Origin of the sequence: Mesorhizobium sp. M2A.F.Ca.ET.046.03.2.1, from assembly GCF_003952425.1 — a bacterium.
In the GTDB taxonomy this organism is placed as follows: Bacteria; Pseudomonadota; Alphaproteobacteria; order Rhizobiales; family Rhizobiaceae; genus Mesorhizobium.
Genome location: NZ_CP034449.1, coordinates 1,881,168 through 1,994,288, shown reverse-complemented (window position 1 = coordinate 1,994,288; position 113,121 = coordinate 1,881,168). Strand labels below are relative to the sequence as shown.

110 protein-coding genes, 1 tRNA gene, 1 other RNA gene and 4 pseudogenes (2 of these 116 running past the window's edge) are annotated in these 113,121 nt (G+C 63.8%); 67 read left to right on the top strand and 49 right to left on the bottom strand.

Annotation, left to right across the window (positions count from 1 at the left end; translation table 11 throughout):
• Positions 1-454, bottom strand: partial view of an SDR family oxidoreductase gene (locus EJ072_RS09525; RefSeq protein WP_126079467.1) — the 5' portion only. The gene continues 308 nt to the left of window position 1, outside the view; the window shows 454 of its 762 coding nt (coding positions 1-454); its start codon is at positions 452-454; the stop codon falls past the left edge of the window.
• Positions 455-556: 102 nt separating this feature from the next.
• Here EJ072_RS09525 and EJ072_RS09520 point away from each other — a divergent pair, with 102 nt between their 5' ends.
• The gene (locus tag EJ072_RS09520) at positions 557-1,840 is read left to right on the top strand and encodes an aspartate aminotransferase family protein (RefSeq protein WP_126079466.1); all 1,284 of its coding nucleotides are present in this window, start codon (positions 557-559) and stop codon (positions 1,838-1,840) included.
• A gap of 116 nt (positions 1,841-1,956) precedes the next feature.
• The gene (locus EJ072_RS09515; RefSeq protein WP_126079465.1) at positions 1,957-2,967 is read left to right on the top strand and encodes a phosphotransferase enzyme family protein; all 1,011 of its coding nucleotides are present in this window, start codon (positions 1,957-1,959) and stop codon (positions 2,965-2,967) included.
• A gap of 108 nt (positions 2,968-3,075) precedes the next feature.
• On the opposite strand, the gene fabG is transcribed toward EJ072_RS09515, so the two are convergent.
• The 6 genes from fabG to EJ072_RS09485 all read right to left on the bottom strand — a co-directional run bounded on the left by fabG (position 3,076) and on the right by EJ072_RS09485 (position 9,412).
• Positions 3,076-3,840: a 3-oxoacyl-ACP reductase FabG gene (fabG, locus tag EJ072_RS09510; RefSeq protein ID WP_126079464.1), complete on the bottom strand. Its 765-nt coding sequence runs from the start codon at positions 3,838-3,840 to the stop codon at positions 3,076-3,078.
• A gap of 79 nt (positions 3,841-3,919) precedes the next feature.
• On the bottom strand, positions 3,920-5,446 hold the full coding sequence (locus EJ072_RS09505) for an APC family permease (protein ID WP_126079463.1): 1,527 nt from the start codon (positions 5,444-5,446) through the stop codon (positions 3,920-3,922).
• A 99-nt stretch (positions 5,447-5,545) separates the two neighbouring features.
• A complete protein-coding gene (locus EJ072_RS09500; RefSeq protein ID WP_126079462.1) occupies positions 5,546-6,244 on the bottom strand; it encodes a cysteine hydrolase family protein in 699 nt (232 codons plus the stop codon).
• A 27-nt stretch (positions 6,245-6,271) separates the two neighbouring features.
• A complete protein-coding gene (locus EJ072_RS09495; RefSeq protein WP_095819267.1) occupies positions 6,272-6,691 on the bottom strand; it encodes a diol dehydratase small subunit in 420 nt (139 codons plus the stop codon).
• A complete protein-coding gene (locus EJ072_RS09490) occupies positions 6,691-8,958 on the bottom strand; it encodes a propanediol/glycerol family dehydratase large subunit (protein ID WP_126079461.1) in 2,268 nt (755 codons plus the stop codon). The genes EJ072_RS09495 and EJ072_RS09490 overlap by 1 nt, the downstream gene beginning before the upstream one ends.
• Before the next feature lie 378 nt (positions 8,959-9,336).
• Positions 9,337-9,412 (bottom strand) — tRNA-Thr (locus tag EJ072_RS09485).
• A gap of 332 nt (positions 9,413-9,744) precedes the next feature.
• Between EJ072_RS09485 and EJ072_RS09480 the strand changes: the two genes are divergently transcribed.
• Entirely contained in the window at positions 9,745-10,941 is a 1,197-nt protein-coding gene (locus EJ072_RS09480; protein WP_126079460.1) for a hypothetical protein, read from the top strand.
• 92 nt (positions 10,942-11,033) lie between these two features.
• Here the strand turns inward: EJ072_RS09480 and EJ072_RS09475 are convergent, their stop codons facing one another.
• Together EJ072_RS09475 and EJ072_RS09465 are read right to left on the bottom strand one after the other, a co-directional pair.
• Positions 11,034-12,635: a cisplatin damage response ATP-dependent DNA ligase gene (locus tag EJ072_RS09475; protein WP_126079459.1), complete on the bottom strand. Its 1,602-nt coding sequence runs from the start codon at positions 12,633-12,635 to the stop codon at positions 11,034-11,036.
• 232 nt (positions 12,636-12,867) lie between these two features.
• Positions 12,868-13,878 (bottom strand): ligase-associated DNA damage response exonuclease, encoded by a 1,011-nt coding sequence (locus EJ072_RS09465; protein WP_126079457.1) that lies wholly within the window; start codon positions 13,876-13,878, stop codon positions 12,868-12,870.
• 108 nt (positions 13,879-13,986) lie between these two features.
• Here EJ072_RS09465 and EJ072_RS09460 point away from each other — a divergent pair, with 108 nt between their 5' ends.
• The 3 genes from EJ072_RS09460 to EJ072_RS09450 all read left to right on the top strand — a co-directional run bounded on the left by EJ072_RS09460 (position 13,987) and on the right by EJ072_RS09450 (position 15,988).
• A complete protein-coding gene (locus tag EJ072_RS09460) occupies positions 13,987-14,910 on the top strand; it encodes a methyltransferase domain-containing protein (RefSeq protein WP_126079456.1) in 924 nt (307 codons plus the stop codon).
• Between the two features lie 94 nt (positions 14,911-15,004).
• Positions 15,005-15,379: a hypothetical protein gene (locus EJ072_RS09455; RefSeq protein ID WP_126079455.1), complete on the top strand. Its 375-nt coding sequence runs from the start codon at positions 15,005-15,007 to the stop codon at positions 15,377-15,379.
• A gap of 78 nt (positions 15,380-15,457) precedes the next feature.
• Positions 15,458-15,988, top strand: a complete 531-nt coding sequence (locus EJ072_RS09450; RefSeq protein WP_126079454.1) for an AAA family ATPase — start codon at positions 15,458-15,460, stop codon at positions 15,986-15,988.
• Between the two features lie 347 nt (positions 15,989-16,335).
• Here EJ072_RS09450 and EJ072_RS09445 read toward each other — a convergent pair whose 3' ends face one another.
• The 7 genes from EJ072_RS09445 to EJ072_RS09415 form a co-directional block, all read right to left on the bottom strand.
• On the bottom strand, positions 16,336-17,277 hold the full coding sequence (locus EJ072_RS09445) for a glyoxylate/hydroxypyruvate reductase A (protein WP_126079453.1): 942 nt from the start codon (positions 17,275-17,277) through the stop codon (positions 16,336-16,338).
• Between the two features lie 38 nt (positions 17,278-17,315).
• Entirely contained in the window at positions 17,316-18,944 is a 1,629-nt protein-coding gene (locus tag EJ072_RS09440; protein ID WP_126079452.1) for an ABC transporter ATP-binding protein, read from the bottom strand.
• Entirely contained in the window at positions 18,941-20,080 is a 1,140-nt protein-coding gene (locus EJ072_RS09435) for an ABC transporter permease (protein ID WP_126079451.1), read from the bottom strand. Before EJ072_RS09435 ends, EJ072_RS09440 begins: the two co-directional genes overlap by 4 nt.
• Positions 20,080-21,174: a microcin C ABC transporter permease YejB gene (locus tag EJ072_RS09430; protein ID WP_126062887.1), complete on the bottom strand. Its 1,095-nt coding sequence runs from the start codon at positions 21,172-21,174 to the stop codon at positions 20,080-20,082. Before EJ072_RS09430 ends, EJ072_RS09435 begins: the two co-directional genes overlap by 1 nt.
• A gap of 30 nt (positions 21,175-21,204) precedes the next feature.
• Positions 21,205-23,082: an extracellular solute-binding protein gene (locus EJ072_RS09425; RefSeq protein WP_126079450.1), complete on the bottom strand. Its 1,878-nt coding sequence runs from the start codon at positions 23,080-23,082 to the stop codon at positions 21,205-21,207.
• On the bottom strand, positions 23,082-24,962 hold the full coding sequence (locus EJ072_RS09420) for an extracellular solute-binding protein (protein ID WP_126079449.1): 1,881 nt from the start codon (positions 24,960-24,962) through the stop codon (positions 23,082-23,084). Before EJ072_RS09420 ends, EJ072_RS09425 begins: the two co-directional genes overlap by 1 nt.
• Positions 24,963-25,120: 158 nt before the next feature.
• Positions 25,121-25,783: a cytochrome c family protein gene (locus EJ072_RS09415; protein WP_126079448.1), complete on the bottom strand. Its 663-nt coding sequence runs from the start codon at positions 25,781-25,783 to the stop codon at positions 25,121-25,123.
• A gap of 193 nt (positions 25,784-25,976) precedes the next feature.
• On the opposite strand from EJ072_RS09415, the gene EJ072_RS09410 reads away from it, so the two are divergent.
• Positions 25,977-26,705: a 3-deoxy-manno-octulosonate cytidylyltransferase gene (locus EJ072_RS09410; RefSeq protein WP_126079447.1), complete on the top strand. Its 729-nt coding sequence runs from the start codon at positions 25,977-25,979 to the stop codon at positions 26,703-26,705.
• Positions 26,706-26,715: 10 nt separating this feature from the next.
• Positions 26,716-27,579, top strand: coding sequence for a prephenate dehydratase (locus EJ072_RS09405; RefSeq protein ID WP_126079446.1), 864 nt, complete (start codon positions 26,716-26,718; stop codon positions 27,577-27,579).
• 24 nt (positions 27,580-27,603) lie between these two features.
• Here the strand turns inward: EJ072_RS09405 and EJ072_RS09400 are convergent.
• The 4 genes and pseudogenes from EJ072_RS09400 to EJ072_RS09385 form a co-directional block, all read right to left on the bottom strand.
• A pseudogene (locus EJ072_RS09400) lies at positions 27,604-27,855 on the bottom strand (type II toxin-antitoxin system Phd/YefM family antitoxin).
• Positions 27,856-28,013: 158 nt separating this feature from the next.
• Positions 28,014-28,319 carry a Dabb family protein gene (locus tag EJ072_RS09395; RefSeq protein WP_126079445.1) on the bottom strand — a complete coding sequence of 102 codons (306 nt, stop codon included), beginning with the start codon at positions 28,317-28,319 and terminating at the stop codon, positions 28,014-28,016.
• 10 nt (positions 28,320-28,329) lie between these two features.
• Complete coding sequence (gene nudC / locus EJ072_RS09390) at positions 28,330-29,271, bottom strand: NAD(+) diphosphatase (protein ID WP_126079444.1); 942 nt, start codon at positions 29,269-29,271, stop codon at positions 28,330-28,332.
• Positions 29,272-29,305: 34 nt separating this feature from the next.
• Complete coding sequence (locus tag EJ072_RS09385; protein ID WP_112127995.1) at positions 29,306-29,725, bottom strand: HIT family protein; 420 nt, start codon at positions 29,723-29,725, stop codon at positions 29,306-29,308.
• Between the two features lie 181 nt (positions 29,726-29,906).
• Here EJ072_RS09385 and ffs point away from each other — a divergent pair.
• The 12 genes from ffs to EJ072_RS09325 all read left to right on the top strand — a co-directional run bounded on the left by ffs (position 29,907) and on the right by EJ072_RS09325 (position 41,417).
• Positions 29,907-30,003, top strand: an RNA gene (gene ffs / locus EJ072_RS09380) — signal recognition particle sRNA small type.
• Between the two features lie 106 nt (positions 30,004-30,109).
• A complete protein-coding gene (locus tag EJ072_RS09375; RefSeq protein ID WP_126079443.1) occupies positions 30,110-31,927 on the top strand; it encodes a DNA polymerase III subunit gamma/tau in 1,818 nt (605 codons plus the stop codon).
• 23 nt (positions 31,928-31,950) lie between these two features.
• The gene (locus EJ072_RS09370; protein WP_112127993.1) at positions 31,951-32,274 is read left to right on the top strand and encodes a YbaB/EbfC family nucleoid-associated protein; all 324 of its coding nucleotides are present in this window, start codon (positions 31,951-31,953) and stop codon (positions 32,272-32,274) included.
• Positions 32,275-32,489: 215 nt separating this feature from the next.
• The gene (locus EJ072_RS09365; protein ID WP_126079442.1) at positions 32,490-33,485 is read left to right on the top strand and encodes a cell wall hydrolase; all 996 of its coding nucleotides are present in this window, start codon (positions 32,490-32,492) and stop codon (positions 33,483-33,485) included.
• A 99-nt stretch (positions 33,486-33,584) separates the two neighbouring features.
• Complete coding sequence (gene recR / locus EJ072_RS09360; RefSeq protein ID WP_126079441.1) at positions 33,585-34,190, top strand: recombination mediator RecR; 606 nt, start codon at positions 33,585-33,587, stop codon at positions 34,188-34,190.
• 79 nt (positions 34,191-34,269) lie between these two features.
• Positions 34,270-35,547 (top strand): lytic murein transglycosylase, encoded by a 1,278-nt coding sequence (locus EJ072_RS09355; protein WP_245467351.1) that lies wholly within the window; start codon positions 34,270-34,272, stop codon positions 35,545-35,547.
• Positions 35,548-35,813: 266 nt separating this feature from the next.
• On the top strand, positions 35,814-37,445 hold the full coding sequence (locus tag EJ072_RS09350; protein WP_126079439.1) for an ABC transporter substrate-binding protein: 1,632 nt from the start codon (positions 35,814-35,816) through the stop codon (positions 37,443-37,445).
• A gap of 16 nt (positions 37,446-37,461) precedes the next feature.
• Positions 37,462-38,529, top strand: a complete 1,068-nt coding sequence (locus tag EJ072_RS09345) for an ABC transporter permease (protein WP_126079438.1) — start codon at positions 37,462-37,464, stop codon at positions 38,527-38,529.
• A complete protein-coding gene (nikC, locus tag EJ072_RS09340) occupies positions 38,526-39,446 on the top strand; it encodes a nickel transporter permease (protein ID WP_126079437.1) in 921 nt (306 codons plus the stop codon). Before EJ072_RS09345 ends, nikC begins: the two co-directional genes overlap by 4 nt.
• A 10-nt stretch (positions 39,447-39,456) precedes the next feature.
• Positions 39,457-40,293, top strand: coding sequence for an ABC transporter ATP-binding protein (locus EJ072_RS09335; protein WP_126079436.1), 837 nt, complete (start codon positions 39,457-39,459; stop codon positions 40,291-40,293).
• Positions 40,290-41,039, top strand: a complete 750-nt coding sequence (locus tag EJ072_RS09330) for an ABC transporter ATP-binding protein (RefSeq protein WP_126079435.1) — start codon at positions 40,290-40,292, stop codon at positions 41,037-41,039. Before EJ072_RS09335 ends, EJ072_RS09330 begins: the two co-directional genes overlap by 4 nt.
• 39 nt (positions 41,040-41,078) lie before the next feature.
• Complete coding sequence (locus tag EJ072_RS09325; RefSeq protein ID WP_126079434.1) at positions 41,079-41,417, top strand: hypothetical protein; 339 nt, start codon at positions 41,079-41,081, stop codon at positions 41,415-41,417.
• 5 nt (positions 41,418-41,422) lie between these two features.
• On the opposite strand, the gene EJ072_RS09320 is transcribed toward EJ072_RS09325, so the two are convergent.
• From EJ072_RS09320 to EJ072_RS09310, 3 genes are read right to left on the bottom strand one after another with little or no spacing between them, the layout of a single operon-like run.
• Complete coding sequence (locus tag EJ072_RS09320) at positions 41,423-44,524, bottom strand: efflux RND transporter permease subunit (protein ID WP_126079433.1); 3,102 nt, start codon at positions 44,522-44,524, stop codon at positions 41,423-41,425.
• On the bottom strand, positions 44,524-45,597 hold the full coding sequence (locus tag EJ072_RS09315; RefSeq protein WP_126079432.1) for an efflux RND transporter periplasmic adaptor subunit: 1,074 nt from the start codon (positions 45,595-45,597) through the stop codon (positions 44,524-44,526). The genes EJ072_RS09320 and EJ072_RS09315 overlap by 1 nt, the downstream gene beginning before the upstream one ends.
• The gene (locus tag EJ072_RS09310) at positions 45,594-46,658 is read right to left on the bottom strand and encodes an efflux RND transporter periplasmic adaptor subunit (protein WP_245463177.1); all 1,065 of its coding nucleotides are present in this window, start codon (positions 46,656-46,658) and stop codon (positions 45,594-45,596) included. Before EJ072_RS09310 ends, EJ072_RS09315 begins: the two co-directional genes overlap by 4 nt.
• Before the next feature lie 327 nt (positions 46,659-46,985).
• Between EJ072_RS09310 and EJ072_RS09305 the strand changes: the two genes are divergently transcribed.
• Entirely contained in the window at positions 46,986-48,263 is a 1,278-nt protein-coding gene (locus tag EJ072_RS09305) for a 4-aminobutyrate--2-oxoglutarate transaminase (RefSeq protein WP_126079430.1), read from the top strand.
• Between the two features lie 13 nt (positions 48,264-48,276).
• On the opposite strand, the pseudogene EJ072_RS09300 reads toward EJ072_RS09305, so the two are convergent.
• The 3 genes and pseudogenes from EJ072_RS09300 to EJ072_RS09290 all read right to left on the bottom strand — a co-directional run bounded on the left by EJ072_RS09300 (position 48,277) and on the right by EJ072_RS09290 (position 50,217).
• A pseudogene (locus EJ072_RS09300) lies at positions 48,277-48,587 on the bottom strand (type II toxin-antitoxin system RelE/ParE family toxin).
• Complete coding sequence (locus tag EJ072_RS09295) at positions 48,587-48,844, bottom strand: type II toxin-antitoxin system ParD family antitoxin (protein ID WP_126079429.1); 258 nt, start codon at positions 48,842-48,844, stop codon at positions 48,587-48,589. Before EJ072_RS09295 ends, EJ072_RS09300 begins: the two are co-directional and overlap by 1 nt.
• A gap of 119 nt (positions 48,845-48,963) precedes the next feature.
• The gene (locus EJ072_RS09290) at positions 48,964-50,217 is read right to left on the bottom strand and encodes an FAD-dependent oxidoreductase (RefSeq protein WP_126079428.1); all 1,254 of its coding nucleotides are present in this window, start codon (positions 50,215-50,217) and stop codon (positions 48,964-48,966) included.
• A gap of 419 nt (positions 50,218-50,636) precedes the next feature.
• Between EJ072_RS09290 and EJ072_RS09285 the strand changes: the two genes are divergently transcribed.
• From EJ072_RS09285 to EJ072_RS09135, 31 genes are all read left to right on the top strand, one after another.
• Positions 50,637-51,926, top strand: coding sequence for an imelysin family protein (locus tag EJ072_RS09285; protein WP_126083569.1), 1,290 nt, complete (start codon positions 50,637-50,639; stop codon positions 51,924-51,926).
• A 60-nt stretch (positions 51,927-51,986) separates the two neighbouring features.
• Positions 51,987-52,298 carry a (2Fe-2S)-binding protein gene (locus EJ072_RS09280; protein ID WP_126079427.1) on the top strand — a complete coding sequence of 104 codons (312 nt, stop codon included), beginning with the start codon at positions 51,987-51,989 and terminating at the stop codon, positions 52,296-52,298.
• Positions 52,264-52,749, top strand: a complete 486-nt coding sequence (gene bfr / locus EJ072_RS09275; protein ID WP_040985970.1) for a bacterioferritin — start codon at positions 52,264-52,266, stop codon at positions 52,747-52,749. Before EJ072_RS09280 ends, bfr begins: the two co-directional genes overlap by 35 nt.
• 12 nt (positions 52,750-52,761) lie before the next feature.
• Positions 52,762-54,363, top strand: a complete 1,602-nt coding sequence (locus EJ072_RS09270; RefSeq protein WP_126079426.1) for a di-heme oxidoredictase family protein — start codon at positions 52,762-52,764, stop codon at positions 54,361-54,363.
• Entirely contained in the window at positions 54,363-55,457 is a 1,095-nt protein-coding gene (locus EJ072_RS09265) for an imelysin family protein (RefSeq protein ID WP_189343266.1), read from the top strand. Before EJ072_RS09270 ends, EJ072_RS09265 begins: the two co-directional genes overlap by 1 nt.
• 4 nt (positions 55,458-55,461) lie before the next feature.
• Positions 55,462-56,568 (top strand): DUF1513 domain-containing protein, encoded by a 1,107-nt coding sequence (locus EJ072_RS09260; RefSeq protein ID WP_126079425.1) that lies wholly within the window; start codon positions 55,462-55,464, stop codon positions 56,566-56,568.
• Between the two features lie 250 nt (positions 56,569-56,818).
• Positions 56,819-57,508 (top strand): tRNA (adenosine(37)-N6)-threonylcarbamoyltransferase complex dimerization subunit type 1 TsaB, encoded by a 690-nt coding sequence (gene tsaB, locus EJ072_RS09255; RefSeq protein ID WP_126079424.1) that lies wholly within the window; start codon positions 56,819-56,821, stop codon positions 57,506-57,508.
• Positions 57,508-58,002 carry an N-acetyltransferase gene (locus EJ072_RS09250; RefSeq protein WP_040985961.1) on the top strand — a complete coding sequence of 165 codons (495 nt, stop codon included), beginning with the start codon at positions 57,508-57,510 and terminating at the stop codon, positions 58,000-58,002. Before tsaB ends, EJ072_RS09250 begins: the two co-directional genes overlap by 1 nt.
• A gap of 27 nt (positions 58,003-58,029) precedes the next feature.
• Positions 58,030-58,830, top strand: a complete 801-nt coding sequence (locus tag EJ072_RS09245) for a lysophospholipid acyltransferase family protein (RefSeq protein ID WP_126079423.1) — start codon at positions 58,030-58,032, stop codon at positions 58,828-58,830.
• 74 nt (positions 58,831-58,904) lie between these two features.
• Positions 58,905-60,314, top strand: a complete 1,410-nt coding sequence (miaB, locus tag EJ072_RS09240; RefSeq protein WP_126079422.1) for a tRNA (N6-isopentenyl adenosine(37)-C2)-methylthiotransferase MiaB — start codon at positions 58,905-58,907, stop codon at positions 60,312-60,314.
• Positions 60,315-60,401: 87 nt separating this feature from the next.
• Positions 60,402-61,394, top strand: coding sequence for a PhoH family protein (locus tag EJ072_RS09235; RefSeq protein ID WP_245467349.1), 993 nt, complete (start codon positions 60,402-60,404; stop codon positions 61,392-61,394).
• 12 nt (positions 61,395-61,406) lie between these two features.
• Positions 61,407-61,904, top strand: a complete 498-nt coding sequence (gene ybeY / locus EJ072_RS09230) for an rRNA maturation RNase YbeY (RefSeq protein WP_126079420.1) — start codon at positions 61,407-61,409, stop codon at positions 61,902-61,904.
• 27 nt (positions 61,905-61,931) lie between these two features.
• Positions 61,932-63,008: a hemolysin family protein gene (locus tag EJ072_RS09225; RefSeq protein WP_126079419.1), complete on the top strand. Its 1,077-nt coding sequence runs from the start codon at positions 61,932-61,934 to the stop codon at positions 63,006-63,008.
• A gap of 73 nt (positions 63,009-63,081) precedes the next feature.
• Positions 63,082-63,552: a VOC family protein gene (locus tag EJ072_RS09220; protein ID WP_126079418.1), complete on the top strand. Its 471-nt coding sequence runs from the start codon at positions 63,082-63,084 to the stop codon at positions 63,550-63,552.
• Between the two features lie 97 nt (positions 63,553-63,649).
• Positions 63,650-65,236 (top strand): apolipoprotein N-acyltransferase, encoded by a 1,587-nt coding sequence (gene lnt / locus EJ072_RS09215; RefSeq protein WP_126079417.1) that lies wholly within the window; start codon positions 63,650-63,652, stop codon positions 65,234-65,236.
• A 139-nt stretch (positions 65,237-65,375) separates the two neighbouring features.
• Positions 65,376-65,798 carry a helix-turn-helix transcriptional regulator gene (locus EJ072_RS09210; protein WP_095819313.1) on the top strand — a complete coding sequence of 141 codons (423 nt, stop codon included), beginning with the start codon at positions 65,376-65,378 and terminating at the stop codon, positions 65,796-65,798.
• A gap of 165 nt (positions 65,799-65,963) precedes the next feature.
• The gene (metK, locus tag EJ072_RS09205) at positions 65,964-67,229 is read left to right on the top strand and encodes a methionine adenosyltransferase (protein ID WP_126079416.1); all 1,266 of its coding nucleotides are present in this window, start codon (positions 65,964-65,966) and stop codon (positions 67,227-67,229) included.
• On the top strand, positions 67,226-67,936 hold the full coding sequence (locus tag EJ072_RS09200; protein ID WP_126079415.1) for a tRNA (guanosine(46)-N(7))-methyltransferase TrmB: 711 nt from the start codon (positions 67,226-67,228) through the stop codon (positions 67,934-67,936). Before metK ends, EJ072_RS09200 begins: the two co-directional genes overlap by 4 nt.
• 65 nt (positions 67,937-68,001) lie before the next feature.
• The gene (locus EJ072_RS09195; protein WP_126079414.1) at positions 68,002-68,316 is read left to right on the top strand and encodes a DUF1778 domain-containing protein; all 315 of its coding nucleotides are present in this window, start codon (positions 68,002-68,004) and stop codon (positions 68,314-68,316) included.
• A gap of 114 nt (positions 68,317-68,430) precedes the next feature.
• Entirely contained in the window at positions 68,431-68,679 is a 249-nt protein-coding gene (locus EJ072_RS09190; RefSeq protein ID WP_040986247.1) for a CopG family ribbon-helix-helix protein, read from the top strand.
• Positions 68,676-68,963: a type II toxin-antitoxin system RelE/ParE family toxin gene (locus tag EJ072_RS09185; RefSeq protein WP_126079413.1), complete on the top strand. Its 288-nt coding sequence runs from the start codon at positions 68,676-68,678 to the stop codon at positions 68,961-68,963. Before EJ072_RS09190 ends, EJ072_RS09185 begins: the two co-directional genes overlap by 4 nt.
• A gap of 153 nt (positions 68,964-69,116) precedes the next feature.
• Entirely contained in the window at positions 69,117-69,743 is a 627-nt protein-coding gene (rimP, locus tag EJ072_RS09180; RefSeq protein WP_126079412.1) for a ribosome maturation factor RimP, read from the top strand.
• 46 nt (positions 69,744-69,789) lie between these two features.
• Positions 69,790-71,385 carry a transcription termination factor NusA gene (gene nusA, locus EJ072_RS09175; RefSeq protein WP_126079411.1) on the top strand — a complete coding sequence of 532 codons (1,596 nt, stop codon included), beginning with the start codon at positions 69,790-69,792 and terminating at the stop codon, positions 71,383-71,385.
• A 32-nt stretch (positions 71,386-71,417) separates the two neighbouring features.
• The gene (locus EJ072_RS09170; protein WP_126083567.1) at positions 71,418-72,068 is read left to right on the top strand and encodes an RNA-binding protein; all 651 of its coding nucleotides are present in this window, start codon (positions 71,418-71,420) and stop codon (positions 72,066-72,068) included.
• The gene (gene infB, locus EJ072_RS09165; RefSeq protein WP_126079410.1) at positions 72,065-74,653 is read left to right on the top strand and encodes a translation initiation factor IF-2; all 2,589 of its coding nucleotides are present in this window, start codon (positions 72,065-72,067) and stop codon (positions 74,651-74,653) included. Before EJ072_RS09170 ends, infB begins: the two co-directional genes overlap by 4 nt.
• Before the next feature lie 121 nt (positions 74,654-74,774).
• Positions 74,775-75,191: a 30S ribosome-binding factor RbfA gene (rbfA, locus tag EJ072_RS09160; protein WP_042647113.1), complete on the top strand. Its 417-nt coding sequence runs from the start codon at positions 74,775-74,777 to the stop codon at positions 75,189-75,191.
• Positions 75,191-76,150, top strand: coding sequence for a tRNA pseudouridine(55) synthase TruB (gene truB / locus EJ072_RS09155; RefSeq protein ID WP_126079409.1), 960 nt, complete (start codon positions 75,191-75,193; stop codon positions 76,148-76,150). The genes rbfA and truB overlap by 1 nt, the downstream gene beginning before the upstream one ends.
• Before the next feature lie 46 nt (positions 76,151-76,196).
• On the top strand, positions 76,197-77,291 hold the full coding sequence (gene corA / locus EJ072_RS09150) for a magnesium/cobalt transporter CorA (protein WP_126079408.1): 1,095 nt from the start codon (positions 76,197-76,199) through the stop codon (positions 77,289-77,291).
• A gap of 254 nt (positions 77,292-77,545) precedes the next feature.
• Complete coding sequence (gene rpsO, locus EJ072_RS09145; protein WP_281059028.1) at positions 77,546-77,857, top strand: 30S ribosomal protein S15; 312 nt, start codon at positions 77,546-77,548, stop codon at positions 77,855-77,857.
• A gap of 363 nt (positions 77,858-78,220) precedes the next feature.
• The gene (pnp, locus tag EJ072_RS09140; protein WP_126079406.1) at positions 78,221-80,371 is read left to right on the top strand and encodes a polyribonucleotide nucleotidyltransferase; all 2,151 of its coding nucleotides are present in this window, start codon (positions 78,221-78,223) and stop codon (positions 80,369-80,371) included.
• A gap of 69 nt (positions 80,372-80,440) precedes the next feature.
• Complete coding sequence (locus tag EJ072_RS09135; protein WP_126079405.1) at positions 80,441-81,448, top strand: class I SAM-dependent methyltransferase; 1,008 nt, start codon at positions 80,441-80,443, stop codon at positions 81,446-81,448.
• A gap of 19 nt (positions 81,449-81,467) precedes the next feature.
• On the opposite strand, the gene EJ072_RS09130 is transcribed toward EJ072_RS09135, so the two are convergent.
• From EJ072_RS09130 to fabA, 4 genes are all read right to left on the bottom strand, one after another.
• On the bottom strand, positions 81,468-83,021 hold the full coding sequence (locus EJ072_RS09130) for a bifunctional diguanylate cyclase/phosphodiesterase (RefSeq protein WP_126079404.1): 1,554 nt from the start codon (positions 83,019-83,021) through the stop codon (positions 81,468-81,470).
• 102 nt (positions 83,022-83,123) lie between these two features.
• The gene (gene fabI, locus EJ072_RS09125; RefSeq protein ID WP_126079403.1) at positions 83,124-83,936 is read right to left on the bottom strand and encodes an enoyl-ACP reductase FabI; all 813 of its coding nucleotides are present in this window, start codon (positions 83,934-83,936) and stop codon (positions 83,124-83,126) included.
• Between the two features lie 13 nt (positions 83,937-83,949).
• Entirely contained in the window at positions 83,950-85,170 is a 1,221-nt protein-coding gene (fabB, locus tag EJ072_RS09120) for a beta-ketoacyl-ACP synthase I (RefSeq protein ID WP_126079402.1), read from the bottom strand.
• Between the two features lie 116 nt (positions 85,171-85,286).
• Positions 85,287-85,802 carry a 3-hydroxyacyl-[acyl-carrier-protein] dehydratase FabA gene (gene fabA / locus EJ072_RS09115; RefSeq protein WP_040985924.1) on the bottom strand — a complete coding sequence of 172 codons (516 nt, stop codon included), beginning with the start codon at positions 85,800-85,802 and terminating at the stop codon, positions 85,287-85,289.
• Positions 85,803-86,049: 247 nt separating this feature from the next.
• Between fabA and irrA the strand changes: the two genes are divergently transcribed.
• Both irrA and EJ072_RS09105 read left to right on the top strand, forming a co-directional pair.
• Positions 86,050-86,481 (top strand): iron response transcriptional regulator IrrA, encoded by a 432-nt coding sequence (gene irrA, locus EJ072_RS09110; protein ID WP_042647097.1) that lies wholly within the window; start codon positions 86,050-86,052, stop codon positions 86,479-86,481.
• 4 nt (positions 86,482-86,485) lie between these two features.
• The gene (locus EJ072_RS09105) at positions 86,486-86,872 is read left to right on the top strand and encodes a DUF4260 domain-containing protein (RefSeq protein WP_126079401.1); all 387 of its coding nucleotides are present in this window, start codon (positions 86,486-86,488) and stop codon (positions 86,870-86,872) included.
• Positions 86,873-86,937: 65 nt separating this feature from the next.
• Here the strand turns inward: EJ072_RS09105 and EJ072_RS09100 are convergent, their stop codons facing one another.
• Positions 86,938-87,915 (bottom strand): LysR family transcriptional regulator, encoded by a 978-nt coding sequence (locus EJ072_RS09100; RefSeq protein WP_126083566.1) that lies wholly within the window; start codon positions 87,913-87,915, stop codon positions 86,938-86,940.
• A 128-nt stretch (positions 87,916-88,043) separates the two neighbouring features.
• Here EJ072_RS09100 and EJ072_RS09095 point away from each other — a divergent pair, with 128 nt between their 5' ends.
• The gene (locus tag EJ072_RS09095) at positions 88,044-88,373 is read left to right on the top strand and encodes a nuclear transport factor 2 family protein (protein WP_126079400.1); all 330 of its coding nucleotides are present in this window, start codon (positions 88,044-88,046) and stop codon (positions 88,371-88,373) included.
• Positions 88,370-89,158 (top strand): SDR family oxidoreductase, encoded by a 789-nt coding sequence (locus EJ072_RS09090; RefSeq protein WP_126079399.1) that lies wholly within the window; start codon positions 88,370-88,372, stop codon positions 89,156-89,158. Before EJ072_RS09095 ends, EJ072_RS09090 begins: the two co-directional genes overlap by 4 nt.
• A gap of 166 nt (positions 89,159-89,324) precedes the next feature.
• Here the strand turns inward: EJ072_RS09090 and EJ072_RS36690 are convergent.
• The 3 genes and pseudogenes from EJ072_RS36690 to EJ072_RS09075 form a co-directional block, all read right to left on the bottom strand.
• A pseudogene (locus EJ072_RS36690) lies at positions 89,325-89,468 on the bottom strand (short-chain dehydrogenase/reductase); the annotation flags it as partial.
• A gap of 135 nt (positions 89,469-89,603) precedes the next feature.
• Positions 89,604-89,984: an antibiotic biosynthesis monooxygenase family protein gene (locus tag EJ072_RS09080; protein WP_126079398.1), complete on the bottom strand. Its 381-nt coding sequence runs from the start codon at positions 89,982-89,984 to the stop codon at positions 89,604-89,606.
• A gap of 43 nt (positions 89,985-90,027) precedes the next feature.
• Complete coding sequence (locus EJ072_RS09075; protein WP_126079397.1) at positions 90,028-90,921, bottom strand: NAD(P)/FAD-dependent oxidoreductase; 894 nt, start codon at positions 90,919-90,921, stop codon at positions 90,028-90,030.
• A gap of 131 nt (positions 90,922-91,052) precedes the next feature.
• Here EJ072_RS09075 and EJ072_RS09070 point away from each other — a divergent pair, with 131 nt between their 5' ends.
• Together EJ072_RS09070 and EJ072_RS09065 are read left to right on the top strand one after the other, a co-directional pair.
• A complete protein-coding gene (locus EJ072_RS09070) occupies positions 91,053-91,751 on the top strand; it encodes a TetR/AcrR family transcriptional regulator (protein WP_126079396.1) in 699 nt (232 codons plus the stop codon).
• Positions 91,752-91,817: 66 nt separating this feature from the next.
• Positions 91,818-91,968, top strand: a pseudogene (locus EJ072_RS09065) (transposase); the annotation flags it as partial.
• A 9-nt stretch (positions 91,969-91,977) separates the two neighbouring features.
• On the opposite strand, the gene EJ072_RS09060 reads toward EJ072_RS09065, so the two are convergent.
• The gene (locus EJ072_RS09060; protein WP_112128468.1) at positions 91,978-92,535 is read right to left on the bottom strand and encodes an SH3 domain-containing protein; all 558 of its coding nucleotides are present in this window, start codon (positions 92,533-92,535) and stop codon (positions 91,978-91,980) included.
• 269 nt (positions 92,536-92,804) lie between these two features.
• On the opposite strand from EJ072_RS09060, the gene EJ072_RS09055 reads away from it, so the two are divergent.
• Entirely contained in the window at positions 92,805-93,806 is a 1,002-nt protein-coding gene (locus EJ072_RS09055) for a D-glycerate dehydrogenase (protein WP_126079395.1), read from the top strand.
• A gap of 4 nt (positions 93,807-93,810) precedes the next feature.
• Here EJ072_RS09055 and EJ072_RS09050 read toward each other — a convergent pair whose 3' ends face one another.
• The 11 genes from EJ072_RS09050 to EJ072_RS08995 form a co-directional block, all read right to left on the bottom strand.
• Positions 93,811-94,224, bottom strand: a complete 414-nt coding sequence (locus EJ072_RS09050; RefSeq protein WP_126079394.1) for a DUF126 domain-containing protein — start codon at positions 94,222-94,224, stop codon at positions 93,811-93,813.
• Positions 94,221-95,474 (bottom strand): aconitase X catalytic domain-containing protein, encoded by a 1,254-nt coding sequence (locus tag EJ072_RS09045; RefSeq protein ID WP_126079393.1) that lies wholly within the window; start codon positions 95,472-95,474, stop codon positions 94,221-94,223. Before EJ072_RS09045 ends, EJ072_RS09050 begins: the two co-directional genes overlap by 4 nt.
• Positions 95,471-95,959 (bottom strand): GNAT family N-acetyltransferase, encoded by a 489-nt coding sequence (locus EJ072_RS09040; protein WP_126079392.1) that lies wholly within the window; start codon positions 95,957-95,959, stop codon positions 95,471-95,473. Before EJ072_RS09040 ends, EJ072_RS09045 begins: the two co-directional genes overlap by 4 nt.
• Positions 95,960-95,963: 4 nt before the next feature.
• A complete protein-coding gene (locus EJ072_RS09035) occupies positions 95,964-96,719 on the bottom strand; it encodes a molybdopterin-synthase adenylyltransferase MoeB (protein ID WP_126079391.1) in 756 nt (251 codons plus the stop codon).
• A 136-nt stretch (positions 96,720-96,855) separates the two neighbouring features.
• A complete protein-coding gene (recF, locus tag EJ072_RS09030; protein ID WP_126079390.1) occupies positions 96,856-98,016 on the bottom strand; it encodes a DNA replication/repair protein RecF in 1,161 nt (386 codons plus the stop codon).
• Positions 98,017-98,210: 194 nt separating this feature from the next.
• Complete coding sequence (gene dnaN, locus EJ072_RS09020) at positions 98,211-99,329, bottom strand: DNA polymerase III subunit beta (protein WP_095819339.1); 1,119 nt, start codon at positions 99,327-99,329, stop codon at positions 98,211-98,213.
• Between the two features lie 200 nt (positions 99,330-99,529).
• Positions 99,530-101,077: a chromosomal replication initiator protein DnaA gene (gene dnaA / locus EJ072_RS09015; protein ID WP_126062828.1), complete on the bottom strand. Its 1,548-nt coding sequence runs from the start codon at positions 101,075-101,077 to the stop codon at positions 99,530-99,532.
• 838 nt (positions 101,078-101,915) lie between these two features.
• Positions 101,916-102,182: a 30S ribosomal protein S20 gene (gene rpsT, locus EJ072_RS09010; RefSeq protein ID WP_040985913.1), complete on the bottom strand. Its 267-nt coding sequence runs from the start codon at positions 102,180-102,182 to the stop codon at positions 101,916-101,918.
• Between the two features lie 290 nt (positions 102,183-102,472).
• Positions 102,473-103,246 (bottom strand): enoyl-CoA hydratase, encoded by a 774-nt coding sequence (locus EJ072_RS09005; protein WP_126079388.1) that lies wholly within the window; start codon positions 103,244-103,246, stop codon positions 102,473-102,475.
• Between the two features lie 46 nt (positions 103,247-103,292).
• Positions 103,293-104,183: a bifunctional DNA-formamidopyrimidine glycosylase/DNA-(apurinic or apyrimidinic site) lyase gene (gene mutM / locus EJ072_RS09000; RefSeq protein WP_126079387.1), complete on the bottom strand. Its 891-nt coding sequence runs from the start codon at positions 104,181-104,183 to the stop codon at positions 103,293-103,295.
• The gene (locus EJ072_RS08995) at positions 104,176-105,414 is read right to left on the bottom strand and encodes a phosphopentomutase (RefSeq protein WP_126083565.1); all 1,239 of its coding nucleotides are present in this window, start codon (positions 105,412-105,414) and stop codon (positions 104,176-104,178) included. Before EJ072_RS08995 ends, mutM begins: the two co-directional genes overlap by 8 nt.
• A 132-nt stretch (positions 105,415-105,546) precedes the next feature.
• On the opposite strand from EJ072_RS08995, the gene EJ072_RS08990 reads away from it, so the two are divergent.
• Complete coding sequence (locus EJ072_RS08990; RefSeq protein ID WP_126079386.1) at positions 105,547-106,482, top strand: PhnD/SsuA/transferrin family substrate-binding protein; 936 nt, start codon at positions 105,547-105,549, stop codon at positions 106,480-106,482.
• 6 nt (positions 106,483-106,488) lie between these two features.
• Here EJ072_RS08990 and EJ072_RS08985 read toward each other — a convergent pair whose 3' ends face one another.
• The 3 genes from EJ072_RS08985 to EJ072_RS08975 all read right to left on the bottom strand — a co-directional run bounded on the left by EJ072_RS08985 (position 106,489) and on the right by EJ072_RS08975 (position 108,312).
• Complete coding sequence (locus EJ072_RS08985) at positions 106,489-107,115, bottom strand: TadE/TadG family type IV pilus assembly protein (protein ID WP_126079385.1); 627 nt, start codon at positions 107,113-107,115, stop codon at positions 106,489-106,491.
• A 41-nt stretch (positions 107,116-107,156) separates the two neighbouring features.
• Entirely contained in the window at positions 107,157-107,720 is a 564-nt protein-coding gene (locus EJ072_RS08980; protein ID WP_245467348.1) for a TadE/TadG family type IV pilus assembly protein, read from the bottom strand.
• Positions 107,721-107,889: 169 nt separating this feature from the next.
• Positions 107,890-108,312, bottom strand: coding sequence for a pilus assembly protein N-terminal domain-containing protein (locus tag EJ072_RS08975; protein ID WP_126079383.1), 423 nt, complete (start codon positions 108,310-108,312; stop codon positions 107,890-107,892).
• 36 nt (positions 108,313-108,348) lie between these two features.
• On the opposite strand from EJ072_RS08975, the gene EJ072_RS35900 reads away from it, so the two are divergent.
• From EJ072_RS35900 to EJ072_RS08945, 7 genes are all read left to right on the top strand, one after another.
• Complete coding sequence (locus EJ072_RS35900; protein ID WP_189343265.1) at positions 108,349-108,510, top strand: hypothetical protein; 162 nt, start codon at positions 108,349-108,351, stop codon at positions 108,508-108,510.
• Positions 108,511-108,668: 158 nt separating this feature from the next.
• On the top strand, positions 108,669-108,851 hold the full coding sequence (locus tag EJ072_RS08970; protein ID WP_126079382.1) for a Flp family type IVb pilin: 183 nt from the start codon (positions 108,669-108,671) through the stop codon (positions 108,849-108,851).
• A 145-nt stretch (positions 108,852-108,996) separates the two neighbouring features.
• Positions 108,997-109,515 carry a prepilin peptidase gene (locus EJ072_RS08965; protein WP_126079381.1) on the top strand — a complete coding sequence of 173 codons (519 nt, stop codon included), beginning with the start codon at positions 108,997-108,999 and terminating at the stop codon, positions 109,513-109,515.
• 196 nt (positions 109,516-109,711) lie between these two features.
• Positions 109,712-110,524, top strand: a complete 813-nt coding sequence (gene cpaB / locus EJ072_RS08960; protein ID WP_126079380.1) for a Flp pilus assembly protein CpaB — start codon at positions 109,712-109,714, stop codon at positions 110,522-110,524.
• Positions 110,521-112,047, top strand: coding sequence for a type II and III secretion system protein family protein (locus tag EJ072_RS08955; RefSeq protein WP_126079379.1), 1,527 nt, complete (start codon positions 110,521-110,523; stop codon positions 112,045-112,047). Before cpaB ends, EJ072_RS08955 begins: the two co-directional genes overlap by 4 nt.
• Before the next feature lie 14 nt (positions 112,048-112,061).
• Positions 112,062-112,793: a CpaD family pilus assembly protein gene (locus EJ072_RS08950; protein ID WP_126079378.1), complete on the top strand. Its 732-nt coding sequence runs from the start codon at positions 112,062-112,064 to the stop codon at positions 112,791-112,793.
• 43 nt (positions 112,794-112,836) lie between these two features.
• On the top strand, positions 112,837-113,121 hold the 5' portion of the coding sequence (locus EJ072_RS08945) for a CpaE family protein (RefSeq protein WP_189342051.1). Its footprint extends 999 nt past the window's final position; the window shows 285 of its 1,284 coding nt (coding positions 1-285); the start codon lies at positions 112,837-112,839; its stop codon lies beyond the right edge, outside the window.

The following is a 113,121-nucleotide window of genomic DNA, read 5'->3' as shown; positions in this document are numbered from 1 at the left end:
TCATCTCGCGGTCGTAGAGCACGCCGGAGCTCGATGACGTGTTGAGGATGACCCCGCGACCCGCCTTTTTCATGAACGGCATCACGATGCGGGCACCGAGGAAGTGAGCACGCACGTTGAGCGTCCAGGACGTGTCGAAGCCTTTGACGCTCACACCGAGCACGTCACCCTCTACCTGTACGCCGGCATGATTGTGCAGGATGTCGATCCTGCCTTGTGTGTCGATGAAATTGCGGAAACAGGCTTCAAGCGCCTGATCGTCGGTCAGGTCGAACACAAGCGCTTTCGCCTGGCCACCTGCGGCAACAATCTGGTCGACGGTCGCGTTCGCGCCGTCAGCGCTGCGGTCCGCCACGCCGACCACCGCACCCTCGCGCGCGATAATCAGAGCTGCCGCCCTGCCGATGCCCGATCCTGCCCCGGTGACGATTGCGGTCCTGTCCTTCAGGATCATCTTTCAGACCCCTTTCTCCCTGGCCCGTAATCCTGCATCATCCGGCGGACGAGCCTCGCCGGCTTGGGTGCGCGCCGATCAATCTCTGGGGAAAAAACAGGCATGTACGACTTCGGCCCCTTCAAGTTCGAGTCGAAGCAGGATTTTTTCGACAAGGCAATCCGTTTCTGGAATCCCGACAAGACCAGGTTCTGGCAGAAAGCCGGGATCGATCTGGTGATCGGCAAGCGGGAAGGTTATTTCCTCTACGACATGTCGGGCCGCCGCCTGATCGACCTGCACCTCAATGGCGGCACCTACAATCTCGGTCACCGCAACCCGGAACTGGTCGAGACCCTGAAGAGCGCGCTCGATTATTTCGACATCGGCAATCACTGGTTCCCCTCCGTGGCGCGCACGGCGCTGGCCGAATCCCTCGTCGATGTCTCGCCGGGAATGAAATATGCGGTCTTCGCGCCGGGCGGCGCGGAGGCGGTGGACATCGCCATCAAGAGTGCCCGCTATGCCACCAAGCGGCGCAAGATCGTATCGATCATCAAGGGTTATCACGGGCATTCGGGGCTCGCGGTGGCGACCGGCGACGATCGCTTCACCAAGATCTTTCTTTCCGACCAGCCGGAGATGTTCATCCAGGTCCCCTTCAACGATATCGACGCCATGGAGCAGGCGCTGCAGGGCGAAGACGTCGCGGCGCTGATCATGGAGACGATCCCCGCCACTTACGGCTTCCCGATGCCGAAGGACGGCTATCTCAGCGCCTGCAAGGCGCTGTGCGAAAAGCATGGCGCGATGTACATCGCCGACGAGGTTCAGACCGGCCTGATGCGGACCGGCAGCATGTGGGGCTGGCAGGCCTATGGCGTCCAGCCGGACATCATGGTGACGGCAAAGGGCCTGTCCGGCGGCCTCTATCCGATCAGCGCGACGCTGGTGAACGACAGGGCCGGCGGCTGGCTCAACGAGGATGGGGCCGCCCACATCTCGACCACCGGCGGGGCCGAGCTCGGCTGTGTCGTCGCCCACAAGGTCATCGAGATGCTGCAGCGGCCTGAGCTGGTTGCCAATGTCGGCACCGTGACCGAGTTCATGGCACAGGCCATGGGCGAGATGCTGGCTCGGCACGGCGACATCTTCACCGGCGTGCGCCAGAAAGGCGTGATCCTCGGCCTGGAATTCAGCAATCACCCGGAGGGCGCCGTCTTCGTGTCACGCGCACTCTACGAGCAGGGCGTCTGGGCGATCTTCTCGTCGCTCGACAAGCGGGTGCTGCAGTGGAAGCCCGGCGTGCTTCTGGATCGGGAAACCTGCCAGGACATCATGAATCGTTTCGATGCGGCAATGCCGCGCGCCCGGGAGCTGCTGCATCAGGCAGGCAAGGCGAATTGACATGGTCCAAACCTGGTTGAAACTGCCAGGCGTCCAGCGCGGGCTGGCGGTTGGACTTGCTGGGATCGCAGGGTTCCGGCAGGGGACAAGGGTGCAAAGATAGGGCAGGACGGACAGTGACGGATTTCGACGCGCTCACCCATGACCAGCAACTCGGCATCCTGCAGGAGACGGCAGAGGCGGCCATCGCCAACTACGATCTGCCGGCGGACGTCTCCGTCACGATGATCAACCTGTCGGAGAACGCAACCTATAAGGTTGCGGCTCCCGACGGCCGGCGCTGGGCGCTCCGCATTCATCGCGACGGCTACCATTCAAGGACGGCCATCCAGTCCGAACTGGCCTGGCTGACCGATTTGCGCCAGACCGGGATCGTGCCCACCCCCGTGCCGGTGGCGGGCAAGGATGGCGAGCAGATCCAGCGTGCCGGCCATGCCAGGCTGGCGCAACCCCGCAATGTCGTGCTGTCGCAATGGGAGACCGGTTCGGAGCCGGGCATAGGCGAAGCGCTCGCCGAACCTTTCGAGGTGCTTGGCGAGGTGACGGCTCGCATGCACATCCACGCCCGGCAATGGAAGCGCCCATCCTGGTTCACTCGCCACGTGTGGGATTTCGAGACAAGTCTCGGCGAGGAAAACCCCCATTGGGGGCGCTGGCGTGACGGCATGGGCGTCGACGCCGCGAAAGCCAAACTCTTTGGCCGCAGTGCGGAGCTGATCTGCCGCAGGCTCGCCGCCTTCGGCAAGGGCCATGACCGCTTTGGCCTCATCCATTGCGACCTGCGGCTCGCCAACCTTTTGATCGACGGCAAGACGGTCAAGGTCATCGACTTCGACGACTGCGGCTTCGGCTGGTTTATGTACGACGCCGCTACACCCATCTCTTTCTACGAGCATGAGCCGCAGGCAACCGATCTCATCCAGTCGTGGACGACCGGCTATCGCCGCGTGCTTGACCTGCCGAGGGCAGACGAGGACGAAATCCCGACCTTCGTGATGCTGCGCCGCCTGTTGCTGGTTGCCTGGATCGGCTCGCACGCTGAAACGGACCTCGCCAAGTCGATGGGCTTCCCATACACCGAGGGAACCGTCGGGCTGTGCGAGGCCTATCTGAGCAAGTTTTCCTGACAGCAATCGTAGGAAAGGCGTGAAACGGTTTTCCCGAGAAAAGCGCGTAGCGCTTTCCCTGGGGAATTGCGTCAGGCAAAGAGATAGAGCGGTTCGTCACGAACCGCTCTATGCCAGTGCCTCCAGGCTCTCCGGAAGGATCTGGCCGCCATCGACGATGATCGTCTGCCCGGTCACGTAGCCGGCTTCCTTCGACGCAAAGTAGAGTGCGGCGTAGCCGATTTCCTCCACGGTTCCAAGCCGCTTGAGCGGGACAGAGGCGGCCATCGTCTTCTGGTAATCCTCGCCCAGGCCGACTAGGCCCTCGGTGATGATGTTGCCCGGCATGACGGCGTTGACGGTGATGCCGTATTTGGCCAGTTCGATGCAGGCCGTGCGCATGAAACCGAGCTGCCCCGCCTTGGTGGCGCCGTAGTGCGACCAACCGGGGAAGCCGGTGACCGGGCCGGTGATCGACGACGTCAGCACGATGCGGCCCTGGTCGGATCTCTTGAGGTAGGGAACGACTGCCTTGACCGCGTGGAAGGTACCCTTGAGGTTGGTGTCGACAACTTCGTCCCATTGTTGGGATGTCATGTCCTCGAGCCGGGCCTGCGGGAAAATTCCGGCATTGGCGCACAACACGTCGATGCCCCCGTTTCTCCCGGCCACTGTCCCAAAAGCGCTCTCGATGCTGGCGAGCGAGGTGACATCGCCAACCACGCCAAAGGCGCCGTGGCCGATCTCGGCGGCAGCGGCTTCGGCCTGGTCGAGATGGCGCGCGATGATGGCGACCTTGGCGCCAGACAGCGCGAACACCCGCGATATGCCCTTGCCGATGCCTTTCGATCCGCCGGTAACAACGACGGACCGGCCCTTCAAAGACTGGGTCATGATCTGAAGCTCCAAAATGAGACGGGGACAGAGTGATACCCCGTCCCCGTTGTCGCAAGGATTTCTGGGCGGTAGCGCTTTAGCCTTCGTTCACCATGTGACCGATGTTGGCGTACGCCTTGGGGTTGGTGGACTTCAGCACGAAACCCCAGATCAGGCCGACGATAAGGATCGCAAGCCCGACATAGGGGATGCTCCTGGCGAAGCCATTGGTGCCGCCGAGCGTCGCGAGATTGGCCACCAGCGTGTAGACCAGGACCAGCTGGACCACGAGCGAGATCAACGGCGCGATGACCGTCGCCAGCAGGCTGCCGCCGCCGTTCTTCTTGAACCACATGTAGATCGCCAGCGAGACGACGGCCTGCAGCACCAGCAGCAGTCCGGTGCCGAGCACCGCAAACAGCGTGTAGACGCCCAGCCAGGCCTGTCCCGACGGATCGTCGAAGCCGTAGGCCAGACCGTAGAGCAGGACCCATATCGCCGCCAGAACCGACTGCAGGGCCGAGGCCTTGTGAGGGCTCTTGTGGTGATCATGCGTCTCCGCGATCGCCTGTGGCAGGACGCCCTCGCGTGCCAGCGAGTACAAATAACGGGAAGCGGTGTTGTGAAAGGCCATGCCGCAGGCGAAGGAACTGGTGAGGATGAGCAGCGACATCAGCTGATAGCCCCAGCCGCCGACAAAAGTCTGAATGGGTGTCAGGAAGAAGTTCACGCCGTCGGAGAAGGCCTTGGCCACCATGTCGGCCTCGGTGGGATAGGCCGCCACCGCGCACCAGCTGACGAAGGTGTAAAACAGGCCGAGGCCAATGACTGAGATCAGCAGCGACTGCGGAATGATGCGCTTTGGATCGCGCGATTCCTCGGCGTAGTTCGGCGCCATCTCGAATCCGACCCACGACCAGAACGCCATGAAGATACCGACGGCGGCCTCGCCGGCGGGTATGGCCACTTCGCCGACCTTCTGCTCGGCGACAGGCGTGAACACCTTGAACACATTGAGCGAATCGCCGGAAAAATTCGTCCCACCATGAGCGAAAAGCACGCCCAGCGAGAAGATCACCAGCATGATCACTTCAAGAATGAGGGCGATCCCGAGCAGCCGTGCCGACACCTTCACGTCGCGATAGGCGAGTGCCGCGATGACCACGATCATAGCGAGCGCGAGCACGATCCACGGCACGTTGATGCCGAAGTGCTGGGAAATCCAAAGATTGCCGAAAAATGCAAACAAACCAGTGAGCGAGGCCTCGAACAGCGAGTAGCAGGCGAGCGAGCCAATGCCGGCCGACATGCCGACCTCGCGGCCGAGCCCTTGGCTGATGAATGAGTAGAACCCACCGACGGACGATACCCGCGATGCCATCGCCGCATAGCCGACCGAGAAGATGGTCAGCACGATCGTCGCCATCAGGAAGGCGGCCGGCGTGTATTTGCCGATGCCGTAGCCTGCCGCGAACGGCACATTGCCCAGCATCGCCGACATTGGCGCCGCGCCGGTGACGGCCAGAAAGAGCACCCCCGCAAGCCCCACGGCTTTCGAGTGCAAAAGGTTGATGCTGTTACTCTTCGAGACGTCGATCGTCCCGCTTGCAGTTTCCGTGGCCATGAAGCCCTCTCCATTCGTGACAGCTGTATGCAGTTCCCCGCACGTGGCGGCCGATGTGTCCCGGCCTGCGAGTGCTGTATTGACACTACGGACGCGGCATCACTTTGCCAAGGCCATGATTTTGCAAAGCTCGGCGCTCGACATGACGTGGCAATAGATCATGTTGATGATTTCGAGCTCCTTGCGATGAAGCTCGTCGGTCGCCGCCGCGCAGCAATCCTCGAGCACGATGACGGCATAGCTTTCGTCGGCCAGGCTGCGCACCGTCGAAGACACGCACTGGTCCGTGAAGATGCCGCAACAGATGACGTTCCTGATGCCAAGATTGTGCAGGATGAGGCGCAGATTTGTCCCGGTCAGCGCGGAATCGGTGGTCTTGGTCACCACGATTTCGTCGCCTGCCGGCTGAAGCTCGGCTACGAGCTGCGATGCCGCGTCGTTCTTTGGCAGCAGCAAATTGTTCCAGCCCGGCATTTTTTGGGAGAGCGAGCGGTCGCGCCCGTCCTTGGTATGGCAGGCGATGCGGGCGAAAAGGCATTCGATGCCATTTGCCCGTGCCAACTCCAGCAATCTTGCCGTGTTCGGTATGACCGCGCCGTGCATGCGCTCGTGGAACGGCGTCCACAGATCGTAGCGCTGCTGTTCCTGCGGTGAAAGCGACGCGCGATCCGGCCGTTCCAGGTAGGTGTTTTGAACGTCGATGATCAGGATGGCGGTCTGTGCCGGCACCAGCACCGGATCATCCGGCTCGGGTGCGCCGAGGTAGTAGAGCGAACGGAATCCGGTTTTCCAGCTCATGCGGTCCTTTCAGAAGCGGGCGGTCCTTCAAAAGCGGAACGTGAAAAGGCCGCGCGCCGCGTAGGTCTCGGCGGCTTCCTCGATGAAACGGGCGATGCGTTCGGCCTGGTAGGTCTCGCGCATCGTGGCGGCGGCCTCGAGCAATTCTTCCTTGGACTTGGCGCGGCCTGGGCGCAGCAGTTCGTAGACCTGCATGATGAAATCCTGCGGCACCTCGACCAGCTCTGCCCCGCGCTCGAAGTTGAGGGCGAGGGTCGGCCGGCCGACATCGCGCGCCACGTCGGCCTGCGCCTGCAGCGCTTGCGGCGTGATGCGGAGGTCTTCCATCGTCACCTCGCCGGCAAGCACCGCATCCAGCGTTATCTCCGGAAGCGCCTTGCCGTGCTTGCCGGTGACGGCGCCAGGCTGGGTTTCGGCGAGCGGATAGTCGGCACGCGTAAGGGTCACTATTGCGCTCCCGTCAGGACGACGTCGACCTCTTCGGGAGCCGCGCCGGCCTCGGTCAGCCCGGTTTCGATGGCGTAGATGAGGGCGACGCGCGCATGATAGCGCGACCCCATGGCCTCGCCTCGCTGCGGCACCACGATGGGCTCCGGCATTTCGCCCAGCGCATAGGCCGCCGCATTGGCACCGAGAGCGCGATAGTGCTCGAGCCTGGTGATCGGGGCATTGGAAAACAGTTCCAGATTGTTGTGCGGCTGTCGGTCACGCTGATGGATGACGGCCGTGCCCTTGGCCTGGATGCCGATGCCGATGCCGCTGCCGGCAAGCCGGGCGGCGGACAGGCCAAGGAAGGAAGTATCAGCCGTATGGCGGAAGCGGACGACGCGCGCCTTAAGCCCGCGCGCGCGGATCGCATCCAGCATGGCGCCAAGCACTTCGGACAGCCGATGTCCGGCCGTCGTCCGGTAGAGCTTCAAGCCGAAGGCCGGGCTGATGCCGATGACCAAATCGTCGGTCGCCGACCCGTTGGCTGCCGGCCCAAGGTTGCGATAGCGGACGCGCCTTGCCTCGTCCTTCTCGTGCAGGGCCTCCGAGCGCAGCACTTCTTTCTGATCCAGCACATCGCGGATGTCGTTGAGCTGCAGGCGCCGTTCTTCGGACACGCGATAGCCGGAGCCGGGGCCGAGATAGTCGTTCGGGTCGTTGACCGCGCTGACGATCCGCCCATTGCGGATCATGGCCGAGGTCTGGAGATAGTCGCCGGAAAGGCGCAGCTTCACCACGTTCAGGAGGTTCTCGGCCTCTTCTCGGAAACCGCGGTTGGCCAGCGCCTTGACCGCGTCGATCACGGTGATGCCGCGCTCCTTGATGGCCTCGCTGATGAAGCTCACGTCGCGCGGCATCAGGCTGCGCGTGTCGTCGGAACCGGAGGCATAAACCACGCTGGTCTTCATGTCCTCGGTCGGTGTCGACAGGCCGAGCTCCTCGAACACCGCGGCGATCGCCGCCACCGCCCGCTCGCGCAACTCGATCGCGCGGGACTCGGGCAGCGGCGTCAACCCGCCATCGGCCTCGAAATCCCGCTGAAGCACCATATAGTCTTCCAGCTCCTCGCCGTTGATCAGCGAAGGGTTGAACGAATTGTCGTATTTCAGGATCGATCCCATCCCGGAGCAGATCAGGTCTGAGCCGGCAATCAGGTAGGGAAGGATCTTGGCGCCGACACGAATTTCCGATTCGGTGGAGCGCGCATCATTGCCTGATGCGCATTCGAGATCGAGCCAGACGGCGATGAGGTTCTCAGCCATCAACTCGCGGACCCCGCCAGGTATGGTGGCGGTCAAGGGCGCGCCGTCAATGCCGCCATTTTGTGTGCCCTGCACGCCCATGCCGCGCTGCAGGCAGAGGCAGCGCGCCTCCAAGTAAAGCAGCGATTTTGCTTCATGGAAGCCCATCAGCAATTCGGAGCCGGCACCCGACGTACAGCGCATCTTGACGCCGCGCGAGGCATAGGCAGCGGCGAGAAATGCCTTGGACCACGGCGTGTCGTCGCCATCGGTGAACGACTTTTCAGTGCCGTAGACGGAAACGGTTTCGGCATAGGACGTGAAGCCGGCCATGGCGATGCGCAGTTCCTCCGCCTCCTCGCTGGAGCATTGGAACAGCGTTCCCCAGCGGCCGACGGCGCCGCCCACCGCACACGCCACCGCGTTGGACCAGGCGTTGCGCGACACGCGCATCGTAGTCTCGATCTCGTCGAAGCCGAAGGCGACGGCGGTTGCGGCGTCCGCGGCGAGCTGGAGCGGGTCGTCCTTGCCGTTGGTGACATGCGCCTGGTTGCCTGGAGTCTTGCGTGCTCGCATCTTTGAGTAGGCGAAGGCGATCTCCAGCGCGTTGAGCTGCGACACGACCTCAGCGAGTTTCGCAGGCGTCATGCCGTGGGCGAGCCGCACGAGCTTTTCGCGCGGAACGTTCATGTCGACCAGCCAGCGCGCAATGGTCGCTGACTCCAGGGCCATTGCTTCCGGCGCCACCTCCGGGTCGATGTGATGGCGGGCGATGAAGCGGTCGATCATGTCGTAGTCGTGCTCGAGCACCCCATCGAGGGACACGACGCGCCCGCCGTTGATGCCGATGCCGGGTTTGGGATCGGCCGGGCTGGAGAAGGCGGAGAAGCCATTGGCAGGGTCTTCCGCCGCGAACTTGTCCAGCCGCAACGGCCGCTCGTCCCAGTCGGCGAAGCGCTTCCAGCGGTTCAGTTTCGGCGTCATGCGTGCATTCCTCGACCCAACGGAAAGACTATTGAATGCCCGATCGTCACACAATGGCCTGCATCGAATCTCGCCGAAGGGCCTGCCCTGGCTGCCATCACAACCGGAACCTTGGAGATAGGCGCGGCGCTTACGGAAATGAGTAACCGCCGGGATTTCGAGACCTGCCTACGACCTGGTCAAGACGTCAGTGCTCGCAGACAACATGCGCGGCTGTTGTTCAACTTGAGTGACTTGCCCGATTTTGAGTGACTTGCCCGCTCTTCAGTGCCCTTTTTGGTTCAGTTTGGGAGGCGCCGTCGCTGCAGATGCTGGAAGAGAACTTCCGCCGCCACTCGGACAAATCGAGCGAGGCGATCGGCTAAGTGCTTGAATTTTTGGTGCCGCTTGCGTGACTCGAACACGCGACCCCATCATTACGAATGATGTGCTCTACCAACTGAGCTAAAGCGGCCCGGGAAGCGTCAGGCTTCCAGAATGCGCTGCGTGATAGACTCAACCGCTCGCTAATTCAAGATGGGCAGCGGCGAATTCCGGCCTCTTTGCCGGCAATTCCCATCTACGGTTACCGCGCAACACGCGCGGCCGTGGCGCGCGGTGGCGTCCAAGCCGGCTGCCCCACGGCCGCATCGCCCGGCGTGTTCGTGACGAAAAATGTTGATTCTCCAGCAAAAAACCCCGAAATGGCGTTGGATACGCCGGCAAGCAGCCGCTCGCCCGTTGATCGATTGGCCGCCTGCGGCTAACGATCAGGGAACTGTGAGCGAACGCGCAGAGGGAGCTCGCTTGGACCCCATCGAGAAAGCTATCCGCAATGCCTTCGAGAAAGGCAATGCCGAGGACCGGGCGTTCCGAGAGAAGGTCTATCGATCGGCCTTTGCCGCGCTGGACCGCGTCCTGCAGGCCAACCCGAACATCACGGTCGAGGCCGCCATCGGCCGCCGCAAGGCGGTGCAGGCCAAGATCACCGAGATCGAATCAGAGTTCCTGCCGGCCGTCCCCGATGTGACGTTGCCGCCGGAAAATGTCGTGCCGGCCAGCAATGGCGCGCCGGCGCCCCGCGTCGAGGCGCCTGCCGGTTCGGCCGCGCCTTCGGTCGACGCGCCGCTGCCGCCGTCGCAATCAGCACGCTCACCCTCGATCACCGTCGACGGGCCGGTGCAGCCAGACGCTTCGGACCAGCCGCGTTCGCGCGTGCTGCCGCGCGTGCCCGACATCATGCCGGACGAGACGGCGCTTCCCGATGCGCCGTCGCTCGATGAATCGCCGGGCGCTCCCGTCGGCAACGGCGCCGAGGTCGCGCCCGATCGCGATGAGCGGCGGATCAGGGGCCGGCGCCTGCCGCTGACCGCGATCTTCGTCGTCGCGACATTGCTCGCCGCCGCCGGCATCGGTCTCTACTTCGCCAAGCAGACCGGCGTCTTCAAGACGGCGGCCGAGCTCGACACCGGCCCGCCGGAACCGACGCCGACCCTTGACAGCGAGGACTCCTCGCAGCCGGGCGACACCGGCTCGCCGCAGAAGCCGGGCGAGGCGGACCAGTCGAAGAACTGGATCAACGTCTTCTCGCCCGCCGACCCGACCCATGTCAGCACGCCGTCCGACGCCGGCGCCGACGTGATGAAGGACGACACCGGCCAGTTCCTGCGCATCCGCTCCGGCGCCTCCGGCTCTGCCATTGCCTTCGATGTCGGCCAGGGCGTTCTGGAGAAGCTTGTTGGCAAGCACGCCATGTTCGACGTCGTCGCCCGCTCGGAAGAAGGCAAGGAGACGCAGATATCGGTCGACTGCAATTTCGGCGATCTCGGCGATTGCGGCCGCAAGCGTTACGCCGTCGGCCACGAACGCAACGAATATTTGTTCGACGTGCAGTTCCCGGACAAGCATCCAGGCGCCGCCGGAACCATCGCCATCAACTCCGACATCGATCAGAAGGGCAAGTCGGTCGATATCTACGAGATACGCGTTTCGATCGCGCAGTGATCGCGTCTGTGTAGTTATCGACGCAGGCGCAGCACCCCACCCGCGCCGCAGGCGCGGGCGGGGTGACAGCGCCGACGTCGGATTTTTAGCCCTTAGCCATCCAACAACGCTTGCAGCGTCTCGATGCGGTCGGCTTCCGCCGCCGGCTTGTCCCAGCGCAGCCGTGAGATGCGGGGAAAGCGCATCGCGACACCCGATTTATGCCGGGTCGAGCGGTTGAGGCCTTCGAACGCCACCTCCAGCACGAGGCCGTTGCGACGGTCGGCGCGCACCGAGCGCACCGGGCCGAAACGCTCGATCGTGTTGTCGCGCACATATTTGTCGATCTCTCTCAGCTCCTCGTCGGTGAAGCCGAAATAGGCCTTGCCGACCGGCACCAGCTCTTCCGAGCCCTCGGGGCCGGACCACACACCGAACGTGTAGTCTGAATAGAAGCTGGAACGCTTGCCGTGGCCGCGCTGCGCATACATCAGCACCGCGTCGATGGTGTGCGGATCGCGCTTCCATTTGAACCACGGGCCCTTCGGCCGGCCGGCAAGGTATGGCGAATCCCAGCGCTTCAACATCACCCCTTCGATGATCGGATGCGGCGGCGCCTGGCGCAGCCGTTCCAGCGTCTCCCAATCGGGGAACTCGACCAACGGCGAGAGATCGAAGCGGCTGGGATCAAGCGTCTTCACGAAGGCCTCGAGACGCTTGCGGCGCTCCGCGAAAGGCAGCGAGCGCAAATCCTCGCCGTCGATCTGCAGCGCGTCGTAGCAGCGCATGAAGGCCGGATAGCGCTGCTGGATCTTTGGCGACACGCTCTTGCGGTTCAGCCGCTGCTGCAGGTCGGAGAAGGTTCCGGTCGCCTCGCGAGGGTCGCCGACCAAAAGCTCGCCGTCGAGCGCCGCTTCGAACGTCATCGCCGCGGCAAGGTCTGGGAAGGCCCCGGACACATCGTCGCCGGTACGCGAATAGAGCCGGCGCACGCCGCCCTCGCACACCGCCTGCACACGGATGCCGTCCCACTTCCACTCCGCCGCATAAGCGCCGTGGTCGAGCTTTTCGAGGTCGCCATCGTCGACGGCGTTGGAGAGCATCACCGGCCGGAACAGCGCAAGTGCCGCGCTCCTCGGCTTTTCCGCCCGGCCTTCCAGCCAGGCGAACAGCTCGGTGTAAGGCGGCGTCAGCCCGTGCCAGAGCTCCTCGATCTCGCTGACGTCGACCTTGCCAAGATCGGCCAGAGCCTGTTTGGCGAGCCGCGCCGACACACCGATGCGCAGGCCCCCGGTCACCAGCTTGATGATGGCGAAGCGCGCCGAGATGTTGGCGTCGTCGAGCAGCCGCGCCAGCACCTTGGGCCCATCGGAGCGGCTTGCCGCCTGCAGTCTGCCGACCACCTCGGCAAGCGTCGGCATGTGATTGGGGATGTGTCCTTGCGGCTGCGGCCAGACCAGCGACACGGTCTCGGCGAGGTCGCCGACATAATCGTAGGAATAGCCGAACAGCACAGGATCCATGCGCTCCACCACCAGCGCGCGCAGCATCGCCGGCTTCACCGCCGCGATGTTGAGATCGCCCGTGATCGCCGCCAGCGCCAGGCCGCGATCGGGGTCCTCGACGCTGTGGAAATAGTCTCTGAGCAGCGTCAGCTTGCCGTTGCGCGACGGCGTCAGCACGAGACGGTCGAGGAGCTCGGCGAAGCGGTTCATGCGCGCCACGCCAGGGGCAAAAGCCGGCGCGAGGCCCCCCTCTCTGGCCTGCCGGCCATCTCCCCCTCAAGGGGGGAGATCAGATGTCGCCACGGCTTTCGCCAATCTCCACTGTCGCGGGAGATGCGCCGGCGCCGAAACTGCCAATCTCCCCCCTTGAGGGGGAGATGTCCGGCAGGACAGAGAGGGGGGCCGTAGAGCGCGGCGGTGACGATTGGCGAACACTGTTCCATCAATCGCCCTCGTCCTCATAGCCCACCAGATGCAACGGCCTTGCCGCGATGCCCTCCAGCTCGCACCAGCGCACCAGCGCTTCCTCGCGGCCATGCGTGACCCAGATTTCCGCAGCACCCGTTTCCTTGATGGTGATGATCAACTCGTCCCAGTCGGCGTGGTCGGAAATGATCAGCGGCAGCTCGACGCCGCCCTGCTTTGCCCGCTGGCGTATGCGCATCCAGCCCGAGGCGAAGCAGGAGATCGGGTCCGGAAAACGCCGCGCCCAGCGATCGGCGAAGGCCGAGGGCGGGCCGACGACGATCGCGCCGGCGAAATCGGCCTTGGCGCCGCTTTCAACCGTCGCCGGCTCGAGCCGGCCGAGATCGATCCCCTGGCTCTGATAATATTCGCTGAGCTTGGCCAGCGCGCCGTGGATATAGATCGGCTTGTCGTAGCCGGCGTCGCGCAACAGCCGCATCACACGCTGCGCCTTGCCGAGCGCATAGGCGCCGATCAGGTGCGAGCGTTCGGGAAACTGCGCCGCCGATTTCAGCACGCGCGCGATCTCCTCATGGTCCGGCGGATGCCGGAACACCGGCAGGCCGAAGGTCGCCTCGGTGATGAAGACATCGCACCGGATCGGCTCGAACGGCAGGCAGGTGGCGTCCTTTTGCCGCTTGTAGTCGCCGGAAGCGACGATGCGCATGCCCCGGTGCTCGACGCAGATCTGCGCGGAGCCCAGGACATGCCCGGCCGGGTGGAAGGTGACGGCGACGCCGTTCATGTCGAGTGTTTCGCCATGCACTGCCGCCTGCGTCGTTCCGGCGAAATCCTCGCCATAGCGCAGTCCCATGATGTCGAGCGTCTCTTGCGTGGCGAGCACCGAGCGGTGGCCGGAGCGTGCATGGTCCGAATGGCCGTGCGTGATCAGCGCCCGCTCGACAGGCCGCACCGGATCGATGAAGAAATCGCCGGGCGGGCAGTAGAGGCCCTCCGGCCGGGGTTTGAGCAGGTCGCTGGCGCGCATGGTTCCAAGATAGTGGCTAAACTCAGCGCGGGAAGCCCGTTGCAAGAGACTGCTGACTCATCTTAAGGGCAGCCGCCGGCTGCGCATCCACGGTGGGATTCTTCACGAATGAAACCGCTCCAGGCCTCATCGGGCGATTTGACTGCCGACCGTCGCGCCGATTTCGCCGAGATGCTGCTCGCCTCGGGCGAGCCCGCGCAGGCGGCGGAGCTCCTGCTCGGCGCGCTGGAACTGGCGCCGCGATGGGCCGCCGGCTGGTTTCGCCTCGGCGAAATGGAGGAGGCGGCTGGCCGGCTCGATCAGGCCGCGCAGGCCTGGGCCATGACGCTGAAGCTCGACCCCGCGGACCGCCTCGGCGCCGCACTCAAGCTTCACCTGATCGGCAAGGTGCCCGCGGCCCCGGCGCCTCCCAGCGCCTTTGTCGAGACCTTGTTCGATCACTACGCCGACAGTTTCGAGCACTCGCTTGTCGGGAAGCTGGGCTATCGGCTGCCGGACTTCCTTAGCCAGGCCATCCGCGAGGCAAGGCCCGGCCGGTTCCGGCTGGCCATCGACCTCGGCTGCGGCACCGGCCTGATGGGCGAAAGGCTGCGCCCGTTCGTCGACCGGCTGGAGGGCTACGACATCTCGGCCGCCATGCTCAGCAAAGCGAAAGCCAAAGGCATCTACGACCTGCTGGCCAAGGCCGACCTTCAGCGATTTTCCCACTCTGGCGCGCGGGCCGACCTTGTGGTCGCGGCCGACGTGTTCATCTATCTGGGCGCGCTCGAACGCATCGTCGGCGCGGTCGCGAACATGCTTGCGCAGAACGGCATATTCGCCTTCTCGCTCGAGACGCATACCGGCAGCGATGATTTCGCCCTTTTGCCGTCACGGCGCTACGCTCATTCCGAGGCGTATGCGCGGCGCGTGCTCTCCGCCAGCGGGCTTGCGGTCCTGTCTCTGGAAAGCGTGGTTATCCGGCACGACCGGCATGATCCCGTCGAGGGCCTGGCCATTGTGGCCGGCTTTGCCGCCGCATCTGCCGGGTGAGCAATCCGGCACTCTCATGAGCCCGGCCTTGCTGCGAAAAAGCCTGAATGGCATGGTCGGGGTGGCGCGGGGCAGACATCACGAGGAGAAATCCATGCGCTGGACCATGGTTGTGTTGACGTCCTGCCTGACGGTCGCCGGCTGTGTCGGCGGCACGTCTATGGCCGAGCGCCAGGACGAGGACGTCCAGTCCTCACTGCAATATGACGATGTGCCTTGCGACCAATTGCTGGCGCAGCGCAACCAACTGGCGCAGCAGAACAATCTGCCGATCACGGCCAAGCCGGTCTTCTCCAATCCGGCGATGGGCTTCGGCCCGTTCACGCCGGACATGCGCTCCAAGGCGCAGCGCGCCAGCAACAAGGCGAGCGGTGAGATCGACGCCATGAACCGCTCGATCGAGCGCCGCGACTGCGGCAAGCCGAAGAAGAAGGAGACGTTCGGGCTGCCCGGCTCGCAGCCTTCCTGAGCGTCCGATATTCCGTATTCCGCTTGGGCGCTCTGCTGCATCGACGAGCGTTTGATCGCGCTCTTGAAAGACCAACCGATGAACCTCTCAGACCTCGGCGACCGCATTTGCATCCTGGGACCGTCCAACAGCGGCAAGTCCACCCTTGCCAACGCGATCGCGCGCAAGCGCGGCCTGGAACCTGTTCACCTCGATCAGCTCTTTCATCTGCCCAATACGGATTGGGAGCAGCGACCAAGGGACGAATTCATCGCCCTGCACGATGCAGCCATCGCCGGTGAGGGCTGGGTGATGGACGGCAACTACTCGGTTTGCATGCCGCAGCGTTTCCGGCACGCGACCGGCTTGATCCTGCTGGACGTCTCCACGCCAATGAGCTTGCTGCGTTATTTCCGGCGATCCCTGTTCGTGACCGGCAGGCACGGCGCCCTGGAAGGCGGGCGCGACAGCGTCAAATGGGACATGATCCACCATATCACCGTAGTCACGCCGCGAAATCGCAAGCGATACAGCGCGATGCTGGATGCGATCGACCTGCCAAAGCTGCGGCTGTCCTCGGTGAGTGCAATCAAGCAATGTTTCCGGGACTGGGGTTTGAGCCTGAACTAGTGGCACCGCACAGGGGTTTTGACCGGTCGGCTGTGTTTTGCGTTGGCAGGTGGCATGCGTTGGAGATTGGCCGGAACGCCCATCGCTGGCGATGAGCTGGAGGCTCTTGAACCTCGTCATTCTAGGGCGGAGCAAGGAGCGCAGCGACGCGCGCAGACCATAGAATCCATTCCGTTACCTGGACCGAAGTGTGCAACGGTGCAGAATTCCGGACCGCCGCGGCGCTCCCAAGTCACGGCATGGATCCTCGGGTCTGCGCGCGTCGCTACGCTCCTTGCTCCGCCCGTGGATGACGACCGCGACAGGCGTCTCGGCCAATCGCCAAGGCATGGGGTCTGCCAAGGCAACTAATACCCGGCCTCGCGGTCGACCAGGTTTTCGAGCTTCTCGCCGCGCTCGAACGCATCCATCTGCCGCAGCATGGCTGGCACCAGATGAGCCGGATCCGATGTCGCCGCCGCGTGTGGCGTGATAAAGACTTTCGGATGGCTCCACAGCGGGCTTGTCTTCGGCAGCGGCTCGACCTCGAACACGTCGAGGCTCGCTTCCTTCAGCGTGCCGTCATCCAGCGCGCGCACGATGTCTGCGTCCTTCTGCAAGCGTCCGCGACCGGCATTGATCAGCACGGCGCCGCCCAGCCCGTTGCGCCGGCGCAACTCCTTGAGCAGCCCGTAATTCACGATGCCCTGGGTTTGCGGCGTGAGCGGCAACAGCACGACGAGGATATCGGTGGCGTTGAGGAAGGGGATCAGCCCCGCCTCGCCGGCATAGGTCGAAACACCTTTCATCGGCCGGTCGGTGCGCGACCAGCCGTTCACGGCAAAGCCGAGCGACAAAAGCACCGATGCCGCCGCGCGGCCGAGATGGCCGAGGCCCATGATGCTGACGGAAATGTCGCCGGCCGGGCGCTGCGGCGGCTCGTGCCAGATCTTCTTCGGCTGCTGCGCCCGGTAGAGCATGCCGTGCCGATGGTGATCGAGCACCCGCCAGACGACATACTCGGTCATGTATTGGGTGAGATTGTCGGCGACCACCCTGACGATCGGCACGTCGGGCAGGCCGGGATCGGCGAAGATATGGTCGACGCCTGCGCCGACCGAGAAGATGGCTCGCAGGTTGGGCAGCCCGGAGAGCAGGTTCGGCTTATGTTTCCACACCACCGCGTAGGCGATCGAGGGATCGTTGGCGCCTGCCGGCTCCAGCACCACCTCGCGCTCGGCCGCCAGCAGCTGATGCCAGCGCTGCGGATGAAAGGCCGTGACGGCAAGCAGGATTTTGCCTTTTTCCATTTGCGGATTCAGTCCTTGTTACGTCAATCCAGCCGGGCCTATTCGCTGACCACGCCGGTCGGCGCCGTCTCGATCTTGAAGGCCGCCGCCATCAGCGCCCGCGTATAGTCGGTCTGCGGGCTGCCGAAGATCTGTTCGGAAGGTCCCGCTTCGACGACCTTGCCATTGCGCATGACGATGACGTCATTGGCAAGGGCGCGGACGACCTTGAGGTCGTGGCTGATGAAGAGATAGGCGAGATTGTGCTTGGCCTGCAGGTTACGCAAAAGATCGACCACCTGCGCCTGCACGCTCATGTCGAGCGCCGAGGTCGGCTCGTCGAGCATGACGAAGCGCGGATTGAGCACCATGGCGCGCGCGATGGCGACGCGCTGGCGCTGGCCGCCGGAGAACTCGTGCGGGTAGCGATGGCGCGTTTCCGGATCGAGACCGACCTCCTTCAGCACGGCGACCACCTTGTCGTCGCGCTGGTCGGGCGAGAGCTTCGGCTCGTGGATCTTCAGCCCTTCCTCGATGATCTCGGAAACCGACAGGCGTGGGCTGAGCGATCCGAACGGGTCCTGGAAAACGATCTGCAATTCGCGCCTGAGCGGCCGCATGGCGCTGAAGGAGAGCTGGTTGATGTCGCGTCCGTTAAAGTTGATCGTGCCGGTCGAGGAGATCATCCGCGCGAGCGCCAGCCCGAGCGTCGTCTTGCCCGAACCGGATTCGCCGACCACGCCCAGCGTCTGGCCGGCGCGCACGGTGACGTCGATGCCGTCCACGGCCTTCACATGGTCGACGGTCTTGCGGAAGAAGCCCCTCTTGATCGGGAACCAGACCTTCATGTCCTTGCCCGCCATGACGGATTTGGCGCCCGGGTCTGCCGCAGGCGGCTTGCCCTTCGGCTCTGCGGCCAAGAGATGCTTCGTGTAAGGATGTTGCGGGTTGGCGAAGATCTCCTTGGTCGGCCCGGTCTCGACGATCTTGCCCTTGGTCATCACGCAGACACGGTCGGCGATCTTCCTGACGATGCCGAGGTCGTGCGTGATGAACAGCATCGACATGCCCTTGCGGCTTTTCAACTCCGCGAGCAACTGGAGGATCTGCGCCTGCACGGTCACGTCGAGCGCCGTCGTCGGCTCGTCGGCGATCAAAAGCTCCGGCTCGTTAGCCAAAGCCATGGCGATCATGACGCGCTGGCGCTGGCCGCCGGAGAGCTGGTGCGGGTAGGCGTCGAGACGTTTCTCCGGCTCGCGGATGCCGACCTCGTTGAGCAGCTCCAGCGTGCGCGCCCTGGCCGGAGCATCGCGCAGGCCTTGATGCAGTTGCAGCACCTCGACGATCTGCTGCTCGACCGTGTGCAGCGGGTTGAGCGAGGTCATCGGCTCCTGGAAGATCATGGTGATCTTGTTGCCGCGCACGCCGCGCAACGCCTTCTCGTTCATGGCGAGCAGGTCGGCGCCGCTGAACAGGATTCTGCCCGAGGGATGGCTGGCGGCGGGATAGGGCAGGAGCTTCAGCACCGACAGCGCCGATACCGATTTGCCCGAGCCGGATTCGCCGACCAGGGCAACCGTCTCGCCCTTGCCGATGTCGAACGAGATATGGTCGACGGCGATGGACTGCTTGCCGCCCTGCGCGAAGGCGACGCTCAGATCTTGGACGGACAGCAGGGCTTCGCTCATTTGAACGTCTTGCGCGGATCGAAGGCGTCGCGTGTCGCCTCGCCGATGAAGACCAGCAGCGACAGCATCAGCGAGATGACGATGAAGCCCGAAATGCCGAGCCAGGGCGCGTTGAGGTTGCGTTGCGCCTGTTTCAGCAATTCGCCGAGCGAGGCCGAGCCGGGCGGCAGGCCGAAGCCGAGATAGTCGAGCGAGGTCAGCGTCGAGATCGAGCCGGAGAGCAGGAAGGGCAGGAAGGTCAGCGTCGCCACCATGGCGTTGGGCAACAGGTGCCGGAACATGATGGTGAGGTTTGGCACGCCGAGCGCGCGCGCCGCGTTGACATATTCGAAGTTGCGGGCGCGCAGGAATTCGGCCCGCACCACTCCGACCAGGGCCACCCATGAGAACAGCAGCATCAGGCCGAGCAGGATGAAGAAGCCGGGCGGCAGGATGGCCGAGACGATGAGCAGCAGGTAGAGCACCGGGATCGCCGACCAGATCTCGATGAAACGCTGGAAGAGAAGGTCGGTCCAGCCGCCGAAATAGCCTTGCACCGCGCCGGCCGCGACGCCGATCAGCGACGAGCCGAGCGTCAGGATCAGCCCGAACAGAACCGAGATGCGGAAGCCGTAGAGCACTCGGGCCAGCACGTCGCGGGCCTGGTCGTCGGTGCCCAGCCAGTTCCAGTTGCCCACAACGCAGTTCTCGTCGGCCTCTCCCTTCGGGTATTGGCCGCAGCGCTTGTTCTTGTCGTAAAGCCAGGATGGTTTTGCCGGCGCCGGCTCTGGAATGGCGTTGTTGACGGTCTGATAGGAGTAACGGACCGCCGGCCAGATCATCCAGCCATTGGCATTGATCTCGTCCTGGATGACCGGATCGCGATAGTCGGTGACGGCGTAGAAACCACCGAACTTCTCTTCCGGATAGGCGACCAGGACCGGAAACAGGATCTCGCCCTTGTAGGAGGCGATGATCGGCTTGTCATTGGCGATCAGCTCGGAAAACAGCGACAGCACGAACAGGAACAGGAAGATCCAGAGGGACCAGTAGCCGCGCCGGTTGGCCTTGAAATTCTGCAACCGCCTCTGGTTGAGCGGCGACAGGAATGGCCTGCGAGGCCTGGCCGGCGCGCTTTCGATCGCAGCCTCGGCCATCAGATGTCTCTCCGCTCGAAGTCGATGCGCGGATCGACCCAGGTGTAGATCAGGTCGGACAGAAGGCCGACGAACAGGCCAAGCAGCGAGAAGATGTAAAGCGTGGCGAACACCACCGGATAGTCGCGGTCGATCACCGACTTGAAGCCGAGCAGGCCGAGGCCGTCGAGCGAGAAGATGTTCTCGATCAGCAGCGAGCCGGTGAAGAAGGCCGAGATGAAGGCGCCGGGAAAGCCGGCGATCACGATCAGCATGGCGTTGCGGAAGACGTGTCCATAGAGCACCTTGTGCTCCGACAGGCCCTTGGCGCGCGCCGTCACGACATATTGCTTGCGGATCTCTTCGAGGAAAGAGTTTTTGGTCAGCAGGGTGGTCGTTGCGAAAGCCGACAGCACCAGCGCCGTCAGCGGCAGCGTCATATGCCAGAAATAGTCGGCGATCTTGGCGGGCCAGGACAGCTGGTCCCAATTGTCCGAAACGATGCCGCGCAGCGGGAACCAGTCCCAGAACGAACCGCCGGCAAACAGCACCATCAGAAGGATGCCGAACAGGAAGCCGGGAATGGCATAGCCGACGATGACGACGCCGCTGGTCCAGACGTCGAAGGTCGAGCCGTCCTTCACCGCCTTGCGGATGCCGAGCGGGATCGAGATCAGGTAGGACAAAAGCGTGATCCACAGACCGATGGAAATCGAGACCGGCATCTTCTCCAGGATCAGGTTCAGCACCGAGATATCGCGGAAATAGCTGTCGCCGAAATCGAAGCGGATATAATTCCACAGCATCATGCCGAAGCGCTCGAGCGGCGGCTTGTCGAAGCCGAACTGCTTTTCCAGCTTCTTGATGAATTCGGGGTCGAGCCCCTGCGCGCCGCGATATTTCGAGCCGACATCACCGGCCACGTCGAGATTGCCGCCACCGGCGTCGCCGCCACCGCTGCCGAGGCGGTCGTTGCCGCCCTGGTTGGTCAGCTTGGCGATCACCTGCTCGACCGGGCCGCCCGGCGCGAACTGGATGACCGCGAAGGAGATCGCCATGATGCCGAACAGCGTCGGGATCATGAGAAGAATGCGGCGCAGGATATAGGCGCCCATCAGGCGACAGGCCCCGCGCGGATGATCATGTCAGGCTTTGCCAATCTTTGCCGCCTTGCCCTTGTCGAACCACCACAGCGCCTCGACCGGAAAGCCGAAATCGGGTTTCTGCCCTGGAAAGCCGAACATGTCCCAATAGGCGCTTCGGTGATTCGCCAGATACCAACTTGGAATCCAATCGCGCCGCGCGCGCAAGGCCCGGTCCAACGCGCGCATGGCGGTGGTCAGGCTTTCACGGTCTTTGGCAGCGCCGACGGCATCGATCAGCGCATCGACGGCCGGGTTTGCAATGCCCGACAGGTTGCGCGAGCCCGACACCGCGGCGCTCCGCGAGTGGAAGAAGATCTCCAGATCGTCGCGGGTCGGCGTGGCGCTGAAGTTGAAGGCGGCCGACAGCAGGTCGAAATCGAATGTCGATTGCCTGAGCTGGTACTGCGCCGAATCCACCAGGCGGATCGAAGCATCGATGCCGATGGCCTTCATATTGGCGACCCAAGGCGAATAGACCTGCACGAAGGTCTCGTCGTCGACCAGAAATTCAGCCGCCAGCCGGCCGCCCTTGTCATTGAGCACGAAATCGCCGGAGCGTTTCCAGCCAGCCTCTGCGAGCAATTTCAGCGCAGCGCTCAGTTGCTTGCGATCTCGTCCGGACCCATCCGATGGCGGTTGCGTCACCGCTTCACCGAAGGTCTCCGGCGGCAGCTGGTCGCGCAGTGATTCCAGCAGCGCCAGCTCCTGCGGCGTTGGCATGCCCTCGGCCCGGAAGTCGGATTTCTCGAAGCAGGACTGCGAGCGCTCGTAGGAGCCATAGAAGAAGTTGCGCCGCGTCCATTCGAAATCGAAACAGAGCGCGATCGCCTGCCGAACACGTGGATCCTTGAATTGCTCACGCCGCTGGTTGACCGCGGTGGCCTGCATGGAAGGCGTGGTTTCGGCCGGGAACTCATGCTTGATCACCTTGCCGGCGGTAAAGGCCGGGAAGTCGTAGGCCGTCGCCCAGACGCGCGAGGTGAACTCCTCGCGGTAGAGGATCTCGCCCTTCTTGAAGGCCTCGAACCCGGCCGTACGATCCTGGTAGAATTCGATGCGGATACGTCTGAAATTGTTCTGGCCGCGATTGACCGGCAGGTCGTTACCCCAATAGTCGGCCACGCGCTCATATTCGATCCAGGCGCCCGCGGACCAGCGCCCGACCTTGTAGGCGCTTGAGCCGAGCGGCGGGTTGAGCTGGGAGGAATCGAACGGGTTGGCCGTGAAGAAGGCCTTCGAAAGGATCGGAAAACTGACCACGTTGAGGATGGTGCGGGCCGACTGCTTGCCTGAGAATTTGAGCTGCAGCGTGTGAACGTCGACGGCTGCCGCGTCGTCGAGGTGGGTCAGCGACAGCGCGTAGTCGGGATGGCCCTTGTCCTTCAGCAGCTTGAAGGTGAAGGCGGCGTCTTCCGCAGTCAGCTGGGAACCATCGTGGAACCGTGCCTGCGGGCGCAGCGAGAAGGTGAAACTGTTGCGGTCGTCAGAAATCGTCACGCTTTGGGCGATCAGCCCGTAAACAGCATCAGGCTCGTCGAGCGCCCTCGCCATCAGCGTATCGAAGCACATCTCCATGCGCTGCGGGGAATCGCCCTTGGGGACGAAGGAATTCAGCGTGTTGAAGGTCTGCGGACTCTGGTTGGCGCCCCAATTGGGCGGCGAGAAATTGAAGGTGCCGCCTTGCGGCGCATCGACGTTGACATAGTCGAAATGCGTGAAGTCGGGCTTGTATTTCAGGTCGCCGAAGGCCGACAGGCCGTGCAGCTTGACGCCGGTCGGCGTGTCGGCAAACGCCCGGCCTGGCAGCAGTGCGGCGGCAGTGGCTGCGGCGCCGAGCGCCAGGAAATCGCGGCGAGGAAGCAAAGTCCGCCGCTCCATCAATTGAGGCCCTTGTACTTGGCGGCCAGCGCCTTTTCCTTCGCGGGGTCGATCCACCAGGAATCGATATCAGCGCCCCGGTAGGTGGGCTGCTTCTCAGGCATGCCGAACTTGTTCCAGTAGGCAAGCCAAACCACCGCGCGGTAATATTGCGGCACGGTATAGTAGTTCCACAACAGGACGCGATCGAGCGCATGGGTCGTGGCGATGAGATCGTCGCGGTCGGTGGCGAAGATGATGCGGTCGACGAGCGCATCGACGACCGGGCTCTTGATGCCGGAATAGTTGCGCGATCCTGGCGTGTCCGCCGCCTTCGAACTCCAGAAGTCTCGCTGCTCGTTCCCAGGCGATTCCGACTGGCCAAGCTGGCCGATGATGACGTCGTAGTCGAAATTGTTGCGCCTGTTGATGTACTGCGTCGGATCGATGATGCGCAGCGTCGCATCGACACCGATCTTGCGCAGATTAGCGATCCAAGGGCTGGAAATCACCTGGTCCGTGTCCGCCGCGCCGAGGACTTCGAATTTGAACGGCTCGCCGGTCTTGGCGTTCACCATCTTGCCGCCTTTGATCGCCCAGCCTGCCTGGGCGAAGAGATCGACCGCCTGCTTCAGGTATTTCCGTTCCGCTTGCGGTGAATCATAGACCGGCAGCTTGAATTCCTGCGTGAAGAGTTCCGGCGGAAGCTTGTCGCGATACTTCTCCAGGATTTCGAGTTCCTTGCCTTGCGGCAGCCCGCTCGACGCAAGCTCCGTGCCCTGGAAATAGCTCTGGGTACGCGTGTTCGAGTTGTAGAACAGCGTGCGGTTCATCGTCTCGAAATCGAATGGATATGTCAGTGCTGCCCTCACAAGACGATCCTGGAATAGTCGGCGCCGCTGGTTGAGCATGAAAGCCTGCATCGGCTCGGGCGAGGTGGTCTTGAACTCCTTCTTGATCACGTCGCCAGCCTTGATCGCCGGGAAATTGTAGAATGTCGCCCAACGCCTCGAGCTGTTCTCCGGTTTGAGATCCTGAAATCCGCCCTTGGTGAAGGCCTGCCATGCGGCATTGTCGTCCAGGATGTAGGTGAAGCGCTGGATGTCGAAATTCTCGCGGCCGATCTTCACCGGCAGCTTGGCGCCCCAATAATCCGGAACGCGTTGCCAGACGATCTCCGAGCCCGGCTTGAAGCTTGCGATCTTGTAGGCGGCGGAGCCGAGCGGCGGTTCCAGCGTCGACTTCGTTATGTCGCGCTTCTTGCCGCTGGGGTCGGTGCCCTCCCACCAGTGCTTCGGCAAGACGACGAGGTCGCCGAGGATCTTGGGCAGTTCCCGATTGCCCTTCTGGTTGAAATGGAACTCGACCTCCCGGTCCGAAATGGCGACGGCCTCGGTCACGTTCTCGAAATAGCGGCTATACATCGGGCTGTTGGCCTTCAGCACCTGGAACGACCAGATCACGTCGTCGGCGGTGATCGGCTGTCCGTCATGCCATTTGGCTTGGGGGTTAAGCCGATAGGTCGCAGACGAATAATCCGCCGGATATTTGTAGGCCTCGGCAATCAGAGGATGGCTTACGCTGCCCTCATCCGTCGCCTGGTCCATCAGCGTGTCATAGAGCAGGCCGCCGCCGAACTCTGCGAAGCCGGCGGCCGACGATCCCTGCACAATGTAAGGGTTGAAGCTGTCGAAGGTGCCTACAACAACGGAGTTGTAGGTGCCGCCCTTCGGCGCATCCGGATTGACGTAGTCGTAGCGCTGGAAGTTCTCGCCGTATTTGGAAGGTCCGATCAGCGAGGACGTCGTGTGCCACTCATCGGCGAAGCTGGCCTGCAGGCTCGAGGCGAAGGCGAGCGCCAGCGCCGATGCGAAAAGCGTGCGGAATCGGCCAACCGTCATGCGTTCTCCTCGTCGCTAGTTCCAACCACCCGCAATCTAGATCATTTGACGCCGGTGGAAACCGCAAGGGATGGCCTTTGTAGCTGTCCATGCAGGTTTCCTAACAGAAAAGCCGGGACGAACCCGGCTTTTCTGAGGATATCTCGATTACAAATTGTTTATTGAGCAGGCGCCGCAGGCTTGGCTGGAGCGGTTTCCTCGGTCGGCTTGGCAGCGCCATCCGCCGGCTTGGCGGCTTCGGCCGGCTTTGCCGAGGCGTCGGCGGCGGCGCCCGGCTGCGGCAGCGGCTTCGGATTGTCCGACAGCGTGCGCAGATAGGCGATCACGTTGGCACGGTCTTCTTCCTTCGGCAGGCCGGCGAAGCCCATCGCCGTGCCCTTCACGAACTTCTTCGGCGAGGTGATGAAGTGGTTGAGGTTGTCGTAGGTCCAATGCTCCTGGCCGCCCTTGGAAAAATCCTTCATGCCGGACGAATAGGCAAAGCCCTCGTGCTCGGCGACGGGGCGGTCGACGATGTCCCAGAGATCCGGACCGACCTTGTTCGGACCGCCCTTTTCGCCGGAATGGCAGGCCTGGCACTTCTTGAAGATGGCGGCGCCCGCATCGGCGCTGGCGCTGGCGAGCAGATCGGCGATCGGCTTTTCAGCCGCGGCCGGCGCGGCCGCGCCGCCTTCGGTCGGCTCCTGCGCCTCGATGGCGAAGCCGGGCTTTTCGGGGGCGGGCGAGGCGAACAGCCCGTCCGAGACGAGGCCTATCGAAAAGACGATGAAGCAGGTTCCCAGAAATCCGCCGAGCAGCTTGTTGACTTCGTTGGAATCCATACGCCCCTTGCTCCCTTTTCCGGCGGACCGTCCCGTCCACTCCGTCCGTCGGTATCGCGAACTGCCCTGAAAGGCCAGTCAAACCGGGCGGAAACTAGGTCTTTTGCTCTGGCGTTGCAACACCTATAAGGGCGCTTCCAGTGAGACCTTTTGCCACTTTTCCACCCCTGTTTTTCGACCGCTCCAAAATCCGATGTCAACCTTGATCCTGATCCCCGCCCGCATGGCCTCGACGCGCCTGCCGGGCAAGCCGCTGGCCGACATTGCGGGCGCGCCGATGATCGTCCATGTCGCCCGCCGCGCCGCCGAGGCTGGGCTCGGCCGCGTCGTGGTGGCGACCGACACGCAAGCTGTCGCTGAGGCCGTGCGGGCGCATGGCTTCGAGGCGGTCATGACCCGCATTGGTCACGAATCGGGCTCGGACCGCATCTTCGAGGCGCTGACGGCTCTCGACCCTGAAAAGCAAGTGGAAACGATCGTCAATGTGCAGGGCGACCTGCCGACCATCGATCCCGAGATCATCGGCGCGTCGCTGCGGCCGTTTGAGGACAAATCGGTCGACATCGCCACGCTCGGCGTCGAGATCGTGCGCGACGAGGAAAAGACCAACCCGAATGTGGTCAAGATCGTCGGCTCACCACGTTCCGCGACGCGGTTGAAAGCGCTTTATTTCACCCGCGCCACCGCGCCCTGGGGCGAGGGGCCGCTCTACCATCACATCGGCCTCTACGCCTATCGCCGTGCAGCGCTCGAACGCTTCGTGGCGCTCAAGCCCTCGCCGCTGGAGCGCCGCGAGCGGCTGGAGCAATTGCGGGCGCTGGAAGCCGGCATGCGCATCGACGCCGAGATCGTTCAGTCGCTGCCGCTGGGCGTCGACACGCCGCACGACCTGGAACGCGCCAGGCAGATCCTTTCAAGCTGAGACCATCCGCATGACCGCAAAGACCAACAGAATATCCTTCCAGGGCGAACCCGGCGCCAATTCCGACACGGCGTGCCGCAACATGTTCCCCACCATGGACCCTTTGCCCTGCCCGACCTTCGAGGATGCTTTCAATGCGGTCGAGACCGGCAAGGCCGAGCTCGCCATGATCCCGATCGAGAACACGATCGCCGGCCGGGTCGCCGACATCCATCACCTGTTGCCGGAATCGAAGCTGCACATCGTCGGCGAATATTTCCTGCCGATCCACTTCCAGCTGATGGTGCTGCCGGGAGTGAAGCGCGAAGAGATCAAGACCGTGCACAGCCACATCCACGCGTTGGGACAGTGCCGCAAATATATCCGCAAGAACGGCTGGAAGCCGGTGATCGCCGGTGACACGGCGGGTTCGGCGAAGATGGTGTCGGAGGTCAAGGACCGCACCATGGCCTCGCTGGCGCCGGCTCTTGCCGCGGAGCTTTATGGGCTCGACATCATCGAGAAGAATGTCGAGGACACCGACTCCAACGTCACCCGCTTCGTCGTCTTGACCAAGAACAAGCAATGGGTGGAGCGGCCCACGCCGGACGCCAAGATGATGACGACCTTCATCTTCCGCGTCCGCAACGTGCCTGCCGCGCTCTACAAGGCCATGGGCGGCTTCGCCACCAACGGCATCAACATGACCAAGCTCGAGAGCTACCAACTCGGCGCCTTCACCGCGACGCTGTTCTACGCCGACATCGAAGGCCACCCGGACGATCCGCTGGTCAAGCTGGCGCTTCACGAGCTGAGCTTCTTCTCGCGCGAGATGCGCATCCTTGGCGTCTATCCGGCGAGCGCCTCGCGCGAGCAGTGGAAGGTGGCTGATTAGGGCCACGAATATCGAGCTACAGCATCAGGACAAGTCTACTGGTAGGGCGTGTTCCGTGTGGGGCGGCAGCGGCAAATCAAGGTCACCCACCTCCGGCATAGCCAGCATGTCACCGAGCGACCGCGTTTTGCCGGTGAGCCGTTAATATTCATCGAACGACATGAGGACATGCACTGGCCGCCCACTGTCGGTGATGATCACAGGGCCGTCCTTGGCAGCGCGTTTTGCGCGGCCAAGATCCTGTTTGAGTTCACGGCATGAAAGCGTAGTGATCATATCACTTTCGCAAAACGAGATTGCGTAACCACATCTGATCCGCTTGAGCAGGAATTGCAAGATTGAGCGAATGGATGACCAGCCATATCAAGTGATTGGTTGTGCCGCCGTGCTAGGAGTGTGCCTGGCGGCTCACCCTGTTTTACAACGACTTGCGCTTAGATCACCGCGCCCAACGGCACGTAATCGATCTCCAAGAACTTCTCGACCTCCGGCACCCAGCGATCGCGCACGAACGCAACGTGGTCGGGGTGCTCGTTGTAGCGCGTGTAGGCCGCCTGGTCGGCGAACTCCATCGAGAAGCCGAACTGGTAGTCGTTCTTCGGGCTCACCTGCCGCAGCTGCTCGAAATGCGTGACGCCCTTGATCCCGGTAAGGATTTTCTTCGCGTCGTGCAGGAAGCGCTTTGTCTCCAGCGAATGCGGCTCGTGCTTCAAGGTGAACACCACGGTATGACGGATCATTCTTGCGCTCCTATTCGCTGTCGACCCAGGCGCGGATGAGGTGATGGGCGATCGCCCCTTTCGGCGGCGTAATCAAGCCGTCGGCATGCGTCCTGTCCAGCATCGTGCGCACCTCGGCTCGGAAGAACCAGCGGCAATCCTCCAGCTCGTTGAGGTCAGCCTGGATATCCTCGTTGAGCGGCTCGCCGAAGCAGCCGATCATCAGCGAATAGGGGAACGGCCAGGGCTGGCTGGCGTGGTAGACGACGCGGCCGAGCCGGATGCCGGCCTCTTCCAGCGTCTCGCGCCGCACCGCCGCCTCGATCGTCTCGCCCGGCTCGATGAAGCCGGCAAGCGCCGAATACATGCCCGGCGCGAAATGCCGGCCGCGCCCCAGCAGGCATTTTTCGCGCGTTGCCGTCAGCATGATCGCCACCGGGTCGGTGCGCGGAAAGTGATCGGTGCCGCAGGCCGGACAGTGGCGCCTGTAGCCGCCGGCGCGCATTTCCGAGCGGTTCCCGCATTTCGAGCAGAAGGCGTGGCTGGCGTGCCAAGCGAGCAGCGCCGCTCCTTGCGCCAGCGCGCCGGCCGCCGCCTCGTCGATCAGCCCTTGCATATAGACGGAACGATAGTCGATCGCCTTGACCGTCTCGGGGAGATTTTCCGGCTCAATGCCCGCAGGCACGGCCAGCACCGGGCCTTCCTCTGAGAAGCCGAGCAGCACGCCACGGTCGAGCGAGACATCGAAGGTCTCGCTCTCGGCCACGTTGAACCAGGGGTCGAATTTGCCGCCGTCGAGTTTGAGGTAAAGCCGGCCGGCATGCATCAGCATAAGCCGCGTGGTCTGGTCGGCCAGCGCCTTTTCGACCGCGTCGTCGGCGCGGTTCTCGGACTGCCGGTCGATCCGGTTGCCGGCGAACCCGACAAACTGGCTCGGCTCGCGCAAAGGCGCGTCAAACAGGCGGAAGCTCATGGGGACTCAGGTATGCTGGTGGACACTGGTCAGCTTATAACGCCGCCTTGATCGTTTCGGCAAACCGCCTGATATCGGAGCGCTGATAGGGTTCGCGTATGCCGTGCCCCCAGACCGGACCCGGCCAGCCGGGGTCGCCCTCGGAGCGGGCGACGACATGGACATGCAGCTGGCGCACGATGTTGCCCAGAGCGCCGGTGTTTATCTTGGTGCAGCCGGTCACCCGCTTCAGCGCCTGCGCCACCATATTGGTCTCGAAGGTCAGCATCGCCTGGTCGAGCGGCGTCATTTCGTGCAACTCCTCGATGCCCGGACGCTGCGGCACCAGCACTAGCCACGGCCAGCGGCGATCATTCATCAATCGGAGTTCGCAAAGGCCAAGCCACATAAGCTGCTCGCTGTCCGCCTCCAGACGGGCGTCCAGCGTGAAACCGGCCTTGAGGCCAGGCAGCATGGGCGTTTCCTTTGTTTCTTGTAGCATTCTTCAAACCAACGAACGCTAGAGCGGCGGCAAGGTGGCTGCAAGCGATTCATTGACCGCTCTTGGCGATTTGAGGGACTTTCCGGTCTCCATATGGCCGCAGGCTCCGGCTCTGCCCTTGCATTTCGCCGCTGAATTGCCGATATGGAGCGCGGGAGGTTGGTGGTGGACGATCCACTCGCCAACCGGGTCAGGTCCGGAAGGAAGCAGCCCTAACGAGCCCGGAACGGGTCATTGTTCCAGCCTCCCACCTCTTCGCCTTTCTCCCGCGACATTGACGGCGCCAAGCCGTGCGGGCGAGACTATGCGCAGGAATCGGCCGCCTTCCGTCGCGGTCCTGGGAGCTTTTGACGGCGAATGAGCGAAGCCGGAAACTTGGGGACGGAAAGCCTGGAGACCGGTAAGGCCGGCGCCTATCGCGTCCTGGCGCGTAAATATCGTCCCTCGAATTTCTCCGAGCTGATCGGCCAGGAGCCGATGGTCCGCACGCTGACCAATGCCTTTGCCACCGGCCGCATCGCCCAGGCCTGGATGCTGACCGGCGTCCGCGGCGTCGGCAAGACGACGACAGCGCGCATCCTCGCGCGTGCCCTCAACTACAAGACGGCGACCGTCGACCAGCCCTCCGTCGACCTTTCGGTCCCCGGCGAGCACTGCCAGGCGATCATGGAAGGCCGCCATGTCGACGTCATCGAGATGGACGCCGCCTCGCACACCGGCATCGACGACATCAGGGACATCATCGACCGCGTGCGCTACGCGCCGGTCTCGGCCCGCTACAAGGTCTACATCATCGACGAAGTGCACATGCTCTCAACCCAGGCCTTCAACGGCCTGCTGAAGACGCTGGAAGAGCCGCCGCCGCACGTCAAATTCATCTTCGCCACGACCGAGATCCGCAAGGTGCCGATCACGGTCCTGTCGCGCTGCCAGCGCTTCGATTTGAGGCGCATCGATGCCGGCGCGCTGGTCGGGCATCTGTCCTCGATTGCCGCCAAGGAAGGCATTTCCGTCGACGACGACGCGCTCGCCATGATCGCGCGCGCCGCCGAAGGCTCGGCGCGCGATTCGCTGTCCATTCTCGATCAGGCGATCGCCCATGGCAGCGGCACCGTCAGCGCCGATGCGGTGCGCGCAATGCTCGGCCTCGCCGACCGCGCCCGCATCATCGACCTGTTCGAGCACGTCATGAAGGGCGACGTCGCGGCGGCGCTCGCCGAGTTCCGCGCGCAATACGACACCGGCGCCGATCCGGCCGCCGTGCTCACCGACCTTGCCGAGTTCAACCACCTCGTCACCCGCCTGCGCTTCGTGCCGGCCGCGGCCGACGATGCGTCGCTTTCCGAGGACGAGCGCCGGCGCGGCGCCGAATTCGCAGGCACGCTCTCGGTGCGCGTGCTGTCGCGGACCTGGCAGATGCTGCTCAAGGGCATTCCCGAGGTGCAGTCCTCCAACCGGCCGGTCAGCGCCGGCGAGATGGTGCTGATCAGGCTGGCGCATGCCGCCGATCTGCCGACGCTGGACGAGGCGCTGAAATCGCTGGAAGGCGCGGGTCCTCTGCCGAATGGCGCGCCGCGCGCCAATGGCGCACCGGCAAATCCAGGCAATGGCGGCGGCGCCGGTGCCGTGGCGCAGGCGCGGATCCCCAGTTCAAATGGCGGCGCCCAGACGATGCGGCTGGTCGAGGCGCAGCCTGTGCCGGAGGCCTACGTTCCGCAACCGGCGCCGGTCGCCGAAGCGCCCGTCGTTCCGGTGAAATCGCTGGCCGACATCGTCGCGCTCGCCGACGCCAATCGCGACATCGCCTTCAAGGTGCAACTGAAGCGTTACGTGCGGCCGGTGCGCATCGAGCCCGGTCGTCTCGACGTCACCCTGACCGACGACGCGCCGAAGATGCTGCTCAACGACCTGACCTCCAAGCTGCGCGCCTGGACCGGCCGCAACTGGCTGGTGTCGCTGTCGAAGGAAGAGGGCGGCCAGACACTGGCCGAGATGGAGACGACCAAGCGCGAGAACGCCTTCTCCGACGCCAAGGCGGATCCGACTGTCGCGGCCATCCTTGCTCGCTTCCCGGGCGCCAAGATCATCGACGTGCGCATTCCGGATGTGCCGGACGTGGAAGAGGCCGAAGCCGAAGTTCCGGTCGAGCCTGCGTCCGACGACGACGAAATCTGAAACAATCTTAGAGGACCACCCCGATGAAAGATCTTCTCGGCCTGATGGGCAAGGCGAAGGAAATGCAGGCCAAGTTCCAGGCCATGCAGGACGAGATCGCCACGCTTGAAGCCACCGGCCAGGCTGGCGGCGGCCTGGTCAGCATCACGCTCACCGGCAAGTTCGAGATGAAGGCGCTGAAGATCGATCCGTCGCTGATCAAGGCGGACGAAGCCGAGATCCTCGAGGACCTCATCCTGGCCGCCCACAATGACGCCAAAAGTAAGGTCGAGCAGGTCATGCAGGAGAAGACCAAGGCGTTGACGGCGGGCCTGCCGATTCCCCCTGGAATGAAATTGCCGTTCTGAGGCAGCCTCCAGTTAATTGATTATGAACGGAAATCGAGTCCGGACGGCAATATTACCCATTTTGCCGGCAATGCTCACGGGCTCATTTCGCGGCTTTCATAAAGTTTTACCCAAGTCCAGAAATTGCTAACCCTCTAGCCATCTTTTTGCCTGAAAGAGTCTCATTCCTGCCACATCTCGGGGCGGGCTGGCATCTTGGACATGAGGCTTTTTTGGTGATCGCGAAGCGATGGAAGACGCCGCTGCTGCTTATCGGCATCGTCACTTCCCCCTTGCTCCTGGCCGGCTGCAGCCAGACCACTTCCTCCCATGGCATGTCGGTGTCGGGACTGACCGATGCGCTGACGCCGAGCTTCCTCACGCGTTCCTCCAGCCACTCGCTGAAGGACAAGGAATGCCTGCAAAGGGCGATGTTCTTCGAATCGAACCGGTCGAGCCGCGATGGCATGATCGCTGTCGGCACGGTCGTGATGAACCGTCTGCGTTCAGGCCAGCATGGCAGCACCATCTGCGACGTCGTCGGCGAGAAGGGCCAGTTCGCGCCGGGCGTTCTGACGCGGCCGATGAATTCCAGGGCGCTGCCCGATGTCGAGGCAGCCGCCGATGCGGTGCTGAGAGGCGAGCGCAAGGCCAAGCTCAAGAACACGATGTATTTCCACACCGCCGGCCTGCGCTTCCCCTACAAGAACATGCATTACACGATGGTGGCCGGGGGCAACGCCTTCTATGAGAAGCGCGGCCGCAATTGGCAGCCGCTGCCGGATGAGCCGATGGTCGCCATGGCCTCCGACAAACAGCAGAAGATTGATCCAACCGCTCCCGTGCTGATGGCCTCCGCCGAGCCGGTGGTCAAGACGATCGTACGGCAGGATCCGGCCAAGCAGGTCGCGACCGATGCGGCCGAACCGACGCTTCCGGCCAAGGCGGCAATCGTTCCGGCCGAAGAGACCTATGTGACGGCTTCCGCAGCACCATCCGTCCCTTCCGCGAAGTCCGGCCGCCTCGCGCAGAAGCCGACGGTCGTGGCGATGCAGGAACAGATGGCCGAACCGGACGCCTCGCGTTTCGGCGGCACGCTCAAGGGCCGTTACATCACCTCGGTGCCCAAAGCGACGCAGGAAGCGGCGATGGGCTTCCGGTCGACGCCTGAGAACACCGACGCCATCGGCGCGATGATCGTCAGCCAGGACCGGCCGCTCGAAACCAACTGAACCCGATTGCATCCGACGCAGGGCCCGTCATGGCAGCATGGCGGGGCCTGTGTCGTTGCGGCTGTTCCAAACCGCTCGGAAAAATCCTAGATCAAGGCGATGTCGAAGAGAATCGCCGGTCCGGAAATCGAACGCCTGATCCAGCTCCTGGCCAAGGTGCCGGGGCTTGGGCCGCGCTCGGCCAGGCGCGCCGCGCTCCATCTCATCAAGAAGAAGGAGCAGCTGCTCGAGCCTTTGGCCGCCGCCATGGGCGAGGCGGTCGACAAGGTGCGCATCTGCTCGACCTGCGGCAATGTCGACACCTCCGACCCTTGCATGATCTGCACCGATCCACGCCGCGACGCCGGCACGCTGATCGTCGTCGAGGATGTCTCCGACCTCTGGGCGCTGGAGCGCGCGGCCGCCATGAACGTGCGCTACCATGTGCTCGGCGGCACGCTGTCGCCGCTCGACGGCATCGGTCCCGACCAGCTCAACATCCGCTCTTTGGTCGACCGCGTCGCCGGTGGCGAGGTGAAGGAAGTCATCCTTGCGGTCAACGCCACCGTCGAGGGGCAGACGACCGCGCATTATTTGACGGATCAGTTGTCGGGCTTCGATGTGAAGGTGACGAGGCTGGCGCATGGCGTGCCGGTCGGCGGCGAGCTGGATTATCTCGACGAAGGAACGCTGGCCGCGGCGCTGCGATCGAGAACGGCATTTTGAGGGGACTGCGAAGGGGCGGGGAATGACTGGAATAAATCCTTCGAAGTTAGCGCCAGGGCCCCCTCTCTGTCCTGCCGGACTGTCCGGCAGGACAGAGAGGGGGGCGACAGAACGAGGCTTTTCCAAATACAGCCTCGCATTTCTTCTGCTCGCAATATTCAGCCTCATTCTCACCACTCCCACCCGTGCCGCCCCCATCGACGACCAGTTCCAAGCCTGGCTTCGAACCGATCTCTGGCCCGAAGCCAAATCCAAGGGCATCTCGAAAAAGACCTTCGACGAGGCCTTCCTTGGCGTGAAGCCGAACCTCAAGCTGCCAGATCTCGTCCTGCCCGGCGAAAAGCCCACGACACCTGAGAAGCAGCACCAGGCCGAGTTCGGTCCGCCAGCCAACTATTTCGCCGAGAAGATCATCCGCGCCGTCACCACGGGCGGGCGGGCGCGCGAGAGCGCCAATTCAAGAGTGCTCGGGCTGATCGAGAAGCGCTACGGCGTGCCCGGTGAGATCGTGCTGGCGATCTGGGGCCGCGAGACCGGCTTCGGCGCGGCCAAGATGCCTTACGATGCCTTCGAGGTGCTGGGCACCAAGGCGTTCATGTCGACCAAGAAAGACTTCTTCCGCACGGAGGTGCTGGCGGCGCTCGACATCGTCGAGCGCGGGCTGGCGCCGGTCAATGCGATGAAATCGTCCTGGGCCGGCGCGCTCGGCCAGCCGCAATTCATGCCAACCTCGTTCCTCAAGCACGCCGTTGACTTCGACGGCGATGGCCGGCCCGACATCTGGAATTCGACGCCCGACGTGCTCGCCTCGATCGCCAACTACCTCGTCCACTATGGCTGGCTGAGGGGGCGCGGCTGGGGCGTCGAGGTGACCGTGCCGGCAAACGTTTCCTGTGCGCTCGAAGGACCCGACCAGGGCAAGAAGGTATCCGACTGGGTGGCGATGGGCATCAGGCGTGCCGACAACAAGGCGTTTCAGGCAAGCGAATTGAAGGCTGAGGGCCTTCTGCTGATGCCGGCCGGGCGCAGCGGACCTGCCTTCATCGTCACGCCGAACTTCTATGTCATCAAGCAATACAACAACAGCGATCTCTACGGCCTGTTCATCGGCCATGCCGCCGACCGCATCGCCAAGGGCGACGCCACCTTTGCCGGCAGTTGGGGGCCGGTCGGCGATCTGCACCGCTCCGACATCGCCGCCTTGCAGCGGGCGCTGGAAGCCAAGGGCTACGACGTCGGCAGCGCCGACGGCCTGCCCGGCTTCAAGACGCGCCGCTCGATCGGCGTCTGGCAGGCCAAGAACGGCAAGCCCGCCACCTGCTTTCCAGATGCAGGCTTGGTCGCGCAGTTGAAATAGCGGCGACTTCCAGGGCTCGAACACAGGCAGATTTTTCTCGACCGGCGGCTGCAATTAGCCGGCGCATGGGTCGACGGATCGCTGCCCATTTGGTCCGATATGCCGCCTGGTAAAAATCCATGCGGCCGAGCGGACGGGATCGAATAGGGAGTTGACCAACTGGACAAAAAACACGACGGTAAGCGGTCAAAGCCGTTGCCGGCCTTGCCAAGAACAATACGCCCTGAGCCGGGAACTCAGGTCAACAAGAACAGGGAACGATCATCATGATGCTGGAAAAGTTTGCCGTCCGTAGCTTGCTTGCAGGTGTGGCGATGACCGCGCTGCTCGCGACGCCTGCCTTCGCCGTCACGCCCGCCGACACGCTGGTCGAAGGCTTCGCCATCGACGACATCATCTCGATGGATCCGGGCGAGGCGTTCGAGCTGTCGACCGCCGAGGTCACCGGCAACACCTATGATCTGCTGGTCCGCCTCGATCTCAGCGACACCTCGAAGGTCAAGCCCGACCTCGCCGAGAGCTGGACGGTGTCCGACGACGGCCTGACCTACACCTTCAAGCTCAAGCCAGGCATGAAGTTCGCGTCCGGCAATCCGATCACCGCCGCCGATGTCGCCTATTCCTTCGAGCGCGCCATCAAGCTCGACAAGAGCCCGGCCTTCATCATCAACCAGTTCGGCATCAGCGGCGACAATGTCGCCGAGAAGGCCAAGGCGGTCGATGACACCACCTTCCAGTTCGTCGTCGACAAGGCTTACGCGCCGAGCTTCGTGCTCAACTGCCTGTCCGCCACTGTCGCCTCCGTCGTGGACTCGAAGCTGGTCAAGGAGCATGTCGCCGCCGTCACGCCGAGCGCGGACTACAAATGGGATAACGACTTCGGCAACGCCTGGCTGAAGACCGGCTATGCCGGTTCAGGCCAATACAAGTTGCGCGAATGGCGCGCCAACGAAGCCGTCGTTCTGGAGCGCAATGACAATTACAATGGCGAGAAGGCCAAGCTCGCGCGCGTCATCTACCGCAACATGAAGGAAAGCTCGGCGCAGCGCCTGGCGTTGGAGGCGGGCGATATCGACGTCGCCCGCAACCTCGAGCCGAACGATCTCGACGCCATCGCCAAGAATGCCGACCTCACCACCACCAGCGCGCCGAAGGGCACGGTCTATTACATCAGCCTTAACCAGAAGAATCCGAACCTCGCCAAGCCGGAAGTTCGCCAGGCGTTCAAATATCTGGTCGACTATGACGCACTGAGCACCACCATCCTCAAGGGCATCGGCGAGATCCACCAGTCCTTCCTGCCCAAGGGCGACCTTGGCGCGATCGACGACAACCCGTTCAAGCTCGACGTCGCCAAGGCCAAGGAATTGCTCGCCAAGGCCGGCCTGGCGGATGGTTTCAAGGTGACGATGGACGTTCGCACCGGCCAGCCGACCACCGGGATGGCGGAATCGATCCAGCAGACGCTCGGCCAGGCCGGCATCCAGTTGGAGATCATCCCAGGCGATGGTAAGCAGACGCTTACCAAATATCGCGCCCGCAACCACGACATCTATATCGGCAACTGGGGCCAGGACTATTTCGATCCCAATTCGAACGCGCAGACCTTCGCCTCCAATCCGGACAATTCCGACGCCGCCAAGATCAAGACATTGGCCTGGCGCAATGCCTGGGACATCCCGGACCTGACCAAGCAGACCGAGGCGGCGCTTCTGGAAAAGGATTCGGCCAAGCGCGCCGACATGTACAAGGATCTGCAGCAGAAGATCCTCGACACCAGCCCCTTCGTCATCATCCACCAGCAGCTGGAAGTGGCGGGGCTGCGCAAGAACCTCAAGGGCTTCGCGCTCGGCCCGAGCTTCGACACCAACTTCGTCGGTCCGGTCTCGAAGGAATAGCGTCCTCGGACGCCCCGTGAGCGTAGCTGAAAACCAGGCGGCGGCAGGGCGCGGCAGCGCCCGCGCCGTCGCCATTCTATCCTCGCTCGGCCGCTTCCTGGTCGTCGCGGTGACGACCTATCTCGGCCTGCTCGCGGTGACCTTCTTCATCGGCCGCGTCATACCGATCGATCCGGTGCTGGCTGTCCTCGGCGATCGCGCGCCGACCGCCGTCGTCGAGCGCACGCGCCGCGAGATGGGGCTCGACCTGCCCTGGATCGAGCAGTTCTACATCTATGTCAAAGCAGCGCTGAGGGGCGACTTCGGCACCTCGGTGCTGACCACCAATCCGGTGATGTCCGATATCCGCCGCGTCTTTCCGGCGACCATCGAGTTGGCGACGCTGGGCACGATCATCGGTGCCGTCATCGGCGTGCCGCTCGGGGTGCTGGCCGCTGTCAAGCGCGGCAGCCTGATCGACCAGATCGCCCGCGTCGTCGGCCTCATCGGCTATTCCGTGCCGATCTTCTGGCTGGGACTGCTCGGCCTGGTGCTGTTCTACGCCAAGCTGCAATGGATCGCTTTCCCGGCGCGGCTCGACGTCGTCTATGAATACACCTTCACGCCGATCACCGGCTTCTACCTGCTCGATGCCGCGATCCAGGGGCAGTGGGACGTCTTCCACGACGCCTGGCGTCATATCGTCCTGCCGGCCGCGCTGCTCGGCTATCTGTCGCTCGCCTATATCAGCCGCATGACCCGCTCCTTCATGCTGAACGAGCTGGCGCAGGAATATGTCGTCGCGGCGCGTGCCAAGGGCCTGTCGGAGACGCGCGTCATCTGGGGCCATGCGCTGCGCAATGCCGCCGTGCCCATGGTCACCGTGATCGCGCTTTCCTATGCAAACCTGCTCGAAGGCTCGGTGCTGACCGAGACCGTCTTCTCCTGGCCGGGCATCGGCCTCTACATCACCAATTCGCTGCAGAATGCCGACATGAATGCCGTGCTCGGCGGCACCATCGCCATCGGCTCGGTGTTCATCGCCATCAACCTCCTGTCCGATCTGCTCTACCGGCTGCTCGATCCGAGGACGAAGATCGGATGAGCGCTGAAACCATCCAATCCAGGCGCGAATGGCTGCTCAGCGACCGGCCGGCATCGCGCCTGCAGGCAAGGCTCGGCCGCGCCTATGTGTCCTGGCGGCGTTTTTCCGCCAACCGGCTGGCGCTGGTCGGCATGCTCATCATCATCGCGCTGCTGGTGGTCGCGGCTTTTGCCGATGTGCTGGCGCCCTATTCGCCGACTGTCGGCGATCTGAAGAACGCCCGCCTGCTGGCGCCGAGCGCCGCGCATTGGTTCGGCACCGACGACCTTGGCCGCGACATCTATTCGCGCATCGTCTACGGCGCGCGCTGGACCCTTTATGTGGTCATCCTCGTCGCCATCATCGCCGCGCCCATCGGCCTTTTGGTCGGTACCGTCGCCGGTTACGCCGGCGGCTGGACCGACACGATCCTGATGCGCGTCACCGACATCTTCCTTGCCTTTCCGAAGCTGGTGCTGGCGCTCGCCTTCGTGGCCGCGCTCGGCCCAGGCATCGAGAATGCGGTGCTGGCGATCGCAATCACCTCCTGGCCGCCCTATGCGCGCATCGCCCGCGCCGAAACGCTGACGGTGCGCAACTCCGATTACATCAAGGCGGTGCAACTGATGGGCGCCTCGCCTGTCCGCATCGTGCTGCGCCACATCATGCCGCTCTGCATCTCCTCGCTGATCATCCGGGTGACGCTGGACATGGCGGGCATCATCCTGACCGCCGCCGGCCTCGGCTTCCTCGGCCTCGGCGCGCAGCCGCCGCTGCCCGAATGGGGCGCGATGATTGCGTCCGGCCGCCGCTTCATCCTCGACCAGTGGTGGGTGGCCGCGGCCCCCGGTGCCGCGATCCTTATCGTCAGCCTCGGCTTCAACCTGCTTGGCGACGGCCTGCGCGACGCGCTTGATCCCCGGAGTGGCGACCAATGAGCGGTGACCAATGAGCGACACGCTCCTCGAAGTCGACGATCTGCGCGTCACCTTCCCGACCCGCACCGGTCTCGTGCAAGCGGTGCGCGGCGTTTCCTTCTCGCTCGGCCGCGAGCGTCTCGGCATCGTCGGCGAAAGCGGATCCGGCAAGTCGCAGACCGGCCGCGCCATCATGGGGTTGACCCCGCCGCAGGCCGAGGTTTCGGCCAAGAAGCTCGCCTTTGACGGCATCGACCTGCTCTCGATCTCGCCTCGTCAGCGCCGGTCGCTGCGGGGAAACCGCATCGCCATGATCCTGCAGGATCCGAAATATTCGCTGGATCCGGTGATGACCATCGGCCGTCAGATCGTCGAGACGCTGCGCACGCATGAGAAGGTCTCCAAGGCCGAGGCGCGCGAATGGGCTCTGGCCATGCTGCAGGCGGTGCAGATCCGCGATCCGGCTCGCGTCTTCGATCTTTATCCGCACGAGGTCTCGGGCGGCATGGGCCAGCGCGCCATGATCGCGATGATGCTGGTCACCGGACCCGAACTGATGATCGCCGACGAGCCGACCTCGGCGCTCGACGTCACCGTGCAGCTCGACGTGCTCAAGATCCTCGACAAGCTCGTGGCCGAGCGCGGCATGGGGCTGATCTTCATCTCGCACGATCTGCGCCTGGTCTCGTCCTTCTGCGATCGGGTCGTCGTCATGTATGCCGGCAAGGTGGTCGAGCAGATCAAGGCGTCCGAACTGCGCGACGCCCGGCATCCCTACACGCGCGGCCTGCTCAACTGCATGCCGAGGATCGGTTTCGAGCGCCATCCGCTGCCGGTGCTCGACCGCAAGCCGGAGTGGGCGGCATGACGGCCGCCATCGCCATCCAAGGGCTGGAAGTGGTCTTCGACCGTTTTCGCGCGCTGAAGGGCGTCAACCTCGAGGTGAGGGAAGGCGAATCCTATGGCTTGGTCGGCGAAAGCGGCTCCGGTAAGTCGACGCTGCTAAAGGCGATCACCGGCCTTGCGCCTGTCGCTTCGGGCACCATCACCGTCAACGGCAAGAGGCTCGGCAAAACCCGCGACAAGGCTTTCTACCGCGATGTGCAGATGGTGTTCCAGGATCCCTACGGGTCGCTGCATCCGCGCCAGACGGTCGACCGACTGCTGCAGGAGCCGCTCGCGATCCATGGCATTGCCGATGGCGAGAAGCGCATCGAGCGCGCGCTGGACGAGGTCGGCCTCGGCAAGGGCTTCCGCTTCCGCTATGCGCACCAGCTTTCCGGCGGCCAACGCCAGCGTGTCGCCATCGCGCGTGCGCTGATCCTCGAACCCTCGATCCTTCTGCTCGACGAGCCGACCTCGGCGCTCGACGCCTCTGTTCAGGCCGAAGTGCTGAACCTTCTCGAAGAGGTCCGTCGCCGCCGCAAGCTCACCTTCCTGATGGTCAGCCACGACCTCGCCATCATCACCCATATGTGCGAGCGGCTGATGGTGATGCAGAATGGAGAGGCGGTGGAAACACTAACCGCGAGCCAGCTGATAGGGCATCGGGTCAGCGAGGATTATACGCGCAATCTGCTCAGGGCGAGTGAGGGGTTCGTGCGGACGGCTTGAGATGGTCCTGTTGGTGCATAGCCAATTTAGGAGATTTCCGTGGAGCGATGGAACTTCGAAGACCCACCGAACGTCGCGGTCTTGTCGGACAAGGGCATATTTAGACACGGCGACTGGATCGCATACGTCGTGCATGAAAATGACGATGACGACGACGATAATGATGAAGGGGGCAGTTGGCAGTTCTACAGCAGCGACACGCGGGATCGGAATGAAAGCGACATGATGCTCGTAGGCTTGCAAGAGGTGGTTGACCGGGACAAAAGCATCCTGGAATTGGCCGATTTGCCAAAGGGTTGGCACGCTTGGCGCAGCTCAAGGTCATCACCGTGGCAGCGCGCCAAGTCGCGTCCTCTCGGCCTTCGCGATGACGAATGACGGCCTTAGGTTGGGGTGGTCTGCGCCAGATCTCCGGTCTCTGACACAGCCACGCTTTCCCTATCTTTCGGCTCCTTGACCCTGAACCACGTCACGTAGAGTGCCGGCAGGAACAGCAGCGTGATCGCCGTGCCGGCGATGATGCCGCCCATCATGGCGTAGGCCATCGGTCCCCAGAACACTTCGCGCGCGATCGGGATCAGCGCGAGACTTGCAGCCGCGGCGGTCAGCGCGATCGGCCGCATGCGATGCTCGGTCGCTTCGACCACCGCCGCCCAGCGGTCCTTGCCTTCTTTGACGAGGTCCTCGATCTGCACGATCAGGATGACCGAGTTGCGGATCAGGATGCCGATCAGTGCCAGCACGCCGAGTATGGCGACGAAGCCGAGCGGCGCGCCGCTGGGAACCAGCGCCGCCACCACGCCGATCAGCCCGAGCGGCGCCACCGCCACCACCAGGAACAGGCGCTGGAAGCTCTGCAACTGCACCATCAGGATGGTCGCCATGACGAACAGCATCAACGGCACCACGGCCGCGATCGGGCCCTGGCTCTTGGCGCTTTCCTCGACCGAACCCGCGGTCTCGACCGAATAGCCGGGCGGCAGCTTGGCGATGAAGGCGTCCACCGACGGCTTCAACTCGTTGACGACGGTCGCCGGCAGCACGTCGCCGACCAGGCCGGCGCGCACCGTGATCGTCGGCGTGCGGTTGCGCCGCCAGACCGTCGGCTGTTCGAGGTCGTAGCGGAAGTTGGCGACGGCGGCGAGCGGGATCGACTCGCCGTTGCCGGTCGGCAGCTGCATGTTCTGCAGCGTCTCGATCGAGCCGCGCTCGGCCTCGCGCGACCGCGCCACGACGTCGATGAGATAGGTCGCGTCGCGCACCTGCGTGATCGTCGAGCCGCCCACCGTGCTGTTCAGCGCGCTGGCGATGTCCGAAGAGGTGATGCCGAGCTGGCGCGCCTTGTCCTGCAGCACGTCGACCCTCAGCACGCGCTGCGGTTCGTTCCAGTCGAAGGTGGGGGCTGCGAGCTTCGGATTGGCCGAGATCACGCCGGCGAATTGCTGCGCAAGTTCCCGCACCGTCTGGATATCGGGACCGCCGACGCGGTACTGCACCGGCCTGCCGACCGGCGGGCCGAGCTCCAGCAATTTGACGAACGCGTCGGTGCCGACGAACTCCTCGCGCAGCAGCTTCTCCAGCGCCGGCTTCACCCGGTTGCGCGCCTCGATGTTCTTGGTGACGATGACGGTCTGGCCGAAATAGGGATTGGCAGGCTGCACGTCATGGGCCAGCACGAAGCGCACGGCACCCTCGCCGATATAGGAGGAGAAGTGGTCGATGTCCGGATTGCCGGCCAGCGCCCGCTGCTCGAAGCGCTCCATCTGGTCGCGCGTCTCGGTGATCGAGGAGTTCTGCGGCAGGTTCCAGTCGACGATCAGCTCCGGCCGGTCGGAGGGTGGGAAGAACTGCTGCTGCACGAGGCCGAAGCCGGCGACCGAGGCGGCGAACACAAGCACCGTCACGATGATCGTCAGCCAGTGCCGGCGCACGGAGAAGACAAGCACGCGCCGGAACAGCGAGGTGAAGCGTCCTGGCTGGTCGTGGTGCTTCTCTTTCATCGTCGCAGGCAGGATGGTGACGCCCAGCAGCGGCGCGAACAGCACCGCCACGATCCATGACACCAGCAGCGACACCGCGATGACGACGAACAGCGTGAAGGTGTACTCGCCCGCGGCGCTGGAGTTGAGGCCGATCGGGATGAAGCCGGCGACCGTCACCAGCGTGCCGGTCAGCATCGGAAAGGCGGTCGAGGTGTAGACGAAGGTCGCCGCCTTGCGGAGATTGTCGCCGACTTCCAGCCGCGCCACCATCATCTCGACCGCGATCATTGCGTCGTCGACCAAAAGGCCGAGCGCGATGATCAGCGCGCCAAGCGAAATGCGCTGCAGCGAGATGCCGAGATAGGACATCACCGTGAAGGTGATGGCCAGCACCAGCGGGATCGACAGCGCGACGACGAAGCCGGCGCGCAGCCCCAGGCTGATGAAGGAGACGGCGAGCACGATCGCGACGGCCTCGAACAGCGCCCGCGTGAAGCCCGAGACCGCCTCTTCGACGATCACAGGCTGGTCGGCCACCAGATGCACGCCGACGCCGACCGGCAGGTCGGCCAGCACCTTCTGCATCTCCTCATGCAGTGCCTCGCCGAATTTCAGCAAATTGGCGTTGGGCTTCATGCCGATGGCAAGCCCGATCGCATCCTGGCCGTTGAAGCGGAACAGGGCCGTCGGCGGGTCGACATAGCCGCGCCGGATCGTCGCAACGTCGCTCAGCCGGAAGAAGCGATCGTTGACGCGCAAATTGATGGCCCGCAGGCTTTCCTCGGAGGTGAACTGGCCGCCGACGCGCACGCTGATCCGCTCCGGCCCGGACTGGATGACGCCGGACGGCGTGATCGCGTTCTGCGCCTGCAGGCTGGCCACGATTTGCTGCTGGTTGAGGCCGAGCGCCGCGATCTGGCGCGTCGAGAACTCGAGATAGATGGCCTCGTCCTGCGCGCCGACCAGATCGACCTTGCCGGCATTCGGCACAGTCAGGATCTTGGTGCGGACATCTTCGACATAGTCGCGCAGCTGGCGTGGCGTCAGCCCGTCGGCGGTGAAGGCATAGATGTTGCCGTAGACGTCGCCGAAGCGGTCGTTGAAGAACGGTCCCTGCACGCCCTGCGGAAGCTGCGCCTTGATGTCGTTGACCATGTTGCGCACCTGAAGCCAGTTCGGCACGACGTCGCGCGCCTTGGTGGTGTCCTTCAGGTTGAGGAAGACGACCGTTTGGCCGGCAGTGGTGACCGATTTGGTGTAGTCGAGGCTGTCGAGCTCCTCGAGCTTTTTCTCGATGCGGTCGGTCACCTGCTGCACCGTCTCCTTGACCGAAGCGCCCGGCCAGTTGGCCTGGATGATCATGGTCTTGATGGTGAAGGCGGGATCTTCCTCGCGACCAAGATTGAGATAGGAGAAGATGCCGGCCACCACGAAGACCAGCATGAAATACCAGACCATGGAGCGGTGACTGAGCGCCCAGTCGGAGAGGTTGAAGCCCTTCATCAGACACCGCCCTCCGGCACTTTGACCTTCTGGCCTTCGGCGAGGCTGTGGACGCCGGCTGTGACGACGCGCATGCCGGCCTCGAGCCCTCCGGCCACCGTGAAGCTGCCGCCGCTCTTGGACGCGACCTTGATCTCGCGCGCGCTCACGCTGGAGGATTGCGGATCGACGATCCAGACTTTCTCAGAGCCGTCTTTTTCGAGCAGCGCCGATATCGGCAGTTCGATCGTCGGGTCCACCTTGGTCATACGCGTCGCGGTGATCGTCGAGCCCAGGCGGAACGCTGTCGGCGGATCGACCAGCGTCAGCTTCACGCGCCTTGTGCGCGTGGCGCCTTCCGACTGCGGCGCGATCTCGCGCAGCCTCGCCTGTGTCTTGATCGTCGGCAGCGATTGCAGGACCACCTCGAAGGGCATGCCGACGGTGAGGTCGCCGGTCAGCTGATCGGGGATGTCGACCACCGCCTCGCGCGGGTCGGTACGCGCCACGGTGACGACGGTCTGTCCGGCCGAAACCGTCTGGCCGACCTCGGCGCCGGTAGCGGTGACGACGCCGTCGAAATCGGAGAACAGCCGCGCATAGCCAAGCTGCTCCTGCGACTTGGCCAAAGCGGCATTGGCGCGCTCGACGCCGGCTTCCGCCGCCTGCCGCGCCTGTTTCGCGGCGTCGAATGTCGCCTGCGATGTGTTGGCCGAGGCCAGCAGCTGGCGCTGGCGATCCTCGCTGGCGGCGGCGTTGATGAACTGCGCCTGCGCGTTCGACAGATCGGCTTTCGACGCCTGGACGGCAAGCTCCAGCGCCGTCGGATCGAGCGCCGCGATCGTCGTACCCTTGGTGACGAGGTCGCCGACCTTGACGTCGCGCGAGACGACGCGGCCGAGCAGCCGGAAGGCGAGGTCGGCACTGTATTGCGGCTCGACCGAACCGGCGAAGCCGAAGGTCTCGACGGTCTTCGGCTCGATCACAACAGACAGGACAGGCCGGATGACCTCCGGCGGCTTCTCTTCCGAGCGCGAGCAGGCGGCGAGCGCGGCTAGGACAAGCAGGGGAGCGACGTGCCGCAACCGGTTCATTGGCTGGCTCCAGCGATCTCGACCGTTTGTCCGGGGCTGAGCAACTGTCCGCCGGCGGTAACGACGCTCTGTCCTTCCTGCAATCCCTTGTCGACGGCGATGATGCCTGAATCGAAGGCGAGCACCTCGACCGGCGTCTCCGTCACCGCCTTGCTCGACGGATCGATCACCCAGACGGCGGGCTTGCCGGTGGCGGATGTCAGAGCCTGCCAGGGCAACAGAATGGCCCTGACCGGCTTGGCGCTGACCGTGCCGATCACGGCCGCGCCCAACGGCATGCCGGCCGGCGTGTCAGGGATGCCGACCTTGACCCGGATCGATCCGGACTGGGTGTCGACCGCCGGCGAAATCTCGCGAACCTTGCCGACCGCGCGCACCTGCGGGTCGGACAGCAGCGTGATCGTCACCGCGGGCGAGGGCGGGGTCTGGGCAACCAGCGTCTCGTGCACGTTGAAGACAGCGTCGCGGTCGCCGTCCTCGGCGATGGTGAACACGGTCTGCGCCGCTTGCACCACCTGCCCGGCCTCGACCTGGCGCGCCGTGATGACGCCGGCAGCCCCCGCCTTGAGCTCGGTGTAGGAAAGGTTTTCCTTGGCATTGGCGAGGGCGCTTTGCGCCGCGTCGACGCTGCCTTGCGCCACTTTCAGGGCCTGGTCCGCGCTGTCGAAATCCCGCCTCGTCGTGAAACCCTGCGAAAGCAGCGTCTTTTGCCGTTGGTAGGTGGCCTCGGCCTGGGTGAGCTGCGCCTGCGCCGCGTCGAGATCGGCCTGGGCCGAGCGCAGGTCCGACTCCTGTTCCTGCGGGTCTATGCGCGCAAGCACCGCACCCTGGTCGACATGCTGGCCGACATCGACCAGACGCTCGGCGACCCGGCCGCCGACGCGGAACGACAGATTGTTGAGCGTGCGTGCGGCGATCACCCCGGTCAGCGAGGTTCGCGGCGCGTAGTCGGCGAGGGCGACCGTTTGCGTCGTCACCACCACCGGCAATTTCTTTTCCGCCGCCTGCTGCTTCTGGCAGCCGGCCGCCGAAATCGCCGCGCCGGCGCAGACGAGCAGCAACAACGTTTTTGAACGAAAAGGATGGCGGTGTGGCGAAGACGGCAAGGCGGACGATGTCGCTTTCCTGCTCATGGTTCCCCTCAAGCCGTGGGGGCCGCTGCCGCCGGCGGCACGTCGCGGATGAAATGAGATTAATCCATCGGCGGGAAAAGGAAACTCTTTCCGGGGCGTGTTTCGTCAGCCTGGTTAAGGGCATTCTCGCAGGCCCAATCGACTGGGCCATGGTGCCGACTTGAGCAAAACATGAAATAAGGCCAGAAGGGATTTCAACGGCATCAAACGAGAACGGGCCCAATCTCGATGAGGGATGGCCCGATGAGGGACGATATGAAGAATTCAGCCATTTCCGAACGCAAGAACCAGTCGATTTCGCGCGGCGTCGGCATGACGACGCAGATCTACGCCGATCGCGCCGAGAATTCGGAAATCTGGGATGTCGAGGGCCGCCGCTATATCGACTTCTCTTCCGGCATCGCCGTGGTCAACACCGGCCATCGCCACCCGAAGGTGATCGAGGCGGTCAAGGCGCAGCTCGATCGCTTCACCCACACCTGCCACCAGGTGGTGCCCTATGAGAGCTACGTTCATCTCGCCGAGCGGCTGAACGGCCTGTTGCCCGGCAAGTTCGGCAAGAAGACCGTCTTCGTCACCACCGGCGCCGAGGCGGTCGAGAACGCCATCAAGATCGCCCGCAACGCCACCGGCCGCCAGGCGGTCATCGCCTTTTCCGGCGGTTTCCACGGCCGCACCTTCATGGGCATGGCGCTGACCGGCAAGGTCGTGCCCTACAAGGTCGGCTTCGGCGCGATGCCGGCCGATGTCTTCCATGCGCCGTTCCCGGTCGCGCTGCATGGCGTTTCCGTCGCGGATTCACTCGCCGCGCTCGACAAGCTGTTCAAGGCCGATGTCGATCCGAACCGGGTTGCCGCCATCATCGTCGAGCCGGTGCAGGGCGAGGGCGGCTTCTACGAAGCGCCGCGCGACTTCATGGCTGCATTGCGCAAGATCTGCGACCAGCATGGCATCCTGCTCGTCGCCGACGAGGTGCAGACCGGCTTTGCCCGCACCGGCAAGATGTTCGCCATGGACCATCACGACGTGGCGCCCGATCTCACCACCATGGCCAAGAGCCTCGCCGGCGGCTTCCCGCTGTCGGCCGTCACCGGCCGCGCCGAGATTATGGACGCGCCCGGTCCCGGCGGCCTCGGCGGCACCTATGGCGGCAGCCCGATCGGCGTCGCCGCGGCGCACGCCGTGCTCGATGTAATCGAGGAGGAAAAGCTCTGCGACCGCGCCAATGCGCTGGGCGCGCGGCTGAAGCAACGGCTGGAATCGATCCGCGAGGACGTGCCGGAGATCGTCGACATCCGCGGCCCGGGCTTCATGAACGCGGTCGAGTTCAACGACGTGAAGAAAGGCCTGCCGTCGGCCGAATTCGCCAACGCGGTGCGGCTGAAGGCGCTGGACAAGGGCCTCATCCTGCTCACCTGCGGCGTCTACGGCAACGTCATCCGTTTCCTGTCGCCGATCACCATCCAGGACGGCGTCATGACCGAGGCGCTGGATATTCTGGAAAGCTCAATCCGCGACGCGCGGGCTGCCTGATCGCGTGTCAGCTTCAACCATCCTTGGGTATTTTCCCTCCATCGAAAATGCCCTGGATGTCGCGTGAGCCGTGCAGGATGCGCTCAACACGCACGTCGTCATCTTCGACGGTATAAAAGATGACGTATCTCTGGAATGCGACGGAGCGCAGCCCGGGCCAGAGCTCGGAACGGGGAGCGCCACCACGGGGTGCTCCAAGATAGTGTCGCATCGTACTCGAAGAGCCGCTATCAAGCGGCGGGCGGCGGCCGGATCTTCAGCTCGGATGTAATCGCCAATCTCTTCAATGTCCTGCACGGCGGCGGGTGCGAAACTGAGAGCCATTATTTGCGGCTTTCAGCCGCGTATCTTTTCTCCAACCGATCAAAAACGTCGTCGGCTGCAATAGCTTGTCCGCTCTCCACACCCTTGCGGATGTCTTCGCGCAGCGCGGCAAGCTTCGCCTGCCGGTGCTCTTCGCGTTCTTCCAGCAGACGCAGGCTATCGCGCACAACCTCGCTTGCGCTGGCATAGCGGCCACTCTCGACAAGCTCGCGCACGAATGCCTCGTGGCGGGAGCCAATGCTGTAGCTTGCAGGCATGGAACAAATCTTTCGCTTTATCCGATATTATCAATTTATGATAAGTCGGCGGAGCTCGTTTGCCAAGGTTTGGCGTCTTTCGCACTCCAAGCGCTGTTCCCAGCATGTGGATTGAACAGTCAGCCCGTCGCCCTGGTCGGTTCGTCCTCATTGAAGGCCGCAAGCGCGGCCTTCAATGAATCCGGCCCGCCTGCCACCGTCTGCGGCGTCGGCGAGAAACCGGCGCCGAGCATCTTGCGGCCAAGCATGTGGTCCGCGGGGCGATTGACGGATTCGATGCCGAGCAGCCGGCTACCGGCATAATGGTAGATCGAGAACTTGTTGTCGGCGAGATCGCCGAGCACCACGTGGCTGTCCCCGCCTTGCGTCAGCCCCACCATCTGCAGCTTCATGTCGCCGATATCCGACCAGAACCACGGCACGGCGGCGAAGGCCTCCACGTGCCCGAGGATGGTGCGCGCGGCAAGCCTGGCCTGGTCGGTGGCGTTCTGTACCGATTCCAGCCGCACGTCGCCGCCGGTGAACCAGTGCCGGTAGGCGGCGGCGTCGCCGATGGCGAGGATTTCGGGGATCGAGCTCTGCATATGCTGGTCGACGCGGATGCCGTTGCCGATGGCCAGGCCGGCGGTTTCGGCCAGTTCGACATTGGGCACGACGCCGATGCCGATGATCACCATCTGCGCCGGCAGGTGTTCGCCACTTGAGGTGATCGCTGCCGAGACGCGGCCGCTGTCACCCTCCAGCCGGGCAACGGTTGTGCCGGTCAGGATGCGCACGCCGATCGCCTCCAGGCGCTGGCGCACATGTGCGGCGATGATCGGCGCCACGGCGCGGCCGAGCAACCGGTCGACGGCCTCGACGACCGTGACGTTGCGGCCGGCGGCCCTCAGCGTCGCCGCGATCTCCAGCCCGATGAAGCCGCCGCCGAGAATGACCACGTCCTCGCTTTGCGCGCTGAGCTCGCGGATCAGGCGCGCATCGGCCAGCGAGCGCAGCGAGACCACGCCGGCGAGGCCGGCGCCGTCGAGCTTGAGCAGGCGCGGCCGCGAGCCGGTCGCAAGCACCAGCCGGTCGAAGCCGAGCGTTCCACCGCCTGCGAGATTCAACCGGCCCGCGCGGGCATCGATGCTGTCGATGCGCATGCCCGGCCGGTAGTCGATGGTGTTGCCCGTATAAAATGCCTCGCCGCGCAAGGGCTGGGGCTTGGCTTCGGGATCCTTGATAAAGGTCTTGGACAGCGGCGGTTTGTGATAAGGCAGTTCCCGCTCGTCGCCGATCAGGACGACGGGCCCATCATAGCCCTCTTCGCGCAGGCTGGCGGCGGCCTGCACGCCGGCATGGCCCGCACCGACAATCACAACCCCGTTCGTCATCGCAATCCTTTTTTGTTTGCAAATCTAAGCCCTTGCGCCAAGTGGCGATTGTCTGCCGCCGCCGCAAGAGCCGAGGATCGGGTCGCACCCAGAATGGCTGTCTGTCAATCGAGTCAGCGGCAGTGCTGGCTTAAAAGTTGACATTCGTAGTTTAGAATAATTCTAAACTGTTGTTTCAATTGAATTTTTTCCGTCGCGCCAGTTGACTCCCGGCCTCTCCCTCGCTTTATGGAGGACTGCGCGCAAAGCGTATCCCTTTGATGTTTGGGCCTTGAACCCTTTCGATTGGAGGCAAGAGGGTGTCTTTTTATCGCGAACCGCGCATCGGCGCGGCCACCAATTTTCCCGGCATGCTCATGCCTCGGCGTGAGTGGACGCACGCGCCCTTTGCTGAATTTCCATGGAACTGGAGAAAGATGATGACGGCACGTAATGGCGGCAGGCTCGCTGCGATCTGCGCCACGGCTGCGCTGACGGCGGCGGTTTTCGTGTTGCCGGCGAAAGCCGAGACCGACGCCAAAGCGGTGATCAAGACCTATGCCGACATCGCTCTGGCCAAATACGAGGATTCGCTGATCACCGCGCTGGCGCTGGACAAGGCCGTCGATGCGCTTATCGCCAGCCCCTCCGCCGACACGCTGAACGCCGCGCGCGAAGCCTGGAAGGCGGCGCGCAACCCTTACCAGCAGACCGAGGTCTATCGCTTCGGCAACAAGATCGTCGACGACTGGGAAGGCCGCGTGAATTCCTGGCCGCTGGATGAGGGCCTGATCGACTATGTCGCCAAGAGCTACGGCACCGAGTCGGACGAGAACGCCCTCTACACGGCCAATGTCATCGCCAACAAGGAAATCGAGATCAACGGCAAGAAGGTCGACGCCTCGAAGCTGACGCCGGAATTCCTGTCCGGCACGCTGCAGGAAGCCGGCGGCGTCGAGGCCAATGTCGCGACCGGCTATCACGCGATCGAATTCCTGCTCTGGGGACAGGACCTGCACGGCACCGGTCCGGGCGCCGGCGAGCGGCCCTATACGGATTACGACCTCAAGAACTGCACGGGCGGCAATTGCGACCGCCGCGCCGAATATCTGAAATCGGCGAGCGACCTTCTGGTGTCCGACCTGCAGGAGATGGTCAACAACTGGAAGGAAGACGGCGCCGCGCGCAAGAACCTCACGGACGGTGACGCGAATACCGGCATCTCCACCATCTTCACGGGCATGGGCTCGCTCTCCTACGGCGAACTGGCGGGCGAGCGCATGAAGCTTGGCCTTTTGCTGCACGATCCGGAGGAGGAGCACGACTGCTTCTCCGACAACACCTACAACTCGCATCTCTATGACGCGATCGGCATCCGCGACGCCTACCATGCCAGCTACAAGCGGCTCGACGGTTCCGTGGTTTCGGGTCCGTCGGTGTCCGACATGGTGAAGGCCGCCGATCCGGCGATCGACAAGGAGCTGTCGGGCAAGCTCGACACCACCGTCGCCAAGATGGAGGCCATCAAGGCGCGCGCGTTGGCCGGCGAGGCCTATGACCAGCAGATTGCCGAGGGCAACACCGCAGGCAACGCCACCGTGCAGGCGGCGATCGACGCGCTGATCGACCAGACCAAGTCGATCGAGCGCGCCGTCGGCTCGCTCAAGCTGAACCAGATCGCCTTCGAGGGTTCCGACAGCCTCGACGCACCCGACAAGGTGTTCAAGTAAGTTTAGATCTCGATACCAGCCAAGCGGCGCGGGACCGGCGCCGTCAGCCAGAGCAAGTCAATGCTGATCTGCCATTGCAACATCATCACCGAGAAGGAGATCGAGCAGACGATCATCGGCCTGCTGGATGAGGATCCCTGGCAGTTGATCGTGCCCGCGAAGGTCTACCACGCGATGCGCAAGCGCGGCCGCTGTTGCGGCTGTTTCCCAAATGTGGTGGAAACGATCATTCGGGTCACCGAGAACTACCACGCCCGCTCACAGATGGGCGGCGTGGACATCGTTTCACACCTGGATCGCGTGCGAGGCTTGCGCGGCCAATACGGGAGCAGAACCCATGAAAGGCGAACCGCAGATCATCGAGCGGCTTAATGAAGCTCTGTTTCTGGAGCTTGGGGCCGTCAACCAATACTGGGTGCATTATCGCCTGCTCGAGGATTGGGGCTACACCAAGCTGGCAAAGAAGGAGCGGGCGGAATCGATCGAGGAAATGCATCACGCCGACCGGCTGATCGCGCGCATCATCTTCCTCGAAGGCCACCCGAACCTGCAGTCCGTCGCGCCGCTGCGCATCGGCCAGAACGTCAAGGAAGTGCTCGAATCCGATCTGGCCGGCGAATATGACGCGCGCACCGCCTACAAGCGCTCGCGCGAGATTTGCCACGACGAAGGCGATTTCGTCTCGATGAAGCTGTTCGAGGACCTTTTGACCGACGAGGAAGGCCATATCGACTTCCTGGAAACGCAGCTCGACCTGCTCGCCTCGATCGGCGAGGAAAAGTACGGCCTGCTCAATGCCGACTCGGCCAACGAGGCGGAGTAAGGACATGCGGGAATGCGGCGCCCCGTAGACTTTTCGCGCCGCGCGCGGCCGGCCGCAATCGACGGCCTGCCGCTTCAGAAGACCCCGCGATACCGGACCGGTCGCGGGGCGTCGCTTTTGCTGGCGATCGTGCTTTCCGCACCCACGCTGGCCGGCGAGCCGGCCGCCTTGCCGACGAGCCGCACCGACCTGACGCCGAAGGACCAGGCGCGGGTCCTGGCCGTCACCAGGCCAACGACCGACTTCACCAGGCCTGAGCCGTTCGAGCTGATGCAGGGCGGCGCCGGCACCTCGCGCAAGGACGTCAACCGCGATGCCTTCTCGCAGTCCTCCGCCAACATCACTTTCGAGGAAGAGGGCAATTTCAAGCTCGGCAATGCGCTTTTCCGCAAGAACTGGGTGTCGTCGCCGTCGTCGACCCAGGCTTCCGACGGTCTTGGCCCGCTGTTCAACGAGCGCGCCTGCCAGAACTGCCATTTGAAGGATGGCCGCGGCCGCCCGCCGCAAGGTGATGCCGGATCGACGTCGATGTTCCTCAGGCTCGCGCGCGACGCCAGCAGCGCAGAGGAAAAAGCGGCGCTCGCCGACCACAAGCTGCTGAACTTTCCCGATCCGGTCTATGGCACGCAATTGCAGGATCTGGCAGTTCCGGGCCTCAAGGGCGAAGGCCGTGTGCGCGTCGAGTACTCCGAGGAGAAGGTGATGCTCGGCGACGGCACCGCCGTTGCGCTGCGCAAGCCGCGTTATTCCGTCGAAAATCCCGGCTATGGCCCGCTCGATCCGCGCACCACGCTGTCGCCGCGCCTGACGCCGCCGATGATCGGGCTGGGCCTGATCGAGCAGATCGCGCCAGCCGATATCCTTGCCCATGCCGATCCGGACGATCGCGACGGCGATGGCATTTCGGGCCGGCCGAACATCGTGCGCGACGAGTTGAGTGGTGCGGTGACCCTGGGCCGCTTCGGCTGGAAGGCGCAGACCGCCTCGATCCGCCAGCAGGCGGCCGACGCCTTTGCCGGCGATATCGGCATCTCGACTCCTGAAATGCCGAAGCCTTGGGGTGACTGCACGGTGGCCGAGAAGGATTGCCTGGCCATGCCGAACGGCGTGCAGCAGCGGCTGGGCACGGCCGAAGCCCCGCCGCCGGTGATGGACCTCGTCACCATCTATTCGCAGAATCTGGCCGTGCCGGCACGGCGCGACATCGCCACACCGCAAGTGCTCGACGGAAAGAAGCAGTTCTACGAAATGGGCTGCATCGCCTGCCACACGCCGAAATTCGTGACCATGCGCGGCACGCCCAACAAGGCGCAGGCCTTCCAGCTGATCTGGCCCTATTCCGATTTCCTGCTGCACGACATGGGCGAGGGCCTTGCGGACCGACAACGGGTTGGAGAAGCCACGGGGAGCGAGTGGCGCACCCCGCCGCTATGGGGTATTGGGCTCACCGCGACAGTCAATGGCAATGCCTTTTATCTGCATGACGGCCGCGCCCGCACGCTTGCCGAGGCGATCCTGTGGCATGGCGGCGAGGGGCAGAACGCCCGCGACCGCTTTGCCGGGGCGGCCGCGACCGATCGCGATGCGTTGATCAAATTCCTGGAGTCCCTCTGATGCTAAAACGCGTCGCTCTGATGTCGAAATGCCTGGTCCTTGTTCTTCCTTTCCTTCTGGCCGCTGCCTTGCCGGCATCAGCCGCGGTCAAGGCTTCCGACGTCATCGAGCGCGCGATCGATGGCTTCGTCCGCCCCGCCTATGCCAGTCTTGACGAGCATGCGGCGGGCCTGGCCAGGGCGATGCACCAGCTTTGCGAAGCGCCGTCCGAAATCAATCTCGAAGCGGCGCGCTCGGCGTTTTCCGGCACGGTCGAGGCCTGGTCTGTGGCCGAGATCATCGCCTTCGGGCCGATCAAGGAAAACAACCGGCTGGAGCGTATGCTCTATTGGCCGGACCGCAAGAGCATCGGCCTGAGACAAGTGCAGGCCACGCTCGCATCGAAGGACCCGTCGGCCACCGATCCGGTGCAACTGGCGCAAAAGAGCGTCGCCATGCAGGGCCTCGGCGCGCTCGAATACGTGCTTTATGGCGACGGCGCCGAAACGCTTGCAGGGAAGGACGAGCCCTATCTTTGCGCCTATGGCGAGGCGGTCGCCGGCAACGTCGAAACCATGGCCGGCGAGGTGCGCGATGCCTGGCAAAAGCCCGACGGCTTCGCTTCGCTCTGGGCTCATCCCGGCCCGAAGAACCCGCTCTACCGCGACGGCAACGAAGCGGTGACGGAACTGGTCGGCGTCTTCATCAACGAGCTGGACATGATCCGCGATGTGCGGCTCAAGGGCTTCCTTGGCGCCAAGCCGGACGCCGACAAGCCAAAGCAGGCGATCTACTGGCGCTCGCGGAACACGGCGGCTTCGCTGGCCGGAAATCTCTCCGGCATCGACCAGCTGTTCCAGGCTTCCAAGCTAGGCGATGCGCTGCCCGCCGACGCGCAGTGGATGGCCGAGTCCATCCACATCCAGCTCAGCAACGGCGTGACAACAGCGAAATCGATCCCCGGCCCGATCGACAAGGCGCTCGCCGACCCCGCGCTGCGCGACAAGCTCGAACATTTCGCGCTGATCACCTCGAGCCTGTCGACCTTGATCGGCACCAGGATGACCGCCGAGTTCGGCCTGACCGCCGGCTTCTCGTCGCTGGATGGGGATTGATGCCGTGAGAACTCCCCTCATCGACCGTCGCGACTTCCTGTGCGCCGCGGGCGCTGGCTTCGCCGCCGCCATGGCGCCGCGCGCCTGGGCCGACACGCTGGCGGCGGACGCGGTGTTTGCCACGGCTTTCGTCAAGCGCGACGGCAGTTTTGGCGCCGCCGTGCTGTCCGAGGCCGGCAAGATCCTGCACAGCATCGATCTGCCGGACCGCGGCCACGACGTCGCTTTCGATCCGGTGTCGAAACGCTCGGTCGTTTTTGCCCGGCAGCCCGGCACTTTCGCGGTCGTCTTCGACCATGCCGGCCGCGACAAGCCTTTGACCATTGCCAGCATCGCCGGCCGGCATTTCTTCGGCCATGGCGTGTTCTCGCCCGACGGCGCGCTGCTCTATGCGACCGAAAACGATTTCGACAACGCGGCCGGTGTCGTCGGCGTCTATGACGCGAAGGCCGGGTTCAGTCGCGTCGGTGAGTTCCCGACCTATGGCATGGGCCCTCACGAGCTGCTCCTGCTCGGCGATGGCCGAACGCTGGCTATCGCCAATGGCGGCATCGAAACCCATCCCGACTATGGCCGCGCCGAGCTCAACATCGCGACGATGAAGCCATCCTATACGCTGGTCGACCGCATCACCGGCGACCTGATCGAAAAGCATGAATTGCCGCCGGCGCTTCATCAGCTTTCGATCCGCCATATGGACCGCGACCAGGCGGGCACCGTCTGGTTCGGCTGCCAATATCGCGGGCCGGCGACAGACCGCCCCGCGCTGGTTGGCCGCGCCGCGCGCGGCAAGGAACTCGAACTGGTGGAGATGCCGCAAGACGTGCTCTCCGGCTTCCGCAATTACATTGGCTCGGTCGCCGCCAATGCCGTCACAGGCACGATCGCCGTCACCTCGCCGGAGGGCAATTCGCTGGCTGTCATCGATGCCGCCAGCGGCCGCGTGGTTGCGACCCGGTCTCTGGTGGAGGTCTGTGGGCTTGCGCCTGACGGCAGCGGCTTCATGGCGACGACCGGCGCCGGCGAGATCGTCGGCGGCGCCGGCGCCATCCGTTCCGAGCCGGACTATGTCTGGGACAACCATATGCTGCGCATTGTCGCGACGGCGTGATCGCCGCGCCTGGAGCAATTTCCGGGAAAAGTGTGAGCGGTTAGGTTCGGCGCGTTCGCCGTAACCCTCTGTCCGGAATTGCGTCAAAACAAAGAGATAGGGCGGCCCGCCGTTTCCGTGAAACGGTGAAGCGCTCTAGAAGCAAAGCCGCTTAACATTTCTGCGCCCTGGCCCTTGCGGCGGCGCCCCATGCCGGGCAGAGGGAATTGTGTTTCGATCCGTTCGTTAACCGGCCCATGAAGCTGCCCGTATGAAGTTGCTTGCCATCGACTGCGCCGCCAGTCTCTGCGCCGCCTGCGTTTATGACGCAGACGCGGGGAAGGAGCTTGGCCGCGAGCTGCGCGATCTCGGCAAGGGGCACGCCGAGCATCTGATGGCCGTCATCGAGACCGCCCTGCAAGCTGCCAGCGTCGGCTACCCTGACCTGGACGCCGTTGCCGTCTCGATCGGCCCCGGCTCCTTCACCGGCCTGCGCGTCGGCGTATCGACCGCGCGCGGCCTGGCGTTGGCGCTGAAAATCCCGGCGATCGGCGTGACGACTCTGGAAGCCCTGGCAGCCGAGGGCGCGAAGGCTTTTCCCGGGCGCGCGGTGCTTGCAGCGCTCGACGCCGGGCGCGAGGAAATCCATGCGGCGCTCTATGATAGAGCGTTAGCCAAGACTTACGGACCATCCGTAGCTACGCTTGCCGAGGCGGTGGCCATGGCCATCAGCGCCGAAGCGGTGCTTGTCGGAACCGCCGCGCCGCGGATTGCCCACGCGGCAGGTCGTGCCTTCGACACCGGTCCGGTCGCCGCCACCGCCGATATTGCCACCTATGCCAGGCTGGCCGCCGCCAAGGGACCCGGCGAGAAGCCGAAGCCGCTCTATCTGCGTGGCGCCGACGCCAAGCAGCAGGCGGGTTTCATTCTGCCAAGGCAGGACAAGGGAAGCGAACCCTGATGCGCATTCCGTTCTTTCAGCCGCGCCGCAGGGATTATGCGCTGGAACCGCTGACGGTCGCCGACAGCGCCGCTGTTTCGGTGCTGCACCGCGAGGATTTCGTGCGGCCCTGGACCGATGGCGAGTTTGCGGCGCTCCTCGAACAGGACACGGTCTTCGGCTATGCGGCGCGGGAAACAGGTCAGGGCTCCAAGCCGCCGGTCGGCTTCGTGCTCGCCCGGCTCGCAGCCGGCGAGGGCGAGATCCTGACCGTGGCCGTCGCCCGCAGCCATCGCCGCCAGGGCCTTGGCTGGCAATTGATGGACGCGGTGCTGCGCGAGCTTCATGCGCAGCGCGCCGAAGCGCTCTTCCTCGAGGTCGACGAGACCAATGCGCCCGCGATCGGGCTCTACCGCAGGCTCGGCTTCATCCAGGTCGGCCATCGCCCGAACTATTACCGTTCGACCGAGCACGGCCCGACCGGCGCGCTTGTCATGCGCCGCGATCTTCGCTAGCCAATCCGCGCGATAGGGCCGGAGCGAATGATCGAGAAATTGCGGATTTTCCTGGCGCTCTTCTATGTGGTCGTCTGTTCCCTGGTGCTGGTGCCGCTGCAGATCCTGTCGATGAAGACGGGGCTGTGGCCCGAAACTGTCATCCTGAAGATCTGGCACAGCATGATCCTGCGGGCGCTGGGCATGCGGGTGCATGTGACGGGCAGCTTGGCCAAAGACCGCCCTCTGCTGGTGGCGGCCAACCACATTTCCTGGACCGACATCATGGTGCTCGGCTCCTTCGTCGATGTGAAGTTCATCGCCAGGGCCGACATGGAGGGCTGGCCGCTGATCGGCATGCTGTCCAAGCTGCAGCGCACCGTCTTCATCGAGCGCGAGCGCAAGCGCACCTCCGGCGACCAGGCCAGCGAGATCGCCAAGAGGATGGCGAAAGGCGACGCCATGGTGCTGTTCGCCGAAGGCTCGACCGGCGACGGCAACCTGGTGCTGCCGTTCAAGAGCACGTTGTTCGGCGCGGCCTCGATGGCGATTTCGGAAGGCGCGGCGGAACAGGTCTTCATCCAGCCCGTGGCGATCGCCTATACGCGCCTGCATGGCATGCCGATGGGCCGCCGCCATCGGCCGATCACCGCCTGGATCGGCGACCAGGATCTGATGCCGCATCTCAAAACCCTGCTTGCCGAAGGCGCGATCGATGCCGAGGTGCATTTCGGCCAGCCGGTGCCGTTCTCCAAGGGTTCGAACCGCAAGGAAACGGCGAGACTGATGGAAGCCAAGGTGCGCGAGATGATGCAAGGCATCCTCGCCGACCCGGCCAAGAACCGGTGAAGTCGAGGCGCACGACGGGCCCACAAGGCAGAATCGTCTGTTTTTTGTCACGGAAAGGCGCTAGAAGCCGCCCGATGGAACTGAACAGGATTGAAAGCCATGGCATCGGCGCTGCCGCCGAGCGCTCGGCCGGCACTGACCGCGCGGCGAAAAAGGTCTTCGTCAAGACCTATGGATGCCAGATGAACGTCTACGATTCCCAGCGCATGACCGATGCGCTGGCCGCCGACGGCTATGTCGCCACCGACGCCGTCGAGGACGCCGATCTGGTGCTGCTCAACACCTGCCATATCCGCGAGAAGGCGGCGGAAAAGGTCTATTCCGAGCTTGGCCGCATCCGCGACATAAAGGCCGAGCGCGCCAAGGCCGGCCGTGAATTGCTGATCGGTGTCGCCGGCTGCGTGGCGCAGGCCGAAGGTGCGGAAATCATCCGCCGCGCTCCGGCGGTGGATCTGGTCATCGGCCCGCAGACCTATCACCGGCTGCCCGACGTGCTGGCGCGGGTCCGCGGCGGCGAGAAGATCGTCGAGACCGAATACGCCATCGAGGACAAGTTCGAGCATCTGCCGCAGCCGAAGCGCGCCGAATTGGCAAAGCGCGGCGTCACCGCTTTCCTCACGGTGCAGGAAGGCTGTGACAAGTTCTGCACCTTCTGCGTGGTGCCCTATACCCGCGGCGCGGAGGTCTCGCGCCCGGTGGCGCAGATCGTCGCCGAGGCCGAGCGGCTGGCCGAGGCCGGCGTGCGCGAGGTGACCCTGCTCGGCCAGAACGTCAATGCCTGGCATGGCGTTGGTGAGAATGGCGAGGAATGGGGTTTCGGCCGTCTGCTGTTCCGGCTTGCGGAAATCCCCGGACTGGCGCGGCTGCGCTACACAACCAGCCATCCGCGCGACATGGACGACGAATTGATCGCCGCGCATCGTGACCTGCCCGCCTTGATGCCCTATCTGCATTTGCCGGTGCAGTCGGGCTCCGATCGGATTTTGAAGGCGATGAACCGCAGGCACACGGCACGCGACTATCTGGCGCTCATCGAGCGCATTCGCGCCGCCCGTCCCGACATCGCTATGTCGGGCGATTTCATCGTCGGCTTCCCCGGCGAGACGGACGAGGATTTCGACGCGACGCTGAAACTGGTGCGCGAAGTGGGCTACGCCTCGGCCTTCACCTTCAAATATTCCCCACGTCCTGGGACGCCGGGCGCCGAGATGGACGGCCATCTTTCCGAAACCGTGAAGGACGAACGGCTGCAGCGCCTGCAGGCGCTGATCAACGATCAGCAGCAGAATTTCATAGCCAGCGTGGTCGGCCGCACCGTCAGCACGCTGATCGAGAAGCCAGGTCGCCGCCCCGGTCAGATTCTTGGCCGCTCGCCATGGCTGAACCCGGTGATTGTTGACGACAAAGCCGGTGGAATCGGTGACATTATTGACGTGCGAATCACGAAGACAGGCCCCAACAGCCTGTTCGCCGAGTTGGCCTAGCCACAAGCCTCGGCAGATGAGGAGAGACGGTTGAGCGCTGCCGAACTGAAGAATCCGCCCCAGAACCAGGCGTCCGGGGCTTCCGACATGGCGCACATCGTACTGACCTTCGACAACAACAAGCTTGCCAGCGCCCTCTACGGCCAGTTCGACGAGAACCTGGCGCGGCTCGAGCAGAAGCTCGGCGTGGATATCCGCTCGCGCGGCAACCAGCTTGCCATCAAGGGCTCGGCTTCGGCCGCCGAACAGGCGCGCCGCGCGCTGGATACGCTCTATGGCATCCTGCAGAAGGGCGTCGACATCGGCCAGTCGGATGTCGACGGCGCCGTGCGCATGGCGATCGCCGCCGACGACCAGTTGACGCTGCCGACCATGGAGCGCAAGGGCAAGGTTTCGGCCGCCCAGATATCGACGCGCAAGAAGACGATCTACGCCCGTTCGCTGACGCAGGACGCCTATATGCGGGCGCTGGAGCGCTCCGAAATGGTCTTCGGCATCGGCCCGGCAGGCACCGGCAAGACCTATCTGGCGGTGGCGCATGCGGCGATGCTGCTCGAACGCGGCATGGTCGAGCGCATCGTGCTGTCGCGCCCCGCGGTCGAGGCCGGCGAGCGGCTGGGCTTCCTGCCCGGCGACATGAAGGAGAAGGTGGACCCCTATCTGCGGCCGCTCTACGACGCGCTCTACGACATGATGCCGGCCGACAAGGTCGAGCGGGCGATCGCGGCCGAAGTGATCGAGATCGCGCCGCTAGCCTTTATGCGTGGCCGCACGCTGGCGCATGCGGCGGTGATCCTCGACGAGGCGCAGAACACCACGCCGATGCAGATGAAGATGTTCTTGACCCGTCTCGGCGAGAACTCGCGCATGATCGTCACCGGCGACCCGACCCAGATCGACCTGCCGCCCAACACCAAGTCGGGGCTGGTCGAGGCGCTGCGCATCCTCGACGGCGTGCCTGGCATCGTCACCGTCCGCTTCAACGAAGGCGACGTGGTGCGCCACCCATTGGTTGCCGAGATCGTCAAGGCCTATGACCGCGACGGCAAGCTGGCGCGGGGCCTGGGCGCCGAAAGCTGATCAAAAGGCTATATGGCTGACAATCCAGCATTAAGCGGCGAGACGCCGGTCAATATCGATATTTTCGTCGAGGCCGGCAATTGGCCTGCCGAAGCCGAGCTGACGCGCCTGGTCGATCGCGCCGTTGCGGCCGCCTTTGCCGAAACAGGGGCGACCGGCGTCTCCGAGCTCAGCGTCGTCTTTTCCGACGATGCTCACATCCGGACGCTCAACGCCGAATGGCGCGGCAAGGACAAGCCAACCAACGTCTTGTCTTTTCCGGCTTTTCCGTTTCCGAAGGGCGGCAAGCTGCCGCCGATGCTGGGCGACATCGTGCTGGCTTCCGAGACGGTGGCGCGCGAGGCCGCACTGGAAGACAAGCCGTTTGAGAACCATATCACCCATCTCGTTATTCATGGCCTACTGCACTTGCTGGGTCATGATCACGAGACCGACGCCGAGGCGGAGGAGATGGAAGCGATCGAGCGCGCAGCGCTTGCGAGGCTTGCCATTCCCGATCCCTACGCGTAACAAAAAAGCTCAATTGACCTGATGGCGATGAACGACACACCAGAAACTGCCGCCCGCCCGGACGCCGGCAGTGCTGCCAAGCCTTCCGAAAAAACGGAAGAGGGCTCGAGTCCGAGTATTCCCACCGGCAGCGCGGCCGCGGAGCCGACGCATGCCGGTCCTTCGCTCTTCGACCGCGTGCTCGGCCTGTTCCGGCACCGCAACGGCACTAGCCTGCGCGAGGAGATCGCCGGCGCGCTTGCCGAAACGACGACCGATGCGGGCGCCTTCTCGCCCGGCGAACGCGCCATGCTCAACAACATCCTGCGCCTGCGCGAAGTGCGGGTCGAGGACGTCATGGTGCCGCGCGCCGATATCGAGGCGGTCGAGATCAACACCACGCTTGGCGACCTGCTCGGCCTTTTCGAGCAGTCCGGCCATTCGCGCATGCCGGTCTATTCCGAGACGTTGGACGATCCGCGCGGCATGGTCCACATTCGCGATGTGCTCGCCCACATTACCAAGGTCGCCCGCGTCAAGAAGGGCCGCACCAGGGCGAAGGCGCTGGTGACGGCGGCGCTCGACCTTGCGCAGGTCGATCTCGCGCGCACCATCGGCGAGCTCAATCTGATCCGCCAGGTGCTGTTTGTGCCGCCCTCGATGCTGGCCTCCGACCTCATGGGCCGCATGCAGACGACGCGCACGCAGATGGCCCTGGTCATCGACGAATATGGCGGCACCGACGGCCTCGCCTCGCTGGAAGACATCGTCGAGATGGTGGTCGGCGACATCGAGGACGAGCATGACGACGACGAGCCGATGATCACGCAGACCGGCGACGGCGTCTTCGTCGTCGACGGCAAGGCCGAGATCGACGAGGTCGCCAAGATGATCGGCGAGGATTTCGCCGCCGGCGAGCATGGCGAATATGTCGACACGATCGGCGGCATGATCTTCAACACGCTCGGCCGGGTCCCGGCCAGGGGCGAAGTCGTGCAAGCCATTCCCGGCTTCGAGTTCCACGTGCTCGACGCCGACCCGCGCCGCGTCAAGCGCGTGCGCATCGTGCAGAGCCCGAAGGGCGAGCGGCAGCGCCGCCGCGCCGCCCGCACCGAGCAGGCCTGACCCCCTGAGCAATTCCAGGAAAAGTGCGTAGCGGTTTTCCATCCGGAATGCGTAAAAAAGAACGTGGAGCGGCATGCCGACCGACGATCCGTTCAAGCATGCGGTCCTGGGCTCAGGCCTCTTCTACCGCGATCCGCGCGCGGCTTTGTCCTTTCTGCAAGCGGCCTTTGGTTTTGAGCCTAGCATGCTGGTGAGCGATCCCGACGGTCGGCTCGTGCATGCCGAAATGCGCTTCGGCGACGGCTATATCATCGTCGATTCCGAATGGGATGAGCGTATCGCCAGTCCCGCCTCCGTCGGCGGCAAGAACACGCAAGCCGTCTATGTCCGTCTGCAGCAGGATATCGACGCTCATTGCGAGAAAGCGCGCGCGGCAGGCGCGGAGATCGTCGAGGAGCCCGCCGATCATTTCTACGGCGAGCGCCAATATCGCGCCCGCGACCCCGAAGGCCATGTCTGGACATTCACCCGCACCGTACGCGTCGTGCCGAAGGACGAGGCCGAGCGACTGACCGGCCTGCGGATCGAGGGCTGGCACAGATAGCGCTACGGTGTATCAGGCGGCGCTTATCTGGGTTTGGATCGCGCGGCGTGGCCTGTTAAACCTCTAACTCCCTGATTCGCGCGACTTGGGAAGCTGGATGCAGCGCTTTGCCGGCCGGATAATTCTGCTGTGGGGGTGGCGGCGGGCGCTGGTGGCCTTTGCCGCCGGAGCGCTGGCGGTGCTTGCCCAGGCGCCTTACGATTTCTTCGCGGTCTGCTTCGTCTCGTTCCCGGTTCTGGTCTGGCTGCTCGACGGCGCCACCGGCGAGGCTTCCGATGGCTGGTTCAGGCGCCTGCGGCCGGCTTTCGCTACCGGGTGGTGGTTCGGCTTCGGCTACTTCCTCGCCGGCCTGTGGTGGATCGGCCAGGCATTGCTGGTCGAGGCCGACAGCTTCGCCTGGGCTTTGCCCTTCGCCGTCGTCGGTATCCCCTTTGCGCTCGCCTTCTTCTATGGCTTCGCCACCGTGGTGGCGCGGCTGTTCTGGAGCAGCGACATCGGCCGCATCGCCGCGCTTGCCTTCGGGTTCAGCCTTGCTGAATGGCTGCGCGATTTCCTCTTCACCGGCTTTCCCTGGAACGCCGTCGGATACACGGCGATGCCGGTGCCGCTGCTGATGCAGAGCGTGTCGGTGACCGGCATGATCGGCATGAACGCGCTCGCCGTCTTCGTGTTTTCGCTGCCCGCGCTGGTCGCGGCGCGCCGGCATCTGAGGCTGGGCCTTGCCCTGTTCGTCATCCTCGTCGCTGGCCATGTCGGCTTCGGCTACGCCCGGCTCGCGGCCCCGGTCGAGCCGGCCCGCTCGATCGATGTTCGCATCGTCCAGCCCTCGGTCGATCTCAGCGAAAAGTGGGACGCCTCGGTGCGCGACCGCATCTTCGCAACTTTACTGGGGATATCGGGGAAAGCGCCGGAAGAAGGCCATGCCAAGCCGCAGCTTATTTTGTGGCCGGAAACATCGGTGCCCTTCCTGTTCACCGAGCGTCCGGAAGCGCTCACGGCTCTGGGCGACATGCTGGCCGAGGGCCAGATGCTGATTGCCGGCGTCGTGCGCGAGGAAGGCGGATCGGCGAGCGCCGGCAGCCGCTATTACAATTCCGTGGTGGCGATCAACGACAAAGGCGAGATCGTCGATGCCGTCGACAAGGTGCATCTGGTGCCCTTCGGCGAATACCTGCCCTTCGCCGATCTTTTCCAACGCTTCGGCATAGGCCAGCTCGTTGCCGGACCGATGAATTTCGCCGCCGGCAACGAGCGGCATCCGATCAGTCTGCCGGGCGGCCTGCGTGCCGCGCCGTTCATCTGCTACGAGGTGATCTTTCCCGATCTCGTCGCCGCCGACGCTGCGTCATCTGACGTGATCGTGAACGTCACCAACGACGCCTGGTTTGGTGACACGCCAGGCCCGTATCAGCATTTCAGGCAGGCGCAGATTCGCGCGGTGGAGAATGGATTGCCGCTGCTGCGCGCGGCCAACAACGGCATCTCCGCAATTGTCGATTCGCGCGGGCGCATCATCGATGCGCTTGCCGTCAACGCGCGCGGCGCCATCGACGCGCATGTGCCGGTTTCTGGGCGCGCCCTCCTGTCTCCCGAACAGCGGCATTTTAACGGATTGCTGATCATGTTGCTGTTTGCGCTGATGGCCTTCACCTTGAATGTAAGGCAGCGGCTACGGGTGAATTGACAGTCGGCACATTAGAAACTCATACTGTAACGCCTAAAATTTTTCGAAGTCGGTTGGAGGGTTCTGTTGGGGCAGGTGGCTCCGGCTTCATATGGGCGGAACAAAATAGAAAAAGCCGGAAAAATTCGGCGAGGAAAAAATGACAGAAGAGAACAAGAAGAAGCCGAATCCGATCGACATTCATGTCGGGAGTCGCATCCGGCTGCGTCGCAATATGCTTGGAATGAGCCAGGAAAAGCTGGGTGAAAATCTCGGCATCACCTTTCAGCAGATCCAGAAGTATGAGAAGGGCACGAACAGGGTTGGCGCCAGCCGTCTGCAGGCGATCGCCTCCATCCTGAGCGTTCCCGTCGCCTTCTTTTTCGAGGATGCCCCGGGCGAGGAGACCGGTGGCGGCAATCGGGGATTTGCCGAAGACTCCTCGATGGCCTTCGCCATCGAATTCTGCGGTAGTCCCGAAGGGCTTCAGCTTAACCGGGCTTTTGTCAAGATCGGCGACGTGAAGGTGCGCCGCCGCATCATCGATCTGGTGAAGGCGCTCTCCGCCGAGGACGCCGATTGATTTTTACCTATGCCGCCGGCGGCGCCCCGCCGCTGGTGGCATAGCCGGCTTGCCTACATTCATGCCAGATCCGTCGCGCCGCTTGACGAGCGGCGCCCGGCACCGCTAACACGTGGCGCGCCAAAAATCGGCAACCTGCCGATTTTTTTTCAAGAGGGGACACCCGTGACGCGGCAGAATTATCTCTTCACCTCGGAATCCGTCTCCGAGGGTCATCCCGACAAAGTTTGTGACCGCATCTCCGACGAAATCGTCGATCTGGTCTATCGCGAAGCCAAGAAGACAGGCATGGATCCGTGGAAGGTCCGCGTCGCCTGCGAAACGCTGGCCACCACCAACCGCGTCGTCATCGCCGGCGAGGTCCGCGTCCCCGACACGCTTTTGAAGAAGGACAAGGCCGGCAACGTCCTCAAGGATGCGTCCGGCCACCCCGTGGTCAACCCGGCCAAGTTCAAGTCGGTCGCCCGCAAGGCGATCCGCGAGATCGGCTACGAGCAGTCCGGCTTCCACTGGAAGACCGCCAAGATCGACGTGCTGCTGCACGGCCAGTCGCCCGATATCGGCCAGGGCGTCGACAACGCCGCCGACCGCCAGGGCGAGGAGGGTGCCGGCGACCAGGGCATCATGTTCGGTTACGCCTGTCGCGAGACGCCCGACCTGATGCCGGCGCCGATCTATTACAGCCACAAGATCCTCGAACTGCTTGCCGCCGCGCGCCATGAAGGCAATGGCGAGGCCGGCAAGCTCGGCCCGGACGCCAAGAGCCAGGTCACCGTGCGCTATGCCGACGGCAAGGCGGCGGAAGTCACGCAGATCGTGCTCTCCACCCAGCATCTCGATGCCAGCTGGGACTCCAAGAAGGTCCGCAAGGTCGTCGAGCCCTATATCCGCGAGGCGCTTGGCGACCTGAAGATCGCCGAGGACTGCAACTGGTACATCAACCCGACCGGCAAGTTCGTCATCGGCGGGCCTGACGGCGATGCCGGCCTCACCGGCCGCAAGATCATCGTCGACACCTATGGCGGCGCGGCACCGCACGGTGGCGGCGCCTTCTCGGGCAAGGACACCACCAAGGTCGACCGTTCGGCGGCCTATGCGGCGCGCTACCTTGCCAAGAACGTGGTGGCGGCCAAGCTCGCCGACCGCTGCACCATCCAGCTCTCCTACGCCATCGGCGTCGCCCAGCCGCTGTCGGTCTATGTCGACCTGCACGGCACCGGCAAGGTCGAGGAATCGAAGCTCGAGGAGGCGCTGCGCAAGGTGATGGACCTGTCGCCGTCGGGCATCCGCCGTCATCTCGACCTCAACAAGCCGATCTACGCAAAAACCTCGTCCTACGGCCATTTCGGCCGCAAGGCCGGTCGCGACGGTTCCTTCTCCTGGGAGAAGACCGATCTCGCCAAGGCGCTCAAGGACGCCGTCGCCGCCTGACGCCAGCTAACGCAAAGGATAGGCCGAGCCGGGCGACCGAAGGATTCTTCGGTCGCCGGCACGGCAAGACCATACGCCCGCAGCAGGCGATCGCCCTCGAAAGCGGCCTGCGCGAATACCGGCTCGACCTGACGGCGCAAGCGCCGGCTGACCTCAGCACCTTGTTCAAGGCGGAGGTTTCGGCACTTCAGCTGGAGATCGGCTTTGGCGGCGGCGAGCATCTTCTGCACCGCGCCAAGGAAGCGCAGGGGACCGGCTTCATTGGCGTCGAGCCCTTCGTCAACGGCATGGCCAAGATGATGACGGCGCTTGCCAAGAACCCGCTTGGCAATCTCAGGGTCTATGACGACGACGCCACGCGCCTGCTCGATTGGCTGCCGTCGGGCTCGCTCGACGGCATCGACCTGCTCTATCCCGATCCGTGGCCGAAGAAGAAGCACTGGAAGCGCCGCTTCGTCGGTGCCGCCAATCTCGGCCGCTTTGCCCGCGTCCTGAAGCCGGGCGGCAGGTTCCGCTTCGCCTCCGATATCGACAGCTATGTGAACTGGACTCTGCTTGCCTGCCGCGCTCACGGCGGCTTCGCATGGCAGGCTGGAGAGGCTGCGGATTGGCATAGACCTTATGAGGGTTGGCCCGGCACGCGTTACGAGGCCAAGGCCATCCGCGAAGGACGGCGGCAGGCTTATCTGACCTTTATCCGGAAATAGGTAGCCCGAGTCTCTGTATTGCATTTAGCGCTACAGGCTGCTGCATTGCCGATAAGGAGACAGCTATGGCCGCCCCGATCGAACGCAAGGAATACCGGATTTTGATGCGCCTGCCGGAAGCGGATGCGGCGATGATCGATCGCGCCGCCGGTCTCCGCGGCCGCTCCCGCGCGGATTTCGTGCGCGATGCCGCCGTGCGCGCGGCCGAGGATGTGCTGATGGACAACCGCCTTGTCCGCATGAGCCCGGAAGGGTTCGCTGCGTTCATGGAAGTCCTGTCGGCTGCGGCTGCTCCGTTTCCTGATATGGTGGAACTGGCGAAGCGGCCCGCTCCCTGGGAAGCTGGTATACCACGAAGCGCTGACCAGTGGCTTTGTTAGTTCCCAAACCGCTTACCGCAGTTCCACGGCGTGTCCAGATTTTCCGCTGGGGAGCCTCCATTGACGAACCACCCTGGTTCCACCACATTCATTGTGAACCACAATGGAGACGGGATGATGAGCGCCTTCACCGTACGGCTTCCCGATGAGACCGTGGCCAAGCTCGACCAATTGGCCGAAAAGGTGGATCGCTCACGCTCCTACGTGGCGGCCCAAGCGATCGAAGACTATGTCGCCAGGGAAGAATGGCAACTTGCCGAGATCGAGGCCGGCCTCGAGGAAGCTGATCGAGGGGAATTTGCAAGTGAGAAGGATCTGGCCGGCGTCATAGCGAAATACGTCAAGCCGGCCTCCGGGCGATGAAGCGGATCCGCTGGACAGAGCGCGCCGTGCGCCGTCTCGACCAGATTGGCGGTTTCATCGAAAAGGACAATCCAACAGCCGCGGCACGGGTCGTTGCCCGCATTGTTTCTGTCGTGGACAATCTTGCCGAACATCCGGCGATGGGCCGCGTCGGGCGGGTGAAAGGGACACGAGAGCTGGTCTTGGCTGATATCCCGTACATAATTCCCTACCGTGTTGTCGGCGACGAGATCGAGATACTCACGGTGATGCATGCAGCCCAGCGATGGCCACGCCAGCTGTAGATGCCGCTAGCCTTTTGCCTGCAGGCTTGAAACACCGGCGCCAATCGTCTATATCAGCCTCAAATTCTTGGTCGGTATGACGAAGAGTGGGTCCACCCGGTCCCGCTCTTTTTTATTACCTGCCGGCCGGAAGCCAAAAGCGACAGGGATTCAATGACTGCAGCGGCAAGCGAGGCCGACGACCGTATCATCCGCGAAAGCGGCATCGATGCGCGCATTGCGCTGATCATGCAGCCGGTGCTCAAGGCCATCGGCTTCCGTCTCGTGCGGGTGCAGTTGACCGGTCAGAATGGGCTGACGCTGCAGATCATGGCCGAGCGCGAGGACGGCACCATGACCGTCGAGGATTGCGAAGAGGTCAGCCGCGCGGTGTCGCCGGCCCTCGATGTCGAGGATCCGATCGAAAAGGCGTATCATCTTGAAGTGTCCTCGCCGGGTATCGACCGGCCGCTGGTGCGCAAGTCGGATTTCACCACCTGGACCGGTCACCTGGTCAAGCTGGAGACGTCCGTCCTCGTCGGTGACCGCAAGCGCTTCAAGGGCAAGATCGCCGAGGCCGACGCCGATGGCATCCTTATCGAGCGCGACAAGGCGGCCTATGGCGAGGAGCCGACGGTGCGCGTGCCTTATGACGCGATCGCCGAGGCCCGGCTGGTGTTGACCGACGATCTCATCCGCGATGCCCTGTCGAAGGACAACCGGGCGCGCAAGGAAGCAAGGAAACGCCGCGGCGAAGCGGAAGACGCCGCCGAGGAAAACGAAACCGAACAGGAAAGTTGATAGCGCCGCCGGGCCGCGTGTCCGAGGCGAAATCGGGAGAAAGACAATGGTTGTAAGCGCCAATAGGCTTGAACTGCTGCAGATCGCCGACGCGGTCGCGCGTGAAAAGTCGATCGACAAGTCGATCGTCATCGCCGCCATGGCCGATGCGATCCAGAAGGCGGCGCGCTCGCGCTACGGCCAGGAGACCAACATCCGCGCCGACATCAACCCGAACACCGGTGAGATGAAGCTGCAGCGGCTGATGGAAGTGGTCGATAAGGTTGAGGACTACGCCACGCAGATCGCGCTTTCCACGGCGCGCGAGCGCAACCCCGACGCCCAACTCGGCGACTTCATCGCCGAGCAGCTGCCGCCGATGGATTTCGGCCGTATCGCCGCCCAATCGGCCAAGCAGGTCATCGTGCAGAAGGTGCGCGAGGCCGAACGCGATCGCCAGTATGACGAATACAAGGATCGCATCGGCGAGATCGTCAACGGCACCGTCAAGCGCGTCGAATATGGCAACGTCATCGTCGATCTCGGCCGCGGCGAGGCGATCATCCGCCGCGACGAGCTGATCCCGCGCGAGAACTATAAGTATGGCGACCGCGTCCGCGCCTATGTCTACGACGTGCGCCGCGAGCAGCGCGGCCCGCAGATCTTCCTGTCGCGCACCCATCCGCAATTCATGGCCAAGCTCTTCACCATGGAAGTGCCGGAAATCTATGACGGCATCATCGAGATCAAGTCGGTCGCTCGCGACCCCGGCTCGCGCGCCAAGATCGCCGTCATCTCGCGCGATTCCTCGATCGATCCGGTCGGCGCCTGCGTCGGTATGCGCGGCAGCCGCGTCCAGGCGGTGGTCGGCGAATTGCAGGGAGAGAAGATCGACATCATTCCGTGGTCGCCTTCGGCCGCTTCCTTCATCGTCAACGCGCTGCAGCCGGCCGAGGTCGCCAAGGTGGTGCTCGACGAGGATGCCGAGCGCATCGAGGTGGTGGTGCCGGACGACCAGCTCTCGCTGGCCATCGGCCGCCGCGGCCAGAACGTCCGCCTGGCCTCGCAGCTCACCGGCTGGGATATCGACATCCTGACCGAGCAGGAAGAGAGCGAGCGCCGCCAGAAGGAATTCGTCGAGCGTTCGGCACTGTTCATGGAAGCCCTCGATGTCGACGAGATGGTCGGCCAGGTGCTTGCCTCCGAAGGCTTCACCAGCGTCGAGGAAGTCGCCTATGTCGACTCGGGCGAAATCTCCTCCATCGACGGCTTCGACGAGGACACCGCTTCGGAAATCCAGACCCGCGCCCGCGAATATCTGGAGAAGATCGAGGCCGAGCATGACGAAAAGCGCAAGGCGCTGGGCGTCAAGGACGAGCTGCGCGAGATCCCCGGCGTCACCACCGCCATGATGGTGACGCTCGGCGAGGACGGCGTGAAGACGATCGAGGACTTCGCCGGCTATGCCGCCGACGACCTGATCGGCTGGAAAGAGCGCAAGGACGGCGAGACCAAGGTCTATCCGGGCGTTTTGGCCTCTCACGGCGTCTCGCGCGCCGAAGCCGAGCAGATGGTGCTTGCAGCCCGCAAGCAGGCCGGCTGGATCACCGAGGAAGAACTCGCCGCCGAAGAGGCAGCAACCGGCGAAACCGTCGGTGCGTGAGGTGACCACCAATCGCAAAGCCCGTGGACGAGATGAACGATCGCACTTGCATCGTTACGCGCAGGCAGGCCGAAGCGGATGAACTGATCCGCTTCGTCGTCGGCCCGGATTCGGCCGTCGTTCCGGACATCAAGAGAAATCTGCCCGGCCGTGGTTGCTGGGTCACCGCCGATCGCCTACATATCGAGAAGGCAGCGGCGAAGAACCTGTTTGCCCGCGCATTCAAGGCGCAGGTGACCGTTCCGTCCGATCTCGGCGGCATGGTCGACGGGCTGCTCTCCAGATCCGCTCTGGGTATGCTTGGCCTTGCCCGCAAGGCGGGCGCCGTCGTTCTTGGCGCCGCCAAGGTCGAGGGTGCTGTGCGCGACGGGCAGGCGCTGCTCGTTCTGCATGCGGCGGAGGCGTCGGACGACGGTGTCCGCAAGATCAGTCAGGCGCGGCGGGCGACCGTCCATCTCGGCGGTCCCGCCATCCTTGCCTACAAACTTTTCTCCGAGGCCGAGTTGAGCTTGGCATTGGGGGGCACAAATGTGATACATGCTGCCGTCCTCGCGCAGGACGCGGGACTGGCGGTTGAGAAGCGCGTTGTTGCGCTCGACCGATATCGGGGCGGTACCCCGAACGATCTGGCAATGCTTGCGGCCGTTGCCGACGAAGATGATGCCGCAGAGGATATGGAATGAACGATACGAAATCGGGCGACGACAAGACGTTGAGCGTTACGCCGAAGAAGACCTTGACGCTGAAGCGCCCCGGCCTCGAGCAGGGCACCGTGCGCCAGAATTTCTCGCATGGCCGCACCAAGTCGGTCGTCGTCGAGACCAAGAAGCGCAAGTTCTCGCTGCCTGGCGACAAGCCGGAGCCGGTCGCGCCGTCCGTGTTCACGCCGAAGCCCGCCGCGGCCACCCCTGTCGCCGCCGCGCCTGTCGTGCAGGAAGCGCCGAAGGCGCCGCCTCCGCCGCCGGAACGTTCGGGCATGGTCCTGAACGAGCTGTCACGCGGCGAGATGGAAGCGCGCCGCAGGGCGTTGGAAGGCTCCAAGGCCCGTGAGGCCGAGGATCGCCAGCGCGCTCAGGAGGATGCCAAGCGCCGCGCCGAGGAAGAGGAGCGCCGCAAGCGCGAGCGCGACGAATCCGCGCGCCGTCAGGCCGAGGAAGAAGCGCGCCTGCAGGCCGAGGCCGAGTCGCGGCGTCGTGCCGAGGAAGAGGCTCGCCGTCGTGCGCCGCAGGCAGCCGATGTCGCTACGGCCGATGACGAGGAAGAGGCCAAGCCGCGGCGCACTGGTGCCGGCGGTGGCGCAGGCGCCAGCGCGCCTGCCCGGCGCCTTGCGACCCCGGAAGTGGCCCGCCCGGCCAAGCCGACCAAGGGCGAGGAAGATCGCCGCCGCGGCAAGCTGACGCTGAACACCGCGCTGTCGGACGAAGATGCGCGCGGCCGCTCACTGTCGTCGATGCGTCGCCGCCAGGAAAAATTCAAACGCGCGATGCACAATGAGCCGCGCGAGAAAGTCATGCGCGAAGTGATCCTACCCGAAACCATCACCATCCAGGAACTGGCGCAGCGCATGTCCGAGCGCGCCGTGGATGTGGTCAAGTACTTCATGAAGCAGGGCCAGATCCTGAAGCCGGGCGACGTCATCGACGCCGACACGGCCGAGCTGGTCGCTTCCGAATTTGGCCATACGGTCCGCCGCGTTGCGGAGTCCGACATCGAGGAGGGCCTGTTCAACATCGCCGACCGTCCCGAGGACCTGGTGTCGCGTCCGCCGGTCGTGACCATCATGGGCCATGTCGACCACGGCAAGACCTCGCTGCTCGACGCCATCCGCAACGCCAATGTCGTCTCCGGCGAGGCCGGCGGCATCACCCAGCATATCGGCGCCTACCAGATCGAGAAGAACGGTCAGAAGATCACCTTCATCGACACGCCCGGCCACGCCGCCTTCACGGCCATGCGCGCCCGCGGCGCCCAGGTCACCGACATCGCCGTGCTGGTGGTGGCGGCAGACGACAGCGTGATGCCGCAGACGATCGAATCGATCAACCACGCCAAGGCGGCCGGCGTGCCGATCATTGTGGCGATCAACAAGATCGACAAGCGCGACGCCGATCCGCAGAAGGTGCGGACCGAGCTGCTGCGCCACGAGGTGTTCGTGGAATCGATGGGCGGCGAGGTGCTGGACGTCGAGGTTTCGGCGACCAAGGGCACCAATCTCGACAAGCTGCTCGAAGCGATCCTGCTGCAGGCCGAAGTTCTCGACCTCAAGGCCAATCCTGACCGCACCGCCGAAGGCGCGGTGATCGAAGCCAAGCTCGACAAGGGCCGCGGTCCGGTCGCCACCGTTCTGGTGCAGACCGGCACGCTGATGCCTGGCGACATCATTGTCGCCGGCAACGAGTGGGGCCGTGTGCGCGCGCTTGTCGACGACCGCGGCGAGCACGTGCCGGAAGCGCCGCCGGCGATGCCGGTAGAGGTGCTTGGCCTTCAGGGCACGCCGCAGGCCGGCGACCGTTTCGCCGTCGTCAACAACGAGGCTCGCGCCCGCGAGATCACCGAATACCGTCAGCGCCTGGCGCGCGACAAGGCTGTGGCCAAGCATGCCGGCCAGCGCGGCTCGCTCGAACAGATGATGTCCCAGTTGCAGACGAGCGGGCTGAAGGAATTCCCGCTGGTCATCAAGGGCGACGTGCAGGGCTCCATCGAGGCGATCAACGCCGCTCTCGAAAAGCTCGGCAACGACGAGGTCAGGGTGCGGATCGTCCATTCGGGCGCCGGCGGCATCACCGAAAGCGACGTCTCGCTGGCCGAGACATCGGGTGCCGCGATCATCGGCTTCAACGTCCGCGCCAACGCGCAGGCCCGCACCGCGGCAGCGGCCGCGGGCATCGAGATCCGCTACTACTCGATCATCTACAACCTCGTCGACGACGTGAAGGCGGCCCTTTCCGGCATGCTTTCGCCGGAGCGGCGCGAGACCTTCATCGGCAATGCCGAGATACTCGAGATCTTCGACATCTCCAAGGTCGGCAAGATCGCCGGCTGCCGCGTCACCGAAGGCAAGGTCGAGCGTGGCGCGGGTGTGCGCCTGGTCCGCGACAACGTCGTCGTCCACGAAGGCACGTTGAAGACGCTCAAGCGCTTCAAGGACGAGGTTTCGGAAGTGCCGGGCGGCCAGGAATGCGGCATGGCCTTCCAGAACTACGAGGACATGCGCGTCGGCGACGTCATCGAATGCTTCCGCGTCGAGATGGTGAGCAGGACGCTCTAATTCGGGTATACTTGCCGAAATGAAACGGGCGGCGGCCGCAAGGCTGCCGCCCAGACCGCTCATGCATTTGAGACATGTGGCGTGGTCCCATCCCGCGCTTCACGATTTCAGGACCGAAGAAATGTCACGTTCGACAACGTCAGGCCCCTCCCAGCGCATGCTGCGCGTCGGCGAGCAGGTGCGTCATGCCCTTTCCGAAACGCTGCAGCGCGGCGAGATCATCGATCCGGTGATCGAGAACAGCGTCGTCTCGGTCTCCGAGGTGCGCATGTCGCCCGATCTCAAGATCGCCACCGCCTTCGTCTCGCCGCTTGGCGCGGCTGACGACAATGCCGTGGTCGAGGCGCTCAACAGGCACGCGAAGTTCATCCGCGGCCGTGTTTCCGGCGCGTTGAGGCAGATGAAGTATATGCCGGAGTTCCGCTTCCGGCTCGACACCTCCTTCGACAATTTCGCGAAGATCAATGAACTGCTGAAATCGCCCGAAGTGGCGCGCGATCTCGGCGACGGCAAGAACAACGACAAGGACGAGGAATAGTGGCGCGCCGCGGCAAGAAGAAGGGTCGGCCGGTCTCCGGCTGGGTGGTGCTGGACAAGCCGGTCGGCATGGGCTCGACCGAAGCGGTCTCCAAGGTCAAATGGCTGTTTCAGGCCGAGAAGGCCGGCCATGCCGGCACGCTCGATCCGCTGGCCTCCGGCATGCTGCCGATCGCGCTTGGCGAAGCGACCAAGACCGTTCCCTACGTGCAGGATGGCGCCAAGGTCTACCGCTTCACCGTCGCCTGGGGCGAGGAGCGCTCGACCGACGACCTCGAAGGCCCGGTGACCAACAGCTCCGATCGGCGCCCGGCCGAGGCCGAGCTGCGGGCGCTGCTGCCGAAATACACCGGCGTCATCATGCAGACGCCGCCGCAATTCTCGGCCATCAAGATCGCCGGCGAGCGCGCCTATGATCTCGCCCGCGACGGCGAGACGGTCGAGATACCCGCGCGGGAAATTGAAATCGGCCGTTTGGATATTATCGAGCATAGTGCCGACAAGACCGTCTTCGAGGTCGAATGCGGCAAGGGCACCTATGTGCGCTCGCTGGCGCGCGACATGGGCCGCGATCTCGGCTGCTTCGGCCATATCGCTGAATTGCGCCGCGTCGAGGTCGAGCCGTTCACGCCTGACGATTTCGTCACGGTTGCCGAACTGGAAGCGGCCCGTTTCGGCGGCAAAGCCGAAGCTGTTCAGGACGAATCCGAGGCGCCGGTCGATTTCAGCGCCATCGACGCGCTGCTGGTCGAAACGGCGGCGGCGCTCGATTGCCTGCCGCAGGTCGCGGTCAGCGACGACGCGGCGACGAAGATCCGCCTCGGCAATCCCGTCATCATTCGCGGCCGCGATGCGCCTGTCGAGGCGGAGGAGGCCTGCGCCACCGCGCGCGGCAGGCTCGTCGCCATCGGCGCCATCGAGCAGGGCATGTTCAAGCCCAAGCGGGTCTTTGCCGGGTGAATCCGGTCGTCTAAGCTCCACTGGGTGCCGACGCTTCAGGGATCTCATGGCCAGGGCTGATACAGGCAACAAGAGGGCGACGCTGAGAATCCGCCGGCCGCCGGTCGGGGCGTCGCCCGGCACGCTGATCGCCGATCCGGCGGCGCGGCGCAGCGAGCTTCGGCTAACATTGATCTCGCCGCAGAAATACGAAACCATCGACAATGCCTCGATCGACGACCTCAACACCCATTGCCAGAAATGGCCTGTCGTCTGGCTGGACTGCACGGGGCTTGCCAACATTCCGCTGATCGAGGAGATCGGCCGTATCTTCAACCTCCACCCGCTGGCGCTCGAGGACGTCGTCAACACTGGACAGCGGCCCAAGGTGGATTTCTTCGAGGACCATGCCTTCGTCGTCATGCGCATGATCGACGATGTCACCTCGCATCGCTACGAGCAGATATCGCTGTTCTTCGGCCGGAATTTCGTCGTCACTTTCCAGGAACGCGAGGGCGATCCGTTCGATCCGGTGCGCAAGCGCATCGCGGCCGCGATGCCGAACCGGCTGCGCTCGCGCGGCGCCGATTATCTTGCCTATGCGCTGATCGATGCCATCGTCGACAGCTATTTCCCGCCGATCGAGGCGGCGAGCGAATTGGTCGACGGCATCGAGGACGAGATGCTGAACAAGCCGCACAAGCATCAGATGCGGCAGTTGCATGAACTCAGGCGCGACGCCAACGTGCTCAAGGGCGTGCTATGGCCGATGCGCGATGCGCTGGCGACGCTGATCCGCAACGACGTGCCCTTCGTGAAGGCTGAAACCAAGATCTTCTTCAACGACACGCTCGACCATTCGCTGCGGCTGATCGAGCTGGTCGAGAACCAGCGCGACATGCTCACCGGCCTGATCGAGATGCATCTCTCGCTGTCCCAGGCCCGCACCAACGACGTCATTTCCTATCTGACGATCGTCTCGGTGATCTTCATGCCGCTGACCTTCCTGGTCGGCGTCTGGGGCATGAATTTCGATCCGGAAAGCTCGCCCTGGAACATGCCCGAGCTGAAGGCCTATTACGGTTATCCGGTCTCGCTACTGTTCATGGCGGTCGTCGCGGTCGGTTTGATCGCGTTCTTCAAATGGAAGAAGTGGCTCTAAAGCGCGTCGCGATGAAACGGATTCAGGCGACGCGCTTTAGGTCTTTGTTTTTGATGCATGTCGTTGTCCCAGAACCGCCGCACACTTCTGGGCGACATGCATTGGCCTTTGAATTCCCCCGTTTTCGCCGCCGGAACCTGCGACAAGCCGGCTTGACAATTGGGCTGGTGTTTTTTCCGGAATTGCACTATATGCGCCGCAGCTTCGCGCCCTGACGCGTCGCTTGCACTGGCCCCTGCTGGACGACATCCCGGCTGTGGGCGTCCCGTTTCCTCCAACAGATAAGGAAAAACACGATGTCGATTACTGCCGAGCGCAAGAAAGAACTGATGACCGAATTCGCGACTGCGAAAGGCGATACCGGATCTCCGGAAGTCCAGGTTGCCATTCTTTCCGAGCGCATCAAGAACCTGACAGAGCATTTCAAGGACCACAAGAAGGACAACCATTCCCGCCGTGGCCTGCTTGCTCTGGTTTCCCAGCGCCGCAGCCTGCTTGATTATCTCAAGCGCAAGGATGATGGGCGCTACCAGACGCTGATCGACAAGCTCGGTCTCCGTCGCTGACCAATTGACCGGCGGGCTCTCCAAGGGGGCCCGCCGGTCGCGCATTGGCGCATCGGATAGTCCGCTGCCGCAATGCTGAAAAGGAAATTCGCCTGCGCGCATGGCGCGTTCCGGAAACAGCGTTTCCGGCGTCAAGCGCAAGGCCGGCCGACCAGCCGGCCAATCGTGTTCCGGACCGCAGAGGGCTATCCGGAACCGCCCATGGACGGTCATGGGGCAGGATTGCAGGATGCTCGCTCGGCCTTGAGCCGAATCTATCGAGCTTCCCGTTGTCTTGCCCGTGACTGCCCGAAGGAAGCCAGGGAAGGGAGAACCCGCGACCGTTAGGACGGTGCGGCCCTTTCCGCATATGAAGGACAAGATATGTTCAATCATCACAAAGTGGAAATCGAATGGGGCGGCCGTCCGCTCATCCTGGAGACCGGCAAGATCGCCCGCCAGGCTGACGGCGCGGTGCTGGCCACCTATGGCGAGACCGTGGTTCTGGCCACTGTCGTCTCGATGAAGGAGCCGAAGCCCGGCCTCGATTTCTTCCCGCTCACCGTCAACTACCAGGAAAAGACCTATGCCGCCGGCAAGATCCCGGGCGGCTACTTCAAGCGCGAGGGCCGTCCGAGCGAAAAGGAAACGCTGGTTTCCCGCCTGATCGACCGCCCGATCCGCCCGCTTTTCGCCGACGGCTACAAGAACGACACCCAGATCGTCGTCACCGTCGTCCAGCATGATCTCGAGAATGATCCGGACATCCTGTCGATCGTCGCCACCTCCGCCGCGCTTACGCTCTCGGGCGTGCCCTTCATGGGCCCGATCGGCGGCGCCCGCGTCGGCTACATCAACGGCGAATATGTGCTCAATCCGCATATCGACGAGATGCAGGAATCCAAGCTCGACCTCGTCGTCGCCGGTACCGCCGACGCCGTGCTGATGGTCGAATCCGAGGCCAAGGAACTCTCCGAGGACCTGATGCTCGGCGCCGTCGTGTTCGGCCACAAGAGCTTCCAGCCGGTGATTGAGGCGATCATCAAGCTGGCCGAGGTCGCTGCCAAGGAGCCGCGCGACTTCATGGCGCCGGATTACTCCGCGCTCGAAGCCGAGATGCTGAAGGTCGTCGGAGACGAGCTCCGCGACGCCTACAAGATCATCGACAAGCAGGCGCGCTATGCCGCGGTCGATGCCGTCAAGGCCAAGGTCAAGGCCGCCTTCGCTCCGGCCGAGGGCGAGGAAGCCAAGTACACTTCCGAGCAGATCGGCAGCGTCTTCAAGGAGCTCCAGGCCAAGGTTGTGCGCTGGAACATCCTCGACACCGGCTCGCGCATCGACGGCCGTGACCTCAAGACCGTGCGTAAGATCGTCTCGGAAGTCGGCGTCCTGCCGCGCACCCACGGTTCGGCGCTGTTCACCCGCGGCGAGACCCAGGCGCTGGTGGTTGCCACTCTGGGCACCGGTGAGGACGAGCAATATGTCGATTCGCTCACCGGCATGTACAAGGAGAAGTTCCTTCTCCATTACAACTTCCCGCCCTACTCGGTCGGCGAGACCGGCCGCATGGGCTCGCCGGGCCGCCGCGAAATCGGCCACGGCAAGCTCGCCTGGCGCGCCATCCATCCGATGCTGCCTTCGGCGGAACAGTTCCCCTACACGCTGCGCGTCGTCTCGGAGATCACCGAATCCAATGGTTCGTCGTCGATGGCGACCGTCTGCGGCACCTCGCTGGCGCTGATGGACGCGGGCGTTCCGCTGGCCAAGCCGGTCGCCGGCATCGCCATGGGCCTGATCAAGGAAGGCGAGCGCTTCGCGGTGCTCTCCGACATCCTCGGTGACGAGGACCATCTCGGCGACATGGACTTCAAGGTCGCCGGCACCGCCAATGGCGTCACCTCGCTGCAGATGGACATCAAGATCGATGGCATCACCGAGGAGATCATGGGCATCGCGCTTGCCCAGGCCAAGGACGGCCGCCTGCATATCCTCGGCGAGATGGCGCATGCGCTGTCCGGCGCCCGCGCCGAGCTCGGCGAGTTCGCGCCGCGCATCGAGGTCATGCATATCCCGACCGACAAGATCCGCGACGTCATCGGCTCCGGCGGCAAGGTGATCCGCGAGATCGTCGAGAAGACCGGCGCCAAGATCAACATCGAGGACGACGGCACGGTCAAGATCGCTTCGGCCAACGCCAAGGAGATCGAGGCGGCGAAGAAGTGGATCCACACCATCGTCGCCGAGCCGGAAGTCGGCGAGATCTACGAAGGCACAGTCGTCAAGACGGCCGACTTCGGCGCGTTCGTCAACTTCTTCGGCCCGCGCGACGGTCTCGTTCACATCTCGCAGCTCGCCAATGAGCGCGTCGCCAAGACCTCCGATGTCGTCAAGGAAGGCGACAAGGTTTGGGTCAAGCTGATGGGCTTCGACGAGCGCGGCAAGGTTCGCCTGTCGATGAAGGTCGTCGACCAGGCGACCGGCAAGGAAATCGTCCAGGAGAAGAAGAAGGCCGAAGGCGAGGAAGACGCCGCCTGATCGGTCTGGCTGGATAGTCTAAGACGGGCGCGCCGCAAGGTCGCGCCCGTTTTGTTTCGAGGTGGATGAATGGCCGCCGAGCCGCTGAAGACGCTGTTCTACCCGTTCGAGGCCGAGGCGCTGCCTTTGCCGCGCAAGGAGGCCCGCGTTCTCTTTCTGGGCGCCGAGCCCGGCTTCCGCTTGCCCGAAGGATTCGATGCGGCGCTGCATCTCGTGCAGGGCTTTCGACCGCATTTCCGCGCCTTGCAGGCTTCCGGCTACACGGTCACGCCGCGAGTGGAAGGACAGGGTTACGACATGGCTCTCGTGCTCGCCGGCCGTCATCGCGGTCAGAATGAGTTGCGCATCGCCGAAGCACTCGAGCGTGTCGCGCCGGGCGGGCTGATCGCCGTCGCGGGTGGCAAGGATGACGGCACCGACAGCCTGCGCAAGCGGATCAACGCGCTGGCGCCGCTCGAAGGCCATCTGCCGAAGCATCACGGCGTTGCCTTCTGGTTCCGGCGGGCCGGCACGGAAGCAGCCGAGACGCTGCGCGCCGGCAACCCCGACCTTGTTGTTGGGGGCGGTTTCAAAACCGCGCCTGGCATGTTCTCGTTTGACAGGATTGACGCCGGTTCGAAACTGCTGGCCGCCAGCCTGCCTGATGATCTCAAAGGCAATATCGCTGATCTCTGCGCGGGCTGGGGTTATCTGGCGGCGGAGGTCCTGCAGCGCTCCCAGAGCCTCACCACGCTCGATCTCTATGAAGCGGACTTCGAAGCCCTGAAAGCAGCCAGGTTGAATGTCCGTGGCGCCATCGAGCCGCGCTTCTTCTGGATCGATCTTCTCACCGAGGCGGTCGATCGACGCTACGACGCCATCGTCATGAACCCGCCTTTCCACAGCGGCCGAGCCGCCGAGCCCGGCATTGGCGCCGGCATGATCCGCGCGGCGTCGAAGGCGCTGAAACCGGGCGGCCGCCTGTTCATGGTCGCCAATCGCCAGCTTCCCTATGAACAGGTGCTGTCCGCGGCCTTTGCCAGCCATACCGAGATCGCCCGCGACGGCATGTTCAAGGTGTTGTCGGCGCGCCGCTGAAATACTGTTGCGTGCTGGTTTACTGTAGGCTGACGATCCGTGCGGGCTCGCGGGTGCCGAAAGCAGGCCGCGCTTCGCCGAGTTCGTCCGTGAGTGGCGCCGGCCTGCCGAACAGATAGCCCTGGACCACCTCGCAGCCCGCGGCCCTGAGCAGCGTAGCCTGGTTCTCGGTTTCCACGCCTTCGGCGATGATGCCGACGCCCAGCGCCCGCGACAGCCCGACAATGGTCGAGACGATCGCGCCGGAACCGGAGTCGGTGTCGATGCGGCTGACGAAGGAACGGTCGATCTTCAGCTTGCCGAAGGAGAAGTCGATCAGGTAGCTCAAATTGGAATAGCCTGTTCCGAAATCGTCGACGGCCACCGAAATCCCCATCTCGGCAAGCTGGTCCAGGATCGCGGCGGCGCGGTCGCGATCCTGCATCATCGCCGTCTCGGTGACCTCGAGCTCCAGCCGCGACGGCTTGATGCCGGTCGATTCCATCACCTCGCGCACGATGCCGACGAAATCCCTGGTCATGAACTGGACCGGCGAGATGTTGACGGCGACGAAGCAGTCCTGCGGCAGATGCTTGGCGTCGCTGCAGGCCTTGCGCAGCACCCATTCGCCGATTGGATTGATCATGCCGGTTTCCTCGGCGATCGGAATGAACTCCATCGGCGGAATCATGCCGCGCTCCGGATGCTTCCAGCGGATCAGCGCCTCGTAGCCGACGACGCGGCCGCTCGGCAGATTGAGCTGCGGCTGGTAATGGAGACTGAAGTCGCCGCGGTCGAAAGCGGTCTTCAGCTCCGATTCGATCCATTGCCGATAGTCGGCCACGCGGCCCATGTCGGCGTGGAAGACAGACCAGTTGCCGACGCCGCTGGCCCGCGCATTTTGCAGCGCAAGGTTCGAACGGCGCAGGACCAGAACCGGGTCGACCCCGTCCTTCGGCATCGCCACGATGCCTACCGACAGGCTGACCGACTGCAGGTGGGTCTGCAACTGATAAGGCTCCATCATATCGTTGATGAGCTTTTCGATCAGCCGCTCGATCGAACCACGGATATCGCGGTCCGGCAGCAGGACGCCGAACTCGCCGGCGCCGATGCGCCCGATCACCGCATCCTTCGGCATGCTCTCCTTCAGCCTGCTGGTGAAGGCACGGACAAGGTCGTCGCCATGGCTGTAGCCGATGGCGTCGTTGATCTGCTTGAATCGGTCGATATCGATGTCGATCAGGAACACCGGCTCGCCGGTTCGGATCGTCTCCGAGGCGGCATCGGCTATCTTGCCGACCATGGCCTGGCGCGACAGAAGCCCCGTCAGCTTGTCGAAATTGGTTTCCTTGACGACATAGGCCACCGATTCATCGACGCCGGCGAAGAACGACATCGCCGCACCGCCGGCGGCAAGGGCGCATAGCGCGGCGATGACGCCTATCATCGTCTCGGCCGGCATGCCGGCCATGCCATCGCCGAAGCCGAACCGCAGCCCCCACAATCCGAGGATGAAACTGCCCATGCCGGAGCTGGCGATGGTGATCAGCCGGAACAGCGGTGTTCGCTTCGGGTTACTGACTGGAGACATGCAAGGTCCCTGGATTAAGGGGCCTTGTAGCGGAAACCTCCTTAAGATGAGTTTCCGCCGATGCATCCAATTTTACTGGAAAATGCTCTTTGCCTTAGCGAACTATTCGCGACCACCGTCGTTCTGCTTCAGTTCCTCCAGCGACGGCATCGAAACGATGTGATAGCCGGAATCCACATAATGGATTTCGCCGGTGACACCCGACGAAAGATCGGAGAGCAGGTAAAGCGCCGAGCCGCCGACTTCGTCCAGGGTCACGGTGCGCCGCAGAGGCGAGTTGCGCTGCTGATAGGAGAACATATGGCGGGCGTCGGAAACGCCCGAGCCGGCCAGCGTACGCACCGGTCCGGCCGAGATGCCGTTCACCCTGATGCCGCGCGGCCCGTAGTCATTGGCAAGATAGCGCACGCTGGCCTCGAGCCCCGCCTTGGCGACGCCCATGACATTGTAGTTCGGCATCACCCTCACCGACCCGGCATAGGTCAGCGTGATCATCGAGCCGCCATTGCCCATCAGCGCGGCGGCATTGCGGGCGACCTCGGTGAAGGAATAGCAGGAGATCACCATGGTGCGCACGAAATTGTCGCGGCTGGTGTCGGCGTAGAGGCCCTTGAGCTCGTTCTTGTCGGAAAAGCCGATGGCATGCACCACGAAGTCCAGCCCGCCCCAGGCCTTGCCGAGGGTGTCGAAGGTCGCGGTGACGGAGGCGCTGTCCTCGACGTCGCAAGGCACGATCAAGGAGGCGCCCACCTTCTCGGCGAGCGGCTTGACGCGCCGCCCGAAGGCGTCGCCCTGGTAGGTGAAGGCAAGCTCCGCCCCGTGCTCGGACAATTTCTTGGCGATGCCCCAGGCGATCGAATGATCGTTGGCGACCCCCATGACAAGCCCGCGCTTGCCCTTCATCAACCCTTCCATAAAAGGCAGATCCTTATGCGGAATAGCGTTGGAAAATCAGCGTTGCGTTGGTGCCACCGAAACCGAAGGAATTGGACAAAACGGTGTCGATCTTGGCGTTGTCGATGCGCTTGCGCACGATCGGCATGCGCTCGAATTCCGGATCGAGCTCCTCGATATGGGCGCTCTCGCCGATGAAGCCGCCCTGCATCATCAGGATCGAATAGATCGATTCCTGCACGCCGGCCGCCCCCAGCGAATGGCCGGTGAGCGACTTGGTCGAGGTGATGTAGGGCATCTTGTCGCCGAACACCTCGCGGATGGCGCCCATTTCCCTGGAATCGCCGACCGGCGTCGAGGTGCCGTGGGTGTTGATGTAGTCGACCGGGGTCGGGACGGTGGCAAGCGCCTGCCGCATGCAGCGGATGGCGCCTTCCCCCGAAGGAGCGACCATGTCGTAGCCGTCGGATGTCGCGCCATAGCCGACGATCTCGGCATAGATCTTGGCGCCGCGCGCCCTGGCGTGCTCCAATTCCTCCAGCACCAGCACGCCGGCGCCGCCGGCGATGACAAAACCGTCGCGGTTGACGTCATAGGCGCGCGAAGCGGCCGATGCCTTGTCGTTGAACTTCGACGACATGGCGCCCATGGCGTCGAAAAGGTCCGACATCGTCCAGTCGAGATCTTCGTGGCCGCCGGCGAACATCATGTCCTGCTTGCCCCACTGGATCAACTCATAGGCATTGCCGATGCAATGCGCCGAGGTCGAGCACGCCGACGAGATCGAGTAGTTGACGCCATGGATCTTGAACCATGTGGCCAGGGTGGCCGAGGCCGTCGACGACATCGCCTTCGGCACGGCGAATGGACCGATGCGCTTGGGGCTGTTGTTCTTGATCGTGGTTTCGGCCGCCTCGACGATGGTGCGGGTCGAGGGTCCGCCGGACCCCATCACGATGCCGGTCCGCTCATTGGTGATGTCGCTCTCGCCAAGCCCGGCATCGGCGATCGCCTGGTCCATGGCAACATGGTTCCAGGCCGCACCCTGGCTCAGGAAGCGCATGGCGCGGCGGTCGATCATCGGGGTAGGATCGAGCGTCGGCGCGCCCCAGACCTGGCAGCGGAAGCCGTGCTCGGCGAAGGAATTGGAAAAGCTGATGCCGGATTTGGCATCGTAAAGCGAGCTCTGCACCTCATTGGCATTGTTGCCGATCGACGACACAATGCCGAGCCCTGTCACTACGACCCGTCTCATTCGCAACTCCTTCCGGCGTATCCGGGCGGAAAACCTAGCCGGTTTTCGCCCGTGATCATACGCAAATAAACTGACGTGGCGCCCATTGGGTACGCGGACGCCGTGGCGAAAAACGGTCAGGCGGCCGACTGTTTGGACAGGCCGACCTTCAGATCCGTGGCGGCGTATATGGGTTCGCCATCCGCCTTAAGCCAGCCATCGGCGATGCCGAGCACCAGCCGGCCGCGCATCACGCGCTTGAAGTCGACGCCGTACTCCACCTTCTTCACCGACGGCGTCACCATGCCCTTGAACTTCACCTCGCCGGTCGAAAGCGCCATGCCCTTGCCGGGTTCGCCCAGCCAGCCGAGATAAAAACCCGTCAACTGCCACATGGCGTCGAGGCCGAGGCAGCCTGGCATGATCGGATTGCCGATGAAGTGGCAGGCGAAGAACCACAGGTCCGGCTTGATGTCGAATTCGGCGCGGATGAAGCCCTTGTCAAAAGCGCCGCCGGTCTCGCTGATCTCGGTGATGCGGTCGAACATCAGCATAGGTGGGTAGGGCAGCTGGGCGTTGCCCGGCCCGAACAGGTCGCCGCGGGCGCAGGCGAGCAGTTCCTCGTAATCGTAGCTGGACTTTTGATCCGCCATCAAATTCCGTCCCCGTGTTCTTTCGCGGGCGGCAGGGCGCCCTTCTCGTTGGTTTCCTAACACACTCTGTTTGCGGCCGGAAACCGGCGTTTGCGCTTAACCCGTGCGCCTGCCCGGGTCAATGCGCGCTATTGATCGCATTCAGACTACAGAATATATGTCGGCTGATGTCCGGTTTTGGCTTTCGACGTCTTTTTGCCACTCTGGACCTGTTGATGGGCTGGGCAACAAGCGTCGAAGCGAAGAGATGGATTCGGGCTACCGGAAGGAAAATGTCGCTGTGGACAAGCGGGTTCGCGAAGCCGGCCTGAGGCCGACGCGCCAGCGCATCGCGCTGGCCGATCTGCTTTTCGCCAAGGGCGACCGCCACCTTTCGGCCGAGGAACTGCACGAAGAGGCGATCGCCGCCGGGGTGCCGGTTTCATTGGCGACGGTCTATAACGCGCTCCATCAGTTCACAGAGGCCGGCCTGTTGCGCATCCTGGCGGTCGAAGGCTCGAAAACCTATTTCGACACCAACACCTCCGACCATCATCACTTCTACGTCGAGGGCGAGAACCGGATTTTCGACATCGAAAGCGGACCGGTCACCGTCTCCAACCTGCCGGCACCGCCGGAGGGCATGGAGATCGCCAATGTCGACATCGTCGTGAGGCTTCGCCCGAAGCGCGGCGACTGATCCCGTGGCGACGCGTCCCGTCGACCTGATCGTCCGGTTTGAATGGGTCACCGTCGCCGCCTTGGCCGTCATTTGCTACGCAATGGCCCACTTTTCCTGGTGGCTGTTTGCGCTGCTTATCCTGGCGCCGGACCTGTCGATGCTGGGCTACCTCGCCGGGCCGCGCCTCGGCGCCGTCACCTATAACGCCTTGCATATCCTGATTGCCCCACTGGTCCTTCTGCTCGCGGGCGCGTTGCTCGCCGGCCCGCTCACGACCGCGGTGGCGCTTATCTGGATAGCGCACATCGCCATCGACCGTGCCCTCGGCTACGGCCTCAAGCTGCCCACCGGTTTTCAGGATACGCATCTCGGCCGCATTGGCCGCCAGCAGGGCGGTGTGTCCAGCTAGGCTGTATTGAGACCCAGGACAGGCTGGGTCGGGAATGGGTTCTCGAGAACTGGAACGAAGCGTACTCAAGGTCGGCGAGCACCGGAAGGGTCATGGGCCTCACCGGGCTCTGTACGTCCGGAGCTATAGACGGCGTCGGGGTTAATGCTGGCTCCACTTTGCCGCCGCGCGAAGTCAACGAACGCCTTGAACGCGGCGGTCGGGTTGCGTCGGCTCGGATAGTAGAGGCTCAACGGCGACAGAATGGGCGTCCAATCCTCAAGCACGCGCACAAGGCGGCCTGCCTCGATGTCGTCTCGCACGTCGGATTCCATCGCCAGGGCCAGACCCACGGACGCGAGGACCGCGGTGCGTGCGAGGCTCGCTTCGTCGAGGGTGATGGCGCCCTGGACGTCGATGTGGACCGATTGTCCGTCCTTCTCGAACGGCCAGCGGTAGATTGCGCCATCGGGAAGCCGGACGCGGAGACAGGAATGCCCGGCGAGATCCTGAGGTACCAGGGGCGTCCCATGAGTTATCAAGTAGGTCGGCGTGCCCACGACGACACTGCGCCGCGCGACACCCAACGGGACCGCGATCATGTCGGCCGGCACGAGGTCGATCCTACGGACGCCGAGGTCGAAGCCGCCTGCGACAATGTCCACCATGCGGCCCTCTGTGACGATGTCGATGTGGACCTGAGGGTGCGCGCGCAGGAACGGTAGGACGAGCGAAGTGAAGATCTCTCGCGCCGCTGTCGGAAAGGCGTTGATGCGCAGCGTACCCGACGGCATCGCCTGCTGAGAGCGCGCAACCTCCATCGCCTCATGAATGTCCTGCACGGCCGGAGCGACCTGCGCGACGAACCGCTGGCCGGCCTCCGTCAATGAGACACTTCGAGTCGTCCGGTTGAAGAGCCGTACGCCAAGCGTGCGCTCCAGCTTTCCGACCGCGTTGCTGAGCGCGGTCGTCGAAACCCCGAGCTCACGCGCTGCCGTGCGAAACTTGCCGCGGCGGGCGACCATGAGAACTGCGTCTAATTCCGTCAGGCTACTTTGCACAATTATCCCGACTTTCGTGATGAGACGTCCCGAATTGTCCTGATTATCGCGCGACCTGTCTACCGCTATTTTGGGGAGCAACGAAACTTCCAGCCGCTGCGGCTGCGATCGCAACAAGCAGGACAAGACCAATGACGCTCGAACTACCACCTCCAATCGCCGCATATGTGGCCGCGAACGCCCGCCTGGACGTTGACGGCATGCTGGCACCCTTCGCAGCCGGGGCGGTCCTCCGCGATAACGGCGCCGTTCTTCGGGGGGCCGCTGAAATCAAGCACTTGCTTGAAGAGGCGGTGGTCGGCGCGAAGGCGATTTTCACACCGGATACCGTCCGACACGAGGACGGTCAGGTGGTCGTCGAAGGCCCCGCTCATGGCGAGTTCAAGGGCAGCCCGATCCGCTTCACCTACCGCTTCACGCTCGAAAACGACGCCATCAAGGCTTTGGAGATCACGGCATGACCATCAAAGCTGATCCGACCGAGTTCGCGGGAAAACGCGTCCTCATCAGCGGCGGCACCAAGGGTCTGGGCCGCGCCACTGTCGACCGCTTCCTGGCCGGAGGCGCCCGCGTGATTACATCTGCCCGTGGAACGCTGGAGCCCATCGATAGCGTCGAATTCGTCCAGGCGGACCTGACCACGGCCGAGGGCGGGGAAATGCTGGCCAGGGTGGCGATCGAGCGTCTGGGTGGCGTCGACATCATCGCGCATGTGCTTGGTGGTTCGACCACCCCGGGCGGTGGCTTTGTCGCCCTGACGGACGAGTACTGGCTTTCCGAGCTGAACCTGAACCTCCTGGCCACAGTCCGTCTCGACCGGCTCCTGATTCCGCAGATGATCGAGCGGGGCAGCGGCGCGGTGGTGCACGTCACCTCCATCCAGTCGGTCCTGCCGCTCCCCGACGCAACCACCGCCTATGCCAGCGCCAAGGCCGCGCTCCGGACTTACAGCAAGTCCATCTCCAAGGAGCTGGGTTCCAAGGGCGTTAGAGTCAACGTCCTCTCCCCCGGCTGGATCATGACCGAAGGGACCGATGTATTTCTCAAGCGCATCCAAGCCGCCAACGGTGGCACTGTCGAGGACGCGCGCCAACTCGTACTGGCCGGCCTTGGCGGCATTGCCATAGGTCGCGGCGCCGAACCATCCGAGGTCGCCGAAGCCATCGCTTTCCTGGCCTCGGATCGCGCCTCGTCGATCCATGGTTCGGAGCTCGTCGTCGACGGCGGCACTGTCCCGACTGTCTGATCAAAGGGACTCGTCCACGCTTGGCCGAGCTGGCCTAGCATGGACCGACGCGTGCCATGGCCCGATTGTCCCGACGTCCGCTCTCCGAGCGCGCCGTGGCATAGATATCCAGAAACTGGTCCGGCTTCGCGAGATTCTCTTCGAAGGAGGTACAGGTGTAGGCGGGCTCATCGTCGGCAACGTCACAGGCCAGCATAGTAAAACCGTCGGATTTCTTCGCCGCGGCGCGGCGGCTGGTTCCGAACACTCGAAAGCCCGCATTCCGCAAGGCTTTGGCTGTGGCGAGACCGATGCCGGAGGATGCGCCGATAGACGAAGGGGCGGAGGGAAGCGCACACCCGCGCTGTCCGGTTCGACGGCCATGCTCATCTCCAATCTGTGCTCTCAAACCAGCATCGACTGCTGGCGAAGATTCCCGCCGTCGCGCCTTCCCATATTTCCGGAGTCAGGCCGTGCAGAAGCCGGGGACGGCGACCTTCTGGAACAGGTGCGGGCTGGCCACGACGGATGAAGGATATGCTGGAAGTTTCGCGAGGAACTCGGGATCAGTGAAGGCGGCGCGGACCGCCTCGGTGGATTCCCACACCACATAGTTCAGGTAAGTCGGGCTCTCGCCGATCGCTCGATGTAGTTGCATGGAAATGAAGCCCGGTTGCTTCGTTATGATCTCGGCAGCCGCCTTGAAAGCGTCCAGGAAGCCCGCTTCGTCGGCGGGATCGACGACCGCGAAGAGGTTGATAAGCACGAGAGGCGCGGCCGCGATACCGAGTTGGCGGTCAAACGGAAATTTCTCGTCGAGAGGTTTGAATGGTTTTGCGGCAGTCATGGCGGCGCTCCTGTTGAACTGGGGTGATCGATGCTGCTTGCTCTCAAACCAGCATCGACTGCTGGGCGGAGATACCCGCCGTCGCGCCTTGCCATATTGCGGTGGTGACGGAGGGGATGCCGGGGTTGGCAAGGTCGCCGGCGGCATAGATGCCAGGCATGCTGGTCTCGCGGCGCTCGTCGACCTTGAGGGCGATGCCGGTGGGCGTATTGACCGTGACGAGGCCCAGGGATTCATGAAGGCTTGCGGACGGCTTGTTGCGCGGTTGCGCGAACAGAATGTCGACCGCAACATCGGGGCCGGTATCGAGCTTGATGGTGGCACCATGGCTCCCGTGACGTGCGATTTCGGTGATCCGGCCATCAACGAGAGGTACCTTTCGGCCCGCCAGATCGGCCCGTATCTCGGGGGTGATGTCGAGACCATTGCCGAAGACAGTCAACCTGTCGGTCCAATCGTGAAACAGCCTGACCTGATTCATCGACTGCGGGCCAGACCAGACGAGGCCCCAATGCTGGTCAGCAACTTCGAAGCCGTCGCAATAGGGGCATGGGATAACGGATGTGCCCCAGTTCTCGGCAAAGCCCGGGACATCAGGCATTTGGTCAACAACGCCATAGCTCAGGATCAGGCGGCGTGCGCTAAGGGTTTCACCATCGCCAGTGAGGACGGAGAAATTGTCGATGGTACCGGAGATGCTGTCGGCGCGGGCATTGACCATCCTGATAGCAGGGTAGCGCGCGAGTTGCTGCCGCGCCGCGGCCAGGATGTCGGACGGTGGCTTGTCATCATGGCCGAGCACACCGTGCGAGCGGCCGGCGAAGCGATTGCGCTGAAGGCCGGTATCGAGAACGATGATTTTGCGGCGGGCACGGCCAAGCTGCAGGGCGGCGGCGAGTCCGGCAAAGCTGCCGCCGATAATGATGACGTCATCCATTGTGGACGGGCTCCGTGTTGTTGATGGTGGGGCTCGACTGGGTCCGGTTGAAGCCTATCCCTTGGCTTGCACATTTTAGAACTGTGCGGTATCGTAATTCGATAATTAGGATACTGTCAAGGACTGAAATTGTGGTAACCGAGAAAAACACCCAGGCCCGGCGCGGCCGGCCCGCCAACGAGGCGCTTGGACAAACGATCGTCGACACGGCGGGCGAACTTTTTGCGGAACTGGGTTTTCAAGCGACGACATTGGACAAGGTCGCCCAGCGGGCGAAGATATCCAAGCTCAGCATCTATCGGCACTTCGAGAACAAAGAGGCGCTGTTTGGCGCGGCGTTTGCGGCCCGCTGCCAGCAGTTAATACCACAGGCACTTTTTGAAGGCGTCGAGGGTCCGGCCGAAGATCAGCTCATGGCGGTGGGGTCATCACTGCTTCGCACGCTGTTGCGCCAGGATGTCCGCAATGTCGAAGCCATGGTCATGGCCGACATGACGAGTCAAAAGTCGTTGAGCAAGCTCCATTACGAAGCTGGATCCGCCCATATCATCGCCCAAATCGAGGCCCTGTTGCGTCAGTTGCACGCGAAGGCGGTTCTGAATGTGCCCGATCCTCTCCAGTCCGCCCGCTTGTTTGCCGCGCTTTTCAAAGGCTCCGATATTCTGATTATCGCACGCTTCGATGAGGCCAGAGCAGAGGACGACAACGAAATCGAATCCTATTGCCGGTCGGCCGTCGCCATGTTTATCGCCGCGCACGGTGGCAACGACCACGCGGGAGGATATTCGCCTGCCTCCAGGTTAAAAAGGCAAAAATTGAATCGTGCGTGACCGAGTAGGCCAGCAGGTCAAGGCAGGCTAGCAGATCAGGAAAACTGAGGAGTCGGCGCACGTTCCTATCTCTATCGCGCTCGCAACCAGGTGGAGCGGTTCTTCAACAGGATCAAACAATGTTGTCGGGTGGCGAGCACGCTACGACAGCCTCGCTGCCAATTACCTAGCCTTCGTTGAACTCGCGTCAATCAGGCTGTGTTTTGCGCCTGAGTGAGTCCACGCCTCAGTTCTTGAACTTCTCGCCCGGATAGGCGCCCCACACCTGCGACTGGGCCATCCAGCCGGTGTGGCCGTCAAAGGTCATCTCGCACCATTGGCCGTCGCATTTCTTGATCGAGCCGATCACGCCCGGCTCGATGATGGCGATGACACCGGCGTCCTTGTCGGGCTCGTCGAGCAGGTTGACCTGCCCGCCCTTGCCGCGCTGCCAGGGCGCGACGATGGCGGTGCGCCGGCCGGAAAGCAGCGACTGGTTGATCCAGCCCTCCGATCCATCGGCATCGCGCACCCGCCGCCAGGTGTCGAATTCCTGAATGACTTCCATTGGCAGTCCGGCCTTCAGATACATCCAGTTGACGGAATAATTGGCGCCGGGGCCGACGCGCGAATTGACGCGGGCCGGTTTCAGGCTGACGAAGCGCGGCAGCGGCAGGCCGCTCGGACCAAGCGTTATGGTTTGCGCCGGCGCGGCCGCGCTTTGCGCGAATGCCTGCGGCGCGCAAAGGAGGGCGCCAAGGATGGCTGCGCTGAAGGCCAGGCGAAGCGACGCGAAACCAGACACTTTCGTTCCTTTCGGCGCCGGTCCGTCGGATGAGCGCCCCTTTTTCTTTGTCTTCGGCGGCACCGCTTGTTACAGGAGTGGGCTGATGCCGTGACTGGCTACAAGTTTCGCCGGTCTTGGTTAAAGAGGTCTCAACGAGATCGGTTTCGAGAGCATGACCCCGAGAAGTGGGAATCGGCTTTCGGAAACGATCATGCTCCAAAAAAGAGCAGGATCAGGATGACGATTCAACGAGACGTCAACCTGATCTAGCAAGCTTCGGGGATAAAATGGCAGGCAAAAAACGGCCCCTCGTCGTCATCACGCGCAAGCTGCCCGACCCTGTCGAGACCCGCATGCGCGAGCTGTTCGACGCAAGGCTGAATGTCGAGGACCGGCCGATGACCCAGCCGGAGCTGGTCGCGGCGATCAAGGAAGCCGACGTGCTGGTTCCCACCATCACCGACCACATCGACGCGGCGCTGATCGCCCAGGCTGGCGAAAACCTGAAGCTGATCGCCAATTTCGGCAACGGCGTCGACAAGATCGACGTCTCGGCGGCCGCCAAGAAAGGCATCACCGTCACCAACACGCCGAATGTGCTCACCGAAGACACCGCCGACATGACCATGGCGCTGATGCTCGCCGTGCCGCGCAGGCTCGCCGAAGGCGCCAATGTGCTGACAGGCGAGAAGAAATGGGCCGGCTGGTCGCCGACCTGGATGCTCGGCCGGCGCATCTGGGGCAAACGTCTTGGCATCGTCGGCATGGGCCGCATCGGCACGGCCGTCGCCAGGCGGGCCAAGGCCTTCGGCCTGTCGATCCACTATCACAACCGGCACCGCGTGCTGCCGGCGGTCGAGGAGGAGCTGGAGGCAACCTATTGGGAAAGCCTCGACCAGATGCTGGCCCGCATGGACATCATCTCGGTCAATTGTCCCTCGACGCCGGCGACGTTCCACCTTTTGTCCGGCCGCCGGCTGGCGCTGATGCAGCCTTCGGCTTACCTGGTCAACACGGCGCGCGGCGACATCATCGACGAGGAAGCGCTGATCAAGCTGATCCATGACGGCAAGATCGCCGGCGCCGGCCTCGACGTCTATGAGCACGAGCCGGCGCTGAACACCAAGCTGTTGAAGCTTGCCGCCAAGGGCAAGGTGGTGCTTCTGCCGCATATGGGATCGGCCACGCTCGAGGGCCGCATCGACATGGGCGAGAAGGTGATCATCAACATCCGCGCCTTCTTCGACGGCCACCGCCCGCCGGATCGGGTTTTGCCGCTGAGGACCTGAGGGCTTAAACGGCCGCGGTAATCGCACCGTCCGCGCCGACGGCTACCGCGCCTCCGCGGTAGGCATCGAACGCGCCGCGGTCGAGCCGCACCGCGATCGGCGTCTGCCAGCCCATTTCCCGGGCGACTATCAGGCCGAGCAGCAGGATGGCGTCCGGCTCTTGCAGCACCAGGGCCACCGGCGCGCGGCCGTTGTGGACCAGTTCCATCAGCACTGCCGAAGCCGATGACGAGCCGATCGTGCCCGGCAGGAACAGCACGCGGCCGGCAATGACTTCGCCATGCTGCGGGTGGCGGACATCGGCGATGCGGCCTGTCTTCGGGTCGACGCCGCCCCAGAAGCTGATCGGCGCCGTCAGCACCAGCGCCTCGCCTTCGCCGGCCTTGCCCGGCACCAGGATTTCGGCTGCTGAGTTCATGCGCCGACATCCGTGAAGACCGGCTTGCCGAGGACCGCGCTTTCGACGCAATCGGCGAGCGAGGCGTAGAGCACCGCATATCCGGTGTTGCCCGGCGCGTAATGCGCGAACTTGCCCGAATTGGTCATCAGCACGCCGTTGCCGATGTCTGGCATGATCGGCGTCACCACCACGCATGTATCGGCGACGATGACGACGCCGCTGGCCTCGAGCCTCTTTCGCCGACCGTCCTTTTCCAGCAAGGCAAGCGCGTGACGGCCGGTGCACGCATAGATCGGCACCGCGAGCCGCCGCCCGCCGATCAGCCGCTCCAGGCTGTCGAACTCGGCGTTCGAAAGATGCGGGCTGCCGATCGCCACCGCATCGATGGCTTTAGGCGCTGCCGCGGTCGACAGGCCCGCGCGGGCCTTGGCAACCATCTCAGGCGTCACGCGGATCACCGCTTCCGGTTCCGGCCCGGCCAGGATGCTTGCGACGTCGGGAGCCTCGGGCGTCACGCCGGCGATGTGGAACAGGCCGACGGCGCCGGACGATGCGGCCGCAGCGCCGAAGGCTTTCAGCGCGTCTTCGCCGGGATGACTGGCCACGTCGGTGACGACACCGATTGCGTTGCCGACCTCACGGCCGTAGAGGCTGCCCAGGACAGGCCAGGCGATCTCCGAGGCAAGGAAGGAGGGCGACAGGCCCGAGACGTCGAATACCAGCCGCGCCAGGCGGTTTTCAGGCCGATGCATGCCGTAATCCGGCGCGCGGCCGGTGATGGCGCAGGCAATGTCGAGGAAATCGCCGTAGCGGTTGGTGCGCGCGCCCAGCACAGAGTTGCAGAAGACGACCGCGTTGGACTCGCCCCAGGCCACGTCGCTGCCGAGTGCTGGCCTGTGCCCGGCCTGATAGGGCGCGCAGGTCCAGCTCTGCTCGCAGCCGAGCTTGCGATAGGCCTCCATCATCCGCCGCGCCATGCCGCGCTGCGGCTCTTCCAGGCGGATGCGCGAGCAGCCCATCAGGTCGAGCGCTCCGACATTGAGCGTCGAGCGTACCGCGACCTTCGCGCCGCCTTCGACCAGCTTTTCGGCGAACAGCGTGCCGGAATCGCCGTGATAGAGCGCCCCGTCGATATGCGCGGACGCGATCGGGATCAGCCGTGGCGCGCCGAGCAGCTTGGCGCTTTCGGCGACGATGCGCATCGCCATGCCCGCGCCGTCCTGCCGGGCGGCGATCGCCTGTTCTTCCGGGCTGAGGGCCAGGCTCAAGGCAGCACCTTGCGCATGGTGATGGAGGTCGACCTGTCATAGCCCGCATGCGCCGTGCGCCCGGTCTCGCGAAAGCCGAGCCGGGCGAAGGCTGCGTGGTTTGCGGTCAGCTCGATGCGGCTCTGCAGCTCGATCGCATCCTTGCCGCGCGCGCGGGCAAGATCCTCCACCGCTTGCATCAGCCGGGCTCCGAGACCCTGACCCTGAAGCGCTGGCTCGACCGCGAGCTTGCCGACATAGAAATCCCGCGCCCGCTCCAGCGCGAAGACGCAGCCGACGACACGGCCGTTCTCGACGGCCACAAAGCACGTCTCCTTTTTCGCCTTCTCGGCAAGGTTGTCGGCGCTCAGAAGATGCGCCGATGACGGTGGGTCGATGACGCCGTCCATATAGGCAAAGGCGCGGCGGATCAGCGCGAGCAAGTCGTCCCATCCGTCGAAATCCGCGGGAAGGCCGATAATGGAAATGCCGACGGTCTGGTCCATACGCTCAGACGGCCTTGTAGCGGATGATGTCGAAGCGGGCTGTGAGCCCGTCATAGAGCAGCAGCCGGCCGATGAGCGGCTCGCCTATGCCGGTAATCAGCTTGATCGCCTCCATTGCCTCCAGCGCGCCGATGACGCCCGTCAGCGCGCCGACAATGCCGGCAACAGCGCAGGACGGCACCAGCCCTTCGGGAGGCGCCTCTGGGAACAGGTCGCGATAGCTCGGGTTGCGCTTTCCGTCGGCGCCTGTCTCGAACGGTTTCAGCACCGTGACCGAGCCGTCGAAGCGGCCGACGGCGGCCGTCACCAGGGGTTTCTTCTCGCTGGCGCAGGCATCGGCGACCGCGTACCGCGTCTCGAAATTGTCGGAGCCGTCGACAACGACATCGTAACGGGCGACGAGGGCAGGGGCGTTCGCTTCCGTCAGCCTCAGGCGATGCGATTCCACCGCGACGTTAGGGTTGATGCGCATGATCGCTGCCGCGGCGCTGTCGGTCTTGGCCAAGCCGATCGTGTCGCTGCCATGGATCACCTGCCGCTGCAGGTTGGACAGCGAAACCGTATCGTCATCGACGATGCCGAGCGTGCCGACGCCGGCGGCGGCTAGATATTCCAGCACCGGTGCGCCGAGCCCGCCGGCGCCGATCACCAGCACCCGCGCCCGTTTCAGCTTATGCTGCCCCGGCCCACCGATCTCCGGCAGCACGATGTGGCGGGCGTAGCGTTCGAGCTCTTCGTCAGTGAGGGCGGCATCGGTCATGGCTGGACTTTATCGATGGCGCAGAGCCTTGTCAGTAAGCGCAAGGCAAACCTTGTGGTCCACATGACGAGGAAAAGGTTTCGCACGACGCAAGGCAACGCCTGGTGGCACAGCGCCGAAATAGCTTCTTCACGGGCTAGCCGGTCGGCTCGACGCTGCCATGATCGACCGTCAGGAACTGCGCCCGGCCTTCAAGGCTCGAGAACAGGGCGGCATCCGTGCCCGTCATGAAGGCTTGGCAGTTGAGCTCCTCGAGGATCGAGAACAGCGCCGCGCGCCGGCCTGCATCGAGATGCGCGGCGATCTCGTCCAGCAGCAGGATCGGCGTCAGGCCCGACATCTCGCCGGTCAGCCTGGCATGCGACAGCACGATGCCGACCAGCAGCGCCTTCTGCTCGCCGGTCGAGCACAGTTCCGCCGGCATCGACTTGGGCCGATGCCGCACCACCAGGTCGGAGCGGTGCGGGCCGTCCAGCGTCCGGCCGGCGGCGCGGTCGCGCTCCCGGCCATTGGCGAGTGCCGCGCGATAGCGTTCCTCGACATCGACCGCAGGCGCGCTGCCGAGCGCGCTTTCAAGATCGCCGGCGAGGCTGATATCGGCCTGCGGAAACGGCCCGCTGCCGGGCAATCTGTCGATCATGGCGGCAAGCAGCCGCACCAACTCGGCCCGCGCCGCGGCGATCGCCACGCCGGTTTCGGCCATCTGCGTCTCGATCGCGTCGAACCAGGCGTCGTCGCGGGAGCCTTCTGTAAGCAGGCGGTTACGGCCGCGCATGGCTTTCTCATAGTCGAGCGCGCGCTGGCCATGGCCGGGGTCGATCGCCAGCACCAGCCGGTCGAGGAAGCGGCGGCGGTCCGCCGCCGGCCCGGGAAACAGGCCGTCCATCGCCGGCGTCAGCCAGACGACCCGCAGCCATTCGAGCATATCCTCGGCCGATCGCGCCGGCGCGCCGTTGATCCGCACCTTCCTGCCGCCTTCGCCGGCGGTGTCGCCGCCGGAAATGCCGGTGCCGATCTCGACCTGGCCCTCCGGCCCCTCGATGCGCGCATGCAAGGCGAAGCCACCGTCGCCGCCTTCGCGCGCCACATCCGCATAGGGCGCGCGGCGCAGGCCCCGGCCAGGCGTCAGGAACGAGATCGCTTCCAGGAGATTGGTCTTGCCGGCACCATTGTCGCCGGACAGCACCACCGCGCCAGGGGCAAGTTCCAGCGAAAGCGCCGCATAGTTGCGGAAATTCGTAAGCGTTAACTTACTTATGTAGCTTTGCTGCCGAAGCTGTTTCGCATCCGCGGTCACGGCGACACATCAGGTCCGCTAAGCAATTCCAGGAAAAGTGCACTGCGGTTTTCCGTCCGGAATTGCGACAGACAAAAGCGCAATTCCAGGAAAAGTGCACTGCGGTTTTCCGTCGGGAATTGCGACAGACAAAAGCGCAATTCCAGGAAAAGTGCACTGCGGGTTTCCGTCCGGAATTGCGTCGACAAAGAGACCTAGACCCGCATCGGCATCAGCACATAGAGCGCGGTTTCGTCGGCCATGTCATGGATCAGCGTCGGCGAGCCGGCGTCGGCCAGCATGAACTTGGCCTCCGACCCGGTGAGCTGGGCCGCGACGTCGAGCAGGTACTTGGCGTTGAAGCCGATCTCGATCGGATCCGACGAATAGTCGGCCGCCAGTTCCTCGGTGGCACTGCCCGAATCCGGATTGTTGACCGCGAGCGTGAGCTGGCCGTCATTGATCGACAGCTTCACGGCCCGGCCGCGTTCGGAGGAAATGGTCGAGACGCGATCGACCGCGGCGGCGAAGCTCTGGCGATCGATGATCAGCTTCTTGTCGTTGCCGGTCGGGATCACGCGCTGGTAGTCGGGGAAGGTGCCGTCGATCAGCTTCGATGTCAAAACGACGCTGCCGATGGTGAAGCGGATCTTGGTGTCAGACAGTTCCGTCGTCACCGCGACATCGGGGTCGTCGACCAGCTTCTGCAGCTCGCTCACCGTCTTGCGCGGAATGATGATGCCCGGCATGCCTTCTGAACCTGCCGGCGCGTCGATCTCGGCGCGCGCCAGGCGATGTCCGTCGGTCGCCACCGAGCGCAGCTTCAGCTTGCCGCCGACTTCGACGGCGTGCAGGTAGATGCCGTTGAGGTAGTAGCGCGTTTCCTCGGTCGAGATGGCGAACTGGGTCTTGTCGATCAGCCCCTTCAGCGCCGCCGATTCCAGCCGGAAGATATGCGAGAACGAGCCGGCCGAAAGCTCCGGGAAGTCGGATTGCGGCAGGCACTGCAGGCGGAAGCTGGAACGGCCGGAGGTGACGGTCATCGCGTTGCCGTCCTCGTCCGTCTTCAGCATCACCTCTGCGCCATCGGAAAGCTTGCGCACGATGTCGTAGAGCAGATGCGCCGGCACCGTCGTCGCGCCGCCGCGCTCGACCTTGGCGGGTGTCGCCTCTGTCACCTCGAGGTCGAGGTCGGTCGCCTTCATCTCGAGGCTCGCGCCTTCGGCGCTGAGCAGCACGTTGGAGAGGATCGGGATGGTGTTGCGCCGCTCGACCACGCGGTGGACGTGGTTGAGGGACTTCAGGAGATTTGACCGTTCCAGGATAACACGCATGACGAACAGGCTCGCTTCAATGAATGAACGGGTCACCGGCAGGCGGCATCCCGCGAAAGCCCTGAAAGGCTTCCAGAATCTCCGTAAGCTGACAGTAAAAAGCCTGCAAAGGCAAGCCCGCGGCACCGGTTCGGGCCGGTTGCGCGGGCTTTCTGGGGATAAAGCCGGCGAAGCGGGTCGCCGGCCATTTTTGCATCGCCTCAGGCCTGGTCGTTGATCAGCCTTCTGAGCAGTTCGAGCTCCTGCGCCAGCGTGTTGTCCCCGCCCGAAAGGTCCTCGATCTTGCGCACGGCATGCAGCACGGTCGTGTGGTCGCGGCCGCCGAAACGCCGCCCGATCTCCGGCAGCGAGCGCGGCGTCATCACTTTCGACAGATACATGGCCACCTGCCGCGGCTTGACGATCGTGCGCGTGCGCCGGTTGGACAGAAGCTCCGTCTTCGACACGTTGTAATGGCGCGCCACGATGCGCTGGATGTCCTCGATGCGCACCCGCTTCGGCTCGCCCGAGCGATAGATGTGGCCGAGGATCTCGTCGATCCGGTCGATCGTGATCTGCGGCTCGAAGGACTGGCGAAACAGAAGCTGGTTGAAGGCGCCCTCAAGCTCGCGCCCGCTGCCGGTGACCGTACGGGCGACATGCTCCAGGATCTCGTCCGAGATGTCGAGCGAGGTGTCATCGCTCTTGGCGGTGGCGCGGCGCAGCTTCAGCATGCCGAGCCGCATGGCGAAATCCGGCGCCGACATTTCCAGCGCCACGCCGCCATTGAGGCGCGACCGCACGCGCGGTTCCAGCGATTCCAGTTCCGACGGCGGCCGGTCGGCCGCGACCACCACCTGCTTGGCGCTGTCGAGCAGCATGTTGATGAGGTGGCAGAATTCGTGCTGGATCGATTTGCCTTGCAGGAACTGCATGTCGTCGATGATCAGGAGATCGATGTCGCGCAGCTGCTCCTTCAGCGTCAGCGCGTTGTTGTCGCGGATCGCGGTGGCGAAGCGCCACATGAAATACTCCGCCGTCAGATAGACGACGCGCGACTTCGGATTGTGTCGCAGCGATTCCGCCGCGATCGCCTGCAAGAGATGCGTCTTGCCGAGCCCGACGGTGGCATGCAGGAAAAGCGGGTTGAAACGCACCGCGCTCGACTGCGATTCCGCCACGGCTCTCGCCGCCGCGAAGGCCACCCTGTTGGACGGTCCCTCGATGAAGGAGGCGAACGTGTAGCGCGGGTCGAGCGGCGACCCCAGAACATTGTGGCGGAACTCCGGTTCCGCGGACGCGCCCTGGCGGGGCGCCGGCGCCCGTTGTTCCACGCGTCCGGCGCTCGCGGTGCCGTTGGCGAGCGCGGTGTGCGTCTGCCTGGTCGTCTTGCGGGCCGGCGCGATTTCCGGCTCGACATGGTTGCGCCCCTGGCGCGTCGCGGTGCGCACGACGATCTCGATCTTGAGGACGTCGGGATCCTCATGCCGCCACAGCTCCGCGATAAGCTCGAGATAGTGGCCGTTGATCCATGACCGCAGGAAGGCGGTCGGCACCGAGATGCGGACAATGCCGCGGGAGGCCTCGGCGACCTTCATGCGACCAAACCAGCTCGAATAGACCTCGGCCCCCAGACGCGCCTTCAGCTGGGCCTTGACCCGTTCGAACTTCTGTTCCGCGTCGCTGGATACCGCCACGTCGCCCTCTCCGACAAAAGTTGCTGGAAATGGGAGATCGCCCGCTATCTCCCTCTCGATGCCGCTTTGCATGATCACAGTTCCTTGTCTTCTCGTACCCTTTTCCCGCCGGGGATGCGCCTCCTGCATCCTTGGTCCGGCGACCTCATTCGCCGCGCTGCCCTGCCGCCGCCGGCAAACGGTCATCGCAACTCGCGCAAGGGACCAGCCGCCGGCTCCGCACGCCGGCTTCCGACAAAGACAAGGCAATACGCCACCCTCCGGCGAAAACGCCGGCGAGACATCGACCGCCAATGTACAATTACGCCAGTCCCCTACCGCACCGAAGAGACAAACCAAGCCACGCGCGGAATTGCTCCACGTCATGAATTCTGCCATTTTGTGCTGGCCGATTCAGGCTGGGTCAGGGGCTTAGTGCCCGTCCCTTCGATGGATGGACATTACCGAAATCGCTGTGGATAGGGCAAGGCCACATCTAACGGTTTTTTAACGAATCTGGTTACCGAACGGGGCTTGAATTCGGGTGCTGCGACGGCACGTTTTGACAAAGCCATTGTGATTCAAACCCTTTTCCGGCGAATATGAAAAAGACCGCCCGAAACGAAATATTCTGAAATAATTCTCTTGACAGCTACTTCTCCCCCGCGGTCCGGCCGTGCGTTGAACAAGCTGTGGATGACCGTCTGTAAGCACCTGAAAAGAATGCGGAATTTTTGACAGGAGAATTTGGGCAGCTGCCGCGGCAGAGGCGCGCAGATATAAGCGGCGCTGTATATGCCGGCAAAACAATACCGGCATTTTGAATCGCCTCACAAGTGCAGCTTGCGGGCGAACTTTTTAAGTACTTGCCGGCAAACGAAAAAACCCGGCCTGTGCGGCCGGGTTCCAAATCGATGGAGGATTGAGTCGGTCAGGCCGACAGCGTCTTGACCCGCTGAGCCAGTCGCGAAACCTTGCGGGAAGCCGTGTTCTTGTGGACGACGCCCTTGGTGGCGGCGCGCATCAATTCCGGTTCCGCAGCCTTGAAGGCTTCCACCGCAGCGGCCTTGTCGCCGGCGGCCAGTGCCTCTTCGACCTTGCGGACATAGGTGCGGACGCGCGAGCGGCGGTTCTTGTTGACCGCAGCGCGGCGGGCGATCTTGCGCGTAGCCTTTTTGGCCGAGGAAGTATTGGCCATGATGCCTCTCTTCTGATCTGGTGAACGCCAGCGATGTCGCAGGGCGCAAAAAACAAACGGGCAGCCACGGGCCGCCTCGGTTGGTGCGGCTTATAGTTCAGCTTTTCCGCCTCGTCAACGCCGCTTCGCGGTCTTTTTGGGCCTCGATGTCATGTCCCGCAAAATCGCGGCCACCTGGGCGAAGCGCCTAAAGCGCGTCGCGATCTTTCAGATTCGCTCCATGCGCTTTAGGTTTTGATTTTAAGCATGTCTTTATCCCGAAACCGGTCCCCACTTTCGGGAGACATGCTTTAGCGGTTGGTGAAGTTCGGCTTCCGCTTCTCGACGAAGGCGGCCATGCCTTCTTTCTGGTCGTCGAGCGCAAACAGCGAATGGAAAAGACGGCGCTCGAAGCGCAGCCCCTCGGCCAACGTCGTCTCGTAAGCGCGGTTGACGGCTTCCTTGGTCATTATCACCGACGGCAGCGAGAACTCGGCGATCTTCGCCGCCGCCTTCAGCGTTTCGTCGAGCAGCTCGGCGACCGGGACCACCCGCGACACCAGCCCGCTCCTCTCGGCCTCGGCCGCGTCCATCATCCGCCCGGTCAGGCACATGTCCATCGCCTTGGACTTGCCGACGAATCGGGTCAGCCGCTGTGAGCCGCCCATGCCCGGCATGACGCCGAGCGTGATCTCGGGCTGGCCGAATTTGGCGTTGTCGCCGGCGAGGATGAAGTCGCACATCATGGCCAGCTCGCAGCCGCCGCCGAGCGCATAGCCAGCGACCGCCGCGACGATGGGTTTGCGCGTGCGCGTGAATTCCTCCCAGCCGACGAAGAAATCCTGCGTGTAGGCGTCGGCGAAGGACATCGCCTGCATTTCCTTGATGTCGGCGCCGGCGGCGAACGCCTTTTCCGAGCCCGTAAGCACCATCGCGCCGATGGCGGGATCGGCATCGAACGCGCTCGCCGCCGCGACCACCTCCGCAAGCACCTGCGAATTCAGTGCATTGAGCGCCTTGGGCCGGTTCAGCGTGATCAACCCGACCTTGCCGCGTGTTTCCACGAGAATGGTTTCATAGGTCATGGTTCGCTTCCTCCGCGGGGGTGGGATGATCGATACCGTTCCTAGCTTACCGCTGACAGGTCCGGCAATAGAAGGTCGAGCGGCCGCTCTGCACGATGCGTTCGACATGGCCGCGGCAGCCCGGCTTCTGGCACGGCTCCCCCTCGCGATCGTAGACCGCGAAGGAATGCTGGAAATAGCCGAGCGATCCGTCGGCCTGGACATAGTCGCGCAGCGACGAGCCGCCGGCGGCGATCGCATCGGCGATGACCGAGCGGATCGCCTCGGCGAGGCGTTCGCTTTGTCCCTTCGCCTTCTTGGCCGAGCCGGCGATGGTGCCGGCTTCGCGCAGCGGCGAGAGCCCGGCGCGCCACAGTGCTTCCGAGACATATATATTGCCGAGCCCGGCGATCAGGCGCTGGTCGAGCAGCGCCGCCTTGAGCGGCGATCTGCGATCCTTCAGCAGCGAGGCGAGCAGGGGGCCGTCGAGCGCGTTACCGGTTGGCTCGATGCCGAGTCCCGCCAGCATCGGATGGGTGTCCGGCGCGCCTTCGGCAAACAGCATGAAGCCGAAGCGGCGCGGGTCGTTGAAGATGATGCTGGACCGCACGCCGTTCGGCGAGGTGACGTCGAACACGACATGGTCGTGCGCGGCGATCTTCGAGCGCTCCTGATGGAAGGAGCCGGGGAGGTCGCTGCTCCCGGCGCTTTCGATCCGGAACGACCCCGACATGCCGAGGTGGCAGATCAGCACCGGACCATCTTCGACATGCATCGTCAGGTATTTGGCGCGCCGGCCAAGCGCCGTCAAGGTCTTGCCTGTCAGCCGCTCCGAAAAGCGCTCGGGAAAAGGAAAGCGAAGGTCGGGCCTGCGCGCTTCGACCTTGACCAGCCGCGCCCCTTCCAGGACCGGCTGCAGTCCGCGCCGGACGGTTTCGACTTCAGGCAGTTCAGGCATGGCCGCCTATCGCTGCAAGGAATGATGTCCCATGGCGTCCGGCTGCCAGGCCAAGGTGATCCGCAACGGTTTCGCCGATATCGGCGAAGGTTGGCCTCAGCCCGATGTCGCCGCCCTTCAGCCCCGGCCCGATGCCGATCACCGGAACGCGCTCACGCGTATGGTCAGTGCCGCGCCAGGTCGGGTCGTTGCCATGGTCGGCTGTGAGGATGAGAAGGTCGCCCGGCCTGATGCGCGACAGCGCCTCGGGCAGCCGGCGGTCGAAGGCTTCGAGCGCGGCCGCGTAGCCGGCGACATCGCGCCGGTGACCGAACTCGGTGTCGAAGTCGACGAAATTGGCAAAGACCAGGTCGCCGTCGCCGGCATCGTCCATGGCGCCGAGCGCCTTGTCGAACATCGCCATGTTGCCGCCGGCCTTGCGCACCTGCGAGATGCCGCGATGGGCGAAGATATCGCCGATCTTGCCGACGGCGATGACCTTGCTGCCGCGCTCCGTCAGCCGGTCGAGCAGGGTCGGCTCAGGCGGCGGCACCGCATAGTCGCGGCGGTTGTGGGTGCGCTGGAACGTGGCGGGCGTCTCGCCCACGAAAGGCCGCGCGATCACGCGCCCGATCTTCAAGCGATCGACGAGCCGGCGCACCGTGAGGCAAAGCTCATAAAGCCGCTCCAGGCCGAAATGCGTTTCATGCGCGGCGATCTGCAACACGGAGTCCACCGACGTGTAGCAGATCGGTCTGCCGGTGCGGATATGCTCTTCGCCGAGCCGCTCGATGATCTCGGTTCCCGGCGCATGGCAATTGCCGAGGATACCCGGCACCTTGCCTTCGCGGATGATCGCGTCGGTCAGCTCGGCCGGGAAGGCAGGCACCGTGTCGGGAAAATAGCCCCAGTCGAAGCGCACGGGCAGTCCTGCGATCTCCCAATGGCCCGACGGCGTGTCCTTGCCGCTTGACACCTCCTGGGCGGCGCCGTGGAAGGCCGAGCCGATCGGCGGCGCATAGATGCCGGTTCTGAACCCCGTCGCGGTTTGCGCCGCCAGGCCAAGCCCGAGCGACATCATGTTGGGCACGGCGAGCGGTCCTTTGCGCAGACCTTCCCGGTCGGCGCGGCCTTCGGCGCAGGCCTTGAAGATATGTCCGAAGGTGTCGGCGCCGGCATCGCCATAGCGTTCGGCGTCGGCCGCGCCGCCGATGCCGAAAGAATCGAGAACGAACAGGAACGCGCGCGCCATGGGTGTCATTGTTGTCAGTCCTGGTCGCCAGACATAAGGTTCCCCGGCGGCGTTGGCAAATCGGAAACCAAACCGCGACCGCTTCGCGCCATAGTTGCGACGAGGCGTGGATATGGCGGGAGCAAGGCAAGCATGGCGAGGCGCGGCAAGATCGCGGCAAGGCAGGCCGTGAAAATGTGCGCGGCCGCTCTCTTGGCGTCCGGCGCCGCCGCATGGCCGGCACACGCCGACTGGCGTGACGACATCGGCACGTTCCGTATCGGCATCGTTGCCACGCCGGGCGGCGGCAACACCGTCCCCGGGCTTGCGCGTCTGACGGAAGCCTATGCCAACGCGCTCGGCATGAAGGTCGAGTTCGTCGTTGCGCGTGACTATGGGGCGCTGATCGAGGCGCAGGCGAGCGGGCGCGTGCAATACGCGGTCTATTCGGCGCTTGCCTATGCCACGGCCTCGGAGCGCTGCGGCTGTGTCGAGCCACTGGTGGCGCCGGTCGACGCCGACGGCGCCGTCGGCATCCGCTCCGTCCTGGTGACGCGCGACGGCAGGCTTCAGGATCTTGCCGCCATGGCTTCGCATCGGATCGCGATTGCGCCGGCCGATAATGTCGGCGGCGCGCTGCTGCCGCTGGCGGCCCTTTCCGCCGCAGGGGTGAAGATTGCGCGGGATTCGCCGTTCCTGGCACGCGCGGCGTCGGCCACGGCGGCCGAGACGATGTTGAGCGTCGGCGATGCGGATGGCTTGTTCGGCTGGGAGCCGGCCGATGCCGACGGCCAAGCCGCCCATTCCGGCGGCACGGTCGAGCGGCTGGAGGCTGCCGGCATCCCTGGGGCGTCGCTTAGGGTGTTATGGACCTCCGACCTGTTGCGCTACGGGCCGCATGCGGTGCGCAGCGATCTCGATCCAGAGACGAAACGACGGCTGACCGTCTTCCTGACCAATCTCAAATCACAGACGCCCGATGTGTACGACCTCCTGGAGAGGGCGCATACCGGCGGCTTCGTGCCGGCGACGTCCAAGGATTACGCCATGGCGATGGGCATTGTGCGGCAGGCATTGGATGGCCGCTAATGACCGTCAGCAGTCGCTGCAAGGGATCATCGGAACCCGGCGAGGCCTGAGATAATAAGTCTCGCTCATGTTTATGTTGCTGAAGGTCGACAGCAATCCAAACGATTTCGCTTTTTCATCGGTCGCGCTCCAGGCGATGACCGGTGTATAGCCGAGATCGCTTTCCACACGGATTAGGAAAGTGTTGCGGATTTTCAGCGTCGAGGGGACAGTCGTGGTGTCGCCGGGCTTGGCATCGGCGCTGTAGGTGCTGCCAACCAGCTTGCGCGACCACACTACCTTCACTGTCGGCGATGCCTGGTCCGACATCTGTATGGCGGTGATGATGATCTTCGGATCCGAGCGGTTGTAGGGCAGAAGCGTCGTGCTGCCGATCTTCATGATGGCATCGAGGTTCGCCTTCACGACCGCCGTCTGCTGCGTGACGAGATCCGCCACCATGCTGCCGATGCGGCTAACTTTCTTGCTGGTCTCAATGGCCTGGGAGGCTTCCATCGTGATGAAATACATGATGAGCAGCACCGGCACGATGAGCGCAAACTCGATCGCCGCGACGCCGCGCCGATCGCGGCCAAACCGGCTGGCTCGCGCCACGATAGCCGAAATCCCCCAATGTGCCCCCGCACGGTACATCCTATCCTCCAGATCGCCGCAGTCTCAGTCGTCCACCAGTCTCAGTTGTCGTCGAACGGTTCGTTCTGCCAGGTTACGGACGCGAAATGCAGCGTGGTCCCATCAGTGAAATTCTGCATCTGTTTGGCCAGGAGATCAGTCATCACCGGCCATTTGTAGAACACCCGCAGCATGTTGATCGATTCGGCCAGCCCGGGCGATGTCGTGAAGGTCTTGTCGCTTCCGCTTTGCGTCAGCACGATTTGGTTGCCATTTATTCTGTAGCCCGCCGTAGCTGCGTCGGCGAAGCTCGGATATTCACGCAGGTCCACCAGCAATCCCGGGCAGTCCTTGGCCACCATGATCTCCAGCTTGCTGCAGATCAGCCGCTTGATGGAGGCTTCGGTGACGTTCGACCTCTGCAACTGCCCGGTCCGCAACTGGCGGGCGACATCGTCGGTGACGTTGGCCATCACCTCCTGGCCGGCAAAGGAGATGCAGCTCTCGAGGATAGCGAAGACGAGAAGCGCGAACGGGATGGCAAGCATCGCAAATTCCATTGCCGTGCTGCCGCGTCTGTCGCTGAAGAAGCCGGGGCGGGGTTTGCCGCGCGCCGAACTGTCCATCCCGTTGCCGGATGTGGCATCCTTGCTCATTTGCCTTCCTGCCGAATCCCCTCGCGGTACCGGCGGCAAGGTAGCGAAAACCCATTGAGGTCCGGTTTGGATGATCGTTAAATTCGCCCGGCAGGCTTTAAGCTGTCTTTAACGCCTGCTCCGACGCTTTTTGTCGGGCTTAGTGCGCGGCGCTCATTTCGGTTTCGGAAGCCTTCTCGGCCTCGGTCTTGTAGGCGCTCTCGCAATAGGGCGTGCAAGACATGGTCTGGACTTCGGCACGCCTGTAGATGCGTACCGAGGAAGCGGCCTGTCGCACGACGGTCACCTGTTCATCGATGATCGGGCTGCCGTCCGAGTCGAGCACGACCAAATTGGTGACGCCAAAACCTTTGCCGGTGAGAACGATGGTCGAGGCGTCCTGCACCGAGGCATCGGCGATGGCGGGGTTGCCGATGACGACGGTGTCGGCCGCACGGGACAATTTGACGATCTTTGCCTGGTTCATGGTCACTTCGACACCCGCGCCGGCCTTGGCCGGCATCACCAAGGCGGCAGCCGCCAGCAGCGCGGCGACTGGAAACAGCGATCTCGACAACCTCATTGAACAGCTCCCGGCAGGCGGATTCTTCAACGGAACATGAACGAGATTGGTGAAGCAACGGTTAAACCGGACCTGGCCGCGATTAAGGATTTTGCCTCGCCCGTCCACGCGCCGACGGCGCTTCCTGTTTTAGTAACATTGCACAAGCGCCGGTTTGCGCCGCTTTGCTCGATCCTCGAGCCGGCTGACAATGTTTAGGTCGCGGTTAACCACGCAGTGCGTTCGCCGCTGGAAAGGAATCGGTAAGGCTGTTTATTAAGCCGATCGAAACGGCTTCTCCCTAGATTTGCAGCGTCCGATCAACCGCAAAGAGAAGTTGACGGAAGTGCTGTAACACGTGGAGTAGGAGCTCTCGCATGTCTAATCTCATTGCACGTTTCGTGAAAGACGAATCCGGCGCGACCGCCATCGAATACGGTCTGATCGCCGCTCTCATCGCGCTCGCCATCATGGTCGGCGCCACCTCGCTTGGCACCGCGCTGAATGCCAAGTTCGATGCGATCGCCACGGCTGTCAGCGACGCCCCGTCGGGCAACTGATAAGCCGAGGACGGCGAAGTCATTCTGACACAAGGGCTGCCTCGCGGCGGCCCTTGTTCGTTGCAGCATCCGGCCACCCCACTCACCGATCGTTAATGCGCCGTGCCTTAGATTGCGCGCGGTATTGTCTCACGGCACTTGTTTCATGCTCGAAGCCATAATCTTCGTCGTCTTCCCATTCTGCATGCTGTTCGCTGCGATCTCCGACACGTTGTCGATGACGATCGCCAACCGCGTTCCCGTGCTCTTGGTGGCCACATTCGCGCTTGTCGCGCCGCTCACCGGGATGGACTGGGCGACCTATGGCTGGCACTTCGCCGCCGGCGCCCTCGTGCTTGCCACGACATTCGGCCTCTTTGCGCTCGGCGGCATGGGCGGCGGCGACGCCAAGCTTCTGGCCGCGAGCGCTCTGTGGATGGGCCTCAACATCGATTTGATCGGCTATCTGGTGACGTCGGCTTTCCTTGGGGGCCTGCTGACCATCGCAATCCTCGCCTACCGTAAATCGCCGCTGGCCGCCTATACCGGCCACAGCCGGTTCCTGCGCCACTTCGCCGACGAGAAAGTGGGCATTCCCTATGGCGTTGCGCTTGGCGCCGGTGGACTGATCACGTTCCCGGATTCGCCACTGATGGTCTGGGCGCTGCAGAGGCTCACGGCATAGGTTTGGCGACATTGATGTCGGCGACCGAAGGCGGCCTGGCCGCCTTTTTTGTTAACGACGAGACCGTTCGATCGAATTTGAGTAAACCTTAAATTAATCACGATCGTAAGCATTACATTAACCTTGTTTTGACGATTGCGGCTGCAAAGTCCGGCCTGGCGAGGTGGTTTGCCTTGAGGCGAAGGGTTTCGGACGAATGCCAGCATCCCGATTGATTATTCTGGGCGTGGCTGCGGTCGCGGCGGGTAGCGCGGGCTATGTCGCCAAGAACATGGTGGTGGCGCCGCCGGCGCAGGTCGTTGTCAATGCGCCCGCGCAGCCGGCGGTCGCGTTGCAGGACGTGCTGGTGCTTTCCGGCGACGTGGCGATGGGCAGCCAACTCGGCAACAACGTCAGCTGGGAAAAATGGCCGTCCGACGGTGTCAATGCCAATTTCATCACGCGCGCCGCCGAACCTGACGCGGCCGAAAAGCTCAAGGGCTCGGTAGCGCGCGTCGCCATGTATACGGGCGAGCCGCTGCGCCGCTCCAAGCTGGTCGGCGAGGGGCAGAGCTTCATGTCGTCGATCCTGCCTTCAGGGATGCGCGCTGTCGCCACCGCGATATCGGCCGACACTTCCGCAGGCGGCTTCATCCTGCCCAACGACTTCGTCGACGTTATCATGACCCGCCGCGCCGACACCGGCAACGGCGGCAGCGGCTTCAACACCGAGACCATCCTCAAGAACATCCGGGTGCTGGCCATCGACCAGACCATCCAGGAAGACGAGGAAGGCAAGAAGACCAGGGTCGGCCAGACCGCGACGCTGGAGCTGACGCCGCAACAGGCCGAGATCATCACCGTCGCGCAGCAGATGGCGGACCGCCTGACGCTCGCGCTGCGCCCGATCACCGACATCCACGAAAAGAGTACGGACGAAGCCGACTATCTGGTCAACGGCAACGGCCGGCGCGGAACGGTGCGTCTGATCAAGTCGGGCGAGGTTTCCGAGGTGGGAGCAAGGAAATGACGCTAAATGGCAAACTGCTGCCCTTCCTGGCGACCGCGACGATCGGTCTGCTGCTGATTGGCGCCAACGCCTCGGGACTGGTCGAAGCCAAAGCCGCGAGCGCCGGCGTATCGGCTTCCGTCGCCACGCAGCGCGTCAAGCTCGGCCTCAACAAATCCGTGGTCATCGACTTGCCGAGCGATGCCTATGACATCCTCGTCGCCAATCCGGCGGTTGCCGACGCGGTGACGCGCACGGCACGGCGCATCTACCTGTTCGGCAAGGCGGTCGGCGAAACCAACATCTTTGTCTTCGGCCCCAATGGCGAGCAGATCGTCAGCCTGGACCTTGCCGTCGAGCGCGATGTCGCCGGGCTGGAGGATTATCTGAAGCGCTTCATCCCGTCCTCGCAGATCAAGGTCGAGCTGCTGAACGACAACGTTGTCCTCACCGGCATGGTCGACACGCCGCTCGATGCCAAGCGCGCCGTCGATCTCGCGACCATCTTCGTGTCAGGCGGTGAAGCGACGACCGGCCAATATTCGCAGACCGCCGCCGGCGGCTCGGTCAATGGCGGCGTCGACATCAACAACCCCGACCAGGAGCGCCGGACCTCCAAGATCGTCAACCTGTTGCAGATCATCGGCGACGATCAGGTAACGCTCAAGGTGACGGTCGCCGAAGTCAGCCGCTCGGTGATGAAACAGCTCGGCGTCAATATGCTCGCCAGCGGCGGCAGCAACGGCATTTCCTGGGCGGCGCTCAGCGACCCTTACATGGGTCTTGGCAAACCGCTGTCGAACGCGGGCCTCTCTATCAGCTCGTCAGGGCTGCAGTCCTATATCAACGCAATGGAACAGTCGGGGGTCATGAAGACCCTGGCTGAGCCGACTTTGACCGCCGTGTCCGGGGAAAAGGCGACCTTCAAGGTCGGCGGCGAGTACAATATTGTGAAGAGCGTTTCCGCCAACGTGTCCACGGACAACCAGACCGGTCTGCAGAACTATTCGGTCGACAAGATCGAGTACGGTATCGGGCTGGAGTTCCAGCCGGTTGTTCTGTCGCCCGGTCGCATAAGCCTGAAGGTGAGGACGTCGGTTTCCGAACCGACGACCGAAGGATCCGTATCGGCATCCACAGACAACCAGAACATCGGCATGAACGCTTTGTCGCTGCGCAAGCGCCTGGCCGATACGACGGTCGAACTGCCTTCCGGCGGTTCGATGATGATCGCGGGCCTCGTGCGCGACGATCTCAGGCAGGCTGTCACCGGATTGCCCGGCCTGACCAAGATCCCCGTGCTCGGGACGCTCTTCCGCAGCCGCGACTTCGTCCGCAACGAAAGCGAGCTCGTCATCATCATCACGCCCTATCTGGCGCGGCCGGTGACGCGCAACGACCTGGCCAAGCCGGATGACAATTTCAACCCGCCGAGCGACGGCGCCGGCATGTTCCTCGGCCGCGTCAATCGCGTCTACGGCACCATGCAGACGGACAGGCCAGCCGGGCGGTACCACGGCGTCGTCGGCTTCATCTACAAATGAGTGGGAACGCGGATATGTCCAAGTCAGCATCGAAGGTCATGACGGTCCGGACAGCATCCGGCATCGCAAGGATAGGCCGGCAGGTGGTCCCGGCACTGGCGGTCGCCCTTGCGGCGTCGCTCGCGGGTTGCGCCAATCGCGACAGCATCACGGTCGGGTCGATCCCGGACGACTATCGCACGACCCATCCGATCGTCATTGCCGAGAAGAATCAGAAGATCGATCTGCCGGTCGGCGCCGGCGATCGCGGCATGACCGGCGCGCAGCGCGATGCGCTGCTCGGCTTCCTCGACGGCTACGACAAGAGCGCTGCGCCGGCGCTGACGATCGCGATGCCGGCAGGCTCCGCCAACGAAGTTGCCGCGCAGGCGGCAGGCCGCGATTTTGCCAGGCTTGCCATGAAGGCGGGCGTCAAGCGCGATCGCATCGTCATGACTTCCTATCAGTCGGCTGTGCCGGAGGCGTCCGCGCCGGTGCGCGTCGCCTTCGTCGCGGTGCGGGCGCAGACCGATAAATGCGGGCGTTGGCCCGACGACCTGACCGAGACGTCGGACAACAAGCATTATGCCGACTTCGGCTGCTCCTATCAGAACAATCTCGCGGCCCAGGTGGCCAATCCCAACGATCTGATCGGGCCGCGCAAGCAGTCCGAAATCGATGCCGAAAATCGCAGCGCGGTGATCGATGTGTACCGGACGAGAGGCATCTCAGACGAGTTCCTGGGCAATTCGGAAGTGACGTACTGAGCCGGCGGATGACGGAAAAAGCAGCCACGGAAAGAGCATGACGATGAGCAATCTTGCCTACGACACGCCCGCGGAAACCGGCGACCTTTCGCAGCAGGACATCGCCGCCATGCAGGCGCTGCGCCCCGTGCCGCGCATTTCGATCCAGGCTTTCTGCGAGACCGAAGGCGTCGCCAGCCCCGTGGAGCGCGCCGCCGAGGATCGCCGTATGGCCAAGGCCCATCTCAAGGTCCATATGGGCGGCGTTCCGACCGCGATCGAGTTCTATCAGTCCGCGCCGACACCGAACCTGATCCTGCTGGAATCGCGCAGCGAGCCGAAGCAACTG

Excerpts from the sequence above, each read along its gene's own strand:
- EJ072_RS09465 (WP_126079457.1), bottom strand. The coding sequence starts at position 13,878 with ATGCGCGCCAGCGACCTGCTCAAACCCCGGCCGGAGGGCCTCTACTGC.
- EJ072_RS09425 (WP_126079450.1), bottom strand. The coding sequence starts at position 23,082 with ATGGAGCGGCGGACTTTGCTTCCTCGCCGCGATTTCCTGGCGCTCGGC.
- EJ072_RS09370 (WP_112127993.1), top strand. The coding sequence starts at position 31,951 with ATGAAAGATCTTCTCGGCCTGATGGGCAAGGCGAAGGAAATGCAGGCC.
- EJ072_RS09220 (WP_126079418.1), top strand. The coding sequence starts at position 63,082 with ATGCCGACCGACGATCCGTTCAAGCATGCGGTCCTGGGCTCAGGCCTC.
- recR (WP_126079441.1), top strand. The coding sequence starts at position 33,585 with ATGTCGAAGAGAATCGCCGGTCCGGAAATCGAACGCCTGATCCAGCTC.
- dnaN (WP_095819339.1), bottom strand. The coding sequence starts at position 99,329 with ATGCGTGTTATCCTGGAACGGTCAAATCTCCTGAAGTCCCTCAACCAC.
- EJ072_RS09195 (WP_126079414.1), top strand. The coding sequence starts at position 68,002 with ATGGCCGCCCCGATCGAACGCAAGGAATACCGGATTTTGATGCGCCTG.
- EJ072_RS09050 (WP_126079394.1), bottom strand. The coding sequence starts at position 94,224 with ATGAACTCAGCAGCCGAAATCCTGGTGCCGGGCAAGGCCGGCGAAGGC.
- EJ072_RS09455 (WP_126079455.1), top strand. The coding sequence starts at position 15,005 with ATGCGCTGGACCATGGTTGTGTTGACGTCCTGCCTGACGGTCGCCGGC.
- corA (WP_126079408.1), top strand. The coding sequence starts at position 76,197 with ATGGCCAGGGCTGATACAGGCAACAAGAGGGCGACGCTGAGAATCCGC.
- EJ072_RS08970 (WP_126079382.1), top strand. The coding sequence starts at position 108,669 with ATGTCTAATCTCATTGCACGTTTCGTGAAAGACGAATCCGGCGCGACC.
- EJ072_RS09520 (WP_126079466.1), top strand. The coding sequence starts at position 557 with ATGTACGACTTCGGCCCCTTCAAGTTCGAGTCGAAGCAGGATTTTTTC.
- tsaB (WP_126079424.1), top strand. The coding sequence starts at position 56,819 with ATGAAGTTGCTTGCCATCGACTGCGCCGCCAGTCTCTGCGCCGCCTGC.
- infB (WP_126079410.1), top strand. The coding sequence starts at position 72,065 with ATGAACGATACGAAATCGGGCGACGACAAGACGTTGAGCGTTACGCCG.
- miaB (WP_126079422.1), top strand. The coding sequence starts at position 58,905 with ATGGAACTGAACAGGATTGAAAGCCATGGCATCGGCGCTGCCGCCGAG.
- EJ072_RS09420 (WP_126079449.1), bottom strand. The coding sequence starts at position 24,962 with ATGACGGTTGGCCGATTCCGCACGCTTTTCGCATCGGCGCTGGCGCTC.
- EJ072_RS09440 (WP_126079452.1), bottom strand. The coding sequence starts at position 18,944 with ATGAGCGAAGCCCTGCTGTCCGTCCAAGATCTGAGCGTCGCCTTCGCG.
- EJ072_RS08980 (WP_245467348.1), bottom strand. The coding sequence starts at position 107,720 with ATGGACAGTTCGGCGCGCGGCAAACCCCGCCCCGGCTTCTTCAGCGAC.
- EJ072_RS09265 (WP_189343266.1), top strand. The coding sequence starts at position 54,363 with ATGCTAAAACGCGTCGCTCTGATGTCGAAATGCCTGGTCCTTGTTCTT.
- EJ072_RS09250 (WP_040985961.1), top strand. The coding sequence starts at position 57,508 with ATGCGCATTCCGTTCTTTCAGCCGCGCCGCAGGGATTATGCGCTGGAA.
- EJ072_RS09095 (WP_126079400.1), top strand. The coding sequence starts at position 88,044 with ATGACGCTCGAACTACCACCTCCAATCGCCGCATATGTGGCCGCGAAC.
- cpaB (WP_126079380.1), top strand. The coding sequence starts at position 109,712 with ATGCCAGCATCCCGATTGATTATTCTGGGCGTGGCTGCGGTCGCGGCG.
- EJ072_RS09270 (WP_126079426.1), top strand. The coding sequence starts at position 52,762 with ATGCGGCGCCCCGTAGACTTTTCGCGCCGCGCGCGGCCGGCCGCAATC.
- EJ072_RS09170 (WP_126083567.1), top strand. The coding sequence starts at position 71,418 with ATGAACGATCGCACTTGCATCGTTACGCGCAGGCAGGCCGAAGCGGAT.
- EJ072_RS09090 (WP_126079399.1), top strand. The coding sequence starts at position 88,370 with ATGACCATCAAAGCTGATCCGACCGAGTTCGCGGGAAAACGCGTCCTC.
- dnaA (WP_126062828.1), bottom strand. The coding sequence starts at position 101,077 with ATGCAAAGCGGCATCGAGAGGGAGATAGCGGGCGATCTCCCATTTCCA.
- nudC (WP_126079444.1), bottom strand. The coding sequence starts at position 29,271 with ATGAGCTTCCGCCTGTTTGACGCGCCTTTGCGCGAGCCGAGCCAGTTT.
- rbfA (WP_042647113.1), top strand. The coding sequence starts at position 74,775 with ATGTCACGTTCGACAACGTCAGGCCCCTCCCAGCGCATGCTGCGCGTC.
- EJ072_RS09335 (WP_126079436.1), top strand. The coding sequence starts at position 39,457 with ATGAGCGACACGCTCCTCGAAGTCGACGATCTGCGCGTCACCTTCCCG.
- EJ072_RS09445 (WP_126079453.1), bottom strand. The coding sequence starts at position 17,277 with ATGGAAAAAGGCAAAATCCTGCTTGCCGTCACGGCCTTTCATCCGCAG.
- EJ072_RS09410 (WP_126079447.1), top strand. The coding sequence starts at position 25,977 with ATGTCAACCTTGATCCTGATCCCCGCCCGCATGGCCTCGACGCGCCTG.
- EJ072_RS09075 (WP_126079397.1), bottom strand. The coding sequence starts at position 90,921 with ATGGATGACGTCATCATTATCGGCGGCAGCTTTGCCGGACTCGCCGCC.
- fabB (WP_126079402.1), bottom strand. The coding sequence starts at position 85,170 with ATGAGACGGGTCGTAGTGACAGGGCTCGGCATTGTGTCGTCGATCGGC.
- bfr (WP_040985970.1), top strand. The coding sequence starts at position 52,264 with ATGAAAGGCGAACCGCAGATCATCGAGCGGCTTAATGAAGCTCTGTTT.
- EJ072_RS09415 (WP_126079448.1), bottom strand. The coding sequence starts at position 25,783 with ATGGATTCCAACGAAGTCAACAAGCTGCTCGGCGGATTTCTGGGAACC.
- EJ072_RS09320 (WP_126079433.1), bottom strand. The coding sequence starts at position 44,524 with ATGAAGGGCTTCAACCTCTCCGACTGGGCGCTCAGTCACCGCTCCATG.
- EJ072_RS09225 (WP_126079419.1), top strand. The coding sequence starts at position 61,932 with ATGAACGACACACCAGAAACTGCCGCCCGCCCGGACGCCGGCAGTGCT.
- lnt (WP_126079417.1), top strand. The coding sequence starts at position 63,650 with ATGCAGCGCTTTGCCGGCCGGATAATTCTGCTGTGGGGGTGGCGGCGG.
- EJ072_RS09395 (WP_126079445.1), bottom strand. The coding sequence starts at position 28,319 with ATGATCCGTCATACCGTGGTGTTCACCTTGAAGCACGAGCCGCATTCG.
- EJ072_RS09315 (WP_126079432.1), bottom strand. The coding sequence starts at position 45,597 with ATGAACCGGTTGCGGCACGTCGCTCCCCTGCTTGTCCTAGCCGCGCTC.
- EJ072_RS08985 (WP_126079385.1), bottom strand. The coding sequence starts at position 107,115 with ATGTACCGTGCGGGGGCACATTGGGGGATTTCGGCTATCGTGGCGCGA.
- EJ072_RS09305 (WP_126079430.1), top strand. The coding sequence starts at position 46,986 with ATGAAGAATTCAGCCATTTCCGAACGCAAGAACCAGTCGATTTCGCGC.
- nusA (WP_126079411.1), top strand. The coding sequence starts at position 69,790 with ATGGTTGTAAGCGCCAATAGGCTTGAACTGCTGCAGATCGCCGACGCG.
- EJ072_RS09385 (WP_112127995.1), bottom strand. The coding sequence starts at position 29,725 with ATGCTGCCTGGCCTCAAGGCCGGTTTCACGCTGGACGCCCGTCTGGAG.
- EJ072_RS08990 (WP_126079386.1), top strand. The coding sequence starts at position 105,547 with ATGGCGAGGCGCGGCAAGATCGCGGCAAGGCAGGCCGTGAAAATGTGC.
- EJ072_RS08965 (WP_126079381.1), top strand. The coding sequence starts at position 108,997 with ATGCTCGAAGCCATAATCTTCGTCGTCTTCCCATTCTGCATGCTGTTC.
- EJ072_RS09330 (WP_126079435.1), top strand. The coding sequence starts at position 40,290 with ATGACGGCCGCCATCGCCATCCAAGGGCTGGAAGTGGTCTTCGACCGT.
- EJ072_RS09055 (WP_126079395.1), top strand. The coding sequence starts at position 92,805 with ATGGCAGGCAAAAAACGGCCCCTCGTCGTCATCACGCGCAAGCTGCCC.
- EJ072_RS09135 (WP_126079405.1), top strand. The coding sequence starts at position 80,441 with ATGGCCGCCGAGCCGCTGAAGACGCTGTTCTACCCGTTCGAGGCCGAG.
- EJ072_RS09500 (WP_126079462.1), bottom strand. The coding sequence starts at position 6,244 with ATGAGCTGGAAAACCGGATTCCGTTCGCTCTACTACCTCGGCGCACCC.
- EJ072_RS08955 (WP_126079379.1), top strand. The coding sequence starts at position 110,521 with ATGACGCTAAATGGCAAACTGCTGCCCTTCCTGGCGACCGCGACGATC.
- EJ072_RS09450 (WP_126079454.1), top strand. The coding sequence starts at position 15,458 with ATGAACCTCTCAGACCTCGGCGACCGCATTTGCATCCTGGGACCGTCC.
- EJ072_RS09430 (WP_126062887.1), bottom strand. The coding sequence starts at position 21,174 with ATGGGCGCCTATATCCTGCGCCGCATTCTTCTCATGATCCCGACGCTG.
- EJ072_RS09080 (WP_126079398.1), bottom strand. The coding sequence starts at position 89,984 with ATGACTGCCGCAAAACCATTCAAACCTCTCGACGAGAAATTTCCGTTT.
- pnp (WP_126079406.1), top strand. The coding sequence starts at position 78,221 with ATGTTCAATCATCACAAAGTGGAAATCGAATGGGGCGGCCGTCCGCTC.
- irrA (WP_042647097.1), top strand. The coding sequence starts at position 86,050 with ATGGATTCGGGCTACCGGAAGGAAAATGTCGCTGTGGACAAGCGGGTT.
- rpsT (WP_040985913.1), bottom strand. The coding sequence starts at position 102,182 with ATGGCCAATACTTCCTCGGCCAAAAAGGCTACGCGCAAGATCGCCCGC.
- EJ072_RS35900 (WP_189343265.1), top strand. The coding sequence starts at position 108,349 with ATGAACGAGATTGGTGAAGCAACGGTTAAACCGGACCTGGCCGCGATT.
- EJ072_RS09245 (WP_126079423.1), top strand. The coding sequence starts at position 58,030 with ATGATCGAGAAATTGCGGATTTTCCTGGCGCTCTTCTATGTGGTCGTC.
- EJ072_RS09185 (WP_126079413.1), top strand. The coding sequence starts at position 68,676 with ATGAAGCGGATCCGCTGGACAGAGCGCGCCGTGCGCCGTCTCGACCAG.
- EJ072_RS09005 (WP_126079388.1), bottom strand. The coding sequence starts at position 103,246 with ATGACCTATGAAACCATTCTCGTGGAAACACGCGGCAAGGTCGGGTTG.
- EJ072_RS09285 (WP_126083569.1), top strand. The coding sequence starts at position 50,637 with ATGACGGCACGTAATGGCGGCAGGCTCGCTGCGATCTGCGCCACGGCT.
- EJ072_RS08995 (WP_126083565.1), bottom strand. The coding sequence starts at position 105,414 with ATGGCGCGCGCGTTCCTGTTCGTTCTCGATTCTTTCGGCATCGGCGGC.
- mutM (WP_126079387.1), bottom strand. The coding sequence starts at position 104,183 with ATGCCTGAACTGCCTGAAGTCGAAACCGTCCGGCGCGGACTGCAGCCG.
- EJ072_RS09210 (WP_095819313.1), top strand. The coding sequence starts at position 65,376 with ATGACAGAAGAGAACAAGAAGAAGCCGAATCCGATCGACATTCATGTC.
- EJ072_RS09190 (WP_040986247.1), top strand. The coding sequence starts at position 68,431 with ATGATGAGCGCCTTCACCGTACGGCTTCCCGATGAGACCGTGGCCAAG.
- EJ072_RS09280 (WP_126079427.1), top strand. The coding sequence starts at position 51,987 with ATGCTGATCTGCCATTGCAACATCATCACCGAGAAGGAGATCGAGCAG.
- EJ072_RS09130 (WP_126079404.1), bottom strand. The coding sequence starts at position 83,021 with ATGTCTCCAGTCAGTAACCCGAAGCGAACACCGCTGTTCCGGCTGATC.
- EJ072_RS09475 (WP_126079459.1), bottom strand. The coding sequence starts at position 12,635 with ATGAACCGCTTCGCCGAGCTCCTCGACCGTCTCGTGCTGACGCCGTCG.
- rimP (WP_126079412.1), top strand. The coding sequence starts at position 69,117 with ATGACTGCAGCGGCAAGCGAGGCCGACGACCGTATCATCCGCGAAAGC.
- EJ072_RS09040 (WP_126079392.1), bottom strand. The coding sequence starts at position 95,959 with ATGGACCAGACCGTCGGCATTTCCATTATCGGCCTTCCCGCGGATTTC.
- EJ072_RS08950 (WP_126079378.1), top strand. The coding sequence starts at position 112,062 with ATGTCCAAGTCAGCATCGAAGGTCATGACGGTCCGGACAGCATCCGGC.
- EJ072_RS09350 (WP_126079439.1), top strand. The coding sequence starts at position 35,814 with ATGATGCTGGAAAAGTTTGCCGTCCGTAGCTTGCTTGCAGGTGTGGCG.
- EJ072_RS09375 (WP_126079443.1), top strand. The coding sequence starts at position 30,110 with ATGAGCGAAGCCGGAAACTTGGGGACGGAAAGCCTGGAGACCGGTAAG.
- EJ072_RS09290 (WP_126079428.1), bottom strand. The coding sequence starts at position 50,217 with ATGACGAACGGGGTTGTGATTGTCGGTGCGGGCCATGCCGGCGTGCAG.
- fabI (WP_126079403.1), bottom strand. The coding sequence starts at position 83,936 with ATGGAAGGGTTGATGAAGGGCAAGCGCGGGCTTGTCATGGGGGTCGCC.
- EJ072_RS09505 (WP_126079463.1), bottom strand. The coding sequence starts at position 5,446 with ATGGCCACGGAAACTGCAAGCGGGACGATCGACGTCTCGAAGAGTAAC.
- EJ072_RS08975 (WP_126079383.1), bottom strand. The coding sequence starts at position 108,312 with ATGAGGTTGTCGAGATCGCTGTTTCCAGTCGCCGCGCTGCTGGCGGCT.
- EJ072_RS09235 (WP_245467349.1), top strand. The coding sequence starts at position 60,402 with ATGGCGCACATCGTACTGACCTTCGACAACAACAAGCTTGCCAGCGCC.
- fabG (WP_126079464.1), bottom strand. The coding sequence starts at position 3,840 with ATGACCCAGTCTTTGAAGGGCCGGTCCGTCGTTGTTACCGGCGGATCG.
- EJ072_RS09490 (WP_126079461.1), bottom strand. The coding sequence starts at position 8,958 with ATGACGCCGAAACTGAACCGCTGGAAGCGCTTCGCCGACTGGGACGAG.
- fabA (WP_040985924.1), bottom strand. The coding sequence starts at position 85,802 with ATGGCGGATCAAAAGTCCAGCTACGATTACGAGGAACTGCTCGCCTGC.
- EJ072_RS09460 (WP_126079456.1), top strand. The coding sequence starts at position 13,987 with ATGAAACCGCTCCAGGCCTCATCGGGCGATTTGACTGCCGACCGTCGC.
- EJ072_RS09405 (WP_126079446.1), top strand. The coding sequence starts at position 26,716 with ATGACCGCAAAGACCAACAGAATATCCTTCCAGGGCGAACCCGGCGCC.
- nikC (WP_126079437.1), top strand. The coding sequence starts at position 38,526 with ATGAGCGCTGAAACCATCCAATCCAGGCGCGAATGGCTGCTCAGCGAC.
- ybeY (WP_126079420.1), top strand. The coding sequence starts at position 61,407 with ATGGCTGACAATCCAGCATTAAGCGGCGAGACGCCGGTCAATATCGAT.
- EJ072_RS09435 (WP_126079451.1), bottom strand. The coding sequence starts at position 20,080 with ATGGCCGAGGCTGCGATCGAAAGCGCGCCGGCCAGGCCTCGCAGGCCA.
- EJ072_RS09035 (WP_126079391.1), bottom strand. The coding sequence starts at position 96,719 with ATGACCGATGCCGCCCTCACTGACGAAGAGCTCGAACGCTACGCCCGC.
- EJ072_RS09295 (WP_126079429.1), bottom strand. The coding sequence starts at position 48,844 with ATGCCTGCAAGCTACAGCATTGGCTCCCGCCACGAGGCATTCGTGCGC.